The sequence below is a fragment of the Streptomyces sp. M41(2017) genome, from assembly GCF_002078175.1.
Taxonomy (GTDB): domain Bacteria; phylum Actinomycetota; class Actinomycetes; order Streptomycetales; family Streptomycetaceae; genus Streptomyces.
This window is the reverse complement of record NZ_MWFK01000002.1, coordinates 346,030-461,372: the sequence shown is the minus strand read 5'-3', so window position 1 is coordinate 461,372 and position 115,343 is coordinate 346,030. Positions and strand designations below refer to the sequence as shown.

Annotated in this window: 91 protein-coding genes and 2 pseudogenes (2 of these 93 only partly in view); 58 read left to right on the top strand and 35 right to left on the bottom strand. The window is 70.7% G+C overall.

From position 1 onward, the window contains the following. A protein-coding gene (gene secY / locus B0675_RS27675; RefSeq protein ID WP_081222328.1) for a preprotein translocase subunit SecY crosses the window boundary here: on the top strand, positions 1 to 310 show its 3' portion. The gene continues 1,001 nt to the left of window position 1, outside the view; 310 of the gene's 1,311 nt are visible here — the last part of the coding sequence; its start codon lies beyond the left edge, outside the window; it ends in the stop codon at positions 308 to 310. Here the strand turns inward: secY and B0675_RS27670 are convergent. Beyond that, a complete protein-coding gene (locus tag B0675_RS27670) occupies positions 261 to 839 on the bottom strand; it encodes a GNAT family N-acetyltransferase (protein WP_081222327.1) in 579 nt (192 codons plus the stop codon). The two genes, secY and B0675_RS27670, sit on opposite strands and share 50 nt — an antisense overlap. A 252-nt stretch (positions 840 to 1,091) precedes the next feature. Between B0675_RS27670 and B0675_RS27665 the strand changes: the two genes are divergently transcribed. Both B0675_RS27665 and B0675_RS27660 read left to right on the top strand, forming a co-directional pair. Further along, entirely contained in the window at positions 1,092 to 2,903 is a 1,812-nt protein-coding gene (locus B0675_RS27665; RefSeq protein WP_081222326.1) for a subtype B tannase, read from the top strand. A gap of 132 nt (positions 2,904 to 3,035) precedes the next feature. Further along, a complete protein-coding gene (locus tag B0675_RS27660; RefSeq protein ID WP_081222325.1) occupies positions 3,036 to 3,431 on the top strand; it encodes a hypothetical protein in 396 nt (131 codons plus the stop codon). Between the two features lie 296 nt (positions 3,432 to 3,727). Here B0675_RS27660 and B0675_RS27655 read toward each other — a convergent pair whose 3' ends face one another. Then, the gene (locus B0675_RS27655; protein WP_081222324.1) at positions 3,728 to 4,447 is read right to left on the bottom strand and encodes a DUF4142 domain-containing protein; all 720 of its coding nucleotides are present in this window, start codon (positions 4,445 to 4,447) and stop codon (positions 3,728 to 3,730) included. 257 nt (positions 4,448 to 4,704) lie between these two features. On the opposite strand from B0675_RS27655, the gene B0675_RS27650 reads away from it, so the two are divergent. Beyond that, a complete protein-coding gene (locus B0675_RS27650; protein ID WP_081222323.1) occupies positions 4,705 to 5,508 on the top strand; it encodes an aminoglycoside 3'-phosphotransferase in 804 nt (267 codons plus the stop codon). 125 nt (positions 5,509 to 5,633) lie between these two features. On the opposite strand, the gene B0675_RS27645 is transcribed toward B0675_RS27650, so the two are convergent. After that, positions 5,634 to 6,065, bottom strand: a complete 432-nt coding sequence (locus tag B0675_RS27645) for a MarR family transcriptional regulator (RefSeq protein WP_081222322.1) — start codon at positions 6,063 to 6,065, stop codon at positions 5,634 to 5,636. Between the two features lie 86 nt (positions 6,066 to 6,151). On the opposite strand from B0675_RS27645, the gene B0675_RS27640 reads away from it, so the two are divergent. After that, positions 6,152 to 7,108: a zinc-binding dehydrogenase gene (locus tag B0675_RS27640; RefSeq protein WP_081222321.1), complete on the top strand. Its 957-nt coding sequence runs from the start codon at positions 6,152 to 6,154 to the stop codon at positions 7,106 to 7,108. A 200-nt stretch (positions 7,109 to 7,308) separates the two neighbouring features. Then, complete coding sequence (locus B0675_RS27635; protein WP_179165457.1) at positions 7,309 to 8,784, top strand: FG-GAP and VCBS repeat-containing protein; 1,476 nt, start codon at positions 7,309 to 7,311, stop codon at positions 8,782 to 8,784. Here the strand turns inward: B0675_RS27635 and B0675_RS27630 are convergent. Continuing rightward, positions 8,781 to 9,365, bottom strand: a complete 585-nt coding sequence (locus tag B0675_RS27630; protein WP_081222319.1) for a TetR/AcrR family transcriptional regulator — start codon at positions 9,363 to 9,365, stop codon at positions 8,781 to 8,783. The genes B0675_RS27635 and B0675_RS27630 overlap by 4 nt on opposite strands. Positions 9,366 to 9,476: 111 nt before the next feature. Here B0675_RS27630 and B0675_RS27625 point away from each other — a divergent pair, with 111 nt between their 5' ends. Together B0675_RS27625 and B0675_RS27615 are read left to right on the top strand one after the other, a co-directional pair. Beyond that, positions 9,477 to 10,487 carry an NADP-dependent oxidoreductase gene (locus B0675_RS27625; protein WP_179165456.1) on the top strand — a complete coding sequence of 337 codons (1,011 nt, stop codon included), beginning with the start codon at positions 9,477 to 9,479 and terminating at the stop codon, positions 10,485 to 10,487. An 801-nt stretch (positions 10,488 to 11,288) separates the two neighbouring features. Then, positions 11,289 to 11,969, top strand: coding sequence for a hypothetical protein (locus B0675_RS27615; protein WP_143661128.1), 681 nt, complete (start codon positions 11,289 to 11,291; stop codon positions 11,967 to 11,969). Between the two features lie 73 nt (positions 11,970 to 12,042). On the opposite strand, the gene B0675_RS27610 is transcribed toward B0675_RS27615, so the two are convergent. Together B0675_RS27610 and B0675_RS42610 are read right to left on the bottom strand one after the other, a co-directional pair. Beyond that, positions 12,043 to 18,600, bottom strand: coding sequence for a glycoside hydrolase domain-containing protein (locus B0675_RS27610; RefSeq protein ID WP_241540025.1), 6,558 nt, complete (start codon positions 18,598 to 18,600; stop codon positions 12,043 to 12,045). A 68-nt stretch (positions 18,601 to 18,668) separates the two neighbouring features. Next, a pseudogene (locus tag B0675_RS42610) lies at positions 18,669 to 18,932 on the bottom strand (hypothetical protein); the annotation flags it as partial. A gap of 532 nt (positions 18,933 to 19,464) precedes the next feature. Between B0675_RS42610 and B0675_RS27605 the strand changes: the two are divergent. Next, positions 19,465 to 19,857, top strand: coding sequence for a hypothetical protein (locus tag B0675_RS27605; RefSeq protein ID WP_143661127.1), 393 nt, complete (start codon positions 19,465 to 19,467; stop codon positions 19,855 to 19,857). Between the two features lie 8 nt (positions 19,858 to 19,865). On the opposite strand, the gene B0675_RS27600 is transcribed toward B0675_RS27605, so the two are convergent. After that, on the bottom strand, positions 19,866 to 20,447 hold the full coding sequence (locus B0675_RS27600; protein WP_081223921.1) for a mismatch-specific DNA-glycosylase: 582 nt from the start codon (positions 20,445 to 20,447) through the stop codon (positions 19,866 to 19,868). A gap of 306 nt (positions 20,448 to 20,753) precedes the next feature. Then, positions 20,754 to 22,025, bottom strand: coding sequence for an ROK family transcriptional regulator (locus B0675_RS27595; RefSeq protein WP_206602743.1), 1,272 nt, complete (start codon positions 22,023 to 22,025; stop codon positions 20,754 to 20,756). A 308-nt stretch (positions 22,026 to 22,333) separates the two neighbouring features. Here B0675_RS27595 and B0675_RS27590 point away from each other — a divergent pair, with 308 nt between their 5' ends. Beyond that, positions 22,334 to 24,160, top strand: a complete 1,827-nt coding sequence (locus B0675_RS27590; protein ID WP_347110111.1) for an RICIN domain-containing protein — start codon at positions 22,334 to 22,336, stop codon at positions 24,158 to 24,160. A gap of 66 nt (positions 24,161 to 24,226) precedes the next feature. Here the strand turns inward: B0675_RS27590 and tkt are convergent, their stop codons facing one another. After that, entirely contained in the window at positions 24,227 to 26,446 is a 2,220-nt protein-coding gene (tkt, locus tag B0675_RS27585) for a transketolase (protein WP_081222314.1), read from the bottom strand. Between the two features lie 431 nt (positions 26,447 to 26,877). Between tkt and B0675_RS27580 the strand changes: the two genes are divergently transcribed. Both B0675_RS27580 and B0675_RS27575 read left to right on the top strand, forming a co-directional pair. Then, on the top strand, positions 26,878 to 27,606 hold the full coding sequence (locus B0675_RS27580) for an NAD(P)H-binding protein (RefSeq protein WP_081222313.1): 729 nt from the start codon (positions 26,878 to 26,880) through the stop codon (positions 27,604 to 27,606). 131 nt (positions 27,607 to 27,737) lie between these two features. Continuing rightward, positions 27,738 to 28,310 carry a GNAT family N-acetyltransferase gene (locus B0675_RS27575; protein WP_081222312.1) on the top strand — a complete coding sequence of 191 codons (573 nt, stop codon included), beginning with the start codon at positions 27,738 to 27,740 and terminating at the stop codon, positions 28,308 to 28,310. Between the two features lie 158 nt (positions 28,311 to 28,468). Here B0675_RS27575 and B0675_RS27570 read toward each other — a convergent pair whose 3' ends face one another. Then, a complete protein-coding gene (locus B0675_RS27570; RefSeq protein ID WP_179165455.1) occupies positions 28,469 to 31,849 on the bottom strand; it encodes a BTAD domain-containing putative transcriptional regulator in 3,381 nt (1,126 codons plus the stop codon). Between the two features lie 185 nt (positions 31,850 to 32,034). On the opposite strand from B0675_RS27570, the gene B0675_RS27565 reads away from it, so the two are divergent. The 4 genes from B0675_RS27565 (at position 32,035) to B0675_RS27550 (ending at position 36,317) form a co-directional block, all read left to right on the top strand. Continuing rightward, positions 32,035 to 32,607 carry an SDR family oxidoreductase gene (locus tag B0675_RS27565; RefSeq protein WP_081222311.1) on the top strand — a complete coding sequence of 191 codons (573 nt, stop codon included), beginning with the start codon at positions 32,035 to 32,037 and terminating at the stop codon, positions 32,605 to 32,607. A gap of 101 nt (positions 32,608 to 32,708) precedes the next feature. Continuing rightward, positions 32,709 to 33,971 carry an MFS transporter gene (locus B0675_RS27560; protein ID WP_081222310.1) on the top strand — a complete coding sequence of 421 codons (1,263 nt, stop codon included), beginning with the start codon at positions 32,709 to 32,711 and terminating at the stop codon, positions 33,969 to 33,971. Between the two features lie 461 nt (positions 33,972 to 34,432). Then, the gene (locus tag B0675_RS27555) at positions 34,433 to 35,599 is read left to right on the top strand and encodes a transposase (RefSeq protein ID WP_081222309.1); all 1,167 of its coding nucleotides are present in this window, start codon (positions 34,433 to 34,435) and stop codon (positions 35,597 to 35,599) included. Between the two features lie 43 nt (positions 35,600 to 35,642). Continuing rightward, positions 35,643 to 36,317: a response regulator transcription factor gene (locus tag B0675_RS27550; protein WP_277625259.1), complete on the top strand. Its 675-nt coding sequence runs from the start codon at positions 35,643 to 35,645 to the stop codon at positions 36,315 to 36,317. A gap of 73 nt (positions 36,318 to 36,390) precedes the next feature. Here the strand turns inward: B0675_RS27550 and B0675_RS27545 are convergent, their stop codons facing one another. After that, positions 36,391 to 37,161 (bottom strand): arylmalonate decarboxylase, encoded by a 771-nt coding sequence (locus B0675_RS27545; protein ID WP_081222308.1) that lies wholly within the window; start codon positions 37,159 to 37,161, stop codon positions 36,391 to 36,393. 255 nt (positions 37,162 to 37,416) lie between these two features. Here B0675_RS27545 and B0675_RS27540 point away from each other — a divergent pair, with 255 nt between their 5' ends. The 12 genes from B0675_RS27540 (at position 37,417) to B0675_RS27485 (ending at position 50,204) form a co-directional block, all read left to right on the top strand. Beyond that, positions 37,417 to 38,574, top strand: a complete 1,158-nt coding sequence (locus B0675_RS27540) for a LeuA family protein (RefSeq protein ID WP_081222307.1) — start codon at positions 37,417 to 37,419, stop codon at positions 38,572 to 38,574. A 96-nt stretch (positions 38,575 to 38,670) separates the two neighbouring features. After that, a complete protein-coding gene (locus B0675_RS27535) occupies positions 38,671 to 38,856 on the top strand; it encodes a lysine biosynthesis protein LysW (RefSeq protein ID WP_081222306.1) in 186 nt (61 codons plus the stop codon). A gap of 1 nt (position 38,857) precedes the next feature. Further along, on the top strand, positions 38,858 to 39,712 hold the full coding sequence (locus B0675_RS27530; RefSeq protein WP_081222305.1) for a RimK family alpha-L-glutamate ligase: 855 nt from the start codon (positions 38,858 to 38,860) through the stop codon (positions 39,710 to 39,712). Next, a complete protein-coding gene (argC, locus tag B0675_RS27525) occupies positions 39,709 to 40,764 on the top strand; it encodes an N-acetyl-gamma-glutamyl-phosphate reductase (protein WP_081222304.1) in 1,056 nt (351 codons plus the stop codon). The genes B0675_RS27530 and argC overlap by 4 nt, the downstream gene beginning before the upstream one ends. Further along, positions 40,761 to 41,591 carry an acetylglutamate kinase gene (locus B0675_RS27520; protein WP_081222303.1) on the top strand — a complete coding sequence of 277 codons (831 nt, stop codon included), beginning with the start codon at positions 40,761 to 40,763 and terminating at the stop codon, positions 41,589 to 41,591. Before argC ends, B0675_RS27520 begins: the two co-directional genes overlap by 4 nt. Next, positions 41,588 to 42,151 carry a gamma-glutamyl-gamma-aminobutyrate hydrolase family protein gene (locus B0675_RS27515; protein WP_081222302.1) on the top strand — a complete coding sequence of 188 codons (564 nt, stop codon included), beginning with the start codon at positions 41,588 to 41,590 and terminating at the stop codon, positions 42,149 to 42,151. The genes B0675_RS27520 and B0675_RS27515 overlap by 4 nt, the downstream gene beginning before the upstream one ends. Positions 42,152 to 42,225: 74 nt before the next feature. After that, entirely contained in the window at positions 42,226 to 43,341 is a 1,116-nt protein-coding gene (locus B0675_RS27510) for a Glu/Leu/Phe/Val dehydrogenase dimerization domain-containing protein (protein ID WP_081222301.1), read from the top strand. Continuing rightward, positions 43,341 to 45,101: an AMP-binding protein gene (locus B0675_RS27505; RefSeq protein WP_081222300.1), complete on the top strand. Its 1,761-nt coding sequence runs from the start codon at positions 43,341 to 43,343 to the stop codon at positions 45,099 to 45,101. Before B0675_RS27510 ends, B0675_RS27505 begins: the two co-directional genes overlap by 1 nt. A 45-nt stretch (positions 45,102 to 45,146) precedes the next feature. Continuing rightward, positions 45,147 to 46,445: a pyridoxal phosphate-dependent aminotransferase gene (locus B0675_RS27500; RefSeq protein ID WP_081222299.1), complete on the top strand. Its 1,299-nt coding sequence runs from the start codon at positions 45,147 to 45,149 to the stop codon at positions 46,443 to 46,445. Positions 46,446 to 46,482: 37 nt separating this feature from the next. Beyond that, positions 46,483 to 47,457, top strand: a complete 975-nt coding sequence (locus B0675_RS27495) for a fumarylacetoacetate (FAA) hydrolase (RefSeq protein WP_081222298.1) — start codon at positions 46,483 to 46,485, stop codon at positions 47,455 to 47,457. Positions 47,458 to 47,568: 111 nt separating this feature from the next. Further along, on the top strand, positions 47,569 to 48,960 hold the full coding sequence (locus B0675_RS27490) for an NtaA/DmoA family FMN-dependent monooxygenase (protein WP_081222297.1): 1,392 nt from the start codon (positions 47,569 to 47,571) through the stop codon (positions 48,958 to 48,960). Beyond that, positions 48,957 to 50,204 carry an LLM class flavin-dependent oxidoreductase gene (locus B0675_RS27485; RefSeq protein WP_081222296.1) on the top strand — a complete coding sequence of 416 codons (1,248 nt, stop codon included), beginning with the start codon at positions 48,957 to 48,959 and terminating at the stop codon, positions 50,202 to 50,204. The genes B0675_RS27490 and B0675_RS27485 overlap by 4 nt, the downstream gene beginning before the upstream one ends. Positions 50,205 to 50,253: 49 nt before the next feature. Here the strand turns inward: B0675_RS27485 and B0675_RS27480 are convergent, their stop codons facing one another. After that, positions 50,254 to 51,216, bottom strand: a complete 963-nt coding sequence (locus tag B0675_RS27480) for a zinc-binding dehydrogenase (RefSeq protein ID WP_081222295.1) — start codon at positions 51,214 to 51,216, stop codon at positions 50,254 to 50,256. Positions 51,217 to 51,306: 90 nt separating this feature from the next. On the opposite strand from B0675_RS27480, the gene B0675_RS27475 reads away from it, so the two are divergent. Further along, positions 51,307 to 51,924, top strand: coding sequence for a TetR/AcrR family transcriptional regulator (locus tag B0675_RS27475; protein WP_081222294.1), 618 nt, complete (start codon positions 51,307 to 51,309; stop codon positions 51,922 to 51,924). 117 nt (positions 51,925 to 52,041) lie between these two features. Here the strand turns inward: B0675_RS27475 and B0675_RS27470 are convergent, their stop codons facing one another. Then, positions 52,042 to 52,998 carry a hypothetical protein gene (locus tag B0675_RS27470; RefSeq protein ID WP_206602742.1) on the bottom strand — a complete coding sequence of 319 codons (957 nt, stop codon included), beginning with the start codon at positions 52,996 to 52,998 and terminating at the stop codon, positions 52,042 to 52,044. A 291-nt stretch (positions 52,999 to 53,289) separates the two neighbouring features. On the opposite strand from B0675_RS27470, the gene B0675_RS27465 reads away from it, so the two are divergent. From B0675_RS27465 to B0675_RS41550, 3 genes are all read left to right on the top strand, one after another. Then, positions 53,290 to 53,679, top strand: a complete 390-nt coding sequence (locus tag B0675_RS27465) for a DUF805 domain-containing protein (RefSeq protein WP_081222293.1) — start codon at positions 53,290 to 53,292, stop codon at positions 53,677 to 53,679. Between the two features lie 173 nt (positions 53,680 to 53,852). Continuing rightward, the gene (locus tag B0675_RS27460; protein ID WP_081222292.1) at positions 53,853 to 54,056 is read left to right on the top strand and encodes a cold-shock protein; all 204 of its coding nucleotides are present in this window, start codon (positions 53,853 to 53,855) and stop codon (positions 54,054 to 54,056) included. 146 nt (positions 54,057 to 54,202) lie between these two features. Then, positions 54,203 to 54,658, top strand: coding sequence for a DUF6300 family protein (locus tag B0675_RS41550; protein ID WP_277625258.1), 456 nt, complete (start codon positions 54,203 to 54,205; stop codon positions 54,656 to 54,658). Between the two features lie 31 nt (positions 54,659 to 54,689). Here B0675_RS41550 and B0675_RS27450 read toward each other — a convergent pair whose 3' ends face one another. Continuing rightward, entirely contained in the window at positions 54,690 to 55,355 is a 666-nt protein-coding gene (locus B0675_RS27450; protein ID WP_081222291.1) for a nitroreductase, read from the bottom strand. 1,036 nt (positions 55,356 to 56,391) lie between these two features. On the opposite strand from B0675_RS27450, the gene B0675_RS41090 reads away from it, so the two are divergent. From B0675_RS41090 to B0675_RS27420, 4 genes are all read left to right on the top strand, one after another. After that, positions 56,392 to 56,703, top strand: a complete 312-nt coding sequence (locus B0675_RS41090; RefSeq protein ID WP_143661126.1) for a hypothetical protein — start codon at positions 56,392 to 56,394, stop codon at positions 56,701 to 56,703. Between the two features lie 79 nt (positions 56,704 to 56,782). Continuing rightward, positions 56,783 to 57,184, top strand: a complete 402-nt coding sequence (locus B0675_RS27430; RefSeq protein ID WP_081222288.1) for a hypothetical protein — start codon at positions 56,783 to 56,785, stop codon at positions 57,182 to 57,184. Positions 57,185 to 57,496: 312 nt separating this feature from the next. Then, on the top strand, positions 57,497 to 58,366 hold the full coding sequence (locus B0675_RS27425) for an AraC family transcriptional regulator (protein WP_081222287.1): 870 nt from the start codon (positions 57,497 to 57,499) through the stop codon (positions 58,364 to 58,366). Positions 58,367 to 58,812: 446 nt separating this feature from the next. Continuing rightward, positions 58,813 to 59,820 carry a hypothetical protein gene (locus B0675_RS27420; protein WP_241540023.1) on the top strand — a complete coding sequence of 336 codons (1,008 nt, stop codon included), beginning with the start codon at positions 58,813 to 58,815 and terminating at the stop codon, positions 59,818 to 59,820. 68 nt (positions 59,821 to 59,888) lie between these two features. On the opposite strand, the gene B0675_RS27415 is transcribed toward B0675_RS27420, so the two are convergent. Then, positions 59,889 to 60,986 (bottom strand): LCP family protein, encoded by a 1,098-nt coding sequence (locus B0675_RS27415; RefSeq protein WP_081222285.1) that lies wholly within the window; start codon positions 60,984 to 60,986, stop codon positions 59,889 to 59,891. Between the two features lie 386 nt (positions 60,987 to 61,372). Between B0675_RS27415 and B0675_RS27410 the strand changes: the two genes are divergently transcribed. Then, positions 61,373 to 65,257 carry a bifunctional glycosyltransferase family 2 protein/CDP-glycerol:glycerophosphate glycerophosphotransferase gene (locus tag B0675_RS27410; protein ID WP_107482856.1) on the top strand — a complete coding sequence of 1,295 codons (3,885 nt, stop codon included), beginning with the start codon at positions 61,373 to 61,375 and terminating at the stop codon, positions 65,255 to 65,257. A 14-nt stretch (positions 65,258 to 65,271) separates the two neighbouring features. Here the strand turns inward: B0675_RS27410 and B0675_RS27405 are convergent, their stop codons facing one another. Further along, positions 65,272 to 66,180 carry an endonuclease/exonuclease/phosphatase family protein gene (locus B0675_RS27405; protein ID WP_081222284.1) on the bottom strand — a complete coding sequence of 303 codons (909 nt, stop codon included), beginning with the start codon at positions 66,178 to 66,180 and terminating at the stop codon, positions 65,272 to 65,274. 139 nt (positions 66,181 to 66,319) lie between these two features. On the opposite strand from B0675_RS27405, the gene B0675_RS27400 reads away from it, so the two are divergent. Then, entirely contained in the window at positions 66,320 to 67,834 is a 1,515-nt protein-coding gene (locus tag B0675_RS27400) for a hypothetical protein (RefSeq protein ID WP_081222283.1), read from the top strand. Positions 67,835 to 67,930: 96 nt separating this feature from the next. Here the strand turns inward: B0675_RS27400 and B0675_RS27395 are convergent, their stop codons facing one another. The 3 genes from B0675_RS27395 to B0675_RS27390 form a co-directional block, all read right to left on the bottom strand. Then, complete coding sequence (locus B0675_RS27395) at positions 67,931 to 68,200, bottom strand: GlsB/YeaQ/YmgE family stress response membrane protein (protein ID WP_081222282.1); 270 nt, start codon at positions 68,198 to 68,200, stop codon at positions 67,931 to 67,933. A gap of 138 nt (positions 68,201 to 68,338) precedes the next feature. Beyond that, on the bottom strand, positions 68,339 to 68,557 hold the full coding sequence (locus tag B0675_RS40740) for a beta-galactosidase small subunit (RefSeq protein WP_241540022.1): 219 nt from the start codon (positions 68,555 to 68,557) through the stop codon (positions 68,339 to 68,341). Positions 68,558 to 68,786: 229 nt separating this feature from the next. Next, the gene (locus B0675_RS27390) at positions 68,787 to 70,310 is read right to left on the bottom strand and encodes an MFS transporter (RefSeq protein ID WP_081222281.1); all 1,524 of its coding nucleotides are present in this window, start codon (positions 70,308 to 70,310) and stop codon (positions 68,787 to 68,789) included. A 249-nt stretch (positions 70,311 to 70,559) separates the two neighbouring features. Between B0675_RS27390 and B0675_RS27385 the strand changes: the two genes are divergently transcribed. Continuing rightward, positions 70,560 to 71,093 carry a MarR family winged helix-turn-helix transcriptional regulator gene (locus B0675_RS27385; RefSeq protein ID WP_081222280.1) on the top strand — a complete coding sequence of 178 codons (534 nt, stop codon included), beginning with the start codon at positions 70,560 to 70,562 and terminating at the stop codon, positions 71,091 to 71,093. Between the two features lie 61 nt (positions 71,094 to 71,154). Here the strand turns inward: B0675_RS27385 and B0675_RS27380 are convergent, their stop codons facing one another. After that, positions 71,155 to 71,898, bottom strand: coding sequence for an SDR family oxidoreductase (locus B0675_RS27380; RefSeq protein WP_081222279.1), 744 nt, complete (start codon positions 71,896 to 71,898; stop codon positions 71,155 to 71,157). 103 nt (positions 71,899 to 72,001) lie between these two features. On the opposite strand from B0675_RS27380, the gene B0675_RS27375 reads away from it, so the two are divergent. Together B0675_RS27375 and B0675_RS27370 are read left to right on the top strand one after the other, a co-directional pair. Next, a complete protein-coding gene (locus B0675_RS27375; protein WP_081222278.1) occupies positions 72,002 to 72,850 on the top strand; it encodes a LysR family transcriptional regulator in 849 nt (282 codons plus the stop codon). Positions 72,851 to 72,985: 135 nt separating this feature from the next. Then, positions 72,986 to 74,062: a HoxN/HupN/NixA family nickel/cobalt transporter gene (locus B0675_RS27370; protein WP_081222277.1), complete on the top strand. Its 1,077-nt coding sequence runs from the start codon at positions 72,986 to 72,988 to the stop codon at positions 74,060 to 74,062. 140 nt (positions 74,063 to 74,202) lie between these two features. Here B0675_RS27370 and B0675_RS27365 read toward each other — a convergent pair whose 3' ends face one another. Further along, complete coding sequence (locus B0675_RS27365; protein ID WP_081223915.1) at positions 74,203 to 74,850, bottom strand: TetR family transcriptional regulator; 648 nt, start codon at positions 74,848 to 74,850, stop codon at positions 74,203 to 74,205. 156 nt (positions 74,851 to 75,006) lie between these two features. Between B0675_RS27365 and B0675_RS27360 the strand changes: the two genes are divergently transcribed. Beyond that, the gene (locus B0675_RS27360; RefSeq protein WP_081222276.1) at positions 75,007 to 76,479 is read left to right on the top strand and encodes an MFS transporter; all 1,473 of its coding nucleotides are present in this window, start codon (positions 75,007 to 75,009) and stop codon (positions 76,477 to 76,479) included. Between the two features lie 40 nt (positions 76,480 to 76,519). On the opposite strand, the gene B0675_RS27355 is transcribed toward B0675_RS27360, so the two are convergent. From B0675_RS27355 to B0675_RS27335, 5 genes are read right to left on the bottom strand one after another with little or no spacing between them, the layout of a single operon-like run. After that, positions 76,520 to 77,878 carry an ATP-binding protein gene (locus tag B0675_RS27355; protein WP_179165452.1) on the bottom strand — a complete coding sequence of 453 codons (1,359 nt, stop codon included), beginning with the start codon at positions 77,876 to 77,878 and terminating at the stop codon, positions 76,520 to 76,522. A 20-nt stretch (positions 77,879 to 77,898) separates the two neighbouring features. Further along, complete coding sequence (locus B0675_RS27350; protein WP_081222274.1) at positions 77,899 to 78,561, bottom strand: response regulator transcription factor; 663 nt, start codon at positions 78,559 to 78,561, stop codon at positions 77,899 to 77,901. Continuing rightward, positions 78,515 to 79,246, bottom strand: a complete 732-nt coding sequence (locus B0675_RS27345; RefSeq protein ID WP_081223914.1) for a phosphatase PAP2 family protein — start codon at positions 79,244 to 79,246, stop codon at positions 78,515 to 78,517. Before B0675_RS27345 ends, B0675_RS27350 begins: the two co-directional genes overlap by 47 nt. Beyond that, entirely contained in the window at positions 79,243 to 79,848 is a 606-nt protein-coding gene (locus B0675_RS27340; RefSeq protein ID WP_081222273.1) for a phosphatase PAP2 family protein, read from the bottom strand. Before B0675_RS27340 ends, B0675_RS27345 begins: the two co-directional genes overlap by 4 nt. Further along, positions 79,845 to 80,507, bottom strand: coding sequence for a DedA family protein (locus B0675_RS27335; protein WP_081222272.1), 663 nt, complete (start codon positions 80,505 to 80,507; stop codon positions 79,845 to 79,847). The genes B0675_RS27340 and B0675_RS27335 overlap by 4 nt, the downstream gene beginning before the upstream one ends. Before the next feature lie 394 nt (positions 80,508 to 80,901). Here B0675_RS27335 and B0675_RS41545 point away from each other — a divergent pair, with 394 nt between their 5' ends. Both B0675_RS41545 and B0675_RS27330 read left to right on the top strand, forming a co-directional pair. Then, complete coding sequence (locus B0675_RS41545; RefSeq protein ID WP_179165451.1) at positions 80,902 to 81,063, top strand: hypothetical protein; 162 nt, start codon at positions 80,902 to 80,904, stop codon at positions 81,061 to 81,063. Between the two features lie 302 nt (positions 81,064 to 81,365). Continuing rightward, positions 81,366 to 82,592, top strand: a complete 1,227-nt coding sequence (locus B0675_RS27330) for an RNA-guided endonuclease TnpB family protein (RefSeq protein WP_081222271.1) — start codon at positions 81,366 to 81,368, stop codon at positions 82,590 to 82,592. Positions 82,593 to 83,553: 961 nt separating this feature from the next. Here the strand turns inward: B0675_RS27330 and B0675_RS42225 are convergent. The 3 genes from B0675_RS42225 to B0675_RS42220 all read right to left on the bottom strand — a co-directional run bounded on the left by B0675_RS42225 (position 83,554) and on the right by B0675_RS42220 (position 86,910). Further along, entirely contained in the window at positions 83,554 to 84,021 is a 468-nt protein-coding gene (locus B0675_RS42225) for a DUF6083 domain-containing protein (protein WP_241540021.1), read from the bottom strand. A 290-nt stretch (positions 84,022 to 84,311) separates the two neighbouring features. Beyond that, entirely contained in the window at positions 84,312 to 85,691 is a 1,380-nt protein-coding gene (locus B0675_RS27320; RefSeq protein WP_081222270.1) for an FG-GAP-like repeat-containing protein, read from the bottom strand. A 628-nt stretch (positions 85,692 to 86,319) separates the two neighbouring features. Continuing rightward, positions 86,320 to 86,910 carry a hypothetical protein gene (locus B0675_RS42220; protein ID WP_241540020.1) on the bottom strand — a complete coding sequence of 197 codons (591 nt, stop codon included), beginning with the start codon at positions 86,908 to 86,910 and terminating at the stop codon, positions 86,320 to 86,322. Between the two features lie 342 nt (positions 86,911 to 87,252). Here B0675_RS42220 and B0675_RS27305 point away from each other — a divergent pair, with 342 nt between their 5' ends. Next, complete coding sequence (locus tag B0675_RS27305; RefSeq protein WP_081222268.1) at positions 87,253 to 87,660, top strand: PPOX class F420-dependent oxidoreductase; 408 nt, start codon at positions 87,253 to 87,255, stop codon at positions 87,658 to 87,660. Between the two features lie 118 nt (positions 87,661 to 87,778). Here the strand turns inward: B0675_RS27305 and B0675_RS27300 are convergent, their stop codons facing one another. Continuing rightward, a complete protein-coding gene (locus B0675_RS27300) occupies positions 87,779 to 89,059 on the bottom strand; it encodes an MFS transporter (protein WP_081222267.1) in 1,281 nt (426 codons plus the stop codon). A gap of 133 nt (positions 89,060 to 89,192) precedes the next feature. On the opposite strand from B0675_RS27300, the gene B0675_RS27295 reads away from it, so the two are divergent. Next, positions 89,193 to 90,128 carry a LysR family transcriptional regulator gene (locus B0675_RS27295; RefSeq protein WP_081222266.1) on the top strand — a complete coding sequence of 312 codons (936 nt, stop codon included), beginning with the start codon at positions 89,193 to 89,195 and terminating at the stop codon, positions 90,126 to 90,128. Positions 90,129 to 90,209: 81 nt separating this feature from the next. Here the strand turns inward: B0675_RS27295 and B0675_RS42215 are convergent. Further along, positions 90,210 to 90,317, bottom strand: a pseudogene (locus B0675_RS42215) (4-oxalocrotonate tautomerase); the annotation flags it as partial. 155 nt (positions 90,318 to 90,472) lie between these two features. On the opposite strand from B0675_RS42215, the gene B0675_RS27290 reads away from it, so the two are divergent. Continuing rightward, positions 90,473 to 90,910 (top strand): hypothetical protein, encoded by a 438-nt coding sequence (locus B0675_RS27290; RefSeq protein WP_143661124.1) that lies wholly within the window; start codon positions 90,473 to 90,475, stop codon positions 90,908 to 90,910. 19 nt (positions 90,911 to 90,929) lie between these two features. Continuing rightward, complete coding sequence (locus B0675_RS27285) at positions 90,930 to 92,486, top strand: FAD-dependent oxidoreductase (RefSeq protein WP_081223911.1); 1,557 nt, start codon at positions 90,930 to 90,932, stop codon at positions 92,484 to 92,486. 79 nt (positions 92,487 to 92,565) lie between these two features. On the opposite strand, the gene B0675_RS27280 is transcribed toward B0675_RS27285, so the two are convergent. Next, the gene (locus B0675_RS27280; RefSeq protein WP_081222264.1) at positions 92,566 to 92,775 is read right to left on the bottom strand and encodes a hypothetical protein; all 210 of its coding nucleotides are present in this window, start codon (positions 92,773 to 92,775) and stop codon (positions 92,566 to 92,568) included. Between the two features lie 989 nt (positions 92,776 to 93,764). On the opposite strand from B0675_RS27280, the gene B0675_RS27275 reads away from it, so the two are divergent. From B0675_RS27275 to B0675_RS27255, 5 genes are all read left to right on the top strand, one after another. After that, on the top strand, positions 93,765 to 95,198 hold the full coding sequence (locus tag B0675_RS27275) for a hypothetical protein (RefSeq protein WP_081222263.1): 1,434 nt from the start codon (positions 93,765 to 93,767) through the stop codon (positions 95,196 to 95,198). A 93-nt stretch (positions 95,199 to 95,291) separates the two neighbouring features. Beyond that, positions 95,292 to 96,701 carry a hypothetical protein gene (locus B0675_RS27270; RefSeq protein ID WP_081222262.1) on the top strand — a complete coding sequence of 470 codons (1,410 nt, stop codon included), beginning with the start codon at positions 95,292 to 95,294 and terminating at the stop codon, positions 96,699 to 96,701. A gap of 43 nt (positions 96,702 to 96,744) precedes the next feature. Beyond that, a complete protein-coding gene (locus B0675_RS27265; protein ID WP_081222261.1) occupies positions 96,745 to 99,351 on the top strand; it encodes a hypothetical protein in 2,607 nt (868 codons plus the stop codon). A 97-nt stretch (positions 99,352 to 99,448) separates the two neighbouring features. Then, positions 99,449 to 101,044 (top strand): vWA domain-containing protein, encoded by a 1,596-nt coding sequence (locus B0675_RS27260; protein WP_081222260.1) that lies wholly within the window; start codon positions 99,449 to 99,451, stop codon positions 101,042 to 101,044. Between the two features lie 111 nt (positions 101,045 to 101,155). Then, on the top strand, positions 101,156 to 103,117 hold the full coding sequence (locus B0675_RS27255) for a serine/threonine-protein kinase (protein ID WP_081222259.1): 1,962 nt from the start codon (positions 101,156 to 101,158) through the stop codon (positions 103,115 to 103,117). Positions 103,118 to 103,175: 58 nt separating this feature from the next. On the opposite strand, the gene B0675_RS27250 is transcribed toward B0675_RS27255, so the two are convergent. Next, the gene (locus B0675_RS27250) at positions 103,176 to 104,366 is read right to left on the bottom strand and encodes an MFS transporter (protein WP_081222258.1); all 1,191 of its coding nucleotides are present in this window, start codon (positions 104,364 to 104,366) and stop codon (positions 103,176 to 103,178) included. 73 nt (positions 104,367 to 104,439) lie between these two features. Here B0675_RS27250 and B0675_RS27245 point away from each other — a divergent pair, with 73 nt between their 5' ends. The 3 genes from B0675_RS27245 (at position 104,440) to B0675_RS27235 (ending at position 110,401) form a co-directional block, all read left to right on the top strand. Then, complete coding sequence (locus tag B0675_RS27245; protein WP_081222257.1) at positions 104,440 to 105,198, top strand: DeoR/GlpR family DNA-binding transcription regulator; 759 nt, start codon at positions 104,440 to 104,442, stop codon at positions 105,196 to 105,198. 286 nt (positions 105,199 to 105,484) lie between these two features. After that, complete coding sequence (locus tag B0675_RS27240) at positions 105,485 to 106,840, top strand: beta-1,3-glucanase family protein (RefSeq protein WP_081222256.1); 1,356 nt, start codon at positions 105,485 to 105,487, stop codon at positions 106,838 to 106,840. Between the two features lie 786 nt (positions 106,841 to 107,626). After that, positions 107,627 to 110,401: a lectin gene (locus tag B0675_RS27235; RefSeq protein ID WP_081222255.1), complete on the top strand. Its 2,775-nt coding sequence runs from the start codon at positions 107,627 to 107,629 to the stop codon at positions 110,399 to 110,401. Between the two features lie 309 nt (positions 110,402 to 110,710). Here the strand turns inward: B0675_RS27235 and B0675_RS27230 are convergent, their stop codons facing one another. Together B0675_RS27230 and B0675_RS27225 are read right to left on the bottom strand one after the other, a co-directional pair. Continuing rightward, positions 110,711 to 111,424, bottom strand: a complete 714-nt coding sequence (locus tag B0675_RS27230; RefSeq protein ID WP_081222254.1) for a hypothetical protein — start codon at positions 111,422 to 111,424, stop codon at positions 110,711 to 110,713. A 343-nt stretch (positions 111,425 to 111,767) separates the two neighbouring features. After that, entirely contained in the window at positions 111,768 to 113,900 is a 2,133-nt protein-coding gene (locus B0675_RS27225; protein WP_081222253.1) for an alpha-galactosidase, read from the bottom strand. 178 nt (positions 113,901 to 114,078) lie between these two features. Between B0675_RS27225 and B0675_RS27220 the strand changes: the two genes are divergently transcribed. Together B0675_RS27220 and B0675_RS27215 are read left to right on the top strand one after the other, a co-directional pair. Next, positions 114,079 to 115,290: an ROK family protein gene (locus B0675_RS27220; protein WP_081222252.1), complete on the top strand. Its 1,212-nt coding sequence runs from the start codon at positions 114,079 to 114,081 to the stop codon at positions 115,288 to 115,290. 40 nt (positions 115,291 to 115,330) lie between these two features. Further along, positions 115,331 to 115,343 carry the start of a CBM35 domain-containing protein gene (locus B0675_RS27215; protein ID WP_081222251.1) on the top strand. Its footprint extends 1,820 nt past the window's final position, so 13 of the gene's 1,833 nt are visible here — the first part of the coding sequence; the start codon lies at positions 115,331 to 115,333; its stop codon lies beyond the right edge, outside the window.

Here is a 115,343-nt window from a genome sequence, read left to right as displayed (position 1 = left end):
GGCGATCACGTTCAACCCGGAGGAAGTGGCCGACAACATCAAGAAGGCCGGTGGATTCATCCCCGGAATCCGGGCGGGCCGGGCCACGTCCGAATATCTGGGCTACGTCCTCAACCGGCTGACCTGGCCGGGATCGCTCTACCTCGGCCTGATCGCTCTGGTCCCGACGGTGGCCTTCGCCAGCTTCGGCGGCGCCAACCAACTGACGGGCACGAGCGTCCTCATCATCGTGAGTGTCGGTCTGGAGACGGTCAAGCAGATCAACAGCCAGGTCGAGCAGCACAACTACACGGGATTCCTCCGCAAGTAGGTGCGAGCGGGGACCGCATGCCCAGCCACTGCTCGGCGCCCCAGGCCTCGAACCGCTCCACCTCGGCGAAGCCCAGCTTCGCCGCGAGACGCATCGAGCCGAGGTTGGCGGTCTGGGTGGTGAGCACCACCGGTTCGCCGGGAAGGACGTCCGCGATCCAGCCGAGTGCCGCCGCGCACGCCTCGGAGGCGTATCCGGATCCCCACACCCGAGGCAGGAACAGATAGCCGAGATCGACCTTTCCCGCGGCGGCGGGACGGCGATGGCCCGTCGCTCTCCTGAGCAGGATCTGGCCGATCATCGCCCCGTCGAGCTCCACGACGAAGCTCCCGGGCCATCGCACGGGAACCTTCGGCAACTCGCCTTCCAGTTCGTCACGTTGCCGGGGGCCGCCGAGGTAGGTGTGCACCTCGGGCGACGAGAGCAGCTCGATGAACGTCGCGCGGTCCCGGGCCTCGGGTTCGCGGAGGACGAGCCGCCCGGTCCTGATCGGGGCCGGTGGCCGGGCGAGGGGGCCTAGGTCGGTCATGCCGACCAATCAATCAGTGGTCCCGGCAACGATCAAGACGTGCGGACCGATCGACCGGCCCTCGCGTCGGGCACTTCCCGCCGACAGGGTTCCCCGCCGGCCGAGATCCGCGGGGCAGGTCTGCGGAAGTAAACGTTGGCAATATTGTCGGATGGATCGCTAGGCATATTGTTGACAATCTTGTAGCGTCCCTCAGGCCTTGACCCCCAAGGCGTCGGCGGAGCACTTGGTGCCCAACGAGGGGAGACCTCCATGCAGCGGCCCTCCGCGTCCTTCGGACGCGACGGACTGACCCGAGCGACGGCCAGGCGCGAGGGACACCCCGCGATCCGCAGAGACCTCCTGAGGGCCGTGGCCATCGCCGGTGCCCTCGCGCTCGCCTCCGGCCCCGTGCCGGCCTCGTTCGCCGCGGCAGGCACCGGAGCGGGCCCCTCGCGGGGGAGTGCCAAAGGCGCGGACCCGCAGGACGCCGCGCTCGCCTTCGACTCTGCCGCCTACACGACGATCACCGTCTCGGTCGACGGCCGGCCGATGAACGTGCGGTGGTACAAGGAGATCTGCTACGTCGCGAACCCGGTCGCCGCGGCCGCGCAGCAGCCCGGCGGTCCCGGCGGCGGAAGCACCACGATCCCCAACACGGCCTGCGGCTACCAGAGCATGAACGTGTTCGTCCCCGAAAGCGCCTTCGGCGACCAGCGGGCCCCGATCTACTTCGCGGTGAACAACAGCGGCTGGATGGCCAGTTACATCAAGGCCGGCGTCACCGACGGCGGCTCCTACACCAGTGCGACGAGCAACGTCGGCGCCGCGCTGAAGGCCGGCTATGTCTACGCCGACATCGCCAACCGCAGCAGAGGACTCGTCGGTGCCGACGGCACGTCTCCCGGCAAGGCCCCTGCCGCGGTGGTCGACGCGAAGGCCGCCGTCCGCTACCTCCGCCTCAACGACGCGGCCATGCCCGGCAGCGCCGAGCGCATCGTCGTGAACGGCACCAGTGGCGGCGGCGCACTGGCGTCGATCCTCGGCGCGTCGGGCAACAGCGCTGAGTACAACCCCTACCTTGCCGCGACCGGCGCGGCAGGCATCGACGCACAGGGGCACAGCACGCTGCGCGACGACGTCTTCGCGGTCAACGCGTACTGCCCGATCACCGACCTGGGCAACGCCGACAGCGCCTATGAGTGGCTGTACAACATCCTCGCCACCCGCGACACCACCGGCGAGAACCCCTCCCCGGCGGACGCGGCCGCGATCGCGGCCCGGTTTCCCGCGTACGAGAAGAGCCTCGGGCTGCGCAACCCCGACGGCTCCCGGCTCACCGCGGCGAACCTGCTGGACACGATCAGGCAGGAGGTCGTCCGCTCGGCGGAGGCCTACCTGAAGGCCGATCCCGCCAACACGATCCCACCTCTGGGCGGCTCTTTCGAGATCCAGTCCGGCGGCCCCGGCGGCCCGCCCACCACGAAGTCGTACGTGAACGACTGGATCGACACGGACAACACCACCGACAAGGTGCTCTCCGTCGACATGACGAAGTACCTCGCGTTCGTCGCCAGGCAGGCCACTCTCAAGACGACACCCGCCTTCGACGCCGTGGGCGTCAACGGCAACACCACCAGCGGCACCGAGACCAACCTCTTCGGGCCGCCGACCCAGAAGTACATGAACTACACCGAGTACAGCTGGAATCACAACAACGTCGCCGGCGACGGAAGCGGCATCGACGATACCGGGCTGACGTGGGACCAGTACACCGGCAGGAAGAGCACGACGGTCGACGACCAGGTCCACCTGATCGACCCGATGGACTTCGTCGGCACGGGCGCCGACACCGCGCCGAACTGGTATGTCCGCAACGGCACCCGCGACCGGGACACCGCGTTCACCGTCTCCCTCAACCTCGACCGTGCCCTCGAAGCGGACAAGCAGGTCAAGGACGTGAACTACCAGCTCGCCTGGAACCAGCCGCACGCCGGCAACTACGACGTGCCCGAGGCCATGGCCTGGATCGCCGACGTCGTCCGCAGGGCCGGCACCCCGCTTGCCCCCGGGCACCGCGGATAGGGGCGGCCCGCGGCGGCGGAGCCTGTGCGCGCGGTGCCCGTCCGCCGGATCGTCCGGCCTCCAGCCGTTCCAGGCAGGGAAGTTGGGGTACTCGGCCGGAACGACAACCGACGGACGAGCATGGAGAGCGCCATGGCGAAGACGAAGGCATCCGGCACGACGCACCCGAAGGCCGCCTCGGCGGCAGGCCGTACCGCCAAGGGTGGCACGTCGAAGAGCAGCAGGACCGCCGCCGCGAGCGCACTGTCGCAGACCTCCGGCAAGGCGGGCTCGGCAGGCGCCAAGTCCACCAAGTCCGCTCCGGCCTCCGCAGCGGGCAAGACCGTGCGGGCCAAGAAGCGGTCGAAGGCCGAGAAGAGCGCCGCGGCCAGCGCCCTGGCCCAGGCTCCGGGTACGTCCGCGCGGCGGCCCGGCAAGAAGGTGCTCACCGCTGCCGCCAAGGTCCTCGCCGACAAGAAGTCGACCAAGGCGGAGCGTTCCGAGGCGGCGAGCACCCTCGCCCAGGCCGCGGCGCACGCGCTGAAGTAGCGGGGCGGTCGTGTCCTCGTGGCCTGCCGCCGATTCCCGGCGAGCGGCCGAGGGACGACAGCCGACGACGCGCCCTTGCGCACGGGAGGCCTCATCAACCGCGGTTGATGAGGCCTCGGCCGCGTTCGGCGGCCCGCCGGTGCCGACCGTCGACGCGTTGGGGCCCGAGGACGGCGGCTTCGCTGACGGCGCGATCGGCGACCCGACCGGCGGCCGTCGCCGACGGACCCCGCCGACCACCAGGTCGACTCCCCGATGGCCTGACGTCCGACCCGCACCTCGACGCCGCAGAACGGTCAGCCGATGGTCGGCTTGCCGCCGTTGACGGCGGCGTTGAGGTCGAGCGGCGTGGACGTCGGGTTGGGCGGCGGGCTGAGGACGACCTGGGGCTGGCCGGGTGCCGGAGCCGGTGGGGTCATGTCGGACTGCGGCAGCTTGGGCGGGGTGGTCTGGTTGAAGACCGTGGTGTCGAAGTCGATGAGGCCCGTCTTCTCCATCACGGTGATGTGGTCGAGCACCGTGTTGTTCGCCTGATCGGCCAGGGCGCGGATCAGCGTGTTCTTGGTGGTCGAGCGCACCTTGGCGATCGTGTTGAAGATCGAACCGTGCGTCATCCGCAGGATGTTGGCGAAGTCGACGTCGAACTGCCGCCCCGACTCTCCCTTGAGCTGGGTGACGAACCCTTCCTGTTGGGGGCTCGCCACGTTGGGCAGCGTGATGTTCAGCATCGGAGCGATCTTGCGGCAACTGGTGTCCAGGGCCGCGTGCCCGTCCACGAGGTGCTGGCTCGCGATCTTGACTGCCTTGCTCTGCCCCTTCTGCAGTCCGATCTGGCCGAGGGGGTGCTCCCACAGGCCGGCCGCGCGGACCTTGACCACGAAGTCCCGCTCACCCTCCGTCAGCGGGCCCCATTGCGTGTTGGCGATGATCCGGTCGTTCGAGGTCGACACGGTGTCCAGACCGAGCATCGCCGGGTACGCGAGGGCGGCGAGTGTCAGAGTGAGAGCGCCGCCCACAAAGAGGGTTCCGATCACATTCCGCGAGCGCTGCACCGTTTCTCCTACCCGTTGGCTTGTCCGCCGATCTGTTGTCGTCCCTGGTGGGGGCGGACGTCGTGGAGTACGCATGCGGAGCGCCTCTGACTCAGTCGAGCGGGAAGGAATTCAGAGGCGGCGCACAGGAGGGTCGCGCTGGGGCACGTGACGTCCCGCCGCCGTCCCGCAACGCCTGCAATCGCTCGGCCCCCGGCAACCCGCCCGGCGAGAATGAGCGCATGATCGCCACCGCACCCCAGGGACCCGTCGAGCCTCCCCCGATCGTCACCGCGCTCGCGGCAGGCCGGCCCGTACGAGCGGTCTGGGAGAACGAGGTCGGCGGGCTGACGTTCCAGGTCGGCGTGGGTGACATCCGGCAGTTCGTGAAGTGGACGCCCACCGGCAGCGGCATCGACCCCGCGGCCGAGGCGGCACGTCTGCGCTGGGCGGTGCGGTACACCACCGTGCCGCGGGTGCTCGACGAGGGCGCCGACGGGACAGGAACCTGGATCGTCACCCGGGGGCTGCCCGGACGGATGGCGGTCGATGACCACTGGAAGCGCGACCCGGGCACCGCGGTACGCGCGATCGGCGCCGGGCTGCGCGCGCTTCACGACGCACTGCCCGTGGCGGACTGTCCGTTCGACTGGTCGGCCGGGCGGCGCCTGCAGAGCGCGCGGTCACGGGCGGCGGCGGGTCGGATCCACCCGACCGACTGGCATCACGACCACCGGCACATCGGCACCGTCGAGCGCGCCCTCGACGTCCTCGCCGCCATCCCGCCCGTCGACCGGCTCGTCGTCTGCCACGGCGATGCCTGCGCTCCCAACACCCTGGTCGGTGACGACGGCACGTGGACCGGACACGTCGACCTCGGGACGCTCGGAGTCGCCGACCGCTGGGCCGACCTCGCCGTGGCCACTTGGAGCACGCGGTGGAACTACGGCCCGGGATGGGAAGAGCCGCTGCTCGAAGCCTATGGCGTCGAGCCGGACCGGGAACGGATCCGCCACTACCGACTGCTGCGGGAACTGTCGGACTGAGCACCGCCCCGGCGACGGTGCCGTCGCCGGCGGCAGGGCCGGCCACGGCGCCCCGGTGACGGCTCGGCCGCAGGAAGGAGGGCCGGGGTGCGCGGCCCGCACTCCGCCGTCCCGGCAGGCCGTGTCTACGGGGCTTCGTGAAGCCGTGTGAGGAGGGCCGTCAACTGGCCCTGTTCGTCGGGCGTGAGCGGTGCCAGCAGTTCGGCGTTGGCCGCTTCGGCCAGCGCCGCACAGCGGGTGAGGACGTCCGCGCCCTCCGGTGTGATCGTGACGGCGTTCTTGCGGCGGTCGTCCGGATCAGGGGCGCGCAGCACGAGTCCCGCCCGCTGGAGGTCGTTGAGGATGCCGACCACGTCCTTGGGGTCGACGGCGACCCGGCGGCCCAACTCGGCCTGTGCGAGCGGCCCGTACTCGGAACTCGCCGCCAGCACCGCGTGATGCATGAGCTTCAGCCCTTCGGTGGCGAGGGCCGCGGCGACCAGACCGCGGGCACGCGCCGCGACGCGGCCGACGAGCCAGCTCGGCAGGGACTGGATGCGCTCAAGGGCTGCGGTCATGCGCTCACCCTATCCCCGAATTCATTGGAACTCCCCATGACTTCCCGTATCGTTGGGGCCTCCCATGAACGGAGAGGGAGGTTCTTGTGCTGCGGATTCGCCACGAGGCCGACGGTCGGCCCGCCGCGTTGGTCGCCGAAGAGGTCGGCCTTCCCGAACCGGGAACCGGGGAAGTGCTGATCCGGACCCGGGCCATCGGCGTGACCCTGCCCGCCGTGCGCAGGCTCCGGGACGCCGAAGAGCCGGTCACCCTCGGCGGAGAGGTCGCCGGGGAGATCACCGCGCTCGGTGACGGGGTCACTTCCTTCGCCGTCGGAGACCGCGTCACCGGACTGTGCTTCGCCGACGCCTACGCCGAGTTCGCGGTACTGAACATCGCGATGGCCTCCCGGATCCCGGACGGCGCCGGAGCCGTCGAGGCCGTCGCGCTGGTCCGCAGCGGGATGGTCGGGTGCGGCGCCTACGAGGCCGCGCACGTGCGGCCCGGGGAGTCGGTCCTGGTGACGGCGGCCGCCAGTGGGGTGGGCGTGCTCGCCGTCCAGTACGCCAAGGCCGGCGTGGCCGGACGCGTCGTGGCCGCCGTCAGCAGCGCCGACAAGGCCGACTTCCTGCGGGACTTGGGCGCCGACGAGGTCGTTCTGTACGGGGACTCCGACTGGGGTGGCCCGTACGACGTGATCCTCGACGGAGTCGGCGGCGACCTTCTCGGCCCCGCTGTGCAAGCTCTGGCGACGGGCGGCCGGCTGGTGGCCTTCAGTTCCGGCGGGGGCATGGTGGAGGCCTGTGAACTCCTCGCCCGTGGCGCTTCGGTGATCGGTTTCCAGATACGTGCCATCGCCGTCGGCAGGCCCGAACTGTACGACCGACGGCTCCGCGAACAGTGGCGGATGTACGAAGCGGGCGCCCTGCGTGTCGCCGTGCACGAGGAGATCCCCCTCGCCGAGGCCGCCCGGGCCCACGCCCTCGTCGAACAGCGCCGCAACCGCGGCAAGGTGGTCCTCGTGCCGCCCCACCGGCCCCCGGGGCCGCCGCTCGCGACGTGACCGCGCTGTGGAGACGGTTCCGCACCTGACCCACGCGCGGTTCCCGGAGGCGCGTCGTCAGGTGCGTGTCGTGCACCTCCCGCCGTCCGTCCGTTCAAGTGCCGTTCAGCGCACAACCATCGGCCGTTTCCGGGTGTCTCAGAGGTGAATCACCACCGCGCGCACGCGTCTCGATGTCGCTCGCGCTCCAAGGAGGAACCGTGGGCATCCGCCGACCCGCCATATCGACCGCCGTGGCCGCCGCCCTGATCGGGTCGTTCAGCGTGCCGATCGTCGCGGGCACCGCGTCCGCGAAGGACCGTGCCACCACCGTGCGCGAGGACTTCGACGGCGACGGCTACCAGGACATCGCCGTCGCGGCGCCCGGCGCCAAGGTCGGTGGCCATACATGGGCCGGCTACATCACGATCAGCTACGGCTCGGCGAAGGGCCTCGACCCCGCGCGCACCACGGTCATCGATCAGGACACCCCCGGCGTGCCCGGTGACTCCGGCGACAACGAGGTCTTCGGCTACGCGATGATCCCTCGCGACCTGGACGGCGACGGCCTGACCGATCTGGCCGTCGTCACCCGCGACTACCAGCCGGAGACCAACGTCAGCGGATCCGTGATCGTCCTGTGGGGCCGCAAGGCCGGCATCTCCGGCGAGGGCGCGGTCCGCGTCAGCGCGCCGGCCAACGCCCAGGTCGGCGATGACATCACCGCGGGCGACTTCGACAGCGACGGGCACGTCGACCTGTTCATGGGCAACAGCGAAGACGCGTACGACTTCCACGACGTGCTCTACGGTCCGCTCGGCCGCGACGGCGCCCCGGCCCGTGAGCAGCGCCTGCAGGTGTACAGCACCGACAACACCATCGACTCCACCGCCGCGGGCGACTTCAACGGCGACGGCATCGAGGACCTCGCGACCTTCTACGTCTACGAGAACCACGCCGAGGGCGGCAAGCTCTGGCTCGGCACCAAGGACGGCCTGTCGACGGTCCCGCAGCGGCTGACCTCCTCGTCCAGCACCGCGGTCGCCGACTTCGACCAGGACGGCTACGCCGACCTCGCCACCCGGATCTTCCCCAACGGCGACACCGAGAACGAGGAGGATCCCGGCAGCGTCAAGATCTACTACGGCTCACCTGCCGGCCCCAGCCAGACCCGGACGAAGACGATCACGCAGGACACGGCGGGCGTGCCCGGGGTGAGTGAGAAGAGCGACCAGTTCGGTGGGCGGCTCAGCGCGGGCGACGTGAACGGTGACGGATACCCCGACCTGGCCGTCGGGGTCCCCGGTGAGGCGATCGGCACGAAGAAGAAGGCGGGCGCCGTGGTGGTGCTCAAGGGAGGCAGGAGCGGGCTCACCGGGACGGGCGCGCAGGCCTTCCATCAGGACACGACGGGCGTACCCGGCGTCGCCGAGGCCGGCGACCTGTTCGGCGGTTCGGCCCGGCTGCTCGACGTGACGGGCGACGGCAAGGCGGACCTGGTCGCGGGCGCGCCGGGGGAGGACCTCGGGACCGTCGTGAACGGCGGCGCGATATGGCTGCTGCGCGGCGCGGTCTCCGGTCTGACGGCCTCGAAGTCGGTCGCGGAGAACCCGACGGACATCGGCGCACCGGCGACGAGGGCGTTGTTCGGACTCAACCTGAGCGGCGACAACGGCCCCGGAATGGTGATCCCCTAACCCCGGGACGGCATCCCCGCGGAGCCGGCGCTCCTGGCGTCCGTCAGGAGCGCGTTCGCCACGACACCGAAGAGGTGATCGGCGCGCGGCGCGAGTGAGGGCTGGTCGCCCAGCCACGCGAGCGCGGCCACGAGCGCGAACAGGTCGGTGCCGTCCACGTCGGTCCGCGCCCCGCCCGCCTCCTGCGCGCGGGTGAGGAGCCGCGCTCCGGCTGCCCGCAGGGTCACGCACGACGCGTGGAGCGCGGACTCGGTGTCCTCGATGGCGGCCGCCATCAGCACGGTCACCCCCCGGTACTCGGTGGTCCACGCCACGCAGTCACGGAGCCACGCGACGAGAGCATCCGCGGGCGAACTCGACGTCTCGAGTTCGCCCGCTTTTGTGGTCAGCTCGTCGAAGCTCGTGCGGAGCAGCGCCTCGAGCAGTGCCTCGCGGGTCGGATAGTGCCGCAGCAGCGTCGCGAGCCCGACGTCGGCCCGCCGTGCGATGTCACGCATCGACGCGTCGACGCCCTGCTCGGCGATGACGGAGCCCGCCACGGCGAGCAGGTGATCGCGGTTCTTCCTGGCGTCGGCCCGCATCTGTCCTCCTTGACTATCCGGATCGGTGGTCCATATATTCGGACCAGTGGTCCATTTATGTGGATCGCCGATCCGGATAAGTGTATCCCCCGACTCGGTCAGGAGAGGAAGATGGCGGCACACACGATGAGGGCGGTCCGGCTCCACGAGCACGGCGGTCCGGAGGTCCTGCGGTACGAGCAGGTGCCCGTTCCCGAGCCGGCGCCCGGTGAGGTGCTCGTCCGCGTCCGCGCGGCCGGCGTCAATCCTCCGGACTGGTACCTGCGGGGCGGGATGACCACGATGCCCGGCGAGACGGAGTCGACAGTCGGCCTCCCGGTGATTCCGGGAACCGATGTGTCGGGTGTCGTCGAGGCGCTCGCCCCGGATGTGGAGGGCTTCTCGGTAGGCGACGAGGTCTTCGGACTCCTCCGGTTCCCCAGCTTCGAGGGAAGGGCCTACGCCGAGTACGTGGCCGCGCCGGCGGCGGACCTCGCCCACAAACCAGCGGGCATCGACCACGTGCACGCGGCGGGGGCGCCCATGGCGGGGCTGACGGCGTGGCAGTTCCTGATCGAGGCCGGACACGACCACCCCTCGCCCTTCCAGGAGGCGCGGCATCGTCCGACGACGCTCGACGCGGACTCGAGGATCCTCGTCAACGGCGCCGCGGGCGGCGTGGGCCACTTCGCGCTCCAGCTGGCGAAGTGGAAGGGAGCCCACGTCATCGCCGTGGCATCGGGCACGCACGAGTCCTTCCTGCGGGAGCTCGGCGCCGACCGGTTCATCGACTACACCAGGAGTCGCCCCGAGGAACTCGTCCACGGCATCGACCTGGTACTCGACACCGTCGGTGGCCCCGGCAGCAGGCGCTTCCTGCGTACGCTCAAGCGCGGTGGCGCGCAGTTCGCGGTGCTCCCCGGGGAGTTCGACGAGGACGAGACCACGAAGCTGGGCGTCACCGTCTCGAGCACCCAGGTCCGCTCCAGCGGCGCGCAACTCGCCGAACTGGCGGCCCTCCTCGAGGCCGGCACGGTCCGCGTCGCGATCGACAGCACCTTCGCCCTCGCGGACGCCCGAGCGGCCCACGAACGCGCCGCCCGGGGACACCTCCGGGGCAAGATCGTGCTCGAAGTCGCCTAGAGCCGTGCCGTTCCCGACGGGCTGCCCACGTCCTCGCGGAACGCGAGGCGACGGCAGCCGTCACGGGCGGGGTCACCCGATCCCGCGACGTGGGCTCACGGGGGATCGGCTTCCGGCTCGCGACGCGGCCGAGAGGACGGATGCCCGGACTCAGGTTCCGAAGGACCCGGTGTTCTGATGCGTGGTGTTCGCACCGCCCAGCCCTCGTGCGAGCTCATGTCCGGCAGCCCCGCGCTCCAGGGCCCCGCGTTCTCCTGTCCCGCCCCTGCGCCGCAGCACGAGCAGGCAGCCCGTGATCGCTCCGGCGAACACAGCGGCCAAGGCGACAATGACGCCCACGCGTCCCCCGTTCGTCCGGCGGAACCTTCCTGAGACCCCGCTTGAACTGCGCATTCTGCGTGACGGGCGGCGCGTGCGCAATGCTGGTTCGTCTCGACGCGCTCGGCGTCACGACCGCTGTGGCCCGGTCCTCCCGGAAGCGTCCTTTCCGGCAGCTTCCCCGGCCGCCGTCGCCGGCGGACGAGGGGACGGCCTCCGCACCAGCGGTGGGACCACCGCCCGGGGCTGGTGACCGGTCGCGGGCGAAGGCGTTGTCAGTGGGGGTGGCACCATCCGGGCCATGGGCACGACCCCGGCACACGTGACCTCCTCCTGCGCGCGTCGCCGTCATCAACATCAGAGGTAGCTCAAGTCCGTTGTGCGGCGGTGTTCCGGGCGGGCAGAGTGCTTTCCACTCAGCGCCCCGTGATCCTCAAGGGCGGGATACCGCTGCAGCCGTACGTCGACCGGGGGGGGCCGAGTATGACCTACAAGCAGTCGGCGCTTGTCGCGCTCGCAGTCTGCGCGTTTCTCTCGGGGACGGCTGCGTGCAGTTCGGGTGATGCCAGGCCGCGTGTCGCCGCGACTGGGGCGACCGGAACGGCCACGCCGACCGAACCCCCGCGGTGCGTGGCCGCGAAGTACACCTGGTCCAAGCCCACGAAACACGCCTTTCTGGCGGGTGTCTCCGAGCCGCATGTCCTCGGCAAGGGCGGTGGGGGTTTCACCGACGCGGCTGAGCCGGTGCCACACCCGAAGGCGAAGGTCACGGTGGAACAGGGCCCGGACGTCGACCCTGCGGCGGTCGTGCGGAAGCTCGAGGCCTACAGCGACCTGAAGATTCTGTACGGGCCGGGGGAGATCGAACCCGGGAGGTCGGACGGATCGGTCCTGTCGTACACGATGCCCGCGGCCGGGGTCTACGTACAACTGAAGTTCGGGCAGGCGGTGGAAGCCGACTTCAGACGGACCTGTCGCGGGGGCGTCGCACCGTCCCGGGGGCATGCGGTCGGCATCCGCGTCTACGGCGGCAGCACGGTGGACTGCACCGAAGCGCCCGAGGTCGCGACGTGGCACGACAAGGACCGCTCGCTCGTCGAGGCGTCGCGGCAAGGCGTGCGCACCGCGTGCCCAACGGGATCACGGGCCTTGGGGAAGAGCTGACCCCGTCACGGCGACGGCCCCTCTGGACGAACCGTGTCGGTTCGTCCAGAGGGGCCCGCCCGTCACTCGCCCGTCACTGCCCTCCTTCGATACCGGAGGGCCTGACGGGCGGTGCCCACTCGGTCGCCGGCGACCAGCGTCCGGTGCCGCCGGGAGAGCCCGGCCCGCTGCCCGCGGGGTCCCACAGGGTGGCCGCTCCGGCGGCCCGGTCATCGGCCGTGCCGCCGGCCGCCACCGGTCGGTCGTCGCGGTCCGAGGGCCGGAACCCCAGCGTGTAGGTCCGGGTGACCGAACCGTTCGCCGAGGTGACCTTGATGGTGCGGGTGGTGAACCGGGAGCCGGTCGAGGACAGGACCGAACCGCCGTCCGTGACCTTGACCCGCGCACCGGCCTGGGCAGGTGCGGCGGAGACGGCCGGGATCCTCGCGTTCTTCGGCCAGTCGACGACGTACGTGGACCCGTCCGGATCGAACCCGTCGATCGCGGCACCCCCCACAGTGATCGCCTTCGCGTCGGCGACACTGGCCTTGGTGGCGTCCGAGAAGTTCTGCACCGTCACCGACCCGTCGGGGCTCACGACGACCCGCGCCGCCATCGCCGCCGCCAGGTTGATCCGCTGCCAGCTCGCCCGGCCGTCCGCCGTGAGGTCGAGCGGATACCCGGAGTCCGTCGCCGTCTGCTCCAGGATCTGCGTGCGCTGCTCGGTGGTGAGATCCGGGAAGGCCGTGATCAGCAGCGCCGCCGCGTCCGACGGCGCCTCGACGGCCTGCCCCGCCTTGCCCACCTGGGAGAACCCGTAGGTCAGGCGCCGCGTGTACAGGTCGACGTCCTGCGCCGTGCTCAGCCCCGCGTACGCGTCGCCCTGGCAGGCCGCGAGCGTGTCCCCGTATCCCTCCTTCTCGCACTGATCGAGCAGTACGTTCTCCATCTCGGTGTGCGCCTGCAGCAGCAGCTTCGCGAAGTCTGGGTCCGCCCACCGGTGCGCCACGGTGGCCTGACCGGAGATCCGGCCGCCCATGACGTCCAACGGGTAGTGGAACCCGAGGACGACGCGGTTGTCCCCGTACTCCGAGGTGCGCGCCAGGATCGACGGCGCCAGCTCCGGAAGAAGCGTGGCGAGGACGGTCCCGGCCTCGTAGCCGCCGTAGGTGTGGCCGCTGGGGTAGGAGCCGCTGGTGGCGAGACTCCCGTACGAGCCGTCCTGCGACTCGTGGACGCGGCCGCCGTCGCCGACGAACCCGAGCCGCACGTACGGACGTTGGTAGCCGTAGTGGTTCTTCGCCGCGTCGACCTTGTCGAGATCCCTGGTGACACGGGAGAACAAGGCGCTGGTCTTGGGCAGTTGACCGCCGCTCAGGGCGTCGCTGTAGATCCGCCCGAGCCGGGAGCCGAGGCCGTCGGCCATGGTGACGGTGGAACTGTTGGTCGCGTCGACCTCGGCGCGGTCCACCTCCTTCTGCGTCGCCGCGTTGTTGATGCGGATGGCGATCCGGTCGTTCTCGGCGGCCGGCGCACTGCCCTGAGGCACCTTGGTGTTGGCGCCGAGGATGTCCGGGCCGAGGCCCTCGATGCCGTTGAGCAGCTGCGAGAAGTAGTCGGTCCCGTCTCCGGTCCCCGGCCACTTGTCCGACGCGTAGGCCGCGTTGAGCGTCTCGTCCGGGAAGGGCGACGACACGTAGGCCGGGTCGGAGGCATCCGCCCGGGTGCTCCGCTGCGGTGTCGTGGTGGACTCGTCGGAGGTTCCGGCCGCCGTGACCGCGGTGACGGTGGCCGTGTGTGCCTTCGCCCTGACCGGGGTGGTGAGCAAGGCCGTGCGGGTCGTGGCGGAGACGTGTGCGGTGGTTCCGTCCCCGAGGGCCACGGTGTAGCCGAGGATCGGGAACCCGCCGTCGGCGGCAGGCCGCCAGGTCACGCGGACCTGCTCGCCGTCGGTGACCACTCCGGTCACGGTGGGCCTCTGCGGCTTGCCGCCGCCGGTCACCACGGGTGCCGTGGGCGTGCTCGGGTACGAGATGCCGACGGCGTTCACCGCCCGGACGCGGGCGCTGTACGTACCCGGTCGCAGCCAGGTGAACGTCGTGCTGCGGCTGTCCGCGTCGTGGACCTCGACCTGGCGGCCGTCGTTCAGAGCGATCCGGTAGCCGGTGACCGGTGCGCCACCCGTGTCCTCGGGCGGGGCCCAGGCGACGGTCACGCTCGTGCCGGACGACGTCGCCGACACCGCGTCAGGCGCGGCCGGTACCGATCTGGGCCTGGTGGTGAGCCCGGACAGGGCGCGGTGGAGGGTGTCGTACCGAGCGGAGAGGGTCTCGTCCGAGGCCGTGTCGCTCCCGACCGCGGTCCTCGCCTCGGCGAGTGCCGTGGTGAAGGCCTTCCACGAGGCGTCCGTGTAGCGCGCGTCCTGAAGGGCTGAGGCGGTCGTGACCAGGTCCTCCAGGCGCAGCCTCGGCAAGGGGACCAGCTGCCTGGCGGCGAGGGTGAGGCTGCGGGTCCGGGTGTCGACCTCGAGTTGGGACGCGCTGTCGGCGTCGACGAGGGCGCGGGCGGCGGCGAGTTCGCGCCGGTACACCCCGAAGTCGATCGTGTCGTAGCGTGCCGCGTCGCCGGAGAGGCCCGCGTACTGGTCGATCGCCTTGCGCAGGCCGGACCTGTCCGTGACGGCGGGTGTGTCGACGTGATTGAACGTGACGCGGCCCAGGTTCGCGACGTAGGGGTGCGAGGAGTCGGGGTTCGTCGTCAACCGCAGGAAGACGGCGTGTGCGCCCGTGACCGCCTTGGGCAGCGTCAGACTTGTGGTCCCACCTGACGACCACGCGGCTCCCGTGACCGGCAGCGGCATGATCGCGTCCGGCGTTCCGGGGTCGGCCGAGTCGAAGGAGTCCAGATAGAGCTGCACGGCCGAACCGGTGCCGCAACGGGCGGAGTTGTTCGCGTAGGTGATCGTGACGGTGCTCTTGGGAGAGGTGCCGAAGTCGACGTTCCCGTAGCTGAGCCACGCTCCGTCGTAGGTGCCGCCGAGATCGGTGGTGGAACCCGAACCGGTCCAGCCGACCGGCTCGCTCTTGAGCCCGCCGCCGCTGTTCGAGTGGAAGGCGGTGGCGTCGAATCCCACGGGAGCGGCGGAGTCCTGGGTCAGGCTCAGCGCGTAGATGTTCCCCACGTACGGCTGGGACGCCGACTGTGTGCTGGAGACGAAGGCGGCGTACACGTCCTGGACACCGCTGAAGACGCTCGGGTCGAGGTGCACGCTGGTGGTCGCGATCGTTCCCCAGCCCGACCCGCTGTAGTCGAGGGGGACCTCGACGCTCTTCGTTCCGTCCTTCGAGCCGAGGTGCAGCTCGATGTGCGAGTCCGACGCGGCGCGCGACTGGGGCTTGTCATAGCGAACGGTGACGGTGTCGGCGCCGTCGCGGAGGTCGGTGTCCTTCCACTCGGCCCACGCCCCGTTCGTCACGTTCTCGAAGATGCCGTTCGAGAGGTTGAGCGGCGAGGCGCCACCGCCCGTCGTGGTGCTGTTCACCGCGGTCAGTGTGGCGAGCGTGGTCGACGGGGACGAGGAGACCTCGTACGGCGAGAACTGGTACCAGTCGAAGTTCGACACCCATTGCTGGCCTGAGGGGGAGTGGAAGACGAAGGTCGCACTCGACGCGTCGAGCAGGGCGTCCGGATCGGACACGGCCGCCTGCACGGTGGAGTAGTACTGCCAGCCGCCGGTCCCCGGGAGCTGGACGGTGGCGACGACGGGACCGTCGGCCGCGCCGGCGTGGATGTCGACGCTGCTCGGCTTCGCGTTCGCCGCCTGCGAGTTGGCGTAGCGGACCGAGATGCTGCGCGGCGCGACGCCGCCGAAGTCCAGCTTGGTGTAGCGCTCCCACGCTCCCTCGGTCACGCCGCCGAGGTTGCCGTCCGAGTTGTTCTTCTCGCTCGTGAGGCTGGGGCCTTCCTTCTCGTCGGGCGATTCGGCCTGCAGGACGGCGTAGCCGCCCTCGTCGATGGTGAGGGCGGTTACGGCGGACTGCAGGGCGTCGTCCGCGGCCATGAGGGTGCCCGTCGCGGACGTGCTGTTCGCGAGGACGGTCCGTGCGCGGTCGAGTGCCGCACGGAACAGGGTCCACGAGCCGTCGGCGTAGTTGCCGCTGCGCACCAGCGACGCCTGGTCGACGAGTGCACCGAGGGCCTTGCGCCGCACCGCGGCCGCGGAGACGACGAGCGGGTCGGCGGGAGATGTCCCGGTGCCGTGCACCGTGGAGGCCCGCACGCCGTGCGCGAAGGCCGCGTCCTGGAAGGTGATGCCGAAGCGCGCGTCGACCTGCGTGGCGCCGTCGAGGGAGAGTGTCGCCGTGCGTGAGCCGGTGACCCGCAGGTCCGCCGTGACGCCGCCCGGGAGGCCGGTCACGGTCGCCGCCCCCGTCCTGGTCAGGCTGGTCCCGTTGCGGGCGGCGAACGACGCCGGCCCGGAGAGCGTGAGTTTCACGCTGCCGTCGACGGACCCGTCCGCGGCGGTGTCGACGGTCGCGGGCCGGGCGGAGACGACGGTCTCGCCCCTGCCCGTCCCCGTACCGCTGTCGCCCGTGTCGGTGTTGAGCGAGTAGGCCGGCTCCGTACGGGTGCCCCACTGGGACGGCCTGGAGCCCATGGTGAAGTCCAGGGTTCCGCCGGAGATGATCTGGGAGTAGTCGAGCCACGTGTTGTCGAACCGCTTGCCGTTCAGGGTCGCGTTCTGCACGTAGTAGGTGCTCGGAGACACCCCGTCGGCCTTCACCGTGAACCGCTTGCCGTTGGCGTAGGTGATCGTCGTGGAGTCGAAGAACGGGCTGCCGATCTGGAACTGGCTGGAACCTGCGGTGACCGGGAACAGACCCAGCGCGGCGCCGACGAACATCGTCGACATGGTGCCCGCGTCGTTGTCCATGGTCGGCAGGAAGCCGTTCGGGGACAGCTTGTAGACCTGGGTCCTGACCGGCGGTGTGAACTGGCCGCCGGAACTGGGGGCTTCGTTCGTGGAACCCGTCGCGATGTAGCGGTTCCAGGTCGTGCCGGTGTAGATGGCGCGCACCCACTTCTGCGTCAGACTCGGCTCACCGACGTAGTTGAAAAGGTACGGGGCCTGCAGGTCGATCTCGTTCGCGTTGGAGTGCAGCATCGTCGAACCGTCGTCGGCACCGGAGTCCTCGCCGAACATGTGCTTGACCGCCGCCTTGCCGGCCTTCTCGCCGCCCATGGCCTTGATGAGCCCGCCCATGTCGTAGGCGTCGTACCAGTGGTATTGCCAGAGCGTCCCCTGGTAGAGGCCGGCCGCCTCGAACTTCTCGTAGTCGGCGGCCTGCCAGTCGCCTCCCGCGGCACGCGGCGTGAGCAGACCGACCTTCGTGCCGTCGGCCGCGGTCCAGGCGCCCGACTTCACGAGGTTGTCGATCGCCATCGTCGACTGGGCGCGCAGCTTCTTCGCGTCATCCTCCTTGCCGAGTGCGCCGGCGATGACGGACAACGCCCACTGGTCGTAGCCGCGTTGGACGGTCGTACCGGGATCGCCGGTGACGTATCCCTGCCGCAGTTGTGCCCCCGTGTAGTACCCGGAGTACGACAGCAGCGCCGGGTACGCCTCATCGAGGCGGTCGAAGTTCTTGTAGCCCTTCGACAGGGCGTCGGCGACCAGGACCGCCGAGCGCTCCCAGCGCACGGTCGGCACCGAGTGGGTGAGGCTGCCGAGGCTCTTGCCCGAGGCGCGCGCGTCGGCGAACAGCTCGATCAGCGACTGCACCATGTCGCGGTAGGTGGACGGGTCGATGTACGCCTCGACGGAGTACTTGCGGAAGTCGTCCCAGGTGGACCAACCGTCGTAGTACGTGTAGCCGTTCGCCGTGTGCACCGCTCCGTCGGCGCCGCGGTACGTGCCGCTGGTGCTGGTGGCGTTCACGGGCAGCGCGTACATGCGGTACAGGTGGGTGTAGAACTCCTTGGTGAGTGTCGATCCCGGGTCGGACTTCGCCGAGGACCGCACGTCGACGGCGCCGAGGGCCGTGTTCCACTCCGCTTTCGTCCGGGCGCGGGCCTGGTCGAAGGTGAGGTGGCCCACCTCGTTCCGCTGGTCGGTCGCGGCCTGTTCGGCGCTGATCGGGGACAGCGTGATGCGCAGCTCGATGTCGTCGCCGCTGGACGTGTCGAACCCGAGGACGGCGCCGGTGTCGGACCCGTCCTGTGCGGTCGCGTCGACCAGCCTGCCGTCGTTGCCCCAGCTCTTCAGGGAGGTCACGGGGACGTTGGTGGTGGCGTTGTAATACAGCTGGTAGGAGGTGCCGTTGAACGATCCGGCGACGAGTCCGGAGATCGAGGTGGTCCCGTCCGGAAGCTTCGTCGCCTTCATCGTCGAACGGGTGCGGCTGGTGAAGTTGTTCGCGAGGTCCAGGACGAGTTCGGGCTCCGCCCCGGCGGGGAAGCTGTACCGTTCGAGCGCCGTACGCGTCGTCGCGGTCATCTCGGCCTTGACGGTGCCGGAGCCCTGTCGCACCGAGGAGCCGGTACCGGTGACGGCGCCGAGGCCCACCTGGTAGGAGCCGGGTGTCGCCGTCTCGTCGTCGTGGCTGTAGGCGTGGGCGTACGTGCTCGGCGCGGGGCGCTTGTCGTAGCGCACGGAGGTCGTACGACGAGCAGGTCGCCACCGCCTCCCGAGCCGCCGACCCCGTCGAGGTTCGTCGCGGTGAAACCGGCGATGTGGTCCTCGTCGTGGTCGTACCCGGTGTGGTTGCGGTCCGGTGTGGTCAGCGGGTTGACCTTGGCCAGACCGTGCGGTGCCTGCGCGCCCGGCAGGTCGTTGCCGTCGTCTCCGGCGGTCGAGACGAACGGGTCGACGAGCCTGGTGTAGTCCGTCCCGCCGGACCCCGCGGACGAGGCCGCGGCGGGCGCTGCCGCGGCTGTGCCGCCACCCGCCAACGCGGCGACGCCGAGAGCTCCGCTGAGCAGCACGGCGACGGTCGCGCGCAACGGCCGGCGAGGCCGCCGGCCTGTTCTCGCGAGGATCACCCGGGGGAAGGGGGGATGGGATCTTATCGGCACGTGACTTCTCCAGCGTCGCTGTACGCACGCACCGTTGGACCCTGGCGATAGACAACGTTGTCAGTCCGGGCCACCGGGCGTGCAACCCAGAGTGAGAACGGAAGTGAGCACCCAGGATTGCAGCCGAACATCGGATTGCACCCGTCGCGTTCACGACCGTCCGCCATGACACACGGAGAAAACGTACAGCGCGCGAACACTGCTCGAACAGAGCGGGCGGCCCGGATGCTGTGCGGGTGGTCGTGGCCGGGGAAGTGGTCGGGGGCCGCTCTGGTGTCGCTCGGGTGGCGACCGTGCGGTCCCGGAGCGGCCCTTTCAGGTTGAGGGCGGTGGACCAGGCCGTCGGTGCCCGACTGTTCGACGCTGATGGAATGGATGGCATCTCGTCGCCGGGCCCGTGAGGGTGGGAGCACTCGAGGCCACCGACTTCCGGGATGTGTTCATGATGAAGACCCTGCCGCGCGGCGGCCGTCTCGCGGGCTCCGTAGCCTGCGCGTTCCTTCTGGTCAGCACCTTGACGAGCGCGGCGGTCGCCCGGCCTTCGGGGAGCGCCGCGGTGTCCACCTGCGAGGTCGACGCGCTCAACGGCCACTGGTGGTGCGAGAACAAGCCGGGGATCCGCGTCCAGTGGGCCGGGCAGACCGTCGGCTACCTCAACTCCGACAGCAACTGGTTCACCTGTCGGTACGAGGGCGATCCGACCGGCGGCGGTGGTCCCCATCCCAACCGCTGGATCTACACGCTCGCCGACAATCCTCACCTCGGTCACGACGGCTGGGGCTTCGTGAAGGACAGTGACGTCATCGACGAGACGAATCCGCTTCCGCGCTGCTGACGTGTGCTCTACGGTGAAGTCGGCACGAGCTCGATTCCGGCGGCGACAGCGACCTCGCGATAGGCGACGGCCAGGTCCGCGAGCGAGGAGTGGGCGTTGAGACCGCTCGGGTTGGGCACGACCCACAGCTGTGCGCCGGCGAACAGGCCCGGCTGGCGGCCGACACGGGCCTTGGGCATCGCGAACGCGACCCGGAACGCGGTGATCCCGAGAACGGCGACCACGTGCGGCTCGACGCGCTCGACCGTCTCGGCCAGGGCCTCTGCTCCCGCGACCAGTTCCGCCGCGGTCAGTTCGTCCGCTCGTGCGGTGGCCTTCGGGACGAGGGCGGTGACCCCGACGCCCCGCTCGACGAGGTATTCCCGGTCGCCGGGGGCGAACCCGGAGGAGGCGTCGATCAGCCGCTCGGTGATACCCGCCCTGTACAAGGCCGGGTAGAAGCGGTTGGTACGGCTGGGGAAGGGCGCCTGCAGGGCCACGGCCGACAGTCCAGGGTTGACTCCCACGAAGAGCAGCCGCGTACGAGGACCGAGGAGGTCGGGCAGCGACCCGCCTCGGAAACTCTCCAGCTCGGCACGGCTGAACCCCATCACCTCCACCTCCTCGTCACCCGGCATGTCGGGCCTCGAAGTCTGTCGGCGTCACCGTGCTTCATCCCCATACCTTCCCTCATGCGACGGCTGTCGCGCGTCCGGGGTGATGCGACCCGGCGCGCGACATGGCCCGTACGGGAACTCTGATGGAAGGGTGCCGTCCGGGCCGTGCCGACACGCGTGCCCACGCTCGCGGGCGCGATCGGATGCGAGGGCGCCGGGACTCACCCGGCACCGGGCGTGACCGAAGCCGCGCTCCACCGGCCTTCGCACCTGCCCCCGGGCTCGCCACCCCGCCCCGTGCTACGACAACAGGGCGGGCCGCCGGTAGACCGCGTCGAGTGCGAGCTGGGCCCCGCCGCGTGCCGCTGCCGTGAACCCCAGGGTGGAAAGGCGTACTTCGCAGCCTCCCGCCTGCGGTGCCATCACCCGGGCCCGGACACTCTCGCGGACGGTGTCCAGGAACAGGTCACCGATGTGGGTGAAGTAGCCGCCCAGGATCACGAGTCGGGGATTGAGAACATCGGCCAGCAGCGCGAGGCCGAGGCCGAGGTCATGTGCCACCCGGTCCAGCGCGCTGATGGTGCGGGGATCGCCGGCCTCGGCCCGGCGGCGCACGTCGCCCAGTCGGATGGCGAGTTCGACGTCAGGGTCATGGACCGGGTCGTTGCCGGGTGCGGCGAGCCGAAGGATGGCGTCCAGACCGACCATGGTCTGCCAGCAGCCGTAACGACCACAGACGCAGGGGTTGCGGTGCGGATCGAGGGGCATGTGGCCGACCTCGCCGGCGAATCCGGCGGCGCCGCGGAGCAGTCGGCCGTCGTTGACGATGCCGGCCCCGATGCCCCGCTCCCCGGTGATGCACAGCATGTCGTGCACACCGGAGCCGCGCACCTGCGCGTACTCGGCGAGAGCGGCCAGCTTGGCGTCGTTGTCCACGGCGATCGGCGGGAGCGTCCCCGGGACGGCCCGCTCGAGGCGTGTCCGCAGCGCGTCGGCGACGGCCACGTCGCGCCAGCCGATCCCAGGGGCGTACGTGACCGTGGCCGAGGCTATGTCGATGACGCCGGGCAGGGCGAGCGTGAGTCCGACCGGGCGCCTGCCTTCGCGGTCGAGGGCGGCGAGGCAGTCGGCCAGGTGAACGGACGTCAAGTCCAGCGTCGCGTCCGGGCCTTCGTCCCTGACCGCGAGCGAGATCCGGTCCTCGTGGACCTCTGTCCCGTCGAGGGCCAGCGCGAGGATGTGGACGTAGCCGGTGCTGATCTCCACGCCGACGCCGCAGATGGCCCCACCGTCCAGCTCCACCAGTGTGCCGGGGCGGCCCACGGCTCCTTCCCTCCGCGCGGGGCCCTCGCGGACCAGGCGCAGGGCGACGAGTTCGGCGACGAGGCTGGTGACCGTCGGTTTGGGCAGGCCGGTGTCGATCGCTATCTGTGCGCGGGAGCGCGGGCCGCTGTCGCGCAGCAGGCCCAGCACCGCCCCCAGGTTCGTACGGCGGACGGACGCCCGGTCCCGCGGGCCGGTGGCGTCCGGGAGGGCGGCATGCGGCAGCCGCGTCATGTCGAGTTCGGTCACGTGCGGCTCACCGATGTCCCTCCCTGGCCCGCGACCGGTGCGTGGGCCGTCGTTCCCGTGCTGACAAGTGCTCCGGCCGGCAACCGGGTTGAGGGGAGATCCTCGCGTGCCCGGTCCACCGTAGTCCTTGACAGCTTCTGTATTAGTTCGGATTCTAGTCGAACTAAATCAACCGGCACCACGAACGCCCTGCGAACCCCCACGGTCCGACGGCCCCGGCCTGCTCGCGTCGGCGCCCCCCTCCGGACGTCTCGCCCCTCCTGAACAGCCCTGTCGACACGGCGTGTTCAGGCATGAGAGGAGCAGTTGTGCCAGCTCGTCCAGGAACCAAGGCCGTCTGCGCGCTGGCCGCCGCCGGCGCGATGCTGCTCGGCGGCTTCACCACCCGGCCCGCGTCCGCCGAAGCCCCCACCTTCACGGTCTCCGTCGGCGCGAAGGGCGCGTGGACCCACCCCGACGACAGCCCGGCCGCGACTTACATCGACAAGGACGGCTCGTTCCACTACCAGTCGGCCCACGCGTTGTACGGCGCGGACGACCCTCGCGAGTGGACCTTCTATTCCGGCGCGAACTTCGACGCGGCCACCCGCGACGCGGCGTTGAGCGACGCCGTGAACCCCGCCGACCCGCGCGATCGCAACGACGACACCACCTGGCGCTGCAACAACAGCCCCACCGGCCGCGAGTCCACGTACGCCCCGGACACGTCGAGCTACGCGCAGAAGAACTACTGCGACCTGATGGGCGTGTGGGTCGATCCCGACAGCGGAGACTGGTACGGCCTCGTCCACAACGAGTTCACCCCGAGCCCCTTCGGCGACGGTCTCCACTACGACGCGATCGACTACACCGTTTCGAAGGACCAGGGCCGGACGTGGCATTTCAAGAGCCATGTGCTGACCTCGCCGTACAGCACCAGGAGAGGTGACGACACGGCGTTTCCGCACGAGACCTACGACTACGGCGACGGTGACCCCCGCCTGTTCGTGGACACCGCCTCCGGCTACTTCTACGTCTACTACAACTCCCGCGCGATACCGAAGGCCGGCGTCCCCGGAGGCTGGACCGACGGCAGCCGCGCCCACGTGGCCCGCGCCCCGATGTCCGCGAAGATGGCGCCCGGCTCGTGGAAGAAGTGGTACGGCGGCGCTTGGTCGCAGCCCGGACTCGGCGGCCTGGAGAGCAACATGGAGCCCGTCGACGCCGAACACCCCACCGGCTACACGGCTGTCGGGCACGACTACGACCCGCGCAACCCCGGCAGCGTCGCCGAACAGCAGAAGGCCGGCACACTGCCCGCCAAGTCCGACCTGCTGACGATGAACATCGCGTACGACGCCCACCTGGGCCTCTACATCGGACAGCCCGAAGCCGTCGTGCAGGACTCCTCCGAGCCGCAGCGCTTCTACGCGACCGACAACCTCGCCACCCAGAAGTGGCGCCTGCTCGGCGACACCGGCGGCTACCGGACCGGCTCCTGGTACCGCTGGATGCTCGACTCGGTGAACCGGACCGGGTCGACCATCGTCGGCAAGAGGTTCCGCAGCTACTGCTCGTTCCAGTGCGCAGACGGCACCGACGGCGAGTACTACGAGACCGTCGTCGACACCAGCGTCCCCGCCGCTCCCGTCGTCTCGGGGAAGACCTGCACCATCGCGAGCGGGACCGGGCGGCTCCTCGCCCAGGTGCAAGGCGGTGCGGCGACCACCTCTCTTGCCGGGGACGGCAGTTCACCGTTGGGCCGGTGGAAGTTCACCTCCGACGGCGACGGCTCGTACCGCATCGCGAACGCCTCCACCGGAGGGCTCCTCGGCGTCGACGCCACGAGCGACGCCGGGCGAGCGTGGGGAGCCAAGCCCACGGTGACCACCGCGCGGGCCGGCGGCCCCACGGTCGGGCAGCAGTGGTTCGTCGTCCCCTCCACGACCACGAGGGGCGCGGCAACCGGAACGTACCGCCTGGTCAACCGCTACAGCGGACTCGTCCTGGGGCTGTCCGGCAACCCGACCAGGCTCGCGGAGACCACCCCGACGCGGGCATGGACGGACACCAAGGAAGGCCCGGTCGGCGGGGGCCGCACGGCGGCCGAGCAGACGCTCACCCTCACCACGGGGCCCTCGGCGCACCGGCACTGACCCGCCGCCGCGGCTCCCCCGTACGCTTCCCGGCCGGGAAGCGTACGGGGGAGCCGTGAAGGTGTGTCAGGGGCGGTCGCCCGTGCCGCCGTCCTTCGGGGCGTAGGTCTGTCGGTAGCCGCCGGGGCGGGGGGTGCCGTCGGCGTCCTGGATGCTGTCGCGGGCCGCGGCAGCGATCGCTTCGGGGGTGATGCCGAACTCGGAGTACAGGCGCTGGTAGTCCGCGGACGCGCCGTAGTGCTCCAGACTCACGATGCGTCCGGCATCGCCCACCACCTCGCGCCAGCCCTGGCCCACCGCCGCCTCCACGCTGACCCGGGCTCGTACGGAAGGAGGCAGGACCTCGTCCTGGTACGCCACGGGCTGGGCGGCGAACCACTCCTGGCAGGGCATCGAGACGACCCGCACCGCCAGGCCGTCGGCCGCCAGCAGTTCGCGGGCCTCCAGGGCGATGTGCACTTCGGACCCCGTGGCGATGAGGATGACGTCGGGCTCCGAACCGCCCTCGGCTCCGTCGGTGAGTACGTACGCACCCCGGGCGGCCTCACCCGACGCGGCGTAGGTGCCGTCGCCACGGTCCAGTACGGGAACGTTCTGCCGGGTCAGGACCAGTGCGGCGGGGCGGTCCGTGTGTTCCAGGATGGCTGCCCAGCACGCGGCGGTCTCGTTGGCGTCACCCGGGCGCACCACGTCCAGACCCGGGACGGCGCGCAGCGCGGCGAGGTGTTCGACCGGTTGATGGGTCGGGCCGTCCTCGCCGAGGCCGATGGAGTCGTGCGTCCACACGTACGTGACGGGGAGCTTCATCAACGCGGCCAGGCGCACGGCGGGGCGCATGTAGTCCGAGAAGGTCAGGAAGGTGCCGCCGTAGGGGCGGGTGAGGCTCTGCAGGGCGATGCCGTTGAGGATCGCCCCCATGGCGTGTTCCCGGATACCGAAGTGCAGGGTGCGCCCGTAGGGACCGCCCTTGAAGTCCTTGGTCTGTCGGTTGGCCGGGACGAAGGACGGCTCCCCGTCCATGGTCGTGTTGTTGCTGCCCGCCAAGTCGGCCGAGCCGCCCCACAGTTCGGGCAGGACGGGTGCCAGCGCGCTGAGAACCTCACCGGAGGCGGCTCGGGTGGCCATGCCCTTCTCGTCGGCCGGGAAGGCGGGCAGGGCGTCGGTCCAGCCGTCGGGCAGGCGCTGCGCCTGCAGACGCTCCAGCAGCTTCGCCCGGTCGGGGTTCGCCGCCCGCCAGGCCGCGAACTGCTCGTCCCACGCGGCGCGCGTCCCGGAGGCGCGTTCGGAGACCTGACGGGTGCGCTCCAGAACCTCGGGTTCGACGGTGAAGTCCTGCCCGGGGTCGAACCCGAGCACCTCCTTCGTCCCGGCGACCTCCTCGTCCCCCAGCGCGGAACCGTGGGCCTTGCCGGTGTTCTGCTTCGTGGGGGCGGGCCAGCCGATCAGGGTGCGCAGCATGATCAGCGAGGGCCGGTCCGTCTCCTCCTGAGCGGCACGAACGGCTGCCAGGAGCGCGTCGACGTCCTCGACGTACTCGCCCGTGACGGTCCAGTCGACGGTCTGCACGTGCCAGCCGTAGGCGGCGTAGCGGGCCGGGACGTCCTCGCTGAAGGCGATGTCCGTGTCGTCCTCGATCGAGATGTGGTTGGAGTCGTAGAACACCGTCAGGTTGCCGAGCTGCTGGTGTCCGGCGAGCGAGGAGGCCTCGCTCGTGATCCCTTCCATCATGTCGCCGTCGGAAGCGATGACGTAGACGTGGTGGTCGAAGGGGCTGCTGCCCGGCTCCGCGTCCGGGTCCAGCAGGCCGCGCTCGCGGCGCGCACCCATCGCCATCCCCACGGCGCTCGCCAGTCCCTGCCCCAGCGGCCCGGTGGTGATCTCCACTCCCCGGGTGTGCCGGTACTCGGGATGGCCGGGAGTGGCCGAGTCCCAGGTGCGGTACGCCTCCAGGTCGGACAGCTCCAGTCCGTAGCCGGCGAGGTAGAGCTGGATGTAGAGGGTCAGGCTGGAGTGCCCGCAGGACAGGACGAAGCGGTCCCGCCCCAGCCACTGGTCATCGCTCGGATCATGACGCATCACGTTCTGGAACAGCAGGTACGCCAGCGGGGCCAGACTCATGGCCGTACCGGGGTGGCCGTTGCCGACCTTCTGCACCGCGTCCGCCGCCAGCAGCCGCACGGTGTCCACCGCCCGCACGTCGACGTCGTCCCATCCCGCACGCTCGGCCACCGGGCTCGCCACGGACCTGCCGCGCCGATTCGTCGTGCCGGACTGCTCGCTTGCCATGCTGTTGCTCCTTCGTCGTCGGTACGGACGGATCCCGCGGGCCGATCTGTAGAGGGATGCCCGCCGGGTGCCGGTGTCGCTCAAAATGCACTCGCCTGGTGGCCGGGCTCTCATGCCGGTTCCGTCCGCTCGCGCAGCTGTCGTCGGTCCGAGTACCCACATCGGCGGCGATGCTCGCGGTCGGTCGGCGCCGGCTCGCGCGCCTCTCGCCGGACACCGGCCGCTGCCGGGCGAGAGCCTGGACCGGCGGCACCGCGTCCGTGCCCCGTACGGGTTCACCGGCCTACGCCTGCTCCTGCCGACGCGTGGGCTCGACCAGACGTGTCGCCGTCGAGCCGTCGTCCCGCGGTCGGCGGTGGCACCGCTTCGGGGCCACGTCGCGGATGCATACTTTGACTCGTTTTGTGCCACTCATCGACGAAAGGCGCGCTATGCAGATCGCAGTCATCGGCGGAACCGGGCTGATCGGCTCGCAGGTCGTCACGAAGCTCAACGCCGCCGGACACGAGGCCGTACCGCACTCCCAGTCCACCGGCATCGACGTCATCAGCGGCCAGGGACTCGACCGGGCGGTCGCCGGAGCGGACGTCGTCGTCAACCTGACCAACTCGCCGACGTTCGACGAGGCCTCCCTCGCCTTCTTCCAGACCTCGATGGACAACCTCCTGACCGCGTCCCGCAAGGGCGGCGCCCGTCACTTCGTCATCCTCTCGATCGTCGGTGTGGACCGGGTGCCGCAGCTGGACTACTACCGTGCCAAGGTCCTCCAGGAGGAGGTCCTCAAGGCCGGACCCCTTCCCTACTCGATCGTCCGGGCCACGCAGTTCATGGAGTTCATGGACGCCGTCCTGTCCTGGACCGCCGACGGCGACACCGTCCGTCTGCCCGCCACGCCCATCCAGCCGATCGCCGCCGAGGACGTCGCCGACGCCGTGGCGGAGGTCGCCGTGGGCGCCCCGCTGAACGCCGTCCGCAACATCGGCGGCCCTGAGGTCTTCGGCCTGGACGAACTGGGCCGCATCACGCTGTCCCACAAGGGCGACCCGAGGACCGTCGTCACCGACCCCACCGCCGGCATGTTCGCCGCGGTCGACGGTGACGTCCTCACCGACAAAAGCGCTCATCTGGCGGCCACGCGTTACACCGACTGGCTCTCCTGACGCGGCTCAAGGCCTGCCCGTCCGCCGTCGTGACGGGCTCCGGCCTCCTATGCTCGTCCGGGGCGGACGGTACCGAGAGCCCCGCTGAACGAGGCGGGACGCGTCCCGGCCCGCACCGAGAGGCCAGTGCCATGGACTACCGCCACGCCGTCACGGCCGACGCCCCGGCCATGGCCGAACTGTTCGCGGCCCATCACTACGACGCGCTCACGGAGCGGGAGCGCGCTCAACAGGGCTTTGTCCAGGGCGGCCTCGATGCCGGCACCCTGCGTTCGATGGCCGAGGACAGGAGCTTTCTCGTCGCGGACGACGACGGGCTCCTGGCCGGCCTGCTCGGTCTTCTCTCCCCGGAGAACATGACCGATCCGCCGCCGCCTGCCCGGGCGGTCCTGGACGCCCAGGACTCGCTGAGGTGGCAGGGCCGGCCGCTCCGTGCCATGCCGTGGCTGTTCTACGGACCCGTGGTGGTCGCCACCGCGTACCGCGGAAAGGGGGTGGCCCGCGGGTTGTACACGGCGGCCCTCCGAGCGGGGTCGGGACGAGCCGACGCGATGGTCGCCTTCATCGAACGGGCCAACCGGACGTCGTGGGGAGCCCATGTCGACGGCTTCGGCATGACCCCGATGGGGGAGTTCACCATCGGGGACCGCCGCTACGGTGTCGTGGGCGCGTCCCTCGGGTCGTCGGCGATCTCCGACGCCTGACGCGAAGCTCCCCGAGGACTAGACGACCGGGCAGCCTGCATCGTTCAGGATTCCCTCGGCGCTCCGGTCTTCACCACCAGCGCTGCGACCGAGGGCGCCGCCGCGTTCACCGAGAAGCGTCCACCCACCGGCCTGGCAGGTCCGGCAGCCCGGTTCGGTCAACCGGCGTCCCGCCCCGACAGGCCAAGTCCCAAGCGGGCGTGGCGCATCGCCTCCTCGGCCGTCAGCAGACCTCCACGCTCGTACGCCTCCGTGAACGCGGAGACGCCCAGTACCTTCCGCGCCGCATCGGTGACGCGGTCGACGTCACCGCGTTCGGCGGGTGGCAGCGGGGCTCCGGCGCGGGAGCGGGCGGCTGCCGCCGCGCCCAGGAGTTCGGCCGCGTACGCGGCGCCGGCAACCTGCCCCGGCAGGGCCGCGGCGCCGGCCAGCCCCTCCAGGGAGAGGGCCAGAGCGCGAGGTTCGGCGAGGAGCCGGGCGATCTCCAGCCCTTCCAGGTGGTGCCTCGACGCCCCCTTCGCGTCGCCGCGGAGCTCGGCGGTGAAGCCGAGTTCGGCGAGGAGTAGGTGGTCACCCGCCCGGGACGACACGTCGGCGTAGCCGTCGCGGATCCGCAGCAGATGCGTCTCGGCCGTGTCGAGGTCTCCGGAGCGGCGCGCACCGAGGGCGAGGCCCATCACGGAGTGGATCTCGCCGTACTTGTAGCCCTGCTCGACGGCGATCCGACGCGCCTGTTCATGCAGGTCACGGGCGCGTTCCCAGTCGCGGGCGAGCAGCGCGAGGCGTCCGAGCCCGGAGAGCCGCGCGGACACCTCCGCCTCCAGGCCCAACTCGCGCGCCATCCGCAGCCCTTCGTGCTGGCGGCGCTCCGCGTCCCCGTAGGCGCCCTTGATCTCGGCGAGTGCGGCGAGGGGGGACACGGTCTGCAACTCGCCCCAGTGGTCGCCGAGTTCACGGAAGGTCCGGGCGCTCCGCAGGCCGTCGCGGCCCAGTCCGGCGAGGTCGCCGCAAGCGAGTGCAAGGGACGCTCGCAGCCCGAGCGCGGCAGCAGTGCCCCACTGGTCCCCGGCAGCGGTGGACAGGGTGAGGGCGCGGGTGTTCAGCTCGTCGCCCTCGGCGGTGTCGCCGGCGCAGAACAGACCGTACGCGCAGAGCCACAGAGCGCGGGCGCGTCGGACGGGGTCGGGGATCGCCTCGGCGCGGGTGCCGAGGCCGCTCGCGGCGAGGCCGTCTCCCGTGCCGGTGCATCGGTTCGCCGACGCGGCGGCGACCGCTGAGGAGTCCCCGGTGAGCAAGGCGAACGCCGTCTGAAGCAGGGCGAGTTCGGCGGGTGTCGAGGAGCCGGACGTGGTGGCCAGGACCGAACCGAGTCTGCGGCGGGCCTCGTTGAGCCGGCCCCGCAACAGCCACCACCAGGCCAGAGCGGTGGTCAGCCTGACCGCCTCCTCCGGTTCCCCTGCACCCGCGCGGCGCAGCGCTTCGTCGAGTGCCGTACGGAGGTTGCCGGCCTCGGCGTCCAGCCGGGCCAGCCAGAACTGCTGTGCGTCGCCTCGTAGATGCGGCTCGGCGTGTTCGGTGAGGGCCCGGTAGTGGCGCAGCTGACGGTCCCGTACGGCGCTGAAGTCCTCCATCTCGTGGAGCTGTTCGGTCGCGTACGCGGCGACGGACTCCAGCAGGCGGTAGCGGGGGCCGGTGGGTCCCTCCACCACGACGACCAGGGAGCGGTCGACCAGGCGGGTGACGAGGTCGAGGACCTCGTCCCGGGTGACACCGTCACCCGCGCAGACGGCTTCGGCGGCTTCCAGGTCGCAGCCGTCGCTGTGCGCGCCGAGGCGTCGCAGAACGATGCGTTCGGGTGCGCTGAGCAGCTCCCAGCTCCAGTCGATGACCGCCCGCAGGGTCTGCTGGCGCGCCGGCGCCCCGCGCTGTCCGAAGGTCAGCACCCGGAAGCGGTCGTTGAGCCGGGCCGCCAGCCCCTTGACTCCCAGGGCCCGTACGCGGGTGGCGGCGAGTTCCAGTGCGAGCGGGATGCCGTCGAGACGGCCGCAGATCTCGGCGACGGCCTGCCGCTCGGTCTCGTCCGGCGCCTGCGGGTCGCGCGGGAAACCGGGGGTCGCGGAGGCCGCGCGTTCCATGAACATGCGGACGGCGTCGGTGGGCGGCAGGGGTTCGACGAGGAACACCGCCTCGCCCGCCAGGCCGAGAGGCTGCTGCCCGGTGGCCAGGACGCGCAGTCCGGGCGCGGTGCGCAGGAGAAGCTCGGTGAGTTCGGCGGCCGCGTCGATGACGTGTTCGCAGTTGTCCAGGACGAGCAGGGTGCGCCGGTCGCGCAGGGCCGCGGCGAGCCGGTGCGGCAGGGAGGCGTCGGAGGTGCCGGTGCCCGGTAATGAGTGAGGGGTGTCGTCCCGGATGCCGAGGGTGGCGGCGAGGACCTGCGCCAGGTCCGCCGCGGTGCCGGAGCGGATGCCGGAGAACTCCACGAGCCATACGCCGTCGGCCGGTTGACCGGCCTCGGCACTCTCCCGCTCGGCCGTTGCCGCCGCCACGGCCAGCCGGGTCTTGCCCACGCCGCCGGGGCCGGTGAGGGTCACCAGCCGCTGTTCCGTGAGGAGTCGGGACAGTCGGGCGAGTGCCTCGTGACGGCCGACGAGTGGAGTGAGGGGAACGGGAAGATTCGTGTGCGGCCCCGGCCCGGGAACATGCGCGGAGACGTCGGGCCCCGTGCCGGATGCGGCCAGGGCGCTCGTCGCGCCGTTCCGCACCTCGGGTGCCGGGCTCCGCTCTCTCTTCCGGGAGGTTCCGGCGCTCAGCTCGGGGTCCTGCCGGAGCACCGAGCCGTGCAGGGCGGCCAGTTCGGGGCTCGGGTCGACGCCCAGTTCCTCGACCAGCCGGCACCGCAGATCGTCGTACGACGCGAGCGCTTCGTTCTGTCGTCCCGCCGCGTACAGCGCCCTCATCTGGACGGCGCGCAGGCGCTCCCGCAGGGGATGGCGTGCCACGAGGTCGGCGAGCTCCCCGGCGAGAAGCGCGTGGTCCTGTGCCTCCAGACGCGCCTCCGCCTGGTCCTCCAGCACGGACAGCCGCTGCTCCGCGAGGCGTTGCGCGGTTCCCTGTACGAAGCCGTCGTCCGCGAAGTCCGCGTACGCCGGCCCGCGCCACAGGTCCAGTGCTTCGGTGAGCAGGGCGGCCCGGGTGCGCGGGTCCTGGACGGGGCGGGCCTCGGTCACCAGGGCGCGGAACCGTACGGCGTCCACCTCGTCGTCGCCGTCGAGCCGCAGCCCATAGCCGGGCGGCTGCCGCACCACACGGTCACGGCCGACGACCCTGCGCAGTTGGGAGATCTTGGCCTGCAGCGCGGCGCGGGGATTGCCCGGGGGCACGTCGCCCCACAGGTCCTCGATGAGCCGGTCGGCGGACACCGGTCCTTCGTCGTTCGCGAGCAGGGACGCCAGCAGAGCCCGGACCTTGGCCTCGGGGACCTTGACCTCCCGGCCCTCGCCGTCCCACACCATCAGTGGCCCGAGCACCCCAAACCGCATGGTCACACCGTACATGTCCGGGGAACCGGCCTCCGCGGGCTCTCGGCGAGGGCCGTGCCGCCGCCCGCCCACGGTCGGGCCCGAAGGATTCCGGAAGGTTCCCCGAAGGGGCCGGGCGCAGAGTCGTCTTCCGGGAGGCGCCACGCACCGGCGAGGAACGGGCACCCCCGAAAGGAGCGGCACACATGGCCAGGTACGCGGGCAGGAAAGCCCTCGTGGTCGGCGAGGTCACCGGCATCGGCCTGGCCATCGCGAAGCGGCTCGTGGAGGGCGGGGCCACGGTCCTGCTGACCGTCCGCACCGCACCCGAGCGCGCCCACGCGGTCGCCGAGCTGGGCTCCGCCGCCCGCGTCGTCACCCCGGCCACCCTCGAAGCAGCGCTTGTCGCACCGGCGGGTGCCGGTCCCGAGGCCGCCACGGAAGGCGGCCTCGACCTCCTGTTCTCCGACGCCGTGGCCTCCGCGCGGCCCCTGCTGCCTCACCTCCGGGACGGCAGCGCGATCGTGCTCACGGCACCGGCCCCCTGCCCCGACGTCGTACGGGCGCTCGCCACCGAACTCGTCGCCCGGGGCATCCGCGTCAACGCGGTGGCCCCCGGCTGTATCGAGGCGCCGGGCGCCGGCGCCGTCCCCCTGCCTCCGCTGGGCCGTCTCGGCGCCGCCGAGGAGGTGGCCCGCGCCGCACTCTTCCTGGCCACGGAGGCGACGTTCACCACGGGCGTGCGGCTGCCTGTCGACGGCGGCCTCGCCTTCCCGTGAACCGGCCACCGTCCCGTACGCCGTCCGTCCCCCCTGCCCCTCACCGTCCCCACGCCCCTCGACGTCCCACACCCCCTTCCGGAAGACCTGGAGCACATCCCATGAGCACCGCACCCGACACGGCGCCCGCCGCTGCGGCATCCGAACCGAAGAGTGAAGGCGAGGAACAGCGGAAACTCCCGTTGTTCGCCCTGCTGGCCCTCGCCACGGCCGTCTTCATCACCAGCCTGACCGAGACCCTCCCCGCCGGTCTGCTGCCCGCGATGAGCCGGGACCTCCATGTGAGCGAGTCGGCGACCGGCCAGACCGTCACCGTCTACGCGATCGGCACCGCCCTCACCGCGATCCCGCTCACCGCCGCGACCGCGGGCTGGCGACGCAAGAAGCTGCTCCTCGCCGCCATGGGAGGCTTCGCCCTCGCCAACACGGTGACCGCCGTGTCGTCCGTCTACGAACTCACCATGGCGGCGCGGTTCGTCGCCGGTGTCGCCGCCGGCGTGGCCTGGGCCCTGCTCGCCGGCTACGCGCGGCGCATGGCTCCCGCCCACCTCCAGGGCAAGGCGATGGCCGTCGCCATGGCGGGCATCCCCGTCGCGCTCGCCCTCGGTGTGCCCGCCGGAACGTTCCTCGGCGACTGGCTCGGCTGGCGCGTGGCGTTCCTCGCGATGACGGCGCTCACCCTGCTGCTCCTGGCGTGGATCACCGCGGCCGTCCCGGACTTCCCCGGACAGGAACGCGGCGAGCGGCCCAGGATGCTGCCCACCCTGCGCATCCCGGGAGTGACTCCGGTCCTCTTCGTCACCCTCGTCTTCGTCCTCGCCCACACCATCCTGTACGCGTACATCGCCACCTACCTCGACGACCTGGGCCTCGGCGGCAGCACCGGCCTGGTGCTCCTCGTCTTCGGCGCCGCCTCGCTGGCGAGCATCTGGATCGTCGGGGCGCAGATCAACCGACGGCTGCGCGGCCTCACGATCGGCGGCGCGCTGCTCGTCGCCCTCGCCGCCGCGCTCCTCGCCGTCCTCTCCGACACCACCGCACTCATCTATGTCGCCGCGGTGCTGTGGGGTCTGGGCTGGGGCGGTGTGCCCACGCTGCTCCAGACCGCTGTCGGGGACGCGGGAGGTGAATCCGCCGACGCCGCCCAGGCGATGCTCGTGACGTTGTGGAACGTGGCGATGGCGGGCGGCGGCATCGTCGGAGGCGTCCTGCTCGACGTGGTCGGCAGCGAGTCCTTCCCCTGGACGGTCCTGGTGCTCCTGCTTCCGGTGATCGCGGTCGTCCTGTACGCCCGCCGGGCGGGCTTCCCCGCCCGGCGACCCGTCGCTCCTTCCGAGGAGCCGGTGGCGGACCCGGCCGCCTGAGCGCCGGGGGCGGGCGACGGCCGGCCGCAGGAGCCATGAGCGTTCCTGCGGCGGTCGGTCGTCCACTCGTGATCGCCGGCGCGTGACGGGCGGCGCACTCGTACGGCGCCGGGACGCTGCCGCCGACATCCGTGTCCGCGTGCGGCACATGAGGCAAGTTCATGACTTGTTAATATTTCACCTGACATGTCCGTCGCACCGCTTCACCCCTGGTGGAGCGTGTCCCCTGCTCCACGCGCATCGTCCGCCCAAGCTCCTTAGAGCGGCGTTTGCGCAGGTCAGGCGGCGATCTCGCAAAGTAGACGGCGGACCCGGGTAAACCCTGGCCGGAACGGTACTTTCACCTCGTACGTATGTGCCATGCATCCACTCGGGTGCGGGCGGTGACCGGTATCGAGGGGGCGTGGCGTCGGATGTCGTCGAGTGGGATACGCGCGGGGGCGCCGGACGACGGCGCACGCATGCGGACGTTCATGGACGAGGTCTTCGGGACGAACCAGCGCCCCGAGCAGCGGCGTTGGGCCCAGGCGTACCTGTGGGCCCTGCTCCATGTGTCCGGCAAGAAGACACTGCGCCGCATAGCCCGGGCCAGCCCCTTACCCGCTGCTGCGGCGCGCGGCCTGCACCAGTTCATCAACGCCAGTCCGTGGGACTGGGTTCCGGTGCGCCGACGGCTCACCCGACTGGTGGCGGCGCGGACGACTCCGCACGCCTGGACCGTCGCCGAACTCGTCATCCCCAAGCGGGGCGAGCACTCGGCGGGCGTGCACCGGCGCGTCGACGCGAAGACCGGACGCACCGTCAACTGCCAGCGCGCCCTGGGCCTGTTCCTCACTTCGGGCACCCATTCCTACCCGGTGGCCTGGAGCCTCGTGCTCGGCGGAGTCTGGGACTCCGACCGCGAGCGCAGGCGCCGGGCCCGCATCCCCGGCGCGGAGGCGGGACGCACCGCCGCCGACCACGTCGTCCGGTACGCCGCCGAGCTGGCCGAACAGCCTCATCTCCCGCGCCTGCCCTGGGTGCTGGACCTCACCCGGTGCGACGACGTGGTGGGGGTCCTCGCGGGTCTCCTCCGACTGCGGGCCGACGTGGTGTGCGAGGTCTCCCCGGACCAGCAGGTGGTCACGGGACGACAGGCCCCCGTGGTCACGACGGTGAGCACCCTCATGGAGGTGCGGCACGGCCGGCAGACACACGTGCTCCTGCGGCAGACCCCCGACGGACCCGTCAGGGCCGTGCCGGTCCACACCCACGCGGACAGGGTCGGGCTGACCGCACCCGGCGGTGCCGACGAACCCGACGCCCGTCCGTACCGCATCCTGGAACGGCCCGACCCGGAAGGCCGCGGGCCCGCGCGCTACTGGCTCACGACCCTCACGGACCGGCGCGTGGGGGAGAACCTCCGCCTGGCCCGGAGCCACGCCGCGGCGCTCTCCGCCGTGGACGCGCTCGGTCAGCGGTTCGGCGTCCTCGACTTCGAGGGCCGCTCCTTCCCCGGCTGGCACCATCACATGACCATGGCCTCGGCCGCCTACGTCTACCAACGCCTGAACGGCCGCGGCACACAGGCCGTCCCACCTGACCCGCCCCGCGCACCGGCCGGCGCGCTCGCCGGCGCCTCGAACTGACGTGAAGCCGAGGAACAGGGGTGAGCACGTGCGACAGGTACTCGTGGTCGAGCAGAACGCCGAGAACGCCGCGACGATGGTGGGCGACCTCCGGCGCCAGGGATTCACGGCGCGCAGTGTCGGCACCGGAGAGCGGGCCCTGCGCGCGGCCGGCGACGCGGATCTGTTGCTGTTCTCCCTGGAGTTGCCCGACATCGACGGACTGGAATTGTGCAGAGAGCTGCGGAACAGCTGTGAGACCGCGCTCATTGCCGTCACCGACGCCGACGACGCTCTGGGCCGCGTTCTCGCCCTGAACGCGGGCGCGGACGACTGCGTCGTGAAAACCTGGGGATTCCGCGAGATCGGCGCCCGCATAGAAGCCGTGCTACGTCGTTCTCAGCCCCGGCAGGTACTTCCCGACGCCATTTCCCTCCGCCCTCTGCATATCGATCCCCGCCTGCGTGAAGTACGGCTGCACAACCGGCTCGTCGGTGTCACGTCGAAGGAATTCGAGCTGCTCTACACCTTGGCCGCCACCCCCGAGACCGTCGTGACGCGAAAGGAACTCATGGCCCGGGTCTGGGGAAGCAACTGGGGCCACACCAGCCGTACGATCGACACGCACGTGAGCAGCCTCCGGGCGAAACTCGGATCCAGCGGCTGGATCATCACGGTGCGGGGCGTCGGCTACCGCATGGGACACGCCTGGCGCATGGCCGAGACGTCCGCCGGCTGAGTGCCGTGGGGGCCCGGGGACGCGTGGCCGCGTTCCCGGGCCCCCCGCCACGCCGTCGGAGCTGCGCGAATGCCTACGTGGGGACGGACGCGCGGCCGGACGTGCGCTCCAGCCTCCGCAGCAAGGGGTGGTGTGCCTCTTCGGTGACACCCGCCACCCGCCGCGCCCACCAGGCCGACGCGAGGTTGGAGGACAGCAGCGTGCGCCCCGGTTCCCGGCGCGCGAGCTCGTTCAGCGCGGCGAGGGTGCCCATGCCTGTGCCCGTGAACAACAGGGCGGTGCCGGCGGGCAGTTCCCGCTCCCGTATCCGCCCCAGGATCGTCCTGGTCGTGACCTCGTACGGATCGTAGTGCGCGCCACCGTCCGCATCCGCGCGCGCCGGAACCAGCACCACTCCGTCGACCGTGAGACCGGCTCGTTCCCAGAACGAGCGCGAGGTGTCGGTGAGCCACGGCTGGTACGGGGACACGAGCGTCAGACGGTCCACCCCGAGCGTCTCGCAGGCCGCGAGGATCGCCTGCGTCGAGGATCGCACGGGAGAGCCGGCGCGCTGGGACAACGCGTCGCAGAAGGCCCGGTCGCCCTCGGGGCCCAGCAGATAGTGCGAGGCGCTGCACGCCACCACCGTGGCGTCCAGGCGCAGTTCGCCGAAGCTGTCGAGCAGGGCCGGGAGAACCTCGTTGTACGTCTCCAGCATCGCCCTGAGCCCGGCTCCCGGAGTCACCGGGAACCGTGAGGTGTACACATTCATCGCGGTGCCGAGCAGATGGTTGAACTCGGGTTCCGCCGTGGGGTTTTCCGGCGGGACGACGACCCCCAGCCGGGGCAGCGAGAAGAGATCCATGACCGCACGCTAGGACCTGGATTCCATGAGCGTCCCTTCCCTGACCGATATTTGGCACGCACCCCACACCCGCTCCGCAATCCCTTTCCTTCTTGACACTCCTTGACACTTCACCACAGAGGCCTGACACGGACGATGTTGCTCTTTCGGGCCGGGCCGCGAAGGATGTTGAACGGCGATCAGGCAGGTGTCCTCGAATTCCGATGCGCGGACTCTTTCGGAAACGCGGACCTTCGGGAACAAGGAGTGAAGGAAATGGCAGAAGCAGAGAGCCTCGAGAAACTGGAGAGGCCGCCCCGCATATCCGACGCGACACTGCGCGACTCCGCGCACATGGCGGGCGTCGAGTTCGGCCCCGACGACGCCGCCACCATCGCGGACCTGCTGGTGCGCACGGGCGTCGAACTCGTCGAGGTGGGCATGGTCTCCGGACCGGACTCCAAGGACGCCGAACTCGTCCTCGCCACCCACGAGGCCGTCGGCCCCGAGCGCAGCATGACGCTCCTCGTCGTACGCGACCGCCGTCAGGTCGCTCGGGCCCTCGACGAGGCCGAGCGCCTCGGCGTGCGCCACATCATGTACTCCATCCCCACCTCCGAGGAACACGCGCGGCTGAAGCTCGACTCCGCCAGCCCCAAGTTCCTCCAGACCCTGGCCCGTTCGGCGATCACCCAGGCCAAGGAGCGCGGCTTCCATGTCACGTTCAGCGGCGAGGACGGCGCCCGCACCCCCAAGGAGCGGCTCGTCCCCTACGTCGAGGCGGGGTTCGCGGCGGGGGCCGACCGGTTCCGGCTCGCGGAGACCGTCGCCCGTCTTTCCCCCTGGCAGATGGAAAGCGTGATCGCGGACCTCGTCGCCATCGACGGCTCCGAGATCGAGATCCACTCCCACAACATGCTGGGCATGGCCGTCGCCAACTCCCTCGCCGCGGTCCGGGCCGGCGCCCGATGGATCTCCGCCACCGTCGGCGGCATCGGTGAGCGTGGCGGCAACGCCCCCCTGGCCGAGCTGCTCACCTCGCTGCGCGTGATCCACGGCGACACCCGCTTCGACCTGGGCCACCTCACCGAACTGTCGAGGATCGCGCTCGGCGGAGCCGGCCTGGGGGACGCCTTCCAGTCCGGGCCGACCACCTCGCACGCCTTCGCCTACGAACTCCCCGGGCAGCTGAACCACCCCGAGGCGTACGAGACACTGCCCGCCGAACTCGTGGGCAACAGGCGCGAGTTGCGCGTTCGCAGCCGACTCACCACCGCTCTGGTCGCCTACGCGCTGGCCGACTCCGGCCTGGAGGTCGACATCGACGCCTTCACCCCGTGGCTGGCCCAGCGGCAGGAGCGCGACGGATGCCCGACGCTCGACCGCGACGCGATCCGCAAGGCCGCGATCGACTTCCGCCCCGCGCACACCTGAACCGCGCACACCCACAGCATCGCCCCGCCGGCACGATCACCCCGAACGCACGCATCCCGCACCCGTATGTCCCGCCCATCAAAACGGAGTTGACCGATGTCCACCGCCACCCTGACCGGCGTATGCCCCGAGTGCGAGACCGACCTGACCGTGCCCCCGGTCACCAAGGGCGAGACCCTCTCCTGCCCCGAGTGCATCCTGACCCTCCGCGTCGAGGCCGTCGAGGACGGTCGTCTGACGCTGGAGATGATCGAGGTACAGCTCCGCGACTGGGGTCAGTGACGTGGCCGGTCAGCGCGCTGTCGCGCTCGTCGCCGACCGGATCGCCTGGGAGGAACGCCTGTTGATCGAGGCGGCCCCCGCCTTCGGACTCCGTCTGGACTGGATCAACGACGAATCCCTCTCCCTCGGCCACCCGGACGCCCCGGCCGTCAGGGGTTACGAGACCCTCCTGATCCGCAGCCGCAGCTACACCCGCGGCGGACTGATCGCCACCCTCGCCGAGGCGGCCGGCATCCCCACCCTGAACACGGCCCGAGCCATCCACGCCTGCGAGAACAAGGCCGGCCTGCGTGCCCTGCTGCACACGGCGGGTGTGCCGGTGCCGGACCACCGGCTCGTCCTCTCCCGCAAGGACTTCGACAAGGCGCTCGGCGAACTGCCGCTGCCCCTCGTCCTCAAGCCCGTCTTCGGAGGTATGGGCAAGCGGGTCACGCTCATCCGCCACGCCGACACCGCCCACTCGGTGTACGACTACATCGAGGACCTGGCGCACGCCTTCGAGCAGGCCAGTGTGGTCGAGCCCTATCTGGGCGGCCGTTCGGTGCGCTGCTTCGTCGTCGGGCGCGAACTGATCGGCGCCGCGGAGTTCGAGAGCGGCGGGAGCGACTGGCGCAACAACGCCGCCCTCGGCAACAAGAACCGCGCGGTCGCCCACGACCCCGACGTACTCAAGATCGTCGACGGTGTGGTGGACGTCCTCGGACCCGGGATCTACGGGGTCGACCTCTTCGACACCCCCGACGGCTACGTCGTCAACGAGGTCAACCACGCGCCCGGCTTCCGTGCGGTCGCCGCCGCCACCGGAGCGGACATCCCCTCGGCCATCGGCCGTTACGTGCAGGAGCTTCTCGCATGATCCGCGCAGGAGTCGTCGGTGCCTCAGGGCTCGCCGGCGGCGAACTCATCCGACTCATCACCCAGCACCCCGACCTGGAACTGACCTTCCTCGGCGGCTCCTCCAGCATCGGCAGGCGGCCCTCCGAACTCCACCCCGGTCTGCGCATCCACCAGGGTCTGACCGTCGAACACGTCACGGAGGAGGTCGCCGACAAGGTCGACGTCCTCTTCCTGGCCACCCCGGCGCCGGTCTCGGCCGAGCTGGCCTCCCTGTTCGCCGACCGGATCCCGGCCGTCGTCGACCTCAGCGGTGCCTTCCGCATCCGTACCCCGCACCTGCACGACCGCTGGTACCCGAAGGTCGCCCGGCGCACCGACCTGGCCGACCGCTTCGTCTACGGCGTACCCGAGCTGATCGGCGACCAGTTGAAGGACGCCCCGCTCATCTCGCTGCCCGGCTGCTACGCCACCGCGATCACCCTGGGGCTGGCGCCGCTCACGCTCGGCCTCGGCCTCGACCTCAGGACGGTCGTGGTGGACGGCAAGAGCGGCTCCAGCGGCGGCGGAGTCCAACTGCGCACCTCCGACCTGCACCCGTTCCGGGCCGGGGCCATCGCCCCGTACTCGCCGACCGGGCACCGGCACGCCACCGAGGTCGCCGACTTCCTGGAGCGGAGCAAGCCCGGCGCCGTCGGCAACCTGTCCATGTCGGCGTACGGCGTCTCCACCGTGCGCGGTCTGCTGACCTCCTCGTACGTCTTCACCGACGACAAGGTGGACCAGCGCGAGCTGTCGCGGGCGTACCTGCGCTTCTACAAGGGACGCCCGTTCGTGCGGGTGCGCCGGCACGACGAGACGCTGATCCCGGTGCCCGACCCGCAGGTCGTCCTCGGCTCCAACTTCGCCGACGTCACGGTCCTTCACGACGAGGAGGGTGGCCGGATCGTCGTGCTCGCCGCTCTCGACAACCTCGTCAAGGGCGCCGCCGGACAGGCGGTGCAGGCCGTGAACCTGCGGTTCGGGCTGCCCGAGGAGACCGGACTGACGCAGCAGCCGGTGATGCCGGCATGAGCGGACAGCATCTCGCCCCCACGGTCGTGAAACTCGGCGGCAGTTGCCTGGACGACCTCGACGGCAGCTGGTGGGACGACCTGGCCCGCCACGGCCGGGACCGCCCGCTGGTGCTCGTGCACGGATGGTCCAAGCCGCTCAAGCGGCTCAGCGCCCGCTACAGCGAGCCGTCGGCGATCCTGCGCGACCGCTACGGCAACCAGAGCCGGTGGACCACCCCCGAGGTCATCGACGACATCAAGGCCGTCAGCGCCGAACTCGCCGCGGACGTCCTGGGCCGACTCGCGGACCGGGGCATCACCGCGGAACGGCTGCTCGGCAGCGACGGACTGGTCAGCGCGGGCGACGGAGAGCGCTGGTGGTGGCGGGAGAAGCAACTCGTCGAGCTGGAGAACCTCGTCGGCCCGATCACCGGTGTCGACGTGACCCCGCTGAAGAGCCTGCGACCCGGCCACGCCCACCTCGTCACCCCGCTCGCGCGGAACGCGGCGGGCCAGGAGGTCAACACCGACGCCGACCGGGCCGCCGCCGCCATCGCCGGCGCCACCGGCGCCACCGACCTGGTCCTCGTCACCGACGTGGGCCACCTCCTGATCGACGGCGAGCCGGTGCGGCTCATCAGCGGCCGGGACGCGGCCGCCTTCCGTGACAAGGGCGCGAAGGGCGGCATGCGCAAGAAGCTGCGGGCCGCGGGGGAGGCCCTCGACCGCGGCGTGGAACGGGTCGTCATCGGCAGCGCCGCCGTCACCGAACTGCTGGACGGCCGTACCGGAACGGTCATCACCGACGAGCGGCCCTCCCCTCACCCGTCAGGAGCGAACGCATGACGCGGCCCCGTGTACTGGTCGTCAACAACGGAACCCTGTCCCTGAAGCAACTCCGGTCCCGGTTCGAGACGTTGGGCTCGGACACCGAGGCGTCCGACGCCCTGTCCGTACCCGCTCGGGTGGACGGCCGCTACCAGGCGATCGTGCTGAGCGGCACCAAGGTGCGCGCGTACGACACCGAGTACTACAAGCCGCTGATCGACCTCGTCACCACCACGGACGTGCCGGTCTTCGGAATCTGCGGCGGCATGCAGATCCTCTCCGTCGCCGCCGGCGGCCGCCTGGAGGAAGGGCCGCAGCGGGTCGGCGGCTACGAGGCACAGGTCGACACGCAGGAACCGCTCTTCGCCCACGTGAAGCCGACGGTCACCGTCTTCCACCGGCACACCCTCTACCTCCAGGAAGCACCGGCGGGCTACCGCACCATCGGCCGCTCCGAGCACGCACCCGTCGAGTTCCTCCGCTCCGACGACGGCCGCGTCTTCGGCTCCCAGGCCCATCTGGAGTTCCGCACGGACGGCCTGGAGATCCTGCGCGGCTTCGCCCAGCTCTACCAGTGACCCCGGCCTCGCCCGCCTCCCCTCACCTGTCTGTTCCCCGAGATCCCTCACACCCCTGACGCAAGGAATTCGCCATGAGTGCTCTGGAAGAGCCGCAGGACCCCGCCCTCACCGTCCACCTTCACGGCAGCGGCGGCGCCATCAAGGGCTGGGTGGTCGTCGACACGCTCGTCGACGGTCTGGCCATGGGCGGCACCCGGATGACCACCGGGGTGACCGAGGAGGAGGTCGCCGGCCTGGCCCGGGACATGACCGAGAAGTTCACCCTGGCAGGGCTGCGCATCGGCGGGGCCAAGGCCGGAATCGTCTCCGACGGCACCGACCGCGAGGAGACGTTCCGCACCTTCGGCCGTACGGTGAAGCCGCTCCTGCACGGCGGCATCCACCTCGGCATCGACATGGGCGTCACCCCCGCCGACCGCGCCGTCTTCTTCGCCGAGGCGAACTACGACCCCCGCTACCGCCTCGGCGCCCCGGACATGCCGATCGACTGGCGTACCTACTACGAGCCCCTGATCGACGCCACCGGCCACGGCGTCGGCGTCGCCGCGATCACCGCCCTGGAGGCCAGCGGCCGCACCGAGCCCGCCCGGGTCGTGGTGCAGGGCTTCGGCGCGGTGGGCCGGGCGGTGGCGCGGTTCCTGGAGGACCGCGGACATGTCGTCGTCGGTATCGCGGACGTCGAGGGCACGATCAGCGCCGACCGGCTGCCGGTGGCCGAACTCGTCGCCGTCACCGACCAGTTCGGCCGCATCGACCGCAGCCGTCTCCCGCAGGGCGTCCGGCTCTCCGGCGAACCCGACGCCTGGCTGGACGTCGACGCGGACATCCTGATCCTCGCGGCGCAGAAGTACGCGCTCACCGCCGAGAACACCCACCGCCTGCGGGCCGGCCTGGTGGTGGAGGGCGCCAACCTGGCCTCCAGCGCGGCCGCCAAGGAGAAGGTGGCCGCCTCGGGGGCGGCCCTGGTCCCCGGGGTGATCGCCAACATCGGCGGCGCCGCCTCCGCCGCCCTCGCCGTCACCCGGGTCGTCCCCTTCGACCTGCCCGCCGAGGCGCGCAAGGCGTGGGTCTTCGACTGGGTCGGTGACCGGGTGCGGCAGAACACCCGCGACCTGCTGGAGATCGCCGCCGCCCGCGCCGGCAACCCGCTGCCCGAACTGCTGGCCGCGCGCAGGAAGGACCGCTGATGAGCACGCCTGTCACGACGCGGGCGGGGACGACGGCGGGGGAGCGGACCGCTCCTGCGGCCGGGGCGGTCCCGGCGGAGCGCGCCGCCGAGTACCGCCGCCGCGGCTGGTGGCGCGACGCGACCTTCCTCGACGACCTCCACCGCCAGGCCGCCCTGCGACCGCGCAGGCTGGCCGTCGCGGGCCGGCGCGTCGCGGAGTCCCGCACCGACACCCTGGACTACGCCGAGCTGAACCGGCTCACCGACCGGTTCGCCCTGGCCCTGATCGAACTCGGCGTACGGCCGGGCGACTTCGTGGCCGTCCAGCTCCCCAACCGATGGGAGATGGTGCCGCTGATCTTCGCCTCCATCCGCGTCGGCGCCGTCATCATCCCCATCTCGCCCGTCTGCACGGAGGAGGAACTCCGCCACCGCCTCGGCCTCACCGGGGCGCGCGTATGCGTCACCCTTCCCACCTGGGCGGACACCCCGCTGGCGGAGACCGTCACCCGGCTCCAGGGTGAACTGCCGTCCCTGGAGCACGTGTTGGTGGTCGACGGCCCGGTCCCCGAGGGCGCGGTCTCCTTCCACGAGCACTTCGTGGCGGAGGAACGGGAGGAGCGTGAGGGCGCCGCCGCCCGGCTGGACGGGCTGGCCCTCGGCGCGGACGATCCGTTCGTGGTGCTGTTCACCTCCGGCACCACGGGCCTGTCCAAGGGCGTCCTGCACAGCCAGAACACGGTCCACTCGGCCGTACGCGGCTACGTCGACGCGTTCGGGGCGGGCGACGACTGGGTGGCGGCCGTGTCCACACCCCTGGTGCACTACTCGGGGTTCGCACAGGGCGTCCTCGCCGGCGTCATGCTGGGCGGAACGGTCGCCTTCCAGGACGTGCGCCGCAACGAGGCCCTGCTCGACCTGGTCGAGCGCTACGGAGCGACCCTCCTGTACGGGCCGCCCGCCACCCTCGCCGACGTCGCCGCGTCCCAGCGGGCCGAACGGCGCGACACGAGCACGCTGCGGCACGTGGTGATCGGCTCGGCCCCGGTCCTGCGGGAGTTGTCGGACGAGGTCCACGAGACGCTCGGAGCGCGCGCCCACTCCCTGTGGGGCATGTCCGAGAACGGTCCCGTGACCACCACCCGGCCCGAGGACCCGGCGGGGTGGGCGGCGCGGAGCAACGGCACCGCCATCGACGCGATGGAGACCCGCATCGAGACGTCCCCGGAGTTCGGTTCGCCGGAGGCCTCCGGCGAACCGGGTGCCGTGGGCCGCCTCAAGGTGCGGGGTGCGTCCCTCGCACTCGGCTACCACCGGCGCCCGGAGGCGTTCGCGGCCGAGCTCGGAGCGGACGGCTGGTTCGACACCGGGGACCTCGCCCGTGACGACGGCAGGGGCGGTATCCGCATCATCGGGCGGGCCCGCGACGCGGTCCTGCGGGACGGGCAGGTGGCGCCGATGACGGAGCTGGAGGCGGTGATCGGCAGCCATCCCCGGGCCGTCGAGGCCGCGCTGGTCGGTCTGGAGGCGCCGGCCGGCCGCACGGGAGCCGGGCCCGGGAACGTGATCGTCGCCGTCGTCGTCCCCCGCGACGGCAGGGGCCCGACCCTCCAGGAGGTACGGGACCGGGTCGCGGAGGCAGGTCACGACCGCCGTTTCCTGCCGGACCGGCTGGAGCTGGTCCCCGCGCTTCCGAAGACGCTGACCGGCAAGGTCCGCAAGGCGGAGCTGCGCGAGCGGTACACCGTGCCGTCGTCGTCCTCATCACCCGCGCTCTGACAGGCACTTCACCCTTGTCGTCCGACCTCGATCGCTGGAGCTGTCATGCCCCACCCCGCACCGGTTCCCCTGTCGGCGACCCTCGCCGCCGACGAGGCCCTGGCCCGACGCCGCAGGGCCGGGGAGCAGGTCCTGTCGATGGCCAGCGGGGAGATCGGGCTTCCCGTCCTGCCCGCGCTCAGGGACCGGCTCGCCGCCGCCGCGGCCGAGAACGCGTACGGTTCCGTCGCCGGAAGTCCCGCTCTGCGCACTGCCGTTGCGGGGTACTGGGAGCGGCGCGGCCTGGGCATCGACCCGGGACTCGTCGTCGCGGGACCCGGCAGCAAGTCCTTGCTGTTCGCGCTGCTCCTCGCCATCGGCGGGGACGTGATCGTGCCGGTCCCGAGCTGGGTCAGCTACGCGGCGCAGGCACGGCTGGCGGGGGCGCGGCCCCTCCCCGTCCCGATCATGCCGGGACAGGGCGGGGTGCCCGACCCGGACCGGCTGCGCGAGGCGGTCGCCGACGCCCGGGCCGCCGGTCGGGACCCGCGGGCCGTGGTCGTGACCACGCCGGACAACCCGACCGGCACGGTCGCCTCCGCCGACACCGTACGACGGCTCGCCGCGGCGGCACGCGCACTGGACCTCGTCGTCGTCTCCGACGAGATCTACCGCGATCTGGTGTACGACACCTCCGCGCCGGCCGTCTCCCCGGCCCTGTTCGCGCCGGAGCGGACGGTGATCACCACCGGCCTGACCAAGAACCTGGCGCTCGGCGGCTGGCGTACGGGAGTGGCGCGGCTGCCCGACAGCGAGGTGGGGCGCGCCCTGCACACCCGGCTCGTCGCGATCGCCAGTCAGATCTGGTCGAGCCCGCCCGCGCCGGTGCAGACGGCGGCTGCGTACGCATTCGGGGAGCCGCCCGAGGTCGTCGACCGCATCACGGCGAGCAGGCGCTTGCACGAGAAGGTCGTACGAGCGGTCGCCGCCCGTTTCACCGCCGCAGGCGCGCGGTTGGCCCCCGTCGCCGCGACCTGCTACCTCTACCCGGACTTCGAGCCCCTGCGGGAGCATCTCGCCCAGGCACACGGTGTGCGCGACGGGGACGCCCTGGCCGGCCTCCTCTCGGAGCGCCACGGGGTCGGAGTCCTTCCCGCGAGCGCCTTCGGGGAGCCCGGCAGCCCCCTGCGGATCCGAGCGGCGACAAGCCGCTTCTACGGCGACACCCACGAACGGCGCACGGCCGCGCTGGCCGCCGGGGAACCACTCGACCTGCCCTGGATACGGGAGTCGGTCGACCGGGTCGGCGAGGTGCTCGCCGGTCTGACGGGCGCGCGGGCACCCGCGCTTCTCCCTCACCCCTGATCCGTCTCAACCCACCCACGCGCAAGAGGAGTCACCCGTGTCCCACCCTCACCTGCCCGTTCTCTTCGAGGCGTTGTACAAGGGCGCACGCCACGTCGGCTTCGGCCGCCCCGAGGACGGTGCCCAGCAGACCCTGTACCGCGTGCGGGACGGCGGGACGGCCGCCGCGTTCATCGCCACGGACGGTTCGGAGGACGCCCTGCGAACCGCCCTCACCGAGGGCGCCGAGACCGTGACCGTCACCGCCGGGGACCCGGAGGTGCAGCTGCTGCCACCGCTGTTGCCGGCGGCCACGGGCAACGCCCTGCTGAGCGGCTTCATGGGTACCCACAAGAAGAAGTGGGGCGGCGAAACAGCCCCTGAGGGCGGAGAGTTCACCCCGCCGAAGTGGTTCTTCAAGGGGTTCGGCGACTGGGTGCGCCTGCCGGGCGAGGCCCTGAACGTGCCCGCGCACCCCGTCGCCCTCATCGAGGAACCCGAGGTCGCCCTGGTCTACGTGAACGACGCCGAGGGCACGCCGCACTACGCGGGATACACCTTCGGCAACGACCTGTGCGACATCGGCCTGCACCGCCAGGACCCGGGCTACAACCCGTACTGCAAGCTGTGCGACACCGCGCTCACCCCCTGGCTGTTCCTCGGCCCGCCGCCGCGCACGGTGACGGGGAGGGTCACCATCGTCCGGGACGGCGCGACCGCCTGGGAGGGCTCCTTCGACTGCGGCGACGACGCCCTCTACTACCGGGTGCAGGACATGGCCGACCATCTGTTCACGTTCCCGGCGGTGCGACGGCCCGGGCTCGTCAACTACGTCCTCCTGGGCGCGGACGAGGCGAGCTTCCACGACGGGTTCCGCATCGCCGACGGCGACCGCATCGGCATCGACGTGAAGAGCCACGGCGTGGCCTTCGAGAACCAGGTGCGGTACGTCTCCCCGCCCCCGTCCACCACCCCGGCCGCAGCTCCCGCGCCGCTCGCCGCAGTGGCGCCGGAGCGTGTCACCACGGCATGAAAACCTCGTGAAGCGGGGCCGGTCGAGCTGTGCAGACGCCGACCGGCCCGTGCACGCTCTGAGAGCGACCACCCCGCCCCGCCGTCCGACCTCGCAGGAGGAGACCGAGCCGTGCCCGCCACCCGCAGGAAACAGGTGCACCTCGCAGCCCAGCTGCCCGGCATCCACAACGTCACCGTCTGGTCGGACCCGCGCTCCGGGAGCCAGATCTCCATCGACTCCTTCATCCGGCTCGCGCAGACCGTCGAACGCGGCAAGTTCGACTTCTTCTTCCTGGCCGAGGGCCTGCGTCTGCGCGAGCACAAGGGCCACGTCTACGACCTGGACATCGCGGGACGCCCGGAGAACCTGACCGTGCTTAGCGCCTTGGCCGCCGTCACCACGCACCTCGGCCTCGCCGCCACGGTCAACGCCACCTTCAACGAGCCGTACGAGGTGGCACGCAGGCTCGCCACCCTGGACCGGCTCAGCGGCGGGCGGGCCGCGTGGAACGTGGTGACCAGCTATGACGCCTTCACCGGCGAGAACTTCCGCCGGGGCGGTTTCCTCCCGGAGCCCGACCGCTACACCCGGGCCGCCGAATTCCTCGGAACGGCACGGCAGTTGTGGGACAGCTGGGCCGAGGGCGACCTCCGGGCCGACACCGTCACGGGGGAGTTCGCCACCGCCGGGGCCGGCCGCTTCGCCCATCGGGGCCGACACTTCGACATAGCGGGCCGGTTCACGACCCCGCCCGGGCCGCAGGGCCACCCGGTGATCATCCAGTCCGGAGAGTCCGACGCGGGCCGTGAGTTCGCCGCGTCCGACGCCGAGGTCATCTTCAGCAAACACAGCAGGATCGACGCGGCACGGGACTTCTACCGGGACGTGAAGCGCCGCCTCGCCACGTACGGCCGTGGGCCCGACGACCTGCTGATCCTCCCCACCGCCAACGCCGTCGTCGCCGACACCGACGAGGAGGCGGCCGCCTACGCCGAGGAGATCAGCCGTGAACTGGTGAGCCCGCAGACCGCGATCGCTCACCTGGAGGCCGTCTGGGGCTGCGACCTGTCCGCGTACGACCCCGACGGACCGCTCCCCGACATCGAGCCCGAGGACGACGCCCACCTCCTGAAGGGGCACTCCGTGTTCCGCAAGGGCAGGGCTGAGACGGCCCGGCAGTGGCGCAAGCTCGCCGAGGAGCGGAACCTGTCGATCCGGGAGCTGGTCATCGAGGTCGGCGGCCGTCAGACCTTCGTCGGCAGCCCGCGCACGGTCGCCGACGCCATCGACCACTACGTCCAGACCGGGGGGGCCGACGGCTTCGTCCTCGTCCCCCACCTCACCCCCGGCGGTCTGGACGACTTCGTGGACCGTGTCGTGCCGCTGCTCCAGGAGAAGGGCGTCCACCGCGACGACTACACCGGCAGCACCCTCCGCGACCACCTGGGCCTGTCCGGCGCACCCCGCCCGGCCGGCTGGGGCGGACCCCACCCGAGCTACGACGAGGAGACCTCCGAATGACGGGCACGACCCCCGCCGACGACCCGACGGGCACCCCCGGCGCCCCGCTGCACCTGGCCGTCGCGCTCGACGGCGCCGGCTGGCACCCGGCCGCATGGCGCGAGGAAGGCGCCCGGCCCGGCGAACTCCTCACCGCCGCGTACTGGGCCGATCTCGTCGCGGAGGCCGAGCGCGGACTGCTCGACTTCGTCACCCTGGAGGACGCCCTCGGACTCCAGTCCGCCGCCTTCCACCGGCCCGACGACCGCACCGACCAGGTCAGGGGCAGCATGGACGCGGTGCTGCTCGCCGCCCACCTCGCCCCCCTCACCACCCACATCGGCCTCGTCCCGACCACGAACGTCACCCACACCGAGCCGTTCCACCTGGCCATCGGCATCGCCACCCTCGACCACGCCGCCAAGGGCCGTGGCGGGTGGCGCCCGCAGATCTCGTCGCGTGCCGCCGACGCCGCCCATTTCGGCCGTCGCACCACCCCCCAGCTCACCGACGAGGACGTGACCGACCCGGAACGGATAGCGGCTCGGCTGCGCGACCTGTTCACGGAGGCCGCCGAGGTCGTGGAGGCGGCGCGACGGCTCTGGGACAGCTGGGAGGACGACGCGGAGATACGGGACGCGCCGACCGGCCGATTCATCGACCGCGACAAAGTCCACCACATCGACTTCCAGGGCACGAACTTCAGCGTGAAGGGGCCCTCGATCACCCCGCGCTCTCCCCAGGGACAGCCACTGGTCGCCAGCCTCGCGCACGCCTCCACCCCGTACGAGTTCGCGGCACTCGGCTCCGACGTCGTCCACATCACCCCGCACGACAGGGCCGGTGTCGCGAAGATCCTCGCCCAGGTCGACGACGCGGTGGCCCGCACCGGCAGAGACGTGACGGAACGGCCGCTACGGACCTTCGCGGACCTGCTCGTCCTCCTCGACGACGAACCCGGCGCCGCCGCCCGCCGCAAGGCCCGCCTCGACGAGGCGGCCGGCACCGAACTCGCCTCCGACGCCGAGATCTTCACCGGCACCCCCGCCGAACTCGCCGACCTGCTCCTCGACTGGCGCTCGGCGGGCCTCGACGGCTTCCGGCTCCGCCCGGCCACCCTGCCCCACGACCTGACGGCGATCACCCGCGGCCTGGTCCCGGAGCTGCAGCGCAGAGGGGTCTTCCGCCGGCGGTACGAATCCACCACCCTGCGCGGCCACTTGGGGCTTCCCCGTCCTACGAGCCGTTACGCGACAGCGGGTTGACGAGAACCGTCGTGGGCGAGTGACCCTGAAAGGGCCCCTCTCCCGCGCATCAGGGCGTCAGGACGACCCTGCCGAACACCGTGCCGGCGTCCATGTCCCGGTGGGCCCGCTCTGCCTGGTCCAGCGGCAGGACGTCGTGCACGACCGTGCGCAGCTCGCCGCGTGCGGCAGCGGCGAACTGGGACGATCGCACCGCCCGGCGTGCGGAGGTGGGCACGGTGTCGGAGCTGAACGTGGAGAACGACAGCGACCGGCGGAAGGCATCCATCAAGCGCACGCCGAAGTCCGCCGGCGGCTGACCGCCGACCACCCCGACAGCGATGTACCGGCCGTTGGAGTTCAACCTGTCCAGGAACAGGGGAAGGTGGGTACCGCCGACCACGTCGATCACCACGTCGAAACCCGACGGGGCGTTGCGGCCGCCGTCACCGGACCGGTCGAGGACGTGGGTCGCGCCCAAGTCCCGCAAACGCGCGCCGCGTTCCGCCGATGAGGTGGTGACGGCCACCGCACCCGCGCCCCCCGTGGCGGCAAGCTGGACGGCGGTGATCCCGATGCTGCCCGCCGCCCCACGAACGAGCACCGTTTCACCGGGCGCGAGGCGGGCGCGGTCCAGGGCGAAGTGGGCGACCGCACCGGAGCCGCCGAGCGTCACCGCATCGGCGCCGGACGAGTCGTCCGGCAGCGGCAGGACGTCCTCGACCGCGGCGACGGCCTGCTCGGCGTATCCGCCGGACAGCCCGGTGAACGCCCACAAGCGCCGTCCCATCCAGGAGGCGTCCACGCCCTCGCCCAGCGAGGTGACCCTTCCGGCCACCACGCTGCCCGGCAGATGGCCTGCCTGGAAGCCGTAGGCGGAGAGCGCGCCGCGGCGGATCACCGCGTCCACGCCGCCCACCCCGATGGCCTCCGTGGCGACACGCACCTGGCCCGGCGCGGGGACGGGTACGGGCAGGTCCACGACCTCCAGATCGTCAGGGTCGCCGAACCTACTGATCACGACGGCTTTCATCTCTGCTCCTCACCTGTGCGAACGGTCGGGTCGCGGACCGCCGTCGGACCGTAACGGACGCCCCCGTCCGTTTGGCTGAAGTGAGAGACCATGACCGACCGTTTGCCTCACCCCACGCGCTCCGACGCCCGCGACAACAGGGCCCGCATCCTGGACACGGCTCGCGCGGTGTTCGGCGAGGAGGGCCTCGGCACGCCGCTGCGCGAGGTCGCCCGGCAGGCAGGCGTGGGCCCCGCCACGTTGTACCGGCACTTCCCGACGAAACAGGCGCTGATCGTGGATGCCTTCGAGGAGCAGCGGCGAGCCTGTCACGCGGCCGTGCGGGACGCCCTCGCGGACGCGGACGCCTGGCGTGGTTTCCGGACCCTCATCGAGCGGATCTGTGAACTCCACGCTCACAGCAGGGGATTCGCCGACGCCTTCATGGCGACCTTCCCCGAAGCGATGGACTTCGCCGCCGACCGGGAGCGCACGCTGCGCGCGGTGGCCGAACTGTCCCGACGCGCCCCGAAGACCGGCCTGCTCCGCCCCGGCTTCGTCGTCGACGACCTGGTCCTCATGCTCATGGCGCACCGAGGGCTTCCGGACACGCCGCGCGCCGCCCGGTACGCGGCCTCCCGACGGTTCGCCGCCTACGTGATCGAGGCGTTCCGCGCGGCACCGGAGACGGGAGCGCCGACGCCGCTGCCGCCCGCACCCCGCCTGTAGAGCGGGAGCGAGGCCAGTGGGCGTGATCCGCCGTCCCCGAGCGCCACTCGTGCGATCGGCACGGGAGCAGGAACCGACCGACACAGGGGGTGGGCGGTGCGCCATGCACCGTGTCGCTCAGTGGTCCGTCACGGGATAGGAGACGAAGGCGAATCGCCGGCTGTCGGGCGCCCAGCTGTTGACGTTGAGCGTTCCCTGTCCCCCGTAGAGCGGGAAGGTGCGCAGAGGCGTCTCCCACGCCTCGGTTGCGACGAGGTGCACGTCGACGGGGACGTTCTCGGGGTGGCCGAGCGTGCCGGGCGGGAAGGCCACGTACGTGGCGAAGCGGCCGTCCGGGGACAGGTGCGGGAACCAGTCGACGGTGTCGGACGCCACCAGGCGCTCCAACCTGCCGCCCGCAGCGGGAAGCCGGGCGAGCTGCGCATGCCCGGGCACCGATGCGAACGCCTCGGTGTTGAGGTGGATCCACTCGCCGTCGGGGGAGTATTCGGGGCCGTCGACATGACCGGCGCCGGTGTCCACGAACCGGCCCGGGCCTCCCTGCGCGGGCATGAGCGCGAGTCGTCCGCCGACTCCTGCCGTGCCGCGCGGTATCGCCACGTAGGCCAGCGTGTCGCCGTCCGGGCTGACCCCGTGCAGGAAGTGCAGCAGCCCGTCGTCGTCGGTGAGACGGGATCCGGCGCCGCCGGTCGACGGGGCGCGGTAGAGGTGCCCGTCCATCCCGGACAGGAAGACGTGCCCGCCGTCGGGCGACAGCACGTGGTCGTTGTTGATCGGCGGCACGCCGGGGAGAGGGATCTCCACGAGTTCGGGGCACTGTTCCGCCAGGTCCAGCCGCCACAACCTGCCGTCCCCGTTGAGCAGCAGATGGGCGCTGTCCGGGGACCAGTTGGGGGCCTCCAGAAGCAGCTCCGAGGTCTCGTAGGCCAGTTCGGGGACGGAGGAGTCGGCGGAGGCGATCCATACGCAGGTGCGCTGTCCGCCGACGAGCTCCCGGGGGCGCATGCCGGTGTCCTCGTCGACAGCGGACCCGGCAGGGGAGTTCATGGCTGTGGTGGGTCGAGTGTCGGCCATGCCTGGTTCCCGTCTTCTCGCCGTTGGCCGGGTGGTCGTACGCGGTGTCCCGCCGTCGTCGACGTCATCGGGATCGTGCGGTCGTCGCGGTGCCGACGCTCTCGTCGAACGAAGGCCGGTGTGCCCCTCGAGGATGATCGACTTCGGCCGGTGACGGTGTCAAGGCGTGCCGGGGACAGGGGCACCGGAATGGTCTTGACCAGGGGACCTCGCGCCGTTTACCTTCGCGCCCTGGTCATAAGAACATGGCCATGCCATCGGGGTGGCTCGGCCATCCAGCAGGGGGGATCCATGCACTACTACACAGACGTCCTCAAGAAGTACGCGTCGTTCCAGGGCCGGGCCAGACGGAGGGAGTACTGGATGTTCGCTCTCTTCAACGGCATCATCGCGTTGGTCCTGGTCGGCCTGGCCGCGGCCACGAAGTCGACGGCTCTGTACGTCCTCTACGCCGCGTACATCCTTGCGGTGGTCCTGCCGTCGCTGGGCGTCCTCGTCCGGCGGCTGCACGACACCGGCCGCTCGGGCGGCTGGTTCTTCATCAGCTTCGTGCCGTTGGTCGGCGGGCTCGTGCTCTTCGTCTTCATGGTCCTGGAGGGCAACCGGGGGCCGAACGAGTACGGCCCCGACCCGAAGGGCGCCGAGGTGTACCCGGGTGCCGCGGGGCCGTACGCCGGCTGAGGTGGCGAGGCCGCACGCCGAGGGACCTCGGTGGCAACAGCACGGTCGCGTGGGTGGGTGAGGGATCCGCGCGAGGGGTGGGGTAGAACAGTTGCCGGGTGTCCGCCGGTCACGGACGGGCACCTCGGACAGATCAGCCGGGAGTTTCCCGGCGCTATGCGAAGGACAGCAGTATGGCCAGCGGCATCGTGAAGTGGTTCAACTCCGAAAAGGGCTTCGGCTTCATCGAGCAGGACGGCGGCGGACCGGACGTCTTCGCCCACTACTCCAACATCTCGGGCAACGGATACCGGGAGTTGAACGAGGGCGAGCACGTCACGTTCGATGTCACCCAGGGCCAGAAGGGCCCCCAGGCGGAGAACATCGTCCGCGGCTGACGACCGGGACAACGCACGGGGCGACCCCGGGCTCAACGAGCCCCAGGGATCATTTCCGGTCGCGTATGACCGAGCAGGGGTCCGGTGCCACGCCGGACCCCTGCTGTGGTCCTGCGGACGCCTGACATCTTCCTTGACGGAGTGAAGTGCACAGCCTGGAAACATCCGAACGGCTCCCGCCCTGTTCCCGGTGCGGCGGGGACCTTCTCGTGAGCTGCATCGCGCCGAGGAACGACGCTGCCGGCCGACCGATCCACCTTCAGCTGTGCAGCCCGTGCGACGGTGGGAAACTCGCCGCCGGTGCCCTCCTGTTCTGGTTCGCCTCAGGCGGCGGACATGACATGGGACGTGGCGAGGAGGGCGCGCGCTGTCTGCGGGAGTGGACGAGAGAAGCGATGGCCGAGCACGGCTGGTACTGGCAGGGAGACGACCTGACGACGGCCGTCCTCGCCTCCGACGTCGCCCATGACGAAGCGGCCGCCCGCGACCTCAGGAATCCCGGCACGTCCGAGCAGGACGCGACGAACTCTCCTCAGCGCCAACGCGACACTTCGCGCGCCGAGTCGGCGCAGGACGACCTCAACGGCCCCGAGCAGCCCTAGTTCCTGCCCAGCCGACCCCGGTGATCGGCGGTCACGCTCCGACGAAGGTCACCGTTTCCGCCATGTCCGCCCGCCCGGTGCGCAGCTGCGGCGCGCCTTCCTTCTCACATCCCACGGCGATGCCGCAGAACAGCACAAGCTCGGTATCGGCCCCGACGACTCGGCTGACGGTCCTGCGGTACATGGTCCACATCACTTGGGGACAACTGTGCAACCCCTCGGCCCTCAGCAACAGCATGACCGTCTGCAGGTACATCCCGGCGTCGCCCCACTGTCCGGGCCCCATCGTCCGGTCGAGATAGCAGAACAGAACGGCCGGTGCCCCGAAGGCATCCGAGTTCAAAGCGGCGATCTTCCGAGGCCGGTCGGGGTCGTCCCGCTCAATCCCCAGTGCTCCGTACCGCTGTGCCGCCGCGGCGGAGAAGCGGTCCAGATACGGTGACGTCAGCCCGTCCGGGTACATCGGATACTCGCGCTCGTCGCCCGGATCTCCGGCCACGGCTCTGCGGGTCGCGCGCCTCTTCAGCTCGGCCAGGGGCTCGCCCGTCACGACGTAGAGGTGCCACGGCTGGAGGTTCCCGCTCGACGGAGCCCGCGTCGCCGCGCTCAGCACGCGTCGCAGAACCTCCTCGGGAACCGGCTCACCACTGAACGCCCGCACCGCCCGACGACTGTCCACGGCCTCGTACACATCCACGCCTTCGTCCCCTCGTCCCACCGGGCCCTCCGCCGTGTCGGGCAGTCAGCACCGAGCATCGCCCGCCTTCGAGGCGCTTCGCAAGGGCCCGCGTACGGCGCCGGCCGGTCGGTCCAGGTCGGACATGCGTCCTTGCGCGAGTACCCGGAGTGGACCGCCGGTGCCTTCGGCCCCGTTGAGGTGCTGCCGTCCGTCGTGCGCACCGGCTTCTTCCGCTCAGCGCCGGTCACTCCCGAGCTCGACGCGGTCCTGCACCGGTCCGCCCTCATCGTGATCTGGTTCCAACCCGTCCCGGACGTCCCGTCGGGCGAGCACGCTGATCCCGCCCTGCGCGACATGCCCCGGGAAAGACCGGCGCAGGACCACGAGCTCCAGCGACGTGAGGTGACTCCGAATCTTCGTCGACGGACCAGTCCTCGTCGGAAGCGAGCCGCCCGGCAATGGCGTTGGGAGTGCGCCGCGTGTCGCGGAGAGGTACGGGCGTTGCCCGGCGGTCGCTGTCGGCTCCCGGCAGGTCGGCGACCAGGGCATTCAGTCCAGGGCATCTATACGGAATCGAGATCCCGCCGGCCGTGATTTACCGGCCGGCTCGTGCTGTTCTATGGGCAGGGTTCGTGGCCGAGGCAGGGGGGCGTGGGCCACGGTTGTGTGGGGGTGGGCCCGTGGTTTCCCCGGGGAGACAAGGATGGGTCGGGTCATGCCCGGTGTCAGACGTACGTCGGCGATGGTACTGCTCGGCGGGATCATGCTCCTGACGGGTTGTCAGGAGTCAGTAGGCAGTGCTTCCGCACGTGCCAGGGCCTCCTCCCCGGACGTCTCCGCATCCGCATCCGCATCCGTGTCCGCGACCGTACGGGCGGACGGTTCCGCCCCGGTCACCACTCCCGCCGCGAGTTCCGTCGGCACGCCCAGGCCGTCGCACGGTTCCGCCGCCCCTGTCCGGGCCGGGGAAACCGCTGCGTCGGGGGCCGGCCACACTCCCACGGCGATCCCCGGTTGCCGCAACCTGCCCGCGAGCGCCGAGGTGAAGGCCGCCGTGACCCGGTTCTACCGGCAAAGGGTCCACTTCCCTCACATCGAGCCGGTACCGCACGGCTTCTTCTACGGCCAGTGCGGCACCGTCCACTACGCGGTCACCCGTTTCCAGCCGGTCGACGGTGCCACGTACGAGGAGCTCGTGGGCATGCAGGACGAGGGCAGCGCCGCCCAGTACTTCAGCGACTCCGGCAACGGCTGGGCTCATGTCGGGAGTGACGGGTTCCCCGCCGGGCCCCACGGCTGCGGAGATGTTCCGGCGATTCCTGACGCCCTGGCCGAGGCCTGGAAGAACTGCTCGATCGCGCGATGAGCAGACCGCGCAGCAACGGCCGCATGAAGTCCCTTGGCCACTCTCGCGGGTGGGCGCCGGCTACTGACCGGATGTCCTCATGACCGCACCGCTGACGACCCTGGTTGTGTTCCTCGGAGGAATGCTGACGGCGGCCCTCCACCTCAACAGGCAACAGCGCAACACCACCGCCAACCTCATCGACGGGCGGCGGATCAAGGTCCTGTGCATAGTGAAGGGCCCACACACATCTTCATGGACACGTGGGTACTTCGTCATCGAGTCCGGGCGCTGGACCTGGGAGCCGGGAGCGCGGCAGGACCCTCCGTTCATGCTGCCCTCGGATGTGCGACCGGTGCGTATGCGCCCTCCGGGGCAAGGGGAGGGGCGCCTCAACCACCGGTTCCTGGTGATGGAGTGCACCTCGGCCGAGGGCGCTGTCCTGATGGCCGCGCTCCATGGCCGGGTCGAGCACGTTTTCATGGCGCTCACCCGAGGATGAATCGCCAGGCTGTGGGCCAACTCTGCCGTGATGGAGCGAGTTGGCGGGCGCGTGCCCGCATCGGTGAAGAACGGCACCGCCCGGTACGCAGAGAGGTGAGGGTCGTCCGGGGCGACACGGCCGGGCGCAACCGGGCAGACGATCCGAACGGTACGCATACGCTCCTGCCGGGCAGCCAATGAGCCTGACTGAGCAGGCCCGCGCCGAAGCCGCACAGTGCCAGTCCTTGCCCGGCGCATGATCGGATCGGACCTGAGCGATCGGGTCCGGGCGGGGTTCTCCCCGGCAAGGTTGAAGGCGATAGGAGGCCTCATGATCTCGGCACTCAACCGGCTCGTCGATCTCGTGGAGGAGCACCTCACCGAGGAGCTCGACCTGCGCGGACTGGCCGGAGGGCTCGGCACGACCGAATACCACTTGCGCCGCATGTTCTCGTCGTTGGCCGGCATGCCGCTGTCGGAGTACGTGCGTCGACGCCGTATGACCGTCGCCGCTGCCGATGTGGTGCGAGCGGAGGACGACCTGCTGAGCATCGCCGTCCGCCACGGATACGGCTCGACCGAGGCATTCGGACGCGCCTTCCGTGCGGTCCACGGCGCCGGACTCAGCGATGTGCGCCGCGACGGAGGCCCCCTGCGCACACAACCGAAGCTCAGGTTCCACCTGACCGTCGAAGGGAGTACTCCCATGGACACTCGCCTCGTAGACCGCCCCGCTTTCCGGCTGGTCGGACACGCCGCCCGGGTCCCGCTCATCCACCAGGGCGTCAACCCGCACATCCAGCGGCACATCGCCGCACTGCCGAAGGAGTCGCATGTCCGGCTGAAGGCTCTCGGCAACACCGAGCCGAGTGGCCTGCTGCAGGTCACCGACGACCTCGACCCGGACGCCCCGGAGGGAAGCGAACTGACCTATCTCCACGGGGTCGCCGTCTCCCGGAACACGCCGGCTCCGGACGACCTCGATGCCATCGAGGTGGCGGCCGGCAAATGGGCTGTGTTCAGTACGGCCGGACCGTTCCCGCAGGCCCTGCAGACAGCCTGGGCCGCGACCGCTACGGAGTGGTTCCCCTCCAACCCGTGGCGTCTCCGGCCGGGTCCCTCGATCGTCGCGATGCTCGAAATCACCGACGACTACAGCGCCGCGACCTGTGAGCTGTGGCTGCCTGTCGAACCGGCGTGATGGACCGCGGCGACCAGCCAGGGCGTCAGCCGGCGCCCCTCGTCACTCCGCCACAGCGCTCCGGAAAGGTGAAGCGTGGGTCCTAGTCGTTGCCTCTGGGGCCGGGCCGCCCGGAATCAATGGTGCGGCGGCCATGCCCGGCCCGACCTGGTCGGAAGCGTCCGAGACCCAGGTCCAACCGCCGGAACCGTCACGCCGCACCGGGAATCCGAGACGCCCGGCCGGCCTGGACGCGGACCGGGACCGGGACCGGAACCGGTCGAGCCGAATGGTCCGCATATGATGGGGCGGATTTTCGATTCTCGAGCACGTGATGTGTCCGTGCGGCGGGCCTCAGAAAGGTGCACCAGGCCATGCGACGATCGGCGTCAGGCCCCGCGAGTGCTCCCGGAGCAGCGGGCCCGGGGGCGCGACCCCGGCCCCCGCGCACCGCACGCGGGCAGTGGTTGACGTATGGCAGGGACGGCCGGCTGACCGTGTACGCACTCGCCGAAGGCGGGCTCCAGCGGTGGACCGAGACCGCCGTCGGCGGCCCGTCCTGGAGCGGACCGCACCTCGTGTCCGTGCCGGACCTGACCCATGTGAGTGTGGCTCAGGGTGTCAACAGCTATGTGCACTTCTTCGGCCGCCGGGAACGGACGGGCACGGACGGTGTGCCGACCGTGGACGTGGTGCACGCGATCCAGTACCAGACCGGACTCGCCTTCACCGACTGGCGCTCCCTCGGCAACCCGCACAAGGACCCTGAGCAGGGTCGCAGGATCGGCCCGCCGGTCGGTGTGGTCAGCGGGGACGGCAGCGTCCATGTCTTCACCCGCGGCGCTCACGGCGGGCTCCTGCTGCGCCGGGAGGACTCCAAGGGCAAGTGGCGCACGTGGGAGGACCTGCGCGGCGGAGGGCTCGACCCCTGGCCGGTTCCGGTGGCCGTGAGCGATGGCCGGGTGGAAGTGGTGGCCGCCGCGGAGACAGGCGTGATGACCTGGGGACAGACCGCGCCGGGCGGGGACTTCGCGGGCCCGCGCGGGTTCTCTCTGCGCCCCGCACCCGGCACGGTCTCCGTGCTGGAGACCGGACCTGCCCGGCCCACGTTCTTCTGGACCAATGCCGACAACTCCTCGGGGGAGGCGTGGCGGGCCGGGACCTGGCCGCAGCCGCTCGGCGCGGTGGGACCGGCATCCGGGTACGCCACCCTGCGCGCCCAGGTCGACGGCTACGACTGCGTCATCCTCGCGTTCCGGGATGCCACCGGCAGAGCCGTCGTCGGCCTGGGAACCACCGAGAACGAGTCGGGCGGATTCTGGTGGTACCCGCAGGAGCAGTGTCAGGGCACCCCCGCGCTGGCGACGGACGGCCGTGGACGGATCGCCGTCGCTCTGATCGGGGAGGACGGCAGACCTCGAGTGGCTCGACAGAACGGTGCGGGTCTGAGCCTGTCGCCCTGGCAGCACGTGTGAGAGGGCGGCCGGACCAGGTCCGGCCGCCCTCTTCGGACGTTCGTCCTCGCGACGTCGGCAGCGGACGGTCAGCCGCCGGTCGCGGGTGACTTCTTGGCTGAGGCGGGGATCGCGGAGTCCGTACGGATCGCCTTCCACAGCTGCGTGGCCTGCGGTTCGGCGGCAACCACCCGGTTGGGGTCGACCTTGTCGTACGCGACGGGGAGCATGATCGTCTCCATGTCCGCGGGATCCACGTCGCCCATGCTGCGGGCGAAGGTGGCGAGCTTGGTCAGCGATGCGAGGTCCGAGTCGGTGGTCAGTGCCGACGTCAGGGTATTGGCGATCTTGTACGTCTTGGTGGGGCTGCCCAGCAGGTCCTGCTTCTTGATCTCCGAGAGCAGCGCGATCATGAATTTCTGCTGCAGGCCGATGCGCCCCAGGTCGCTTCCGTCGCCGACGCCATGGCGGGTGCGGACGAACCGCAGGGCCTGGGTGCCGTTCAGCCGGTGCGTGCCCGCGGACATCTGCAAGCCGCTGGATGTGTCGTGGATGTCCTGGTCGAGAGTGACGGTCACACCGCCTATCGCGTCGACCAGGCCCTTGAAGCCGGCGAAGTCGATCTCGACGTAGTGGTCCATCCGCACGCCCGTCATGGCCTCGACGGTCTTGACGACGCAGGCCGAACCGACCTGCGAGTAGACGGAGTTGAACATCACGCGCCGGGCCGACGGAACCGCTGTGCCGTCCGCCTTGGCGCAGGCCGGACGAGTGACGAGGGTGTCGCGCGGAATGCTGACGGCAGTGGCGCGGGTCCGCCCCTCGGGTATGTGCATCACGAGTGCCGTGTCGGAGCGGGCGCCCGACACATGGCCGGTGTCGAGGGATGCGTTGGCCCCGGCGCGTGAGTCGGATCCGAGCACCAGGATGTTCTGGCCCGACGTGGGGAGTCGCTCCGGGCGGTCGTCGCCGAGCTGCTTGTTCAGGTCCAGGCCGTCGATGTTGCCGTCGAGGTGTTGGTAGAACCAGTAGCCCGTGCCCGCCAGGCCGATGAGGAGCACCGCCAGAGCGATCAGGGTCCTGCGCAGCCAGCGTCGCTTGCCGGGCTTGTCGCGACGCCGCCGTCGCTGGGGGCGAGAGTCGGGTCTACGGGTGGACCTGGGCTCTGCGGTGGCGCTGTGGGACATCGGGTCCGGTTCCTCTTCCTCAGGGGCTCCGCGATGCGGAGTGCCAGGGCCCGGGTGGGGGGAGGCCGGTCCGTGCAGGCAGAACGATGACGAAGAGATGACTATAAGGGGGGTTGCTCGGCGTCCAACGTCCGGCGTGGGCAAAAAGACTGACCACTACCTGTAGGAGACATGGATTACACCTTAACTTCTCTTGACCACTCTTAAGGGTGACATAAGATGTGCACATCCTGTGACGGCCGTGAAAGGGGAGTTCACCGCAGTCACCGGTGTGGCGACGCCAAGACCGCAGGGACGCGTCTGTCGGGCGTACCCAGCAGGGGGATGGCACTTCCAGGTCCGTATGTGCGGACGTCGGGGTGATTGGGTCTTGGTAGGAGAGTGAGTTGACGGTTCAGCCCCGTCTGAGTGTTGTGGTGCCGTTCCAGGACGTCGAGATGTACCTCGGCGAAGCTCTGGAGTCGATCGCACGCCAGTCGTTCCGGGACTTCGAGGTGATCCTCGTCGATGACGGGTCGTCCGACGACTCGTCCCGCATCGCCGCCGAGTTCTGTGCGGCCGATCCACGCTTCCGCGTGATCCGGCAGGAGGCTCAAGGACCTGGTCACGCTCGGAACACCGGACTGCGGGCCATGCACCCGAAGGGGGAGTTCCTCGCCTTCGTGGACGGCGACGACGTCATTCCCGAGTACGCCTACGAACTCATGGTGCGCACTCTGGAGGGGTCGGAGGCGGACTTCGTCTCCGGCAACGTGCAGATGATGAACTCCACCAAGAAGTGGCAGTCGCCGCTGCACAAGACGCCGATGCTGAAGTCCCGCCGCGGCACACACATCACGCGGTTCGAGGCCCTGATCTACGACCGTACGGTGTGGAACAAGATGTTCCGCCGCTCGTTCTGGGACTACCACTTCATCGAGTTTCCGGAGGGGGTCCTCTACGAGGACTCCTGGGTCAACATGTTCGCCCACTTCCGGGCCGAGAAGGTCGATGTCATCACCGACATCGTCTACTTCTGGCGCCGCCGGGACGGTGGCGCGGCACCTTCCATCACCCAGCGGCACACGGAGCTGTCGAACCTCCGTGACCGCGTCGCGGCCGTCCAGTCCGTCAGCCGTTTCCTCGCGGACCGCCGCTCCAAGCTGTACGCCGAGAGCAAGCGGAAGTACGACCTGGCCTGCCTGAAGTCCGACCTCATGCTGCACCTGAAAGTCCTGCCCGACGCGGACGAGGAGTATCAGGAGTCGTTCCTTCGCTGGGCCAACGAGTTCCTCGACGAGGCCGACGACGACATCATCGAGGAGCTGCCGGCGGAGGCTCGCGTCAAGTGGCTCCTGGTGCGCAAGCGGCGTCTGGAAGAACTCCTCGACGTCATCAGGTTCGAGCGCAAGGGCGGCCCCATCCCGGTGCAGCGCCGGTTCCGGCGCTACCTCAAGTATCCCTACCTCGGGGACAAGGAGGTCGGTCTCGACCGCAAGGCCTACCGCCTGGACGAGGAGTTCTCGCTGCACAGCGTGCTGTCCGGCGCCCGGTGGAACAGTGACGAGGCTCTGCTGACGCTGACCGGCACCGCGTATGTGCGCTTCCTCAACGTGCACAAGAAGCACATGTCCGTGAAGGCCATCGCGCTGCGGAACAAGAAGCAGGGGCGCACGCTCGTCGCCACCGCGAAGACCACGTACGCCCCGCAGGCCACCGAACGGTCCAACCAGAATCGCTACTGCTACGACTGGGCCGGCTTCGAGACGCACATCGACGTCACCCGGCTCAAGCGCAAGGGCGAGTGGGCCGAGGGCACCTGGGACGTGGCCACCGGTGTGCTGAGCCGTGGTCTGTTCCGCTACCGCGGCGTGGACCGCGGCGGCTCCGACAGCGCGGCCAACCCGCCCTACCGCTATGTCGATGCCAACACGCGCGTGCTGCCGCTGTTCCTGCAGGGCAAGCTCAAGCTGCGGGTGGAGATCGTGCGGTGCCGCATCACCGGTCATCGCCTGGTGGGCGACCAACTGGAACTGCGCGGTGTCTACCTCGGCCCCAAGGTGCCCGAGTGGGGCAAGTTCCGTGTCGTCTCGATGAGCGGGTCCGGGCAGCACGACGCACGGGTCACCTTCACACCCGGGGGCGAGGGCTGGTGCACCTTCACCACCCGACTGCCGCTGCGCACCCTGGTACCGGGTTTCCGTGCCGAGGGCCTTGAGGGCGGAGACGTCCCGCAGTCCTGGAACATGGGGAGCAACGGCTGGAAGACGACCCTGCACGTCGAGGGCCGGAAGATGACCATTTATCCGGTCATGGCACAGGACGTTCCTGACGGCAGCTACCGGTTGCCGACGGCGCTCCAGACGTCCGAGGGTGACCGTGAAGTGGTCGTGCACCGCAACGGCTCGGGCTATCTGGTGCTCTTCGAGCGGGCGAGCCTGCCTGTGGCGAAACGTTACTTCTGGCGCGAGAACGGAGCGCTCGAAGTCATCGCCCAGTACTTCGCGGCGGACCGGCTGAGCCCGGAGGAGTACCGCGCCACGCACGTCGTGGTCCGCTCCCGCGCCCACGGAGCCGAGCGGGAGGTTCCGATCGAATGGCACGGCAACAAGTTCCGCTTCGTGCTCACCCCGGCCGCGATGCGCACCCTCGCCGGCGACATCCCTCTGGCCGCGGGCCGGTGGGACTTCTTCCTGCGACGCCAGGACCTGTCCTCGGTCAGTCGTGAGGACCGGCTGGAAGACCTGATGGTGAAGGTCGACCAGGACCTGATCCCCGCGTTCCCCGAAGAACACACCGAGAACGAGCGCCGCTACGAGCTCCAGGCCGAGGCCTGGGACCGACTCTCGCTGCTGGTGCACTCCGCCATGCCCGACAACGCACGCGGCCCGTACCGGCAGAAGCTGCTGCGCACCAAGCACTATCAGTCCGCCCGGCGCGACCCGCTGCGGCCGGCGATCCTCTTCGACGCGTTCAAGGGGACCCAGTACTCCGACAGTCCCCGCGCCCTGCACGAGGAACTCGTCCGCCGGAGTGTGGACCTGGAGCACTTCTGGGTGGTGCGCGACGACCAGGTGCAGGTACCGCCGACGGCGACGGCCGTGCGCATGTGGTCGCCCGAGTGGTACGAGGCCATGGCGACCTGTTCCTACATCGTGGCCAACAACCACCTGCCCGACTGGTTCCAGAAGCGCGAGGGCCAGATCGTCGTGCAGACCTGGCACGGCACCCCGCTCAAGAAGATCGGCCACGACATCGAGGCCATCCACTTCGCCGACCAGCGTTATCTGGAGCGGGTGGAGAAGGAGGTGCAGAACTGGGACATGCTCGTCTCGCCCAACAGCTTCTCCACCCCCATCCTGAAGCGGGCCTTCGGCTTCCCCGGCGAGATGGTGGAGTGCGGCTACCCGCGCAACGACATCCTGCGCCGCACCGGGACGGAGCGCCGCGAGCAGGAGATCCGCCGTCGTATCGGCCTGCCCCCGGGCAAGCGGGTCGTGATGTACGCCCCGACCTGGCGCGACGACCAGTTCTACGCGCCGGGCAAGTACAAGCTGGACTTCCGCATCGACCTGGCCGACGCCCGGGCCCGCCTGGGCGCCGACCACGTCCTGCTCGTGCGCCGGCATCCGAACGTGGTGGATCCGGTGCCCGGCGCCGGTGACGGCTTCGTCTTCGACGTCTCCGACTACCCGGACATGGCCGACCTCTCGCTGATCACCGACGTGATGATCACGGACTACTCGTCCCTCATGTTCGACTACGTCAACACCGGTCGCCCGATCCTCTTCTTCACCTACGACCTCGACCACTACCGCGACACCCTGCGCGGGTTCTACTTCGACTTCGCGGCCAGCGCCCCCGGCCCGCTGGTCGACACCTCGCAGGAACTGATCTCCGCGATCTGCGACATCGACCAGGTCCAGGCGTCCTACGCCGAGCGCTACCGATGGTTCCAGAGCCAGTTCTGCGACCTGGACGACGGATTCGCCGCCGCCAGACTCGCCGACCGCATGCTGACGGCCGGCGGGGACCTGGCCCACGCCGACGCCCGGGCTCCCAAGGTCGGCACCGTCTTCACCCACCGGGCGGCCCGTCCGCTCACCCCGCTGCAGCGCTCCACGCACGCTCGGCCGGACCAGCGGCTCGGCGCCCTTCCCGCCCAGCGGACCGCGGAGCGCGATGCGGCCCACGCGCAAGGCGCCCACCCGTCGACGGCCTCCCCGTCGCACCCGGGCACGTCGACGGGGACCGCGTACGACGACAGGATCCACGAGGGCGTGGTGGTGTGACGGTGGCGACCAGATCAGTCGGCGCGCACCGTCAGCAGCAGCGCGTAGTGGTCCGAGACGCCCGTGTCACGGACGGAGCACCGCTCCCTCGGCAGGCCGGTGAAGAGGTAGTCCAGCTTGTGCCCGCTGACGTGTGTCGGCCGGCCGGACCGCTTGCCGGCCGACGCCTGGTCGCACTCGCGGTCGCTGCCGTACGGACCCGGAGGCCACACGCCGTCCGGCGCACCCCGGTCCGGGGGACCCACGTTCAGATCGCCGCCGTAGACGACGCGATCGCCGGGCGCCGCGGCGGCCAGGGCCCGCAACTGGTCGTCCCTCAGCTCCCATTGAGGGTGTGCTCGATCGTCACCCGGCCGGCTGAGATGGGCGGCGCAGACCGTGAGTGCGTCCTCGGCGACCACGGCGCACAGAATGCCGCGGCGCAGCCCGAGCGTGGGCTGCCGGGACGGCACACCGCGCGCGTCGGACAGCCGCGTGGCCGACAGGACGGCGAACCCGGCCGGCTCCTTTCCACCGGTGGCACAGGGCACCGTACTGATGTGTCCGGACGCGCCACGCCACGTGTAGGCGCGGAAGAACGAGCGCCAGGAACCGCCCAGCCGGTCCCGCACGGCCGACACGTCGGAGGCGCAGGCCTCCTGCAGGAAGACCACGCGGGCTCCGCCGGCGGTGGCGAGCTGCGCGGCCGCGTCGCGTTTGGCGGTGCGGCTCCCCGTACCCGCACAGGACCACCGAGCGACGCCGCACATGTTCCACGTGGCCACCGTCAGGGTGCGCCCGGCGGAATCCGAGGTGGTGGGGCCGGCCGCCCGCGGCCACATCGCGACGACCGTGCCCGCCAGCAGGACGGTCACCACGCCGAGGACCGCCGGCCAGAGGCGCCCGACGCGCTTCCGCATGAGGCGCTCGGGCGTGGCAGTCATCCGGACATCGTGCCGTACCGAGGCGACAGGACACCAATCCGCAGCCGCGTCGGACCTCCTGCGGCCGTCCCCCTCGGGGCATCCCCGCACCGGTCCACGCCGCAGTACCTCTAAGACGTCGGAGAGTTGGAGTTCCCACATGACCAAAGCAGCCACGCCGACGCGCGAGGTACTGAAAGGGATCGAGGCGTCCGGCGCCCACCCGGTCGAGTACCGCTTCACCCACGCGCGCAGCGGCAACCGCCACCTCATGGTCGTGTTCTCGAACATCTACGCCCCTGACGACTACGGCTGGGTGACCGGTGTGCTGGACGGGCTGCGGTCGAACATCCTGTGGATCCGGGACCGCTTCGCGGAGAAGAACACCTACTACCTCTGCAAGGACATGGACTTCTCGGTCGAGGCGTCCGTCATCACCCTCATCACCAACGTGACGAAGTCCCTCGGGCTCACCCCGGGCGACGTCACGCTGTGGGGCAGCTCCAAGGGCGGAAGCGCGGCCCTCTACTACGGGTTGAAGTACGGCTTCCGGAACATCGTGGCGAGTGTTCCGCAGCTGCGGATCGGCTCGTTCGTCCGGGAGACCTATCCGGAGGTCGGCCGGCACATGCTGGGCGAGGCGATGTCCGACGACTCCGTCGCCGTCCTCGACGCCCTGCTGCCGGACCTGCTCGCCTCCGGCGTGAACCCCGACGCCCACATCTACATGGTGTCCTCGCCCCAGGACGAGCAGTACCCGTCCCAGGTCGAGCCCTACCTGGGACTTCTGCGGGCGTACCGGAACTTCAACCTGATCTTCAGCGAGTCACCGTTCATCACGGGCCACGGGAAGGTGACCCAGCGCAACACGCCACCGTTGCTGGGCATCGGGTACCTCCTCGTCGAGGGGATCGCGCCACGGCTGGGAGTGACCCGGCACGGCTATGAGCAGCCCGACGCGGACCGTTCGGCGATCGACACCTATCTCACCTCGACCTCGGTGCTGCGCGGCGCCGAGTTCCCGGCGCCCCTGGTCTCCGTCCCGCCGGCGAACGCCCACCTTCCGGGCGACGAGGTCCGGTTCATCGGGCAGGCCCCCGGCGCCGTGCGCGTCAGCGTATGGGAACGAGGCAAGTTCATCGGCCAGGCGCCGGTCGCACCGGACGGCAGCTGGACCTGGGAGCTGGGCCGGACCTGGGGGAAGGGCGCGCACACGCTGAAGATCTTCTCCGCGGACGCCGCCGGGTTCCAGTCCGAGCGCACCGAGGTGGTGTTCACCGCCCTTGAGGCGGGCGCCGCAGCTCCGGGCGGCTTCTCCGGCGGCGCCCCGTCGGGCGCGGCCCAGGAGTGTGCGGCGGGCGCTGCCGCCGTTCACACACCGGCGGCCTACGAGCAGGTGATGAACGCGCGGGTGGTGTTCAGCGGCGTGGCGGTCGGAGCCGTGGGGGTGGGCTTCCACGAGGGAGGACGACTTCTGGGCAACGCGGCGGTCGGCCATGACGGCAGCTGGAGCTGGGAGGCGGGGTGGGAGTGGGCGCCGGGTTCGTACACCGTGGAGGCCGTCGCCCTGGACGCCTTCGGCGGGCAGAGCACCATTGCCCGAACGCCCTTCACCGTCCTGAGCGCGATGTCCGAGGCGACACCGGCCGGCGGATATTACGGAGGCGACTACTGAGCGGCCCCCGCTCCGTAGGACCGACCAAAAGCGGCGGCTCCGTCCTCCCCTGGAAGGGAGGGCGGAGCCGTTTCGCCGAAGGTGCCTGGATTGGGGTCAGGCGTGGCGGCGGTTGCCGGTGAAGACCCGGTACAGGGCCAGCAGGATCAGCGAGCCGATGATGGCGGCGATCCAGGTGGAGAGGTCGAAGAAGCCGTCGATGGAGTCGACGCCGAAGATGACCTTGCCGAGCCAGCCGCCGAGGAGACCTCCCGCGATACCGATGAGCATCGTGATGATGATGCCGCCCGGGTCCTTGCCCGGCATGAGCGCCTTGGCGATGATGCCCGCGAGCAGACCGATGAGTATCCAGGCGATGATGCCCATGATGTGTGTCTCCTACCTGGTCGTATAAAGGCTGTGTCAGGGACTCCGGGTGTTCCGTGTCGGCGATTTCAAACCCGTGGACAGGTTCGGGGATTCTGTGAATCGATCGTGTGCGTTCGAAGGTGGTGCATCTGGTGCTTATGGCGCATCCGCGGCGAGACCCGCCGACACCGCCAGGGTTTTGCGCGTCATCCCGCCGCGATGCGCAGCCTGATCGGTCTCCGGGCGCAGCGCGAACTCGGGCCACACGTCCGGGCCGCGGGCCCGTGAGCCGAGGCCGTGTTGGGCCGCGTCGACGACGAGGTGGCTCGTCGTGGAGTCGGCGAGCTCGAAGGGGTGCCCGGCTCGTGCGAACACCGGTGCGCGCGGCCTGAGTACGCACGTACGGGGCGACGGCATGCGGCGGTCGGACGAGGCGATCCGGGGGCGGGCGGCCGATCGCGGACGGTTCGCCGGATCGGCGGGTCACGGGGGCCACCGCGACTGTGGAGGCGCCCGTCGTAACTGTGCCGGAGGCGCCGGCCGGGGAGTTCCCCTGCCGGCGCCTCGTGACGGGACCGGAGTCGTCCGGCTCGGTGTCCGGGTGTCAGTGCGCGGCGTTCGGTGTCGCGGCGTCACCGTGGGCGACGGGCTTGGCGTTCACCAGGAAGGCCGCGGAGCAGCCGGCGAGGACCATCGCGCCGACCGCGTACCAGATGGCGTGGGTGTAGCCGTGGACCACACCCGCGGCCACGACCTGCGCCTTGCGGGACGGGTCGGTGAGGTGGCTGCCGATGTACGTCGACGTGGCCGAGGTGGCGATGGTGTTGAGCAGGGCCGTGCCCAGCGAACCACCCACCTGCTGCGAGGTGTTGACCATGGCCGAGGTGACACCGGCGTCCTGCGGGCGAATACCCTGCGTCGCCGTGGAGAAGACGGGCATGAACGTGAGACCCATGCCCAGACCCATGATGAGCTCGGCCGGCAGCACATGCGTCGCGTACGACGAGTCGACGCCGAGCTGGGTCAGGATGAGCAGACCGCAGGCGGCAAGGAACATGCCCGGGACCATGAGGGCGCGGGCCGGGACGCGCGACAGCAGCCGGGCGGAGATCTGCGTCGAGCCGATGATGATCGCGGCGGACATCGGCAGGAACGCCAGACCGGTCCTGACGGGGGAGTACCCGAGGATGCCCTGCAGGTAGTAGGTCATGAACAGGAACAGGCCGAACATGCCGATCGTGGCGAAGCCCATGGTCAGGAAGCAGCCGGCCCGGTTGCGGTCGCGCAGGATCCGCAGCGGAAGCAGCGGCGACTTGGCGCGGGACTGCCACAGGACGAACAGGGCGAGCAGCAGTACGCCGCCGACGAGCAGCGAGATGACCATCGAGTCGCCCCAGCCGCGCGGCTCGGCCTCGGAGAAGCCGTACACGATGGCGATGAGGCCGCCGCAGCCGAGGATCACGCCGGGCACGTCGAGTCGCACGTCCTTGTGGCCGGGGCGGTCGTGCAGCAGGATGACCGCGCCGACGACGGCGACGATGGCGATGGGGATGTTGACGTACAGGCACCAGCGCCAGTTCAGGTACGAGGTGAGGATGCCGCCGAGCAGGAGGCCCACGGCGCCGCCCGCGCCGGCCAGCGCGCCGTAGATGCCGAACGCCTTGCCGCGTTCGCGCGGGTCGGTGAAGGTCGTCGTCATCAACGACAGTGCCGAAGGGGCGAGGAGGGCGCCGAAGACGCCCTGTGCGGCCCGGGCTCCGAAGAGCATCGCGGAGCCGGTCGCGGCGCCGCCGACGGCGGACGCTGCGGCGAAGCCGATCAGGCCGATGATGAACGTGCGCTTGCGGCCGACGAGGTCGGCGACCCGGCCGCCGAGCAGTAGCAGACCGCCGAAGGCGAGGGTGTAGGCCGTGATGACCCACTGCCGGTTGCCGTCCGACATGTCGAGGGCCTTCTGGGCGGACGGCAGCGCGATGTTCACGATGGTCGCGTCGAGGACCACCATGAGCTGGGCCAGGGCGATGACGACCAGGCCCCACCAGCGGCGGGGATCGGCCGTCTCGGCCGAGGCGGAGGCGGGCGAGCCTGGTGCCGTCCGGGTGGCGCCGGCGGGTATGGAGTCACTCATGTCGAGGACGTCGCTTCCTTGGTGAGGCATGCGCCGCGAAGGCGGCGCGGGACGGAGGCGCGTGTTCCGGCGCGAGGGGGCCGGAACACGCGGTGGGACGGTGGCGGAGAGGGCGCGACGAAGGAGGCATCGGTTCCCCCCGTCGCCTCGTCCGCGCAGGTCGTGAGGCGTAGGCGTGGCGGCTGCCGGTGCGCAGCACCACCGATAGTCAGCATTGCTGATTATCAGAAGCAGGATACGCTACCTCGTATGACGGACGACGCCGAACTGTCCGACCTCCTCACGCTGCGGCTGGGGTACCTGGTCAAGCACGCCTACCTCGAACTTGCGGCGCTCATGGCCGAGGCGCTCGAGCCGTACGGCGTGCTGCCCCGCGAGTTGGGCGTGCTGTCGGTGATCGGGGCGGACGGCGCCGAACGCTCACAGAACGAGTTGGCCTCGGCGATCGGCATGGACCGGACCACGATGGTGGCCGTCATCGATGAACTCGAAGGCCGCGGGCTGGTGGAACGCCATCGCAGCGCGCGGGACCGACGCCGTAACGTGGTGACCCTCACGGACGCCGGAGTCACCTGCCTGCGGGACGCGGAACTGGCACGCGCCGAGGCCGAGGCGGCCTATCTCGCTCCGCTGGAGGCCGACGCGGCGCAGGCACTGACCGACGCCCTGCGCGTCCTGCACCGCGCGCACGCCGCTCCGCATGGTGGGCGGCCGCTGCGCGCCGCCGGGCCGACGGACCAGGCGCACTGCGCCGCGGCCGCCGGCGAATCGTCCGGCACCTGACCCGACCGGTCGGCGCACCACGACGTCGATCCGGCCGCTCGGGGAGCGGCTCCCGCTGTCACTACCAGGGCACTTCGCCCTCGTCGTCGAAGAAGTGACCTGTCGGTCCGCCGTCCGGCACGGTCGCGAGGCGGATCGCGGCGGCGGCTCCCTGCTGCGGTGTACGCACGCCCTGGAAGGCGTTGAGATCGGTCGCCGTGTAGCCGGGGCAGACGGCGTTGATGAGGATGTTCGTGTCGGCCAGTTCCTTGGCGTACTGCACCGTGACGGCGTTCAGGAACGTCTTGGACGGTGAGTACGCGACGGCTACGGGGCCGACCTCGGCGCCAGGGGTCGTCTGGAGCGTGAGGGAGCCGACGCTGCTGGAGACGTTGACGATCCGGGGTGAAGGTGAACGCCGGAGCAGCGGCAGCAGGGCGTTCGTCACGCGGATGACGCCGATCACGTTGGTCTCGACGGCGGCTCGCACCCGGTCGACATCGACCGTGGTGGGCTCCTGCGGTCCGCCACCGGTGATCCCCGCGTTGTTGACGAGCGCGTCGAGCCGCCCGGCCTGTTCCTCCACGAGTCGGGCCGCGGCGGTCACACTCGCGTCGTCGGTCACGTCCAGCGGAACGCCGAACGCGTCGACTCCGGCCGCGCGCAGCTTCTCCACGGCGGCCTCGCGCCGCTCCTCGTTCCGGGCGCCGACCCCGACGGTCCAGCCCAGGGCGCCGAGTCCCGCTGCGATCTCGTACCCGATTCCCTTGTTGGCTCCGGTCACCAGCGCGACCTGCGGACGGTGGGTGGTGTTCGTTTCACTCATGACATCCATGCTTCGCCCGCCCCTGACGCCTGTCCAAGACCGATCGGGTGTGCCGCGATACCGCCCGGGTATCGTCCCTGGCGGACCGGGCTAGGCTGGCCCGATGGAGACGCGTGAACTGCGGTACTTCGTGGCGGTCGCCGAAGAACTGCACTTCGGCAGGGCCGCGCAGCGACTCGGCATCGCCCAACCTCCGCTGAGCAGGGCCATCGCCCAGCTCGAACGGAGACTGGGCGCCACGCTCCTCGACCGCGACAGCCGAGGTGTCGCCCTGACCGCCGCGGGGACGGTGCTTCTCCGGGAGGCGGGAGCGGCGCTGGACGCCGTCGAGGCCGCCGAGCGTCGAACGCGGCGGGCCGCCCTCGCCTCGACCGGCAGCCCCTCCGTCGTTCTCGCCGCGAAGGCGGGCGCCTCCGGCGAGCTCCTGGCGAAGATCCTCGACGCCTACGCGGCCGAACCCGATGCGGTCCGCGTCGACGTGATGCTGTGCGGGCCGGGGGAGCAGGCGCGCGTCCTGCACGACGGCCGGGCCGATGTGGCCCTCCTGCACCGGCCGTTCGACGACACGGCCGGATTCGACACCGAGGTTCTGCACACGGAGCGCCAGATCGTGCTCCTGCCGGCGGGCCATCCCCTCAGTACCCGCCCGCATCTGCGGGTCGACGAGATCACCGGCCTCTCCGGGCTGCCCCTGCCACGCTGGCCACGACCCGACGGAGCCTTCGCGGACGGCCCCGGCCCCCAGGTGCGCGACCACACGCAGCTCACTCAGCTCATCGCCCTCGGCCGGGCCTGCGCGATCGTCCCGGAGTCGGCGTGCGCCGGCCTCGGCGAGGATCTCACCGCCGTGCCGGTCCCCGACGCCCCCGAGGTCACCACGGTGATCGCCTGGCCCCCGCACAGCCGTTCGCCGGCGGTCGCGGGACTGGTCCGGGCCGCGGTCGCGCTGTGAGCGGTGGGGTCGCGATCACGGTCGACATCTGACTTCGGCTTTACTGCGTCCTAGTAGTATATGCGAATGTATTGCAGCAAGCTGGATGGTGTGGCTGCGAACGATCGATCGAGATGGCATCGCCTGCGTACCTCGATGACCCGCAAGGAGTGGGCCCGTCTCGGCGGGATGGCCGCGTTCGTCGTCGCGCTGCACGTCATCGGCTGGTTCACGCTGCTCGCGGTCGTGGCGCCCGAGCACTACAGCCTGGGCACCAAGACGTTCGGCATCGGTATCGGCATCACCGCCTACACCCTGGGGATGCGGCACGCCTTCGACGCCGACCACATCGCCGCGATCGACAACACCACCCGGAAGCTGATGAACGAGGGGCAGCGCCCGCTGTCCGTCGGGTTCTGGTTCTCCCTCGGCCACTCCAGCATCGTCTTCGCGCTCGCCTTCCTGCTCTCCCTCGGCGTCAAGGCGCTGGCGGGACCGGTGGAGAACGACGACTCCCGGTTGCACAGCATCACCGGCTGGATCGGCACCACCGTCTCGGGGGTCTTCCTCTACGTCATCGCGATCATCAACCTGCTGATCATGGCGGGGATCTGGAGAGTGTTCCGGGCGATGCGCTCCGGCCATTACGACGAGGCGGCGCTGGAGGAGCAGCTCGACAACCGCGGCTTCATGAACCGCATCCTGGGCCGCCTGATGAAGTCGATCACCAAGCCCTGGCAGATGTACCCGCTGGGCCTGCTCTTCGGGCTCGGCTTCGACACGGCGACCGAGATCGCCCTGTTGGTCCTCGCCGGATCGGGAGCGGCCTCCGGACTGCCCTGGTACGCGATCCTCTGCCTGCCCGTCCTGTTCGCGGCGGGGATGGCGCTGCTGGACACGATCGACGGCTCGTTCATGAACTTCGCCTACGGCTGGGCGTTCTCCAAGCCCGTCCGCAAGGTCTACTACAACCTCACCGTCACGGGTCTGTCCGTCGCCGTCGCCCTCATCATCGGGACCGTCGAACTGCTCGGACTGGTCGCCGAGAAGGCAGGCCTGCACGGCTTCTTCTGGGACTGGATCGCCGGCCTCGACCTCAACGTCATCGGCTACGTCGTCGTCGGCCTGTTCTTCGCCACCTGGATCGTCGCGCTGCTGGTGTGGAAGCTCGGCCGCATCGAGGAAAAGTGGACGGAGGGGTTGGCGCAGCCGGGCGAGCAGCGGGTCGAGTAGGGCGCCTTCGCGCCTACGTACATCCCCACACGGCGCCCCGCCTGGCCGACGGGACCAACCCGCCGCACCCGCCCGGGACCAACCCGCCGCACCCGCCCGGGACCAACCCGCCGTGCCGCCGGCGCCATCGCGCCGAGGTCTCAGGCTCCGGCCTGAAGGCGGAGGCCCGTCAACGTCAGCTCCAGTGCGGAGCGGAACTGGTCGACGTCGTCGTGGCCGTCGAACTCGTCGACGATCTCGCGCACGAAGGGGAAGTCCTCGGGATCGAGCTCGCGCCAGGCCGCGGCATAGCGGCCGAGGTACTCGTCGCGGTCCACCGCTCCGTCGAGGATCTCCTGGGGCGGCTCCTGCCCCATGTCGACGGCGGAGCCGACGACGACCCCCACGATCGCGGACACGGCGTGAAACCGCTGGTGCGCACTGAGATCCAGTCGGAGGGTCTGCCGGCCGAGCCGCTCGTAGAGGCGCAGTGAGTTGCTCTGGACGTTGGTGTTGCGCATGAAGTACGCGCCCAGCCAGGGCCGGTCAATGATCGCGTCGAAGAGCGTCACGGCCATGGCGCGAAGGTCGTCGATCGGGTCGTCGCTGCTCGGGAGTTTCTCCACGTCGGCCAGCACCGAACCCATCACGTGGTCGGTCGCGAGGTCGAGCAGCTCGTCCTTGCTCGCGACGTACCAGTAGATGCTGGCGACACCGCCGCCGAGCCGCTGTGCGAGCGCCCGGAACGTCAGAGCCGAGGCGCCGGCCTCGTCGAGCAGGGCCACCGCCTCGGTGAGCACGGACTCCATCGAGTGCGAGGCCCGTCGACGTCCCGCGCCGGAGCGGTCCTGCAGGCGTGCCATGGCTTCCCTCTCGTCGTGTCTTGCATCGTATCGAACGTTGTTCTATCGTAGCGCATCGTACGTTGTTCGATAGCCGAACGACGTTCGATCGAGAGGACCGTCATGACCACCGCCACGTTGCAAAAACCCTCACGCACCGCCTATCCGTCCCTCCGCGCGGCGTGGATTCCGCTGGCCGCCCTCTGCTTGGCGTTCTTCGTCGAGATGGTCGACAACACGCTGCTGTCGATCGCGCTGCCCACGATCGGTCGCGACCTCGGCAGCGGAACGACCGCGCTGCAGTGGGTCACCGGCGCGTACTCGCTGACCTTCGGTGGCCTGCTGCTGACGGCCGGGTCGATGGCCGACCGGCTCGGCCGCCGTCGGGTGCTGCTCATAGGACTCGCCGTGTTCGGCTCGCTGAGCCTGTGCGTCGTGCTGGTCACCACGGCGGGTGAGCTCATCGCCCTGCGCGCCGCACTCGGCATCGCCGCCGCGGCCATGGCCCCGATCACGAACTCGCTGGTCTTCCGCCTGTTCGACGACAAGGCCCTGCGGATGCGCGCCATGACGGTGATGATCGTCGTCGGCATGTCCGGCTTCGTTCTCGGCCCGCTGCTCGGCGGCACCGCGCTGGCCCATGTGCGGTGGGAATGGCTGCTGGTCGTCAACGCCCCGATCGCGCTGATCGCCTGCATCGGTGTGCGGCTCGGCGTCCCGGCAGACCGACCGGAGGACCTCACCAAGGACGCGCTCGACGTGCCGGGCGCCGTCCTGAGCGTCAGCGCCATCGGACTCGCCTGCTACTCGCTGACCAGCGGAGTCGAGCACGGCTGGCTCTCCTCGATCACCCTGGCGTCGATCGCGGGCGCCGTGGTGGCGGCGACGGCGTTCATCATCCACGAGCGGCGCAGCGCCGCACCCATGCTGGACCTGAAGCTCTTCACGAACGGCACCGTCCGCGGCGCCGCCATCGCGCAGATCGGTACGTCCATCGCGATGGCCAGCGTGATGTTCGGACTGATCCTCCACTTCCAGTACGCCTATGGCTGGAGCCCGGTACGCGCCGGCCTGGCCAATCTGCCGATCATCGTGACCATGCTCGTCGCGACTCCGCTGTCCGAATGGCTCGGGCGCCGGTTCGGCCACCGCATCGCGTGCCTGGTGGGGGCGGCCTGTCTGGCCGGCTCGCTGGCGGGCCTCTCCTGGGGGGTCGACCACGGGTACGCCGCCATCGCCGTCTGCATGGTGCTCATGACCGTGGGCCTGCGCACCGTGATGACCATCTGCGCGGTCGCACTCGTCGACGCGATGCCGAGCAACCGCACCTCCATCGGCGCCGCCCTGAACGACACCGCACAGGAGGTCGGCTCCAGCGTCGGCACCGCCGTCGTCGGCACCCTGATCGCCGCGCTGGTCACCACCCGGCTCCCCGCCGGAACCTGGAGCGGCGACCTCGTCGCGTCCTTCTTCCACGGCGAACGGATCACCTATGCCGTCCTCGCGGTCGTCGTCGGACTGATCGCGGCCACCGGCGCTCTGAGCCTCACCGACTCCCACACCGTCGAGGAAGCCCCGGTCGAGGAAGCGGCCTGACCGCGGAGAGCCCGGCGCGGGAGGCGACGCCGTGCCGGGGTCATCCCGCGGGCAGACACACGACGAACCTGGCCCCGGCGGTGTGCCGGTGGTCGAAGCGCAGATCTCCGTCGGCGGAACGGGCGAGCCGCCTGGCCAGCGGCAGTCCCAGACCCGCGCCGCTGTGCCCGTCGCCGGGGTCGGCCCGGCGGCCGGGCTCGAAGAGGTGGGGCACGAACGGGGGCGGCACGCCCGGTCCGTCGTCGGTGACCTCGATCCGTACGCCGTCGGACGTGTCGTGCACCCGGACGGTGACGCGGGCGCGGGCGTAGCGGCACGCGTTGGCGAGAAGCGGACTGACGATGCGTTCGAGGAGTGCGGGTGCGACGCCGATCGTCGGGCACGACCCGCCGACAACGATCGTCAAGTGCGCCGGCGGGCACGAGGTCTCGGCCACTCGGCGCAGGGCGGTGAGGGATGCGGCCGTACCCGGAGTGACGGGGGAGCCGTCGCGGGCGTCGTCCAGGAGCGTGTCGCAGATCGTGCGCATGGACACGGCGGCATCGGTGATGACCTGATGGGTGGCGCGGGTCTGATCGGCGGTACGTGGGCGGCTCTGCCACCAGTCGAGTTCGGCGATGATGCGGCTCAGCGGGGTACGGAGTTCGTGCGACAGCTCCCCGGTGAGCTGCTGTTCGTGACGCAGGAGCGTACGGATCCGGTCGAGCAGGGAGTCCAGCGACGTGCCGAGGCGAGTGAGTTCGACGGGATGCCCCTTGCTGCCGAAGCGTTCCGCCGAGGCCACGGCACTCCACTGGGAGGCCTGGTCGGTCATCGCGCGGACCGGGCGGAGCGCCCGCCCGACGGCCAGCCGCGTGAGCGCGTAGGTCGAGGCGAGCATGACGGCGTCCAGAGCGAGCGATCCGAGGAGCAGGGTGTCGGCCGAACTGCGGTACGGGGAGAGGTCCAGAGCGGTGATCACCGTCGCCTCGCTGCGTCCCCCGGCCACCGGGAGCGCGCACAGCCGGAACGGTCGGTGGGACGTGGTCGTGACGCAGACCCGGCCCGGGTGTGCCGCCAGCCGGTCGGCGACGTGCGTCAGGGGGCTCGCGGTGCCCGGCGGTGCCTCCAGCAGCTGCGGACCCGCGTAGATCCACACGTTCGCGTCCAGCAGGTTGTCGTGGGACGACTCCATGACCCGCACGGTCGTGCCCGTGGTGTCGATCGTCGTGGCGACAGCCGCCGCGCGCGTGCGCAGCTCGTCGTCCGCCTGGTGCTGAAGCCGTTGCTGGGCCACGGCGTTGAAGGCCAGCGTGAGGACCGCCATCAGCAGGGCGGCCGTCGTGAGCGCCACCAGGGACAGCCGGCCCCGCAGTGTCCGGGGTGTCAGGAAGCGCAGCAGAACGCGTGCGGCGCGCATCGGCGGGAGGTTCGCCCGACTCATGACAGGTGATGCCCGACGCCGCGGGCCGTGCCGATCGTCCGGTCGCTGCCCGCCGCGCGCAGCTTGCGACGGAGCCTCGTCAGGTACTGGTCGAGTGTGTTGTCGTGCACCTGGGCGCCCTCGGGCCAGGCCGCCCGGACGAGCTCACGACGTCGCACGATGCCGCCGGAAGCGGCGATCAGCGCGGCCAGGATGCGGAACTCGGTCGGCGTCAGGTCGACCCGGACACCCCGGACGCTCACCACGTGCCGGACCGCGTCCAGCGTCAGGTCGCCCGTGGTGGCCGGCGCCGACGGGGCGGTCCGCTTGATGACCGCGCGCAGCCGGGCCGCCAGCTCCGTGAGGTGGAACGGCTTCGGCAGATAGTCGTCGCCCCCGGCGGAGAATCCGGCCAGCCGGTCGGGAAGCCGGTGACGCGCGGTCAGGAAGATGACGGGGGAGACGAATCCGTTGGCGCGCATCGCCTGGCAGACGTCCCGTCCGTCGGCGTCGGGCAGACCGACGTCGAGGACCGCGGCGGCGACGGCGTCGGTCGCCAGCCGCAGGGCGGTGGCGCCGTCCGGCGCGGGGATCGGGTCGAAGTCCTCCTCGCGCAGTCCGCGCACCAGGACGTCACGCAGGGCGTGATCGTCCTCCACGATCAGGATCGTGTGACGCATGGCCCTCCCCCCGCGGTGTTTCTGTGACGGTCGGACCGGGGGTCAGCCGACGGGGGAGCCACCGGGCCGTCGCGCCCAGGCACAGGCCAAGCCATCCCAGGGCGAACAGCCATCCGCCGACGACGTCGGTGAACCAGTGGACTCCGAGGTAGATCCGCGTGAGTCCGACCAGGACACCCCAGACGCCGATGACCGTGGCGAGGACGACTCCGCCAGGAGGCCGCCGCACGCCCACGGCGACGACGAGCAGCCCTGCCGTGAGGGCGGCCGTGGTGGTGTGACCGGACGGGAACGCCCACCCGGAGGCATGTGTCTCCCAGACATGACTCGGCGGCCGGGGCCGCGCGACGATCGCCATCAACCCGTAACGCAGGGCCTGCCCGGTCCCCAGAAAGGCCACGCAGATCGAGACGGCCACCAGTCGCCGGCGTCTGCCGCGTCCCGCGACCACCCCTGCCAGTACGGCCAGCGCGTAGGGAACGATGCCGGTTCCCGTGTCGGTGATCCCCCGGGCGAGCGCCACGACCACGTCGGGCCGGTGGTGGACGGACCAGGTGAGCAGGCCGCTGTCCCAGAACAGGGGCATGCCGTCATGCCCCACGACGACCATGGTCAGTACGCCGAGAGCGACCCAGGCGCCCAGGCCGCACCCTCCGGCGACCTCGGCCGCATCGCCGCGCTTCATGACGCCACCACCAGCGGTCGCAACCGGGTGGCCGTGACGCGCGGCGCCAGCGAATCGGGCAGCCACCGCAGCGCGTACATGGCGAGGAGTGCCACCAGTGAGCCCACCAGCAGGCCGGCCACCGCGTCGTGCGGATAGTGGACACCGACCCAGACCCGCGCGGCGGCCATCGCGCAGGCGGCGGCCACGGCGAGGGCGCCGAGCCGGCGGCCGACGAAGAGGAGGGCTACGGCCGCGGCGGCGGCGATCGCGGCGTGGTTGCTGGGGAAGGACCAGTCGCCGGGCGCGGGACAGGCTTCCAGCGTGCTCACCTTCAGACCCCGGCAGGGGCGGTCCTCCCGCACCAACGACTTCAGAACCATGTCGATCCCGAAGGCGAGGACGACAACGAGCGGCACGGCCAGGGCGCGCAACGCCGCCGTGGGGCTCACGCGCCGGGCTCCCCACCATCCGACGGCCATGAGGAGGGCGAACAGGGTGAGGCCGTACGTCGACCACACGGACACGGCGCTGTCGAGCCACGAGGGAGATTCGCGGGCCAGGTCCACCACGTCGGTGTAGGCGGAGCCGTCGATCGATGAGCCGCCGAGAGCCAGGATCATCCGTTGGACTCCCGGGTCTTGGAGGCACGGCGCGAGCGGTACACCTCGGACGCCAGCGGGATCAGCGACACGATCACGATCACCGCGACGATGGGGAGCAGATAGCGGTCCACGTTCGGTACGGAGGAGCCCAACGCGTAGCCGGCCAGAACCAGCCCCATACTCCAGACGAGTCCGCCGACCACCTGCCAGAGGGTGAAGGTCCGCACCGGCACACCCAGCGCGCCGGCCATCGGGTTCAGCACCGTGCGTACCACCGGTACGAAGCGGGCCAGCATGATCGCCTTGGCGTAGCCGTACCGTTCGAGCAGGGCCTGTGCCCGGTTCGCCCCCTCGTGGAGACGTGTCGAGTGACTGCGCTCAAGCAGGGCGCCTCCCGCCCTTCTGCCCAGGACGTATCCGCACTGGGAACCCGCCAGTGCCCCGACGGCCGCCGCAACGAGCAGCGGACCGAGGGAGAGCTGCAGGCTGCGGTCCGCGCTGCCGGTGCACAGCAGGCCCGCGGTGAACAGCAGGGAGTCGCCGGGCAGGAAGAACCCGATCAGCAGCCCGGTCTCGGCGAAAAGGATCACGCCGACTCCGACCACACCGAACGCGGCGAGCAGCGATTTCGCGTCGAGCACGTTGACGGCCAGCTGGGAGGCCAGGTCCGTGATCATGTTCGGGGAGCCCTTCGTTTCCGTTGGCCGCCCGGCGTGAAGGGGGCGACGCCGGCGTACGACTACAGTTCCGTAGACGGTCTACTGAACTGTAGACGATGGTGAGGGGTGGGAAGTTCCCCGCGCCGCGGTGCTCGGGGTGACACGGCGCGGTTCACGGCAGGGCAGGCCGGACAGGCCGTGACCGGCCGACCATGCGGCTCGCCGCTGTCCTCTGGAGCAGCTCGTAAGACCTGCGGGCGGGGAGATGTCGCGCCGTACGCCCTGGATGCGGGTCGCCCCGAGAGCGGTCGGGCGTTCAGGAAGCGTTCAGGCGGGCGCTGACAAGGTCGGAGCATCGCGGTCGTCTTCGGGCGGCCGCCTCTCCCTGCCGCAGGATCAGGAGTGTCCGACCTTGGAGAACCCGGAAGCCCTCACCGGCCGCGACGGGGGAGTGCGCCCACGTCGAGAACCGTGGCACGACCACGCGCGGACAGCGGTCACCGGCACGGTCGAACCGTCGGCTGCCCTCCTCGCCGACCTGATCGACACCATGGCCGTGCCCCGACGCAGGTGAAGAAGCCTCTCGCCACGGCGCCAGGACGGGCGTGCGGTGCCTCACTTCACGGCCTGCCCGCGACACCCCCTTCCGGCCCAGGCCGTCCCGGTTCAGAGGCACGCGGCCGCGCACCCGCCGCCGACGGGCCGCGGCCATGCCCGGGCCTTCGTGTCAGGGTCGGGTTGTCATGGCTCTGCGCCGGTACTTCGCGAGAAGAACCGAGTGGACGTCACGGTTGGAGACGACGTGGTGTCCGGTGCGCACGTTGGGGGTTTGGGTTCCAGCGTGGCGACACGAATCAAGTATGTATGGTGATCACTATGCAACTCAGGTACGGGTTCCGCCTGTACCCGAACGGTGCACAACGCTCGGCGCTGACACGGTCGTTCGGGTGCGCTCGGGTTGTCTTCAACGACGCGTTGCGTATCCGTGAAGACGCCCGCGCAGCAGGGCTGTCGTTCGTCACCTTGGGAGAGTTGTCGAAACGGCTCACGGCATCGAAGAAGACCCCGGAACGGGCGTGGCTCGGCGAAGTCTCGTCAGTGATTCTTCAGCAGTCCCTTCGCGACTTGGACATCGCGTACCGGAACTACTTCGACGGCCTCAAGGGCGAGCGGCCCAAGATGGGGGCGCCTCGGTTCAAGTCCAGCAAGGACAACCGGCAGGCCGTACGGTTCACCGCGAACGCCGGATGGAAGATCACGCCCGGCGGGAAGCTCCGCCTTCCCAAGATCGGTGACGTGGGGGTGAAGTGGTCCCGTTCGCTGCCTTCCATCTCGTCGACTGTCACCGTCATCAAGGACGCCGCCGGAAGGTACTTCGCGTCCTTCGTGGTCGAGACCGAACCGTCCGAAGTCCTGCCTGAGACCACGCCCGAAGTCGGCATCGACCTGGGCCTGTCGCACTTCGCGATCCTGTCCGACGGCACGAAGATCGACAGCCCCCGCTTCCTGCGGCGGGCCGAGAAGAAGCTCAAGAAGGCGCACCAGTCCCTGACCCGGAAGGCGAAAGGATCCAACAACCGAGGAAAGGCCCGGCTCAAAGCGGCCCGCGCCCACGCGAGGGTGGCCGATGCACGGCGCGAGTTCCATCACCAGCTCTCCACCAAGCTGATCCGCGAAAACCAAGCCATCGCGGTGGAAGACCTGGCGGTTAAGGGACTCGCCCGCACGAAACTGGCCAAGTCAGTCCACGACGCCGGCTGGTCGCAGTTCGTGACCATGCTGGAATACAAGGCGGCTCGATACGGACGCATCCTCTTGAAGATCGGCCGGTTCGAACCTACGTCCCAGACGTGCTCGCAGTGCCGCGTCAAGGAAGGCCCCAAACCACTGCACCTCCGTACGTGGGAGTGCGGAGTCTGCGGGGCCGTCCTGGATCGCGACATCAACGCGGCGGTCAACGTCGCCAAGGCCGCCGGACTGGCGGTGTCAGCCTGCGGAGCGCGGGTAAGACCGGGATTCGTCCCGGCACAGCGCGATGAAACAGGAACCCACCCGAAACCGCGCCTGACAACAGCGCGGCAGGCGGGAATCGCCCTTCTCTAGGTGGCGAGGATGTCAATGGCTCGCGGTTCTGTTTCACCTTCGCCCTGGCAACGGCCGCCGTTCAGTGAGGGCCGTTGCGAAGTGCGAAGCAGCAGCGTCGCGGTGGCGGCGAGGCCGGTGAGCAGACCGAGCCGGATGCCGGGAGGTGTAGAGGCGGAGTCCGGCTGCCGGCCGGCAGCCCCGGGGCTGATCCGACAATGAAGGCCTGCCCCGGTTTCTCTGTTGGCGTGAGGCCCAGATGCGAGAACCGTGACGGGGACCGGAGCGGTGCACCGGCCAGGACCTCGCCGGCGTGGCAGCGGGGCGCGCCACGTTCCGTGTCCTGTCACCGGCCCTGAGGGCGGTCAGCGCGGGCATCTCGGCGCTTACAGGCCCCTCTCCTCGCGCTGCCGGGGACCTGAGGGGACGCTCGGTGGCGTTCGATGCGGTCTAATGGAACCGCGCACACGGGGTAGGCCTGTACCGCTTTTCGCTGGTCGTCATCTCAGCCCCGGATCCGCGCGACCCTCAACTCCGGACGGTTGTGCATGACCTCTGTCTCACCCGGCTCCGCTCCCGCCCAGCCGACGCGGATCTCACCCGGCTCATCGACCGCACCACAGCACCAGAATCTCTTCCTTCAGCCGCAGTACACGGTCGAGCTGCCGCCACTGGAAGACGAAGAGGAGACCTTCTCGCCGCCGCCCTCGACGCAACGGCGACGTGGAGATGCCCGAGGCCGGTAACGGGGCCGCGCGGCAGAGGCGGTCTTGCTGCGGCAGCCTTTGAGGGACTGCCGCAGCTATCGCGCTGATGCCTGACGTACGTCGCCCGAGGGCTTGGGTCCGTGGCAGCGCGGGGGATGTCGGCGGTACGCCTCACCGCTCTCGCTGCCGGTCCTGCCCCCGGCTCTTCAGCACGTGCCGCCTGCACCAGGTCTTCCACGAGTTGTCGATCGCCGACGCCGGGTGCGGACCTGACGTCAGCCTTCGCGCCTCAGGCACACGAACGCATGGGCGGGAACGACTGGCTCGCCCGGTGTCGGGTCGATGGCGCCGATCCTGATGGCCACGGTCGCCACAGGGATCGGGGTGTTCGCCGCCCTCGGGCGCATCAGGCGCCAACGGTGCGGGGGCGGGACCTTCTTGGCGGGCAGCTCGAACGTCGCCAGTTCGACCCAACGGTCGTAGTTGGTCGGACAGCAACGCACCGGCGCGCTGCAACGCCGGCATGTACGCGGCTCGACCGGGTCCACGTCGTCCGGGTCGAACGCGGGCTCCGGCGCCGCTGTGGCACCTTCGCTCAGGGCAAGCTCATTGGCGACCTTGTTCCAGCACCTGTCGCAGAGTTCGGCGGACAGGCGAATGATCCGTCCCCGCTCACGAACGTCGGGCCCGTTCGAGGAGCACAACAGGCACTCAGGCAGGCCGACACTGTTGAGAACCGCCATTTTCCGAGTGTGAGTGCCTGGTACACCTTTGAGACAGAGCGCCTTTCGGCCTTATTCGGCAAAGTCGCACTTCACACGGCACATCGGGGCGCAGGGGCCCCTACCGCATCAGAGCACCACGCACTCCGGTACGTGGCACGGCAGTCCGGCCCGCGTCGAGGAGTCCGCTTCCCGCGCCCGAGGCATGCGTAACAGGCCGGAGACGGTGCGGTCGGCACAGCAGGCCGCCCGCACCCGACCCGGTTCGTCCCGCTCCCGTTCCCCGGTGCCGCGCTGGAGCCCGGCGGTCCTCAGTGGCTGAAGGAGGAGCCGAAGTGGGCGTCGGCCTGCGGAGTGCCGAGTCCGGCGGGGTTGAAGGTCGCGATGTTGCTGGTGACCGGGCCGTTCTTCGAGCCGCGCAGGACCCATGCCGCGCCGGAGTCGACCTTCGGGGCGTCCTCCCAGGGAGCGGCGGCTATCAGATCCGCGCGGTTGTTGTCGTTGACGTCGGCGAGCTGTACCTCTTCGCCGAAACGGTCGCCCTGCTCCGAGGCGCCGGGGACACCACTGGTGGACTGGGAGAACGCGAGGGCTCCACTGCCTGTCGGGCCCTTGGGCCCGCCCTTGAGGAGTACGACGCTGCCCGCCGAGTCGGTGTTGCCGATGTCCTCCCCGGGCACCCCGACGGCGAGGTCAGGGTAGCCGTCGCCGGTGACGTCGCCCGCTGCCAGTGCGAGGCCGAACTCGTCCCCGGTCTCGTTGACACCGGGGACCCCCGGAGTGTTCTGCGTGATGGTCGTCGTCCGGGTGGAGAGGCCGGAGGGTGAGCCGTAGCGGATCTCGACCGTGCCGGGGCGGATGGTGATGTCCTCCTGGCTCGTGCCGAACTTGAACGTGGCGAAGTCACCGAACCCGTCACGGTCGAAGTCGGCGACGACACCTCCTGAGGACGGGGTGATCGCTCCCGGCACACGGGTGACGGAGCCGTCCTTGCCACCCTTCCAGAGGCGGGTGCCGTGTCCCATGTCCTCGAAGCCGTGGGTCGTGAGGATGTCGTCGGCTCCGTCACCGGTCACGTCGCCCACGATGAACTCGTAGCGCGAGTCCTTCTCGCTGTCGAAGGGGACGATGGTGCGGCCCGACGACGTGCCGGTCCGCGAGATCGGACCGAACTCCACACCCACCAGGCCTGTGCCGACGACCAGGTCCGCGTGCCCGTCGCCGTTGATGTCACCCGCGGCCAGAGGGCCGCTGTGCTGGGGGAGCGAGAGCGCGACGGAGTCCGTCAGTCCTGTGGGGGAGCCCCACAGGATGATCGTCTGCCCGTTCTCCGATCCGACGACGAGATCGGTGTACCCGTCGCCGTCGAAGTCCCGGGCGGCGCTCACGCGGCCGAAGGAGTCGTAATTCACGGCGTCACCGGGTATGCCCGCGGAGGCGCGGCTGATGACCTGAGGGCGCTTGGTGTCGACACCGCCGATGGATCCGTACAGGACGGTGACGTACCCGGCGTCGTCCTTGCCGTTCACGGTGCCACCGGGCGCCGCGACCGCGATGTCAGCGTACCCGTCGGCGTTGAAGTCCGTGACCGGCACAGCCGCCACCGGAGCAGCCCCGGCCGGGCCGGCGGCGCACACGGCACCCGTGACGAGCGCCGCGACAGCGACTGCGATGGTGAGAGAACGGCGCACTGACGGGCCTCCGTGAACAACATGTGACAACGAGACGTACCACTGACGACTCAATGACCGTCGAGGTGGCGATTTGGTTGTACGCGTCTGCCGGCCAATCCTGGTCGCGATCAGGATTCACCGACGAAGCGAAGGAGACCTGTGATCACACAGGGAGCAGAAGTCTCCGGCCGATGCGCCGACTGCGGTGGGACCACTACGTGCGACGTGGGTCAGTTCTTGGACCACGGAGCGCTGTGCTGGACGGTGGAAGGGCGATGCGCGGACTGCTCCAGTGCCTGGTGCGAGCAGGGTGAAGGCCCCGTCACGCCCGAGAGCATTCGGCAGGCCCTGCTCCAGGAGCACGGGCCGACGCGGTTGCGTCTGACCGGCGACGCGCCGAGCCTCGTGCCTGTGTTGCGGAGCCTTCGTGCCGTGCGCGGGTTGTCCCTGGGGGAAGCGCGGGTGGCTGCCACGCGCCTTGCCGCGGCCGGCTTCGTCGGCACCCTGGTCGAGGTGGAGATTCTGGCGCTCCGTCTGCGGAGCCACTCTGTCGCGGTGGCCGTGGAACCGGCGGGACAGCCGACGACCACGGACCGGCGCGAACGGTCGGAAGGCGACTCTGCCCCTACCCCCTTGGCAGCCTCCCCTACTTCCAGTCGCCGAACAGGCCGGAACTGAGCTGTGCGTTGCAGATGTTGTAGCCGCCGGACGCGTGGCCCTTCTTCGTGTTGCCCGCGACCGTGACCGAGCAGTGGATGTCGCCGGAACCCTGCAGTTGTGCGGTGAGCGAGTAGTACAAGGCGTTCTCGTCGAAGGGCAGAGTGGTCTCGAACCTGCCGTTCTTCCAGGTGCCTTTGCGGCTGTCCGTGTCGGAGCCGTACGTGATGTCCAGCGGGCCGAGGGCACCGGACGGCGCGGTGCCCCACGCTTTGAAGACGACGAGCTTCTTCTCCGTTCCCTGCTTCGTGCCGGCGCTTCGGCCACTGCTCTTGTGCGTGTCCGCGGAAGACTTCTCGCTCTTCGAAGCGGACGACGTGGACTTGGGCGAGTCCGAGCCGCCACTGGCGACCGCGGCGATGATGCCGATCACCACGAGCACTCCGGCACACCCGAGGCAGCCGAACCCCACAAGCTTCCCCCGACCGGACTTCTTGGGTGGCTGAGGCGGGAACGGCGGCTGCTGACCGTAGGGCTGCTGGGGTCCTCCCCAGCCGGGCTGCTGCTGCGGGTCGTTCATGGTTCCCCCCTGAGGTGGTGCGGTGAATGTGCGATGTGTGACTCAAGGGGCCCGGCATGCGGTTGCCGCCGAAGGCGGGGTTCATCCGATCGTGTGGAGCGAGCCCGTCGATTGCCGACGCAGGCGTATGAACGGCCTCCGCGAGCCGCCGCGGCCCCCGTTCTCTCGCGTCCGCAGGGTCGGCGGAGCCACGTCCGGATGGGGTTGGACGGGTGAAGCCCGCGCGCCGAGTTGTCGTGATGGGCCGGGCGCGGCCGGGATTTTGCAGGCTGTCCGTTGCTGATCTCCTGCGCGGGCAGTTGTCCCGGGGACAGCAACCAGCCGAGGGAAGGAACCCGCTCCGTGTCTGCCGAACTCTCCGACGACCTGAAGAAGCTCATCGACGACAACCCGGTCTTCGCCACCATCGCCACGATCCAGCCGGACGGCAGTCCGCAGCTGACGATCACCTGGCTCGGCCGGGACGGAGATGACCTGTTGGTCTCCACGACCGTGGGCCGCCGCAAGGAGAAGAACCTGCGGGACGACCCGCGGATCACCGTCATGATCAACCCGCCGAACGCGCCCTACACCTACGCCGAGATCCGCGGCACGGCCACGCTGACCACGGAGGGCGGTCAGGAACTCATCGACGAACTGTCGCGGAAGTACACCGGCAAGGACTACGCTGACTTCAACCCCGCCTCGAAGGACGACGCCGAGCGCGTCGTCGTCCGCGTCACCCCGCGCAAGGTGGTCGGCTCGATCTGATCCCGAGCGGCATCCCGGACAGGGGACGGACGTCCGTCGCGTCCCTCCCCGCCCCCGACCCGGGGAAGGGGCGCGCCCGGCCCAGCCCTCGGACGGCCGCGCCCTCCCCGGCCGGCCGTCAGGGACCCGCCAGTTCCGGTACCCGCCCGTCGACCGGTGCGGTTGCTCGGCGGGGGAGCAGCAGGGGGGTCGTCAGCAGGAGGACACCGGCGAGGGCCAGGGCGGTACGCGGGCCGAGCAGGGCGGCGAGTGCTCCCCAGAGCGCGGTGAGGAGCGCCGTCGTCGCCTTGGTCGTCACGGTCCACGCCGTCAGTGTCCGGGCCACCCGCTCAGGCGCGGTGCGCTGGAGTCGGTAGGTCGCGTAGACCGGGTTGAAGACCCCGCAGCAGAAGATCAGCCCGAGTTCGACACCCATCACCAGCAGCAGGCCCGGAGTTCCGGATCCGATGAACGCCAGGCCGATGGGCCAGATCGCGCGCAGTGTTCCGGCTCCGCGCAGGATCCGGTGCTGACCGAACCGGGCGGCGAGCGGCCGGGCGAGACGTGAGCCGAGCAGGCCGCCGACGGAGGGTGCGGCGAAGGCGAGACCGTACTGCCACGGCTCGTATCCGAGCCGGCTGAGCATGAGGACGGCGAGCAACGGTTCCGTGGCCATCACCAAGCCGTTGAACAGGGCGGTGTTGAAGAACAGCGGGCGCAGTGTCGCGTCGGCGAGGATGTATCGCCACCCGTCGAGCAGGTCGCGGACCCGCATGCGCCGTGCCTCCCGCCGTACCGGCAGGGGTTCGCGGCCCCCCGACGCGCGGATGCCCAGGGCCGAGAGGAGGTAGGTCACCGCGTCGGCCACCACGGTGGCCACCGGGCCGAGGATCCCGATGGCCGCGCCTCCCAGCGGTGGGCCGATGATCGTGGTCGTCCAGGCCGTGGACTCGAAGCGCGCGTTGGCGACGAGCAGATCCTCCGACGGCAGCAGCGTCTTCAGGTAGGCGCCCGAGGCGGCGCGGAAGGTGATGTCACCCGCCGCGACGACCACGGACACCAGCAACAGCTGAACGAAGGTGAGCACGCCGCACGCGAAGGCGACCGGGATCGTCAGAAGCGCCGCGAACCGCGCCAGGTCCATGGTGATCAGCACCGGCCGCTTGCGGCGGAACTCCACCCACGGGCCGAGCGGCACCGCCACCGCCGCACCCACCGCCGCTCCCACGGAGGAGAGCGCGGCGACCCGGGCCGGGCCGGCGTGCAGCACCTGGATGGCGATCAGCGGGAACGCGCCGAAGGCGAGCCACGTGCCGAGCGCGCTGGTTCCGTACGCTCCCCAGAGCCAGCCGAACGGCCGTCCCAGCCGATGCCCGAGCAGCGGTCCGAACGGCCTTCGGGGCTGCCGGCCACTCTTCATGCCCTGAGTTCCTCGCTTCCCACCCGTACAACCATTGCGCGATCAGGAGCATCAAAGCGGGCGGCTTCCGCAGGATCAAACAACCGCGGGACCGCCTGCGCACAACCATCGGTTGTGTACATAGGGTGGTGGAATGGACCTCGACACCGTTCGGACCTTCGTCGCCGCCGCCGACGCGGGGCAGTTCCAGGAGGCCGCGGCCGAGCTGGCTATCACCCAGCAGGCCGTCTCGAAACGCATCGCGGTACTGGAGCGCAACCTGGGGGTGCGGTTGTTCACCCGCACTCCGCGCGGCGCCGAGCTCACCATCGACGGCCAGGCGTTCCTGCCTCACGCGCGCGAGCTGCTGCGCGTCGCCGAGCGCGCGCTCGCGTCGGTCCACGCCGGGCGCCGCGCGTTGCGCGTCGACGTGATCGCCTCGCGCGGCGCGGCGGCGGGCCTGCTGCGCGGCTTCCACCGGGCGCATCCCGAGATCGAGCTCGACGTGGTGATGTTGTTCGACATCGAGACGGCCGTCGCCGCCATCCGCTCCGGCACCATCGACGCGTCCTTCCGCGCCGTCGCCGTCCCGGGCAAGCCCCTGCCCCCGGACATCGCATCGGTCCGGGTGCTGGACGAGCCGCTTCAGCTGATGACCGGACCCGCCCACGCGCTGGCGGGCTCCCGGTCGGTCACCGTCGCGCAGCTCGTGGGGCACCGGATCTGGATGCCGGGCATCGTCCCTGGTACCGAGTGGGCCGTCTTCTACGACGACCTGGTCGCCGAGTTCGGGCTCACCATCGAGGCGACCGGCCCCAACTTCGGCTCGGACGCCCTTCTGGACACCATCGCCGACACTCCGGCCCTGGCCACCTTCATGGGCGAGCACACCCGGCATGTCTGGCCCGCCGGCTACGGCCTGCGCATGATCCCGGTGACCGACCCCATGCCGGTCTACCCGCACTCCCTCCTGTGGCACCGCGACAACCCCCATCCCGCGTTGGCCACCCTTCGTACCCACCTGGCCGCCTCGGACGCCCGGTACGGCGCGGCCGGCACGTGGGTGCCGGACTGGGTGTCGGAGAGCTGACCGGAGCCGCCACGCGGGACGTGAGGCAGAGGCCGGTCCCCGGCGGGCGTCGCCCCGACCTTCCGGTGATCGGCTCGTACCGAGCAGCTCGGACGTGAGAACGGTCCCGCCCGGGCCCCAACCGCCCCCAGCCACCTTGTCGATGATCACCAACGTGTCGGCCCGGGCGCGTTCGCCGTAGACCTCCGCGGGGCTGCTCGACGGGTTGGGGATCACGGCTACGAGCGAAACACCGCACTGAAAACAGCCAAAGAACGGACCGAGGAGCCGGTCGCCGGCCTGCTGGGACGGGCACATGGCGTTCGCCGAGGAGAATCCGGCGCTCCACCGCGCGGAAGCAGGTGTTGGACCTGCTCGTCGCGGAACTCGTGCGCTGTGCGGCGGTGGGCGCGCTGAAGGTCGATCCCCACATCGCGGCCGAGTCGATGTCCGCGAACGTCGGCCTCGCGCTCGACCAGATCGCGACGCCGTCGTTGTTCGACGATCCGACGGCCTCCCACCTGCTGAGGGATGCGGTCATCGCCAGGGTCCTCGGCCGGCCGAGGACCGCGGGCGAGGGCTACGGCCTCTGGTTCGCCGGCTCGACCGCATCGCGGTGCCAGGACGGCACGGCACGACCTGAGCGGAACCGTTGGCGCGAGATCCCGGCCCCTTCGTCAAGCGATGCTGGGATGCCGCTGTTCGGAGTTGGCTGGAACAGGCTCCTGCGGAGCCCTGAGAAAACAACCAGGCGACCGGTATATTTTTGTGCGTCCGGTGACGAAGACGTCGGTGTTGTGTGACCGCTGGGGGGCGACGTTGATGGAGTGTGTCCGAACGGATGTCGTGATCGTGGGCGGTGGCCCCGTGGGGCTGCTGCTCGCGACCGAACTGGCCCGCTACGGGGTGCGGACGGTGGTGCTGGAGGAGAGGGCCGAGGTGTCCGGCCGCCCCAGGGCGACCACCCTGCACGCTCGTACGGCCCAGGTCCTGGCGCGCCGGGGGTATCTGCCCGCTCCCGCCCTCCCGTTGACCGAGGAGGCGGTGTCCGCTCCCTTCCACTTCGCGGGCCTCTGGGGCCTGGAACTGACCGCCCCGGCCGGTGAACCGGAGCCGCTGCTGAAGCGGCCCCAGGCCGTCCTTGAACGGGACTTCGAGGAGCGCGCCCGCGCCGCGGGAGCACTGGTGCTACGGCAGTACCGCGTGGTCGGCCTCGAACACAGCGAGCGGTCGGTCGTGGTCACGGCCGAACACCCCAGGGGGAGGGTCGAGTTCGAGGCCGCTTACGTCGTCGGGGCCGATGGTGCCCGGAGCGCCGTACGGGCCCTCGGCGGGATCCCCGCCGACGAGTCCGCCCCGACCGTGTCCGCGATGGTGGGGGTCGTGCGGTGCGCGGGGGAGGGGGTCCCCGAGCCGGGATGGCATCGCACCCCGCGCGGCTGGGCCGTCGCCAAGGAGACGCACGACGGCCGGTGGCATCTGCGGGTCGTCGACTGCCTGACGCCTGCTGCGGATCACAGGCTCCCGTTGGGACTTGAGGAGTTCCGGCGTGCGACGTCGAAGGTCATGGGCCGGGACATCGACATGGACGAACCGTGCTCGCTGAGCCGCTTCAGCGACTTCTCCCGCCTCGCCCGGTCCTACCGCTCGGGCCGGCTCCTCCTGGTCGGGGACGCCGCCCATGTTCATTTCCCCATCGGAGCACAGGGGTTGAGCACAGGACTGCTCGATGCCCTGAACCTCGGATGGAAGCTCGCGTTCACCGTGCGGGGGGTGGCCGCCGAAGGGCTGCTGGACTCGTACGACGCGGAGCGCAGGCCCGCCGCGGCCCGTCTGCTGGAGCAGGTGCGGAAACAGGTGGACCTGATGCGACCGGTCAACACACCCGTGTCCCTCGCGGAGCTGACCGCAGCCACGGGAACCGCGGCGGACGTCGCCACCGAAACGGTGCGGCTTGCCCTGATGGTCAGCGGGCAGGACACGGTGCTGCCGCCACGATCGAGGTATCCGTCCCTCTGGGAGGGGCGATTCCTCTACAACCTCGAACTGGCCACGGACAACGGGCCCGTCGATGCGATCAGGCTCCTGGCCGACGGGTGCATGACCTTGGTGCGCTTCGGGCCCACGGCCCCGGACTGGGCTCCGCCGCCGAGGCTGCGCGGTGCGTTGCGCGTCGTGCGCTCGGCACCCGTTCCCGGACTCCCGTGTGCCGCCCTGCTGCTGCGCCCGGACGGTTACATCGCCTGGGCGGCGGACACGGCCGGGGACCTCGTCGACATCGACGAGGCGGTCACAGCCTGGCTGACTCCGAGGAGCGGAGTCGCGACAATGGAATCCGCCACTCCGGTCTTGACCGGGAGCGTTCCGGCGGGGGTCTAGATCGAGAGCGGGCACCGGCTTCCCTGATGCGGCTGGATTCAGGGAGGTCGGCGTCAGGGGACGAGGTATTCGGAGGCGATCAAGAAGCCGGAGGTGCGGCCTCGCTCCGGGCGCGGCGGGCAAGGAACTCGACCAGCCGTGTCTCGCTCCGACCGACCCGTTCCCGCTCCTCCTCCGGCAGTGACGCCAGCGCGTCCACGAGGACGCGCTTCCTCGGAACGTGCACCATCGAGCCGGAGTAGATCCGGCAGCCCGAGCACCAGGCGAGCCCGACGCAGCGTTCGAACATCGCCGAGTCGGGCGGGTAGTGGCGGTACTGGTACGAGTGGACAGGTGTCCCGCACGCCGCACAGATCCGCTGGTCCCCGTCGAAGGTCGTGTCCCATGTCGCGACCTTCGACCAGCCTCGACGGCCGTGGTGCGCTCTTCAAGTGGTCATGCCGAGCATTGTCCCCCCCGGCCCCTGTCCCGCTGTTGGTCCCCGTGCGCCAACCCGCAGCCGACGCCGATCCTGGGTCGTAAAGGCCTGAAAATTAGAGCACGTTCGACTGATTAGGAATTCTGTTCGCTTCGAATTCGGGGTGGGGAATCGAGCTGGCCGAATGTCGTCGAGATGCTGCCGAAAATGCTGCGATGGCCCTCGCGTGACTATTAGTGTGACGCGTAAGCGGAGTGGGGACTCCGGGGGTTGTGTGATCAGACCTGCGTGCTCTCGGTCGGGACGTAGTCACGTCCGGACCGTCGTGAACAATGCCTATTCGTAGGGCAGTTGAAGCACCGGTGATTGCAGCGGGACGGGGGGAATTCGTGCGGGCGGAATCCGGGAGAGACGACGAGAACGGGAACCTCCGTGCCGCGCTGCGTGTCGCCGACGTACTGGACACGGCGCGCATTTCGCCATCGCGGACGCCTGAACAGGCCCCTGTGGCAGCTCTGTTGGCGGATTCGCCACCGGAACCCCAGGCATGGCGACGCGCGTGGCGCGACGTACAGGATGCGGAACGGGCCCGTGTCACACGGTCGGGGCTCGGCTGGATTCTCACGTCCCTGGCATCCGGGCGTTGTCCGTCCGTGCGCATGGTGGAGGTCGGTTGCGAGCGGCTCCGCATGACACGTGTCTCCTATGACGACGATCGCTCCGGGCTGGATATCCGGCAACTCGCCGAAGCGGATTGGCTCGATGCCTTGTCCGCCGGCGAAGGACTTCCTTCCGCACGGCTCCTCCGCCTCTTCCTTCTCGCCGGGGGAACCGCCGCAGCGGACACGGGACTTCCCACCATGGACGACCGGGCGGCGTCTGCGCACGGCAGGGCGAACCCCGGACCCGGCGGTGAGTCCGTCGACGTCGTCGCTTCACTGGGAAGCCGCCTGTGCGCCTTCGCCCGCCGGTGTCCGTCTTCGGCCGGGCCCCTCGTGCTCGTCGTACGAGCCGCCGGCTGGCCGCTCGTCGAGCAGGCTGCCGAGGTGCTGCGGGCCGACGAGGAGTCGGTACTGCGTGTGCGGTTGCCCGTCCACTGGCCCGAGACACCGATCGACCTCTTCGCCGGGCTGCCGCTGCGGCACTCCGTCTGGCTCGCGGGCGCCCACGTCGACGGCGTCTCCGGCACGGTCGGGCTGGTGCGGCACATGCTGTTCCCGGCGGGCAGCCGGCCGAGCGATCCCACGGACAGCGACGCCGGCCCCGACGTCAGGGTGTCCGTGGCGGCCCCACCGGGCGGTGCCACCGCAGGCCAGAGCGTCGCCGCGGTCGTCTCGGCCGGACCCGAGGACGCACCGTCGCACTGGAAGCCCCTGCGGGCCGACCGCCTCGAACTTCCGCCGGGCGCACGGGCCGTACTGCGCTACCGGCTCACCGCCCCGGACCGGGTGGAGCTCCGGTACGACGGTCGTCACGAGCCCGAGACGTCGCCATGGGCCGCACTCGCGCTCCACACTCCGCGCAGGCTGTCCCGGCCACGCCCCGTCGACCTGGTGCTCGCCGTCGAGATCGCGGGGCCCCAGGCCGACGGAGGCGTGGCCGTGGAGGAGCGGCTCCAGGAAGCGGCGGCCGTCGTCGCGGCCGTCCGGGACGCCGTGGGGGACGAGGACACACTCCGGATCGGACTGATCGGATACCGCGACCACGCTCCCCTCGACCGGCCCCACCACAGCGATCCGCTCGTCCACCGGGTGGCCCTGTCGGATCCGCAGGCCGCCGAACAGGCACTCGGCGGCTGGCACCGAAGCGCGCTGCGGCACGACTTCGCCACCGGCCTCGAACACGTACCGCACGAACTGTCCTACTGGCGCGACGCGTGGCGCCCGGACAGCCACCGGGTCCTCCTCGTCGTCGGCTCCCGGCCCCCGCATCCACGGAACCGGCCACCGCGAGTGCTCCGGCGCGGTGCGGCGGTACGCATCTGTCCGGACCGGCTGGAGTGGGAGGCCGCACTGCGGTCGGTACGCCACTACGACGGCGTCGCCTGTGTCGCGGTCGTCGACGAGCCGACGTGGATGGACCGGCTGGCGGGCGAGCCGCATCTCGCGCAGTGGGCCGACCGCGCCTGGGACCTGTTCGGCGCCGAGGGGCGTTTCGCGGCGGGGCACGATCCCCGTTCCATCGCCTCCGCCGTCGCGGCACCCGCCCTCGGGCTGCCCGAGGACGGCACACCGATCCGGTTGGTCGTGTCCGACGGAGCAGGGGGCGACTGGCTGCCCGCGGCAGCCGGCTGACGACTCCACGACGTAGCCGCGCACCGGGGGGTGCGCGGCACAGCAACCGCGCGGCGGGACCGTACCGCCGCCGACACCTGGGGGGAGACCACCATGGTCATCAAGGACGAGCGGGCCGAGGGCACCGGCGACGACAGGCCGGAGCGGAAGAGACGCGACAGGTCGGGTGAGGGACCGTTCGCCGTCTTCGACCCCTCCACCCTGGTGGGTGGCAGGGCCGCACTGCCACCGGCACCCGTGCAGGCGCCGGTCGGCGCCCCCCGGAGCGCCCCCGGCTCCGCGCCGGTGAACGGGGGCTCCGCCGCCCCGCCCGTACCCGCGCCCACCTCGCCGTACGACGACAAGGCCAGGGATCCTGGCCCGCCCACCACCGACCCCGGGCGCAGGGCCGAGGCCCCGCCGCCCGTCTTCATGGAGAAGCTGGAGGAGGCCTCCCCGAGCGGGAAACGGGCCAAGTCCGGCGGGAAGACGGCCTCGGAGAAGGCCTCCCGGAAAGAGGCCGCCCAGCAGGGTGCGGACGACGCCTCCGCACCCGAATCGACGATCACCCTCTGGGGCGGCATGGGAAGCGGCAAATCGACGCTCCTCGCCGCGCTGTCCCGAGCCGTACAGGACCCCATGTACGGAGAGTGGAACATGTGGCCGGAGGACCACGCCTCCCAGAAATTCCTGAGCGACCTGGCACACACCCTCTACCGCGACCGGACGTTCCCGCCCGCCACACTGACCGAGCAGCGGCCGGTCCGCTTCACCCTGGCCGGAAACCTCGGCGGAACACGCTTCGCGCGCGGCGGCGGCAAGCGCTGGCGGCGCGGTGCCGATCGCCGCGACCTGACGGAGTTCAAGGTGACGCTCCGGGATCTGCCGGGCGAGGCGTTCGACCTTCGGTCGCAGACCGGTGCGGCACTGGGGGGCAAGCTCATCAAGGACCTCGGGACGGCCCGGGCCATGGTGTACGTGGTGGACCCCGTCCGCGAGTGGCAGGTCAACGGCGACGAGGGACCCGTGGCCGACGACGCCCGCCAGAACGCGGACTTCTTCACCGACGTCCTCGGGGGAGTGGCCACCGAGGTCAACATGCGCGGCGAACGCCACGGCAACAAGCTGCCGCACAGCATCGCCGTCTGTCTCGCCAAGTTCGACGACGACCGGGTGTTCCGCTTCGCCTGCGAGCAGGGCAACGTCCGCCTCAACCCTCGCACCGGACAGCCCGAAGTGATGGACGCCAAGCGCCTGTTCGACGGACTGTGCCATGCGTTCCCGCACGGCAGCCTGCGCGAGATCCAGCAACAGATCGAGCAGTACTTCGCCCCCGAGCGGGTCGGGTACTTCGTGTGCTCGGCCGTCGGGTTCTGGATCGATCCCGAGCGCGGCTTCGACTTCGAGAACCCGTCCCTGGTGAATCCCGTGGAGGACGACGTACGGCTCGTCGCGCCGCCCCGGCCCGTGAACATCCTCGAACCGTTCCTCTTCCTGCGGGGCGTCGGCCCCCAGCAATCCTGACCCCCCGGCACCGCACCACCGCCACGAGAGGAGACCACACGCCATGCCACCGGGACTGACCGCCCACTGGGCCCTGTGGGGCAAGGAGCCCCGGACCAACAGCGGCTACAAGGTGTTGGCGGCCTATCCGCCCGACCGGAGCGCCGACTACAACGCCTCGATCCTCCACTGGTCGCCGGGCACGCCGGCGCGCGGCGACCAACTCCCCTGGATCACCATCGGACCCGGGCGGACCCCGGACGGGACCGACACCCTCGGCATCTACGTGCTGGACAGCACCGAAAACGTGGACCGGACGAACCGGACGATCCACCGGATCCACCACTTCGCCGTCCCCACCGACCGGATCGGTGAACTCTCCCTCGGCTGGTGCGACATGGCCAGGGCCGCGGTCGAAGCCGTCCCGTTCGTCCCCGCGTCCGGCGTCGCGCCCGTCCAGCTGCCCGTCGGAGACGGCGGCGGGCTCCTCGCCCATGTGGGCAGCGCCATCAGCGACCGGGTGACCGCGGGCAGCCACTGGCTCGCGGCAGCCGCGGCCTGCCTCCTCGACGGCCCCGTCGTGGTGACGGGCGCCCGCGACTACAAGCCCCTCGACCTGCTCCAGGTACTGGACTGCGTCGCCGCGATGCTCCCCTTCGGCGTACGCGCCTCGCTGTCCGCCGCGACCGGCAGTTCCTCGGGATCCCAGGTGCCCATGCGTCTGTACTGGGGCGTCGCCGACGAGTCGCCGGGCGTCACGGGCCTGGTCTGGGACGGCGGCCTCCCCGACCTCGACCGGCTGTCCCCCGGCGCGCGCTCCTACTTCGACCTCCTCATCGAGGCATGGCACACCCACGGAGCCGAGACCGTCGTCGCCCATCTCGCCCGCTCCCGCGCCCCCCTCGACCTCGACTCGGCGCACGTGCACGCCGACGCCCTGCACATTCTGTCCGGGCTCAACCCGGGGCTGGCTCTCGCGCAGGAGGTGCGCCACGGACGGACGGTGGACGACCAGTTGATCGACGACGCCCTGCGCCACGAGGTCTTCGACACCCAGTCCGTCGCCGTGCTGTCCGCGGCCAAACTGGCCGGGCGGTCCACCGACCTGAGCGCCATGGCCCGCCATCTCCCTCAGGCGGAGGTGTCCCAGGCGTTCTGGGAGCAGCTCGTGGACGACCTGCTCGACGGACACCTCGACAACGCCCGCGGCCGGTTCGAGTCCCTGCGCGAAGCGACTCCCGACACGCGTGAGGGCCGCGATCCACTCGACCGCGCCCTGGCCTGCGTGGTCGACCAGGTACGGCGACGTGCCTCGGTGGACGCGCAGGATCCCGTCGTCGACCGGCTGCTGCCCACCATCGCCGCCTTCAGCCCCGGCACGATGGCCTTCACCCAGTCGCAGCTGCTGAGCCTCCCGGGCCTGGCGGGACGGCTCGTGCAGGCCGTGTGCGCGCACCAGCACGACCCGGCCCCGCAGGTCCTGGCCTGGCTGCGCTGGCTCTGCGACGAGTCGGTGCCCGACGTGCCGGGCAGCCCCGAACTCGCGCCGCTGTACGCCCTGTTGGTGAGCGGGAGTGTGACGGTCGATCTCTCGAGGAAGTGGACCGAGGCTCATCCGGGGCCGGCCACGCGGCTGTTGGCGGCGGCCGCAGCCTGTGGACTCGCCGACCTCCTCCTCAGGGGCGGCTTCTTCGAAGGACTCGTGGCCTGCGCGTGCCGGAGCACCCCGACCGACCCGGCCGACCCGACACCGCAGGCGCAGCTCCACCGCGCGTTGGACCGCCCGCCGTACCAGCTGCGCCCCGAGACCGCCGCACGCTGGGACATGCTGTGCTCGCTCACCGACCGGCTGCCCGAGGGCTTCTTCGCCCTCACCCGCACACCGGAGCCGGCCGGCTCGGCCGGCGTCACCACCCGGCTCGCCGGATACGCCTCGACCCTGCAGGCGGAACTCGACTCGCCCCTCGTCCGCGAACACGCGGCCACGGTCGTGAAAGGCCTGCTGGACGAGATCCTCTCCGTCGACCCGGAGACCGGCGAGGGACCCGACGACACCGGCCGCGACCTCACCCTGCGGCTGCTGGAGGGGCCCGGCTCCTCCACTCACCTCGTGGTCGTCGACGCCGTGGCGCGGCTGACCCGGAGTCCCCTCTGGAACGAGACGGAGCAGGACACCCGCTGGCTCGACCGGATCGCCCGGCACCGACCGGAACTGGCGCCGGCCCTCTCCCTGCGCACGGTGCACCGGACCGCTCGCGCCGTCGGGAACACCGCGGAGGACCGCCGCGTACTCGCCGCCCGGCTGCTCGATGCACACCGTGCGGGCGCCGACCCCGACGAACTCTGCGCCCCCCTGCGGTCCTGGGCGGCGCGGGGCCCGGTCGGGGAACGGATCCTCGACATCCTCACGGCCTACCGCAACGCCTGGACGACGCAGGACGGCCCGCACCGGGCGGACCAGGAGACCGGCCGACTCGAACTGGCACTGCGCCGAGGGCCCGATCCCGCGCTGTGGCAGGCCTACATCCGCCACGCCGTCGACTGCCTGAAGAAGCGGCGCGCCGACAACGCCCGTCAGATACGGGATCTGGCCCACGAACAGAAGCAGATGGACCACGAGATCGACCGGCTGCGCGGGCTCGACGCCGGCGTCTCCCACATCCGTCCGTAAGCACGCATCCCGCCCCGACGGCGTTCCTCGACCGCCGCTCCGGAGCGCGCCAGGACCCGACTCCGACCCGTACACGCTCGTCCTTGGGGGACATCTCATGCACACCATCCGGGCCTCCGCGCGCCTCGCCCTGCTGCTGACCACAGCCGGCGCCCTCGCGGCGGCGGGCGCCGCACCGGCCACCGCCACCGACAAGCCCCTGCCCCGCGACGGCATCTACCGGTCGCTCAAGGTCGACGACGTCCCCGCGGCGTACGTCGTCCTCGTCGACACCTCCAGTTCCATGCAGGACAAGGGCCCCGACGGAGAGCCGCTGTACTCCACCGTCAAGAAGCGCCTCGGCTCCTTCCTCAAGACCCTCACTCCGGCCGACGAGGTGGCCGTCGTCACCTTCGGGCGCGCCACCAGTGTCGTCCACCCGATGTCCCCGGCGAACCGGACCGGCAAGCTGCTCAGCAAGGAACTCCCGCGCGCCGCCGAGGAGACGGCCAGTGACCACGGAGCCGCCCTGAACGTCGCCGCCGACCAGCTCGACCGCAGCACGGCACCCGTCGGAGCGGTCCTCATGCTCACCGACGGCGCCGTCAACGCACCCGACAGCCCCTACGCCCGCCTCGGCACACCCGCGTGGAAGCAGCTCAGGGCCCGGTACGACGCCCTCGGCACCAACCGCGACGTCATCGGCTACGGCCTGCCCCTCGCCGACGGCACACAGGTGTCCGAAGTCCTCGGCAGCGCCTTCGGGGCTCCACGGATCCTGCCCGTCGACCCCGCGGCCCTGGGCTCGCAGCTCAACGACGCCAAGGAACGGGTGCGGGCCGAGAAGGCCGAGAGTGTCCTGCGTGCCGACCAGGGCGAACAGGTCGCCGTCTCCGTCCAGGGCGAGGGACTCGAACGGCACGACACGGGGAAGGTCACACTGCCTGCCGGGGGCGGCACCGGAGAGCGGTCCGAGACCGTCCGCGTCACGCTGACCTCGCACGCCCGGCACGTCCCGCTGAACGTCGACCTCACGGCCGACGCGGCAACGGGGGACGCGACGGTCCATCTCACCGCTCCGGCCACGCCGGTGACGATCGGTCCCGGACGGAGCTGGACCGTCGAGGCGACGCTGACCTGGTCCCAGGACGCCGAGTTCGGCCTGCTGCCGGGCACGCGCGACTTCCGCGCCGGAGTGAGAATCCGCGCCGAGGTCTCCTCGCCGTGGACGCGCACGGTGCGCAGCTCGATCGGGTACGCCAAATTCACCACGGGCCGGCCCACCGTCACCGACGTGGACCTGGTGGGCACCGTTCCCGCCCGCACCCCCGGCTGGCTGTACCCGTCGATCCTGCTCGTCGCCCTGCTGGGCGCGGCGGCCGCCTGGCGCACGTACAAGCGACGCAACCCGAAGCTGTCCGGGGCGCTGGTCGTGACGGACCTGCGTTCGGGCGAGCGACAGACCATTCTGCTGGGCGGCAGGGAGGTCAGCCAGGAGACCGACGCCGGCAACGTGCGGGCGCGGATCTCCGTGCGGGGCCGGCACGAAGGAGGCCGGCTCGTCCTCGCCCTGCAGTGCGTCCGTGAGGCACCGAGGCCCGGCGACGACCGGCTGCGCGACAGCGGCACCTGTGAGATCGGCAAGTCGACGGTGCTGTGCGGGATCGGCTTCTCCCACGAGACGCAGAGCCGGCCGGCCGTTGCCCTGCACTGAGTTCCATCCCGAGCCGGCCCAGGCACGGGCCGCGGTTCTGCCGTACCGCCGGCCGCCCGCAGGGCTCGTGGCCGCGACGACACCCCCGGCCCCCTTCAGAAAGGACCCTCCATGGTGCAGCCGTTGGACCCGGCCGTGGACCCCGCGGAAGCCGGTGGATTCCGCCTCCTGGGCAGGCTGGGCACGGGCGGGTTCGGTACCGTCTACCTCGGCCGGCCCGTCGGGGAGAACCGCGGACTGGACACGCTGGGCGCCGTCAAACTCCTCAAGGCCGAGTTCGCCGACGACACCCAGCACCTGCAGCGCTTCCACCAGGAGAGCAAGGCCCTCGACCGGTGCAAGGGCGCACGCATCCCCGAACTGCTCTCGTTCGACTTCGGGAGCGGACGCCGCCCCACCCTGGCCACGCGCTTCATCCCCGGGCTGTCCTTGCACCAGATCATCGAGTCGCACGGCGGAGCACTGCCCCGCCACACCGTGCACGCCATCGCCGCCGAACTCGTCGACACACTCAACACGGCACACGGCAAAGGCCTGTTGCACCGCGACCTGCATCCGGGCAACGTCCTGCTCACGTCGGACGGTCCCTGGATCATCGACTTCGGGCTGACGCGCATCCGCGGCCAGCGGGTCACCGTCTCCCTCGACACCGTGATCGGCCATCCCCATTTCTGCGCACCCGAGCAGATCCTCGGACTCGCGAAGACGACCGCCGCGACCGACGTCTTCGGCATCGGCGGGATCGTCCTGTACGCACTCACCGGGCACCCGCCCTACACCGGCGAGAGCAACGCGCGCGCGATGCTCATGCGCCGTGTGTCCGGCACGGCACCCGACCTGACAGGCCTGCCCGACGACACGATCGGCGGGATGATCCGCTCCTGTCTCGCGGAGGACCCGGCTGACCGGCCCGCTCTCGACGAGGTCGCCCGATGCCTCGGCCTGCCCGGCACGCTGCGACTCCCCGACGGCACCGGCCGCACTCTCGCCGCCTACCGGTCCGAACTGGGCCGCTTCCTCGCGGGCGTCGGCAACGCGGCGGACCTGACGGTCCCGTTCCGGCCCGGCCGACGCAGCTGGCGCACCGACGTGGGGGAGTGGCCGCACACGGCGGTGGCCACGGAACAGGGCGGCGTGGTCGTCGCGGACCACAGTGGCGTGCGCTGGCTGGACGGGGCGACAGGGGAGCAGGCAGACCACCTGCGAGACTTCACCGCGCCCGTCCGACTCCACGCGGAAGGAGCCCTGTTGCTCATCAGCGACTCCGGCGGCCGGGTGGAGTCGTGGGACACCCGCTCCCGTACCCGCTGGTGGTCCGTCCCCGCGGGAAGCCTCACCGACGCGCGCGTACTCCTGCGCGGTCAGAGCGTGTTCCTCGGGGACAGCACCGGCTGCCTCCACCACTTCGACGCCGTCACGCGGCGCGTCTGGTGGCGGACCGAACCGCTCACCGACGAGGGAGGCGGCCCGGCGGAACCGGTCGCGGCCGACGCCCGCCAGGTGTACCTGTCGGCCGGAGAGGGCCGCGAACTGCTCGCGGTCGACGACGAGAACGGCGGCATCCGCTGGAAGCAGGCCGTACGGCTTCCCGCCGCCCTGCTCACCTCACCCCTGGCCCTGGAGCAGGCGCTCGTCGTCGCCGACGCGGACGGCGGCCTGCGGTCCTTGGGGGCGGCCGACGGATCCACCCTGTGGGAGGCGGAACTCGGCGCACCGGTCGTGGCTGCGCCGCTCAGTATCGGCGACAGGCTGTTCATCGCGGACACCGCGGGCGTCGTGCACTGCCGCAGCGTCGCCACCGGCGAGGTCCTCTGGTGCGTGGAGCATGCCGAGGGCGAGGAGTTCTTCACGCTGTGCACCGACGGTTCGGCGATCTACGCCGGTGGCTGGCACGGCCGGCTGCATCTCCTGGACGCGCGGGACGGCTCCTCGTTGCAGAGCCTCGATCTCGGCGGCCAGATCCTCGCGACCACGTACGCGCCCGTCAGCCGCACGATCTACGCCACCGCTTCCCACGGCGCACTCCACGCCCTGCCGACGTCCGGCGTCTCGGAGCCGGCGCCCGGACGGTGAACGCGGACCGCTCTCCGTCCGGGGTGCCCGGGGGAGCAGCCCCCTTGAGGGGATCAGCTCACCCCGCGGTCTCCAGCTCGACCCGCCCCGAGACGTGCGGGCGCGGGCGGACGATCCCTGCCGAGCAGGCCGCGACGACGCAGAACGCGACGGGGAGAAAGAAGGTGACGTCGAGGGGGACGAACCGGGTCAGCGGGCCGATCACGGCAGGGCCGGCGAGCATGCCGAGGTAGCCCAGGCCCGCGACACGGGAGACGTTCGCGCCTGCGGCGTCCTGATCGGCGTGCCCGGCGGCGCTGAAGAGCTGCGGGACACAGCCGGACAGCCCCGCTCCGAACACCGCCCAGCCGGCCAGCGCCAACGGGATCCAGTCGGACAGCGCGGCCGCGGCGAGTCCGAGAGCGGCGACGGACGCCCCGTACCGGAGGATGGCCGTGGGGCCGTAGCGCGCCGCGAACCGGTCGGCGAGCAGGCGGCCGACGGTCATGGCGGTGGCGAACGCTCCGTACGCGAGGGCGGCCGTCGCCGGGGGCGCGTCCAGGACCCGGCGCAGGTGGAGCGTGCTCCAGTCGTTGGCGACGCCTTCGCACAGCATGATCATCAAAGCCAGTACGGCGAGCATCCAGATGTGCCGGGGCGTCCTGCGCCTGCCAGTCGCGGCGGGAGCGGCGGGGTCCGGGGCCGGTGGCCGCTCCGAGGCCAGGAGCAGGGGGGCCGCCAGGACGGAGGCGGCGACGCCGAGGGCGGCGACGGCCGACAAGGTGGTCGCCGGACTCCATCCCCAGCCGAGGGTGCCGGCGCCGACCAAGGCGGCGAACACCCCGCCTATGGAGAAGGTGGCGTGGAACGCGGACATCACGGGGCGTCGGTAAGCGTGCTCCACCTGGACGGCGTGCGCGTTCATGCTCACGTCGAGGCAGCCGTTGCCGACGCCGAGCGCGAGGAGCGCGGCGCCGAGGGTCCACACGTTCCCGGCCAGGCCGGGCAGTGCGACGGTGGCGCTGCACAGCGCCGCGCTGAGCGGAACGACGGTGCGGGCGCCGAAGCGATCGGTCAGCGGCCCGACGGCCTGCATGCCCCCGAAGGCGCCCGCGCCCAGGAGCAGCAGGAGCCAGCCGAGTGTGGCGTGACCGATCCCGACGCGCTGTTCGATGGTGGGGATGTGGACGATCCACATCCCCATGAGGAAGCCGTTCAGGACGAAGTAGGCGAAGGTGGCCAGCCGGGCGGCCCGCAGATGTCTTTCCACGTTTCAAACGTAACGAACAAAAAGCTGTTTTGAAAGGTGGTGGTTCGAACAGCAATTGTGTTTAATCGAGGGCATGGCTGGGACCGACCGACTGAGGCAGATCACCGAGGCCGTGCAGGCGGCGGGCAGCGTGGGCGTTGCCGAGCTGGCCGAGCTGACGGGCACCTCGGAGATGACCGTCCGCCGCGACCTGGAGGCTCTGGCGGCCCAGGGTGTACTGGAGCGGTACCGCGGCGGCGCACGGAGCCTGCTGCTGCGCGGTGACGAGCCGCCGTTCTCGATGCGCGTCCACGACGGCCTCGAAGCCAAGCGGCGCATCGCCGCCGAAGCGGCGCAGCTCATCACGGACGGCGAGTCCGTCGTCCTCGACAGTGGGACGACCTGCCTCGAAGTGGCCCGCGCGCTGAAGGGCCGCCGGATCACGGTGATGCCCCTGTCGTTGCACGCCGTCAACGCACTGGCCGACGCTCCCCAGTTGACCCTGCTGGTCCCAGGAGGTCTGACGCGGCAGGGCGAACTGGCCCTGACCGGACCCCTGACCGAGGCGTCGCTGGCCTCGCTCCGCTTCGATACCGCCCTCATCGGGTGCTGCGGACTCGACGCGGTGAACGGACTGACCGCGTACGACCTGGACGACGCCGCGGTCAAGCGGGCGGCCATCGCCGCCTCCCGTCGCGTCATCGCCGTCACCGAGGGCGCCAAGGTGTCCCGCACGGCCCTCGCCGTAGTCGCACCCGTCTCGGCACTCGACGTGGTCGTCACGGACGAGCACGCTCCCCAGGAACAGATGGAGGCCCTGGCCGCGGCAGGCGTGAGCGTACGACAGGTGTGACCGGACTTCGGATCGGAGTCGAGGGTTCCCGTCGTCCCGCCTCGTCAAGTGTTGAACGCGGGCCCGCTGCGTGCGCGTGCCGTCCGATCAAGGTCCGAACAGGCCAATCCGCGAGCGGCGTCCCACGTGTCCACGGCAGACCCGTTCCGACTCCGCAGCCTGAATCCTCCTCGATTCGGCTTCAGTTGTTGACGCCCGCAACGAGTGGAGATACAACCCGGGAGAGCGCTCTCACTTTGCAGTTGCTCCACCCCCACCGCGCCGCCTCGGCTTGAGGAGAACCCGCATGCAGTTCAGCGCCAGCGTGCCCCTTTCCAGACCATCGCGAGCAACCGCCCGGACGCGTACCGCCCTTGGTCTGGTACTCGTCCTGCTCCTAGCGTGCTTCGCCGCCCTGAATCCCTCACCGGCGCACGCCGCCGACCAGCTGCTGTCCCAGGGGCGGCCCGCGACCGCCTCGTCGACGGAGAACGGAAGCTTCCCCGCGGCCGCCGCCGTCGACGGCAACGCCGGAACCCGCTGGTCCTCGGCCTTCGCCGACCCGCAGTGGCTCCAGGTCGACCTCGGATCCGTCCAGCAACTCACGCGCGTCACCCTGAACTGGGAAGCGGCCTACGCCAAGTCCTTCCAGATCCAGACCTCCACCGACGCCAACACCTGGGCCACCGTGTACTCCACGACGACCGCCACCGGCGGTACCCAGACCCTCAACATCACCGGCAGCGGCAGATACGTCCGCCTCTCCGGGACGGCCCGGGCCACTCCCTACGGCTACTCCCTCTGGGAGTTCCAGGTCTACGGCCCCGGCAGTACGACTCCGCCCGACAGCTTCTGGGGCAGCACGAGCGACATCCCCGCCGCCAACAACGCGGTGGAGGTGAAGATCCTCAACCGCACCAACGGCAGGTACCCCGACAGCCAGGTGTACTGGAGCTTCAACGGCCAGGTCCACTCCATCGCCGAGCAGCCCTACCTCGACATGCCGGCCAACTCCGCGGGGCGCATGTACTTCTACCTGGGCTCACCGAACAGCGCCTACTACGACTTCATCGAGTTCACCGTCGGAAACAACGTCTTCAACGGCAACACCACCCGGGTCGACGCCTTCGGCCTCAAGCTGGCCATGCGACTGCACAGCAAGGACGGGTACGACGCCGAAGTCGGCGAGAACCGGCAGACCTTCGCCGAAGACCGCGCGGCGACGTTCCAACGGTTCACCGACGCCGTTCCCGCCCCGTTCAAGGTGCTGTCCCAGACGCAGGCCCCGTACCGGATCATCGCCCCCGGCAGCGACCCGAGCTTCCGGGCCGGTGGCGCCAACGCCAACTACTTCACGTCCTACGCCCAGTCCGTCGGCGTCAACGCCGCCACCTCCGACATCTTCGGCTGCGCGGCCGCCCTGGCCGGCGACCCCGACATGTGCGCAGCGCTCAACCGTCACGTGGCCACCCTGCCCGCCTCCCAGCAGGGGGACCCGGCCCAGTACTACAAGGCCGCGCCCGCGAACTACTACGCCAAGTTCTGGCACGACAACGCCATCAACGGACTGGCCTACGGCTTCCCCTACGACGATGTGGCGGGACAGTCCTCCTTCATCTCCCACGGCAGCCCGCAGTGGCTGCTGGTCGCCGTCGGCTGGTAACGGCCACTGCGGGCGGGACGGTGGGTTCGACGCCGCCGACCACGACCCACCGGAACAGTCGATGCGGCACGTACCAGCCGCGCTGTCGTCGCGGTGTCCGCCTGTCCGCCGCCCCGGCGTGTTCTCGCGCGCCGGGGCGGCGGGCGCCCTCGCGGTGCCCGCGGACCGGCCGGGCGAAGCAATCCGCTTGCCCTGCCGCGGACGGGTGTTGGGGGAGCGGCGGCTCCGGACACCGCGTCGCACGCGAGTTTGAACGGGTCCCCCTCGGTGCGCTAGCATCGATCTTGAGCGGTCCGCCCGAACTCGGGTAGGAGCGACGCGCGTTGGTGGTCCAAGGAAAGACGTCCCGCTTCCTGCGGGGAGATGCAGGTGCAAGGCCTGCCCGGCGCTCTCACGGCCCCGTCTCCAGAACACTGGAGGCGGGGCTTGTTGTATTCCCGTCGCTCCCGCATCGCCGCAGTGCCGTGTCGAGGGCGGCGGCGCAGTAAGCCATGGGGCGGCCGGACGCTCCGGGGCCCCCGGCGAGTCTCACGGCCCAAGGTTCAAGGAATGCCAAGTCGTTGCGCTATGCGTTGACATGCCCCTGCCCTGTAGCTAGCTTCGCCGGGAGTTCTCGTCCGTGCCCCCAGGTCCACAACTTCGGGGGCCCCTCAAGGCGTTCGGATCGCTGGGCGCCTCATGTGAGTGCGCGACAACGTTGTCAATTTCGGTTCTCCATCAGGTGTCAGCTCTCGTGTGCGACAACGTTGTCAAGCTTCCGCTCCCGACCAGAGGAGAAACCCCGTGATGACACGGCGGTTGAGATCCCGCGGCACCAGATTGACCGTTCTGCTCGCCACTGCGGCACTGGCCGGTGCCGGGCTGTGCGCCCCCGCGGCGGCGGCCGAGAAAGCCGCGCTCGTCACCTCACCGGCCACGGTGGTCAACCCGTTCATCGGCACGTCGAACCAGGCCAACGACTTCCCCGGCGCCGACGTCCCGTTCGGCATGGTCCAGTGGAGTCCGGACACGCCCTCGCGGCCCCCCGGCGGCGGGTACGAGTACAACGACTCGTCGATCACCGGCTTCAGTCTCACCCACATCGCCGGACCCGGCTGCGGAGCGGCCGGAGACATACCGGTGCTGCCGACGGTGGGCACGGTCAACACCGGTGCGACGGACGCCTTCTCGCACGCCAACGAGACGGCTTCGGCAGGCTCGTACAAGGTCGCCCTCAACAACCAGGTGACCACGGAGCTGACCACCACGACCCGCAGCGGCATGGCACGCTTCACGTTCCCGGCGAGCAGTCAGGCCAACCTGATCTTCAAGCTCACCGGAAGCCAGAACGGCGCCTCCTCGACGCAGTTCACCAAGGTTTCGAGCACGGAGGTGAGCGGGCAGGTCACCAGCGGCCACTTCTGCGGCGCGGGCAACACCTACAGCGTCTACTTCGACATGGTCTTCGACCAGCCGTTCGCCTCGCAGGGCACCTCGATCGCGAAGACGCCGGCCCCCACCCCGTCGAAGCCTGCCACGGCGTCGAAGAACGCCGCCGAGAAGCCCAACAAGCCGGTGCTCCACGGCAAGATCCCGAACGCGGCGGCTCCGAAGGCGGCCAAGGACGACGCGACCCCGACCGCCGCGGCGTCGAACGGATACGTCACCTTCAACACCACCAACAACCCGGTGGTGCAGGCCAAGGTCGGCATCTCCTACGTCTCCGTCGCCAACGCGAGCGCCAACCGGGCCGCGGAGAACTCCGGTTGGGACTTCAACGCGACCCGCACCGCCGCCCAGAACGCCTGGAACAGCGCACTCGGCAAGATCCAGATCGCCGGCGGGACGGCCGCGCAGCAGCAGAGCTTCTACACCGCGCTCTACCATTCGCTGCTGCATCCGAACGTCATCAGCGACACCAACGGCCAGTACTACGGGTTCGACGGCAGGACCCACACCGTGGACACCGGGCACAAAGCCGCGTACGCCAACTACTCGGGCTGGGACATCTACCGCTCGCAGGCCCAGCTCGAAGCACTCGTCGCGCCACAAGCCGCCTCGGACACGGCGCAGTCGATGGTCGACGACTACGCCCAGACCGGAGTCTTCCCCAAGTGGTCGGAGAACAACGGCGAGTCCTACGTCATGGTGGGCGACCCGGCGGACGCCATCATCGCCGACTACTACGCCTTCGGCGCCAAGGACTTCGACACCACGACCGCCCTCGCCGACATGATCAAACAGGCGAGTACGGCCAACAACGACCGGCCGGGGCTCAACTACCTCGACTCGCCCGGATACATGCCGCACGACGGCACCTACGGCTGCTGCAACTTCTACGGACCGGTCGCCACGACGCTGGAGTACAACACCGCCGACTTCGCCCTCTCCGCACTGGCCGGAGCCCTCGGCGACACCGGCCACCAGAAGGCCTACGCCAACCGCGCGCAAGGCTGGCGCAACGTACTCAACCCCGCCTCCGGCTTCGTCGAACCCCGTAACGCCGGCGGCTCCTGGACCGGCGGCTTCGACCCCACCAGCGGCACCGACATGGTCGAGGCGGACTCCTGGATCTACACCGGGATGGTTCCGTTCAACGTGGCCGGTCTGGCGCATGCCAAGGGCGGCAACACGGCGATGAACCACTACCTGGACACCGTGCTGCGCAGCTACACCGGTGACAAGGGCTACGCATGGGTCGGCAACGAGCCCAGCATCGAACTGCCCTGGGAGTACGACTACACCGGGCAGCCGTACAAGACGCAGGGCACCGTACGGGCGATCCAGGACCAGATCTGGGCCAACACCCCCGCCGGACTGGCCGACGGCAACGATGACCTCGGCGCGATGAGCGCCTGGTACGTGTGGTCCGCCCTCGGCATGTTCCCGGAGACCCCGGGTACCTCCGACCTCGCCCTGGGCTCACCCCTGTTCACCCAGGCCGTGGTCACCCTTCCGTCCGGCAAGACGCTGACGATCAACGGCAACGGCGCCGCGGACAACGCCCCCTTTGTGCAGTCCGCGACGTGGAACGGCACCGCGTGGAACAACGCCTTCGCCCCCACCACCGCGATCACGGCCGGAGGCACGCTGAACTACACCCTCGGCACCAGCGCCAACACCTCCTGGGCGGCGGCCGCTTCCGCGGCGCCGCCCTCCTACGCGGGTGACACCGCGGCACCGGCCTCGCCCCGTATCGGGCCCATCACCTCGGGGGTGGCGGCGAACCTCTGCGTGGACGACGCGAGTTCCTCCACCACCGACGGCACCCACGTGCAGATCTGGGGTTGCAACAGCACCTACGCGCAGGACTGGATCGTCGCCGGCGACGGATCGATCCGGACCCTGGGCAAATGCCTGGACGCCGACCACAGCGGGACCACCAACGGCACCCTGATCCAGTTGTGGACGTGCAACGGCAGCGGAGCCCAGCAATGGACCGCGGGAACCAACGGCTCGCTCGTCAACCCTCAGTCCAAGCTGTGCCTGGACGATCCCAACTCCAGCACGACCAACGGCACTCAACTCCAGCTCTACACCTGCAACGGATCGGGCGCGCAGAACTGGAAGCTGCCGACCTGAGCCGTCGGCACCGGTGGCGAATCCCTGTCGCACGGGTTCCGCCCGTCGCGTGCCCGTGTGTCCTGACCACCTGGCCGGGACACACGGGCACAGGCGACCCCGGTCCACCGGCCGGCCGCCGATCGGCCGTTGCAATCAGCTCGGAGTACGCGCTCTGAACACACGGATGGGGGGCCTGGTTCATGCCGTCGAGCGACATGAACCAAGCCCCCACAAGAAGCGCCTGGGAACCGCCGTTCGAGGTTCACAGGCGGGACCCGACCCGACCGGCATGCCGGGTTCTGCCCCGCCCGTGAACTCCTCCGGACGTCAGTGGGACGACACCCGGGCCGCTCGGCGGTTGTCCGCGGGGCGGAAGTCCTTGTTCGTGACGCAGCCCAGGTTCTTGTAGATGTTCGCGTTCGTCTCGGGGTCCTGGCCGGCCCAGTGGTACTGGCACGCGCCCTCGATGTACCTGCCCTGCACCCCGCCGGGGAAGTCGATCTCCTTGTTCCACAGGTACTGCGACTGGATGCCCGTCATCCGGGCCGTGGCGTTCACGTCGATCCCGCCCGGTGCCTGGATCGCGTAGACCCAGCCGTCCTTGCCGCCTCCGGTGGCGAAGCCCTGGGCCACCCACCGGTCGCACGTCGTGCTGAGGTGCGCCGAGTTCTGCCCGCCTCCGCCGATGATCCACTTCGCCAACGGCGTCAGGTCCGTGCCGAGAGGCGTGAAGCCGCTGCGGAAGATCGCCTGCGGGTCCGGCCGGGTGTCGCCGCGCCACAGGGTGTTCACGTCGTGGCGCCAGTACCAGCCCTCACGCAGCGCGGCCACGTCGACCTGCGAGCGCAGACCGCGGTTCGTCGTCGTCTGGGACCACTCGGAGGACCGGTAGCCACCCGTCGGGCCGCACGGCCCGGTGTCACGGATCTGCTCCGGGGTCCCCGGGAAGGGATCCGTCGCGGCGTCGGCGGAAGCGGCGAACGTCAGTGAAGCGACAAGAAGGGAAGCGGCGGAAGCGATCCGCAGCGCGGTCTTGAACATGGTCGGGCAGGCCTCTCAGTCGGACATCCAGCTCCCGACTCCTAGCCCGGGCGAACTCCGCAGGCACGCTGTCGTCGCCCTGATCACCCGCGGGCACCACTGACTCCACTCACCCGGCTCTGACCGGCGGTCGGATCACCTGATAAGCCGTCAGGAGTGGTGTCGCGGTCGACTGCCTCACCGGCTACCAGGACTCCGAATGACCTCACCTGCCCGCCAGTTGCCGGAAGGGCTTGTGGGAGGGCGTCCATCGAACCGGCCCGCTGTCCCGCTTGACCGCTGTCCCGCCTGACCACTGTCCCGCTTGACCGCGAGCCGGCTGACCGCCCGGGTGCGCGCCGGGTCATCCTCCGTCCGGCACCAGGACCAGATGCAGCGCGGCGCTGGCCCACTCGCCGCTCGGCAGGTCGACGTCCAGCCCGTACTCGGTGAGGACGGTCGCGTGGTGCACCGCGCCGGACGAGACGTCCCGGTAGCGGGTGCCCGGCGGCAGGCCGCGCAGTCGGACGGGCGGTCGGGGGGAGCCGTGGCGGGGGCTGCGCCGGTAGGCGAGCAGCAGGAGTTCCCCGGCGTCCTCGGCGAGATACTGCACGGCCGAGACGGCTTCGCTGAGGGGTTCACCGAGCCGGTACTGGCGTCCCCGCTGGACCAGATGCCGTACCTCCTTGTACGCCGCAACGAGCCCGGCGGCCTCGGCCAGGTCCTCCTCCGGCCAGTGGGTCAGGTCGCCGCCGATGCCGAGCAGCCCGGCCCAGGCGACATGGAAGCGGAACCGGAGGGGGACCGACAGCCCGGTGAGTTGGTTCGGGACGTCGGTCACCCAGGCGGACATCACCCGGGCCGGGTACACCTGGCCGAACCCGTGCTGGATGGCCAGCCGGTCCACCGCGTCGGTGTTGTCGGAGGTCCAGGCCTGGTCGGTGCGTGCGAGGATCCCCGGATCCACGCGGCCCCCGCCTCCTCCGCACGCCTCGATGCGGAGTCCCGGGTGGTCGGCACGGAGTCGGTCGAGGACGTCGTAGAGACGGGTGACGTACCGGGTCCAGAGGCGGTCGTCGCCGTCGGGTTCGTCCGGCCAGCCGGCTTCGCCGAAGGCGCGGTTCATGTCCCACTTGAGGAAGTCGAGGTCGTTGTCGGCGACCAGGCGCGTCAGCCAGTGGTACGCCCAGTCGGCCACGTCCTGCCGGGCGAAGTTGAGGACGAGTTGATTGCGCATCTCCGTACGGGCGCGGCCGGGCACGTGAAGTACCCAGTCGGGGTGGGCGCGGTACAGGTCGCTGTCGGGGTTGACCATCTCCGGTTCCACCCAGACGCCGAAGCGCATGCCGAGGTCGTGGACGACGCGCGCCAACGGGCCGAGCCCCGCCGGAAAGCGGTCCGGCGCCGGTGTCCAGTCGCCGAGTCCGGCCCGGTCGCTGCGCCGTGCGCCGAACCAGCCGTCGTCCACGACGTACAGCTCGACGCCGAGCCGGGCCGCGCGTTCGGCCAGGGCGAGTTGGCCGGCCTCGGTGACGTCGAAGCCCGTGGCCTCCCACGAGTTGTAGAGCACGGGAGCGGTCTCGTCCGCGTGTCGGAGGACGTGGGTGCGCAGGTAGGCGTGCCAGGCGCGGCTCGTGGTCCCGAACCCGCCGTCGCTGCACAGGCCCGCGAGGACGGGCGTCGTGTACTCTTCGCCCGGGCCGAGCGGCACGCGCGTGCCGTCGTGTCCCGCGCCGCCGGTCAGGCCGGCGCGCCCGTCTGGGGTGCGCTGCACAGTCAGTCGCCAGCTCCCGCTCCACGCGAGGACCGTGCTCCACACCCGTCCGTGGTCCTCGGCGGCTGTTCCGTCGTCGAGCATGGCCCAGGGGTTGGCGTGGTGGCTGGTGATCCCGCGTCGACTGGTCAGCACCGTTTCGCCGTACGGCGCCGGTTCCCGACGCAGTTGGGTCTCGGCGGACCACTGCCCGGTGACGTGGCTGAGGCGATAGTCCGCGAGCGGCGGCAGGGTCCACGCCGCCGAGTCGGCGCGCAGCAACTCCACGGGGCTGTCACCGGCGTTGCGCACCACGGTCCACCGCTCGATCACGTCCGTGTCGGCGCGCACCCGGTAGTGCAGCGCGACGTGCACCGGATGGAGGCGGTCACGGAAGCCGAGGACGAGTTCGGCGGTGGTGCCCTCCTGCGTGAGCTGGTGTTCCGTCGGCAGCCAGGCGAAGCCGCGTGAGCCGTCGGCGTAGCGGAGCTGCAGGGACGGCGGCCCGTACCGGGTTCCTCCGTCGACGGGCAGCTCCTCACCCACCGTGGGCCGGCCCTCGAAACTGCTGGGCGGTTCCTTGGCCGGCTCGACCAGTGCGTCCGCCTCTTCGCTGCTGAGACGTGGGCCCCAGGCCACATGGCAGGGAGATCCGGTCTCGTCGATCCGCACGGCGTACGACGTGCGCGGAGTGGTCAGCAGCCAGACGCCGGTGGCCGGGGACTGGGAGATGAGCGACGGCATGGGCCTCACGATCCAGAAGATGGCTAACGCGCCCCGAAGCCAAGCGCCTCCTTGGATTGGCTGTCAACCCCCGCTGCAGAGAGGAGATATGAAGCCGGAAGGGCCGTTCACCGGCGGCGTCCAACGGATCTGACTTCTTTCATTGACAGCGGAAATTAACAGTCATAGGTTCCCGGCCATGCAGTCGCCCACCGCTGTGGAGACGTTCCCGGCCAACACGCCGGCCGCCGCCCAGGTCTTCACCACGGTTCTCGTGCACGGCCCCCTCACCCGGCTGGAGGCGGCCGGGCGTTCCGGCCTGTCGCCGGCCGCCGTCACCAAGGCGGTCCGGCCCCTGCTGGAAGCCGGCTACCTCCTGGAGGACGCCAACGCGGAGGCGCCCCCGGCGCTCGGCCGGCCCGCCAACCTGCTGCGGGTGGACGGCGGACGCGCCTTCTTCGCCGGTCTGAAGTTCACCGGCGACGAGGTCATCGGCGTCCTGGCCAACCTGTGCTGCCGGGTCAGGGCCCACCGGCGTCTGCCGCTCGACGGTCGCGCGCCGGAGCACGTCCTCGACGCGGCGGCGGCCCTGGTGCACGAACTGCTGGCGGAGGCCGAGGAGTTCGGCGTACCCGTCCTCGGACTCGGGATCGCCGTGTCCGGAGACGTGGACCGCGGCGAGGGAACCGTGCGCTACTCGCCCTTCCTGGACTGGCACGACGTTCCGCTCGCCGAACGCGCCTTCCTGGCCTGCGGCCTGCCGGTCACGGTGGACAACGACGTGCGTGCCCTCACCGTCGCCGAGCAGTGGTTCGGCGGCGGCGCCGGACTCTCGGACTTCGCCGTCGTCACGGTGGGCGCCGGCATCGGCTGCGGTCTCGTGGTGCACGGCAGGGTCGTCGCCGGCGCGCACGGCGTCGCCGGCGAGATCGGCCACGTCACCGTCGACCCGAACGGCCCGCTCTGCCACTGCGGCAACCGCGGTTGCGTGGAGGCGATCGCGGCGGACGGCGCGATCCTCGCCCGTGTACGGGAGGTCACCGGCACGGACGTCACCGACATCGCGCAAGCCATCGACCTCGCCCACGGGGGCGACGACAGAATCCGAGCCGTCTACGCGGCGGCGGGGGACGCGATCGGCAAGGGCATCGCCACCGTCGCCAACCTGCTCGGCCCCGCCCGCGTGATCATCTCCGGCGAGGGCCTCGCCGCCTACGACCTGTTCGCCGACCAGATCCGCGACGCCTTCACCGCGGCGGCCTTCGGATCCGCCGCACGGTGCGAGGTGCACACCCGCCCGCTGCCCTTCGAGCAGTGGGCACGCGGCGCCGCCGCGACCGCCATCCAGTCCTTCATCAGTGCGAACCACCCGTTCCCCGACGGACTCACCACCGGCTCGGGCAAAGGCTGAGCCGCCCGTCCCCCCACCGCAACCCCAGGAGGCCCGACCCATGCGGTCACCCT

Excerpts from the sequence above, each read along its gene's own strand:
- B0675_RS27275 (WP_081222263.1), top strand. The coding sequence starts at position 93,765 with ATGGACGACCGGGCGGCGTCTGCGCACGGCAGGGCGAACCCCGGACCC.
- B0675_RS27535 (WP_081222306.1), top strand. The coding sequence starts at position 38,671 with ATGTCCACCGCCACCCTGACCGGCGTATGCCCCGAGTGCGAGACCGAC.
- B0675_RS27625 (WP_179165456.1), top strand. The coding sequence starts at position 9,477 with ATGGCGGCACACACGATGAGGGCGGTCCGGCTCCACGAGCACGGCGGT.
- B0675_RS27665 (WP_081222326.1), top strand. The coding sequence starts at position 1,092 with ATGCAGCGGCCCTCCGCGTCCTTCGGACGCGACGGACTGACCCGAGCG.
- B0675_RS27360 (WP_081222276.1), top strand. The coding sequence starts at position 75,007 with ATGACCACCGCCACGTTGCAAAAACCCTCACGCACCGCCTATCCGTCC.
- B0675_RS27330 (WP_081222271.1), top strand. The coding sequence starts at position 81,366 with ATGCAACTCAGGTACGGGTTCCGCCTGTACCCGAACGGTGCACAACGC.
- B0675_RS27460 (WP_081222292.1), top strand. The coding sequence starts at position 53,853 with ATGGCCAGCGGCATCGTGAAGTGGTTCAACTCCGAAAAGGGCTTCGGC.
- B0675_RS42225 (WP_241540021.1), bottom strand. The coding sequence starts at position 84,021 with ATGGCGGTTCTCAACAGTGTCGGCCTGCCTGAGTGCCTGTTGTGCTCC.
- B0675_RS27480 (WP_081222295.1), bottom strand. The coding sequence starts at position 51,216 with ATGAAAGCCGTCGTGATCAGTAGGTTCGGCGACCCTGACGATCTGGAG.
- B0675_RS27240 (WP_081222256.1), top strand. The coding sequence starts at position 105,485 with ATGCAGTTCAGCGCCAGCGTGCCCCTTTCCAGACCATCGCGAGCAACC.
- B0675_RS27540 (WP_081222307.1), top strand. The coding sequence starts at position 37,417 with ATGGCAGAAGCAGAGAGCCTCGAGAAACTGGAGAGGCCGCCCCGCATA.
- B0675_RS27545 (WP_081222308.1), bottom strand. The coding sequence starts at position 37,161 with ATGGATCTCTTCTCGCTGCCCCGGCTGGGGGTCGTCGTCCCGCCGGAA.
- B0675_RS27400 (WP_081222283.1), top strand. The coding sequence starts at position 66,320 with ATGACCAAAGCAGCCACGCCGACGCGCGAGGTACTGAAAGGGATCGAG.
- B0675_RS27405 (WP_081222284.1), bottom strand. The coding sequence starts at position 66,180 with ATGACTGCCACGCCCGAGCGCCTCATGCGGAAGCGCGTCGGGCGCCTC.
- B0675_RS27265 (WP_081222261.1), top strand. The coding sequence starts at position 96,745 with ATGCCACCGGGACTGACCGCCCACTGGGCCCTGTGGGGCAAGGAGCCC.
- B0675_RS27235 (WP_081222255.1), top strand. The coding sequence starts at position 107,627 with ATGACACGGCGGTTGAGATCCCGCGGCACCAGATTGACCGTTCTGCTC.
- B0675_RS27225 (WP_081222253.1), bottom strand. The coding sequence starts at position 113,900 with ATGCCGTCGCTCATCTCCCAGTCCCCGGCCACCGGCGTCTGGCTGCTG.
- B0675_RS27500 (WP_081222299.1), top strand. The coding sequence starts at position 45,147 with ATGCCCCACCCCGCACCGGTTCCCCTGTCGGCGACCCTCGCCGCCGAC.
- B0675_RS27270 (WP_081222262.1), top strand. The coding sequence starts at position 95,292 with ATGGTCATCAAGGACGAGCGGGCCGAGGGCACCGGCGACGACAGGCCG.
- B0675_RS27425 (WP_081222287.1), top strand. The coding sequence starts at position 57,497 with ATGATCTCGGCACTCAACCGGCTCGTCGATCTCGTGGAGGAGCACCTC.
- B0675_RS27555 (WP_081222309.1), top strand. The coding sequence starts at position 34,433 with ATGCGGACGTTCATGGACGAGGTCTTCGGGACGAACCAGCGCCCCGAG.
- B0675_RS27515 (WP_081222302.1), top strand. The coding sequence starts at position 41,588 with ATGACGCGGCCCCGTGTACTGGTCGTCAACAACGGAACCCTGTCCCTG.
- B0675_RS27280 (WP_081222264.1), bottom strand. The coding sequence starts at position 92,775 with ATGTTCGAACGCTGCGTCGGGCTCGCCTGGTGCTCGGGCTGCCGGATC.
- B0675_RS27520 (WP_081222303.1), top strand. The coding sequence starts at position 40,761 with ATGAGCGGACAGCATCTCGCCCCCACGGTCGTGAAACTCGGCGGCAGT.
- B0675_RS27485 (WP_081222296.1), top strand. The coding sequence starts at position 48,957 with ATGACGGGCACGACCCCCGCCGACGACCCGACGGGCACCCCCGGCGCC.
- B0675_RS27245 (WP_081222257.1), top strand. The coding sequence starts at position 104,440 with ATGGCTGGGACCGACCGACTGAGGCAGATCACCGAGGCCGTGCAGGCG.
- B0675_RS27390 (WP_081222281.1), bottom strand. The coding sequence starts at position 70,310 with ATGAGTGACTCCATACCCGCCGGCGCCACCCGGACGGCACCAGGCTCG.
- B0675_RS27415 (WP_081222285.1), bottom strand. The coding sequence starts at position 60,986 with ATGTCCCACAGCGCCACCGCAGAGCCCAGGTCCACCCGTAGACCCGAC.
- B0675_RS27580 (WP_081222313.1), top strand. The coding sequence starts at position 26,878 with ATGCAGATCGCAGTCATCGGCGGAACCGGGCTGATCGGCTCGCAGGTC.
- B0675_RS27645 (WP_081222322.1), bottom strand. The coding sequence starts at position 6,065 with ATGACCGCAGCCCTTGAGCGCATCCAGTCCCTGCCGAGCTGGCTCGTC.
- B0675_RS42220 (WP_241540020.1), bottom strand. The coding sequence starts at position 86,910 with ATGAACGACCCGCAGCAGCAGCCCGGCTGGGGAGGACCCCAGCAGCCC.
- B0675_RS27565 (WP_081222311.1), top strand. The coding sequence starts at position 32,035 with ATGGCCAGGTACGCGGGCAGGAAAGCCCTCGTGGTCGGCGAGGTCACC.
- B0675_RS27375 (WP_081222278.1), top strand. The coding sequence starts at position 72,002 with ATGGAGACGCGTGAACTGCGGTACTTCGTGGCGGTCGCCGAAGAACTG.
- B0675_RS27285 (WP_081223911.1), top strand. The coding sequence starts at position 90,930 with ATGGAGTGTGTCCGAACGGATGTCGTGATCGTGGGCGGTGGCCCCGTG.
- B0675_RS27395 (WP_081222282.1), bottom strand. The coding sequence starts at position 68,200 with ATGGGCATCATCGCCTGGATACTCATCGGTCTGCTCGCGGGCATCATC.
- B0675_RS27345 (WP_081223914.1), bottom strand. The coding sequence starts at position 79,246 with ATGAAGCGCGGCGATGCGGCCGAGGTCGCCGGAGGGTGCGGCCTGGGC.
- B0675_RS27350 (WP_081222274.1), bottom strand. The coding sequence starts at position 78,561 with ATGCGTCACACGATCCTGATCGTGGAGGACGATCACGCCCTGCGTGAC.
- argC (WP_081222304.1), top strand. The coding sequence starts at position 39,709 with ATGATCCGCGCAGGAGTCGTCGGTGCCTCAGGGCTCGCCGGCGGCGAA.
- B0675_RS27510 (WP_081222301.1), top strand. The coding sequence starts at position 42,226 with ATGAGTGCTCTGGAAGAGCCGCAGGACCCCGCCCTCACCGTCCACCTT.
- B0675_RS27365 (WP_081223915.1), bottom strand. The coding sequence starts at position 74,850 with ATGGAGTCCGTGCTCACCGAGGCGGTGGCCCTGCTCGACGAGGCCGGC.
- B0675_RS27505 (WP_081222300.1), top strand. The coding sequence starts at position 43,341 with ATGAGCACGCCTGTCACGACGCGGGCGGGGACGACGGCGGGGGAGCGG.
- tkt (WP_081222314.1), bottom strand. The coding sequence starts at position 26,446 with ATGGCAAGCGAGCAGTCCGGCACGACGAATCGGCGCGGCAGGTCCGTG.
- B0675_RS27650 (WP_081222323.1), top strand. The coding sequence starts at position 4,705 with ATGATCGCCACCGCACCCCAGGGACCCGTCGAGCCTCCCCCGATCGTC.
- B0675_RS27230 (WP_081222254.1), bottom strand. The coding sequence starts at position 111,424 with ATGTTCAAGACCGCGCTGCGGATCGCTTCCGCCGCTTCCCTTCTTGTC.
- B0675_RS27380 (WP_081222279.1), bottom strand. The coding sequence starts at position 71,898 with ATGAGTGAAACGAACACCACCCACCGTCCGCAGGTCGCGCTGGTGACC.
- B0675_RS27630 (WP_081222319.1), bottom strand. The coding sequence starts at position 9,365 with ATGCGGGCCGACGCCAGGAAGAACCGCGATCACCTGCTCGCCGTGGCG.
- B0675_RS27670 (WP_081222327.1), bottom strand. The coding sequence starts at position 839 with ATGACCGACCTAGGCCCCCTCGCCCGGCCACCGGCCCCGATCAGGACC.
- B0675_RS27605 (WP_143661127.1), top strand. The coding sequence starts at position 19,465 with ATGATGAAGACCCTGCCGCGCGGCGGCCGTCTCGCGGGCTCCGTAGCC.
- B0675_RS27465 (WP_081222293.1), top strand. The coding sequence starts at position 53,290 with ATGCACTACTACACAGACGTCCTCAAGAAGTACGCGTCGTTCCAGGGC.
- B0675_RS27575 (WP_081222312.1), top strand. The coding sequence starts at position 27,738 with ATGGACTACCGCCACGCCGTCACGGCCGACGCCCCGGCCATGGCCGAA.
- B0675_RS27295 (WP_081222266.1), top strand. The coding sequence starts at position 89,193 with ATGGACCTCGACACCGTTCGGACCTTCGTCGCCGCCGCCGACGCGGGG.
- B0675_RS27570 (WP_179165455.1), bottom strand. The coding sequence starts at position 31,849 with ATGCGGTTTGGGGTGCTCGGGCCACTGATGGTGTGGGACGGCGAGGGC.
- B0675_RS27220 (WP_081222252.1), top strand. The coding sequence starts at position 114,079 with ATGCAGTCGCCCACCGCTGTGGAGACGTTCCCGGCCAACACGCCGGCC.
- B0675_RS27255 (WP_081222259.1), top strand. The coding sequence starts at position 101,156 with ATGGTGCAGCCGTTGGACCCGGCCGTGGACCCCGCGGAAGCCGGTGGA.
- B0675_RS27660 (WP_081222325.1), top strand. The coding sequence starts at position 3,036 with ATGGCGAAGACGAAGGCATCCGGCACGACGCACCCGAAGGCCGCCTCG.
- B0675_RS27370 (WP_081222277.1), top strand. The coding sequence starts at position 72,986 with ATGACCCGCAAGGAGTGGGCCCGTCTCGGCGGGATGGCCGCGTTCGTC.
- B0675_RS27340 (WP_081222273.1), bottom strand. The coding sequence starts at position 79,848 with ATGATCCTGGCTCTCGGCGGCTCATCGATCGACGGCTCCGCCTACACC.
- B0675_RS27560 (WP_081222310.1), top strand. The coding sequence starts at position 32,709 with ATGAGCACCGCACCCGACACGGCGCCCGCCGCTGCGGCATCCGAACCG.
- B0675_RS27260 (WP_081222260.1), top strand. The coding sequence starts at position 99,449 with ATGCACACCATCCGGGCCTCCGCGCGCCTCGCCCTGCTGCTGACCACA.
- B0675_RS27615 (WP_143661128.1), top strand. The coding sequence starts at position 11,289 with ATGACCTACAAGCAGTCGGCGCTTGTCGCGCTCGCAGTCTGCGCGTTT.
- B0675_RS27355 (WP_179165452.1), bottom strand. The coding sequence starts at position 77,878 with ATGCGCGCCGCACGCGTTCTGCTGCGCTTCCTGACACCCCGGACACTG.
- B0675_RS27300 (WP_081222267.1), bottom strand. The coding sequence starts at position 89,059 with ATGAAGAGTGGCCGGCAGCCCCGAAGGCCGTTCGGACCGCTGCTCGGG.
- B0675_RS27385 (WP_081222280.1), top strand. The coding sequence starts at position 70,560 with ATGACGGACGACGCCGAACTGTCCGACCTCCTCACGCTGCGGCTGGGG.
- B0675_RS27475 (WP_081222294.1), top strand. The coding sequence starts at position 51,307 with ATGACCGACCGTTTGCCTCACCCCACGCGCTCCGACGCCCGCGACAAC.
- B0675_RS27600 (WP_081223921.1), bottom strand. The coding sequence starts at position 20,447 with ATGGGGTTCAGCCGTGCCGAGCTGGAGAGTTTCCGAGGCGGGTCGCTG.
- B0675_RS27335 (WP_081222272.1), bottom strand. The coding sequence starts at position 80,507 with ATGATCACGGACCTGGCCTCCCAGCTGGCCGTCAACGTGCTCGACGCG.
- B0675_RS27430 (WP_081222288.1), top strand. The coding sequence starts at position 56,783 with ATGACCGCACCGCTGACGACCCTGGTTGTGTTCCTCGGAGGAATGCTG.
- B0675_RS27470 (WP_206602742.1), bottom strand. The coding sequence starts at position 52,998 with ATGGCCGACACTCGACCCACCACAGCCATGAACTCCCCTGCCGGGTCC.